This window comes from Klebsiella terrigena (assembly GCF_012029655.1).
In the GTDB taxonomy this organism is placed as follows: Bacteria; Pseudomonadota; Gammaproteobacteria; order Enterobacterales; family Enterobacteriaceae; genus Klebsiella; species Klebsiella terrigena.
On the sequence record NZ_CP050508.1, the window covers coordinates 5,495,248 to 5,598,454 of the forward strand.

The 103,207-nt window shown below is 55.5% G+C and carries 94 protein-coding genes, 2 tRNA genes and 3 rRNA genes (1 of these 99 cut by a window edge); 47 read left to right on the forward strand and 52 right to left on the reverse strand.

All coding sequences use genetic code 11. The features are described from left to right. The 5 genes in view from HCK03_RS25730 to rhaM are tightly spaced (at most 51 nt apart) and all read left to right on the forward strand, a layout consistent with a single transcriptional unit that may run on beyond the window. Positions 1-557, forward strand: the 3' end of a protein-coding gene (locus HCK03_RS25730; RefSeq protein WP_041143418.1) for a sugar ABC transporter ATP-binding protein. Its footprint begins 955 nt before the window's first position; only the last 557 of its 1,512 coding nucleotides appear in the window; its start codon lies off the left edge, out of view; its stop codon occupies positions 555-557. Then, positions 557-1,561 carry an ABC transporter permease gene (locus HCK03_RS25735; RefSeq protein WP_076947948.1) on the forward strand — a complete coding sequence of 335 codons (1,005 nt, stop codon included), beginning with the start codon at positions 557-559 and terminating at the stop codon, positions 1,559-1,561. The genes HCK03_RS25730 and HCK03_RS25735 overlap by 1 nt, the downstream gene beginning before the upstream one ends. Then, positions 1,558-2,559, forward strand: a complete 1,002-nt coding sequence (locus HCK03_RS25740; protein WP_115193842.1) for an ABC transporter permease — start codon at positions 1,558-1,560, stop codon at positions 2,557-2,559. The genes HCK03_RS25735 and HCK03_RS25740 overlap by 4 nt, the downstream gene beginning before the upstream one ends. Positions 2,560-2,610: 51 nt before the next feature. Further along, positions 2,611-3,759, forward strand: a complete 1,149-nt coding sequence (fucO, locus tag HCK03_RS25745; protein ID WP_167692360.1) for a lactaldehyde reductase — start codon at positions 2,611-2,613, stop codon at positions 3,757-3,759. Beyond that, positions 3,756-4,070, forward strand: a complete 315-nt coding sequence (rhaM, locus tag HCK03_RS25750; RefSeq protein WP_045853679.1) for an L-rhamnose mutarotase — start codon at positions 3,756-3,758, stop codon at positions 4,068-4,070. The genes fucO and rhaM overlap by 4 nt, the downstream gene beginning before the upstream one ends. Positions 4,071-4,121: 51 nt before the next feature. On the opposite strand, the gene HCK03_RS25755 is transcribed toward rhaM, so the two are convergent. The 6 genes from HCK03_RS25755 to HCK03_RS25780 all read right to left on the reverse strand — a co-directional run bounded on the left by HCK03_RS25755 (position 4,122) and on the right by HCK03_RS25780 (position 11,445). After that, on the reverse strand, positions 4,122-5,501 hold the full coding sequence (locus HCK03_RS25755) for a carbohydrate porin (protein ID WP_115193844.1): 1,380 nt from the start codon (positions 5,499-5,501) through the stop codon (positions 4,122-4,124). A gap of 106 nt (positions 5,502-5,607) precedes the next feature. Then, positions 5,608-6,201, reverse strand: coding sequence for a DapH/DapD/GlmU-related protein (locus HCK03_RS25760; RefSeq protein ID WP_045853681.1), 594 nt, complete (start codon positions 6,199-6,201; stop codon positions 5,608-5,610). A gap of 60 nt (positions 6,202-6,261) precedes the next feature. Further along, complete coding sequence (locus HCK03_RS25765) at positions 6,262-7,527, reverse strand: MFS transporter (RefSeq protein ID WP_167692361.1); 1,266 nt, start codon at positions 7,525-7,527, stop codon at positions 6,262-6,264. Positions 7,528-7,568: 41 nt separating this feature from the next. Then, positions 7,569-9,692: an alpha-galactosidase gene (locus HCK03_RS25770; RefSeq protein WP_167692362.1), complete on the reverse strand. Its 2,124-nt coding sequence runs from the start codon at positions 9,690-9,692 to the stop codon at positions 7,569-7,571. Positions 9,693-9,805: 113 nt separating this feature from the next. Further along, entirely contained in the window at positions 9,806-10,801 is a 996-nt protein-coding gene (locus tag HCK03_RS25775) for a substrate-binding domain-containing protein (protein WP_167692363.1), read from the reverse strand. A 95-nt stretch (positions 10,802-10,896) separates the two neighbouring features. Then, positions 10,897-11,445, reverse strand: a complete 549-nt coding sequence (locus HCK03_RS25780) for a helix-turn-helix domain-containing protein (protein ID WP_041143409.1) — start codon at positions 11,443-11,445, stop codon at positions 10,897-10,899. A gap of 100 nt (positions 11,446-11,545) precedes the next feature. Here HCK03_RS25780 and HCK03_RS25785 point away from each other — a divergent pair, with 100 nt between their 5' ends. After that, positions 11,546-12,205 (forward strand): AzlC family ABC transporter permease, encoded by a 660-nt coding sequence (locus HCK03_RS25785; RefSeq protein ID WP_041143408.1) that lies wholly within the window; start codon positions 11,546-11,548, stop codon positions 12,203-12,205. Next, positions 12,205-12,528, forward strand: a complete 324-nt coding sequence (locus HCK03_RS25790) for an AzlD domain-containing protein (RefSeq protein WP_115193848.1) — start codon at positions 12,205-12,207, stop codon at positions 12,526-12,528. The genes HCK03_RS25785 and HCK03_RS25790 overlap by 1 nt, the downstream gene beginning before the upstream one ends. 102 nt (positions 12,529-12,630) lie before the next feature. On the opposite strand, the gene HCK03_RS25795 is transcribed toward HCK03_RS25790, so the two are convergent. Genes HCK03_RS25795 through HCK03_RS25825 form a run of 7 tightly spaced genes read right to left on the reverse strand, consistent with a single transcriptional unit; the run spans position 12,631 to position 17,457 of the window. Then, entirely contained in the window at positions 12,631-13,191 is a 561-nt protein-coding gene (locus HCK03_RS25795) for a P-loop nucleotide/nucleoside kinase family protein (RefSeq protein WP_041143406.1), read from the reverse strand. Beyond that, positions 13,188-13,625 carry a PTS sugar transporter subunit IIA gene (locus tag HCK03_RS25800; RefSeq protein WP_041143405.1) on the reverse strand — a complete coding sequence of 146 codons (438 nt, stop codon included), beginning with the start codon at positions 13,623-13,625 and terminating at the stop codon, positions 13,188-13,190. The genes HCK03_RS25795 and HCK03_RS25800 overlap by 4 nt, the downstream gene beginning before the upstream one ends. Positions 13,626-13,634: 9 nt before the next feature. After that, positions 13,635-13,904 carry a hypothetical protein gene (locus HCK03_RS25805; protein WP_123553009.1) on the reverse strand — a complete coding sequence of 90 codons (270 nt, stop codon included), beginning with the start codon at positions 13,902-13,904 and terminating at the stop codon, positions 13,635-13,637. Between the two features lie 57 nt (positions 13,905-13,961). Continuing rightward, positions 13,962-14,804 (reverse strand): class II fructose-bisphosphate aldolase, encoded by an 843-nt coding sequence (locus HCK03_RS25810; protein WP_167692364.1) that lies wholly within the window; start codon positions 14,802-14,804, stop codon positions 13,962-13,964. Next, positions 14,791-16,158: a PTS sugar transporter subunit IIC gene (locus tag HCK03_RS25815; protein WP_041143402.1), complete on the reverse strand. Its 1,368-nt coding sequence runs from the start codon at positions 16,156-16,158 to the stop codon at positions 14,791-14,793. The genes HCK03_RS25810 and HCK03_RS25815 overlap by 14 nt, the downstream gene beginning before the upstream one ends. Further along, positions 16,151-16,465 carry a PTS sugar transporter subunit IIB gene (locus HCK03_RS25820; protein ID WP_004127154.1) on the reverse strand — a complete coding sequence of 105 codons (315 nt, stop codon included), beginning with the start codon at positions 16,463-16,465 and terminating at the stop codon, positions 16,151-16,153. The genes HCK03_RS25815 and HCK03_RS25820 overlap by 8 nt, the downstream gene beginning before the upstream one ends. An 11-nt stretch (positions 16,466-16,476) precedes the next feature. Continuing rightward, positions 16,477-17,457, reverse strand: a complete 981-nt coding sequence (locus HCK03_RS25825; RefSeq protein WP_041143401.1) for a 6-phosphofructokinase — start codon at positions 17,455-17,457, stop codon at positions 16,477-16,479. A 299-nt stretch (positions 17,458-17,756) separates the two neighbouring features. Between HCK03_RS25825 and HCK03_RS25830 the strand changes: the two genes are divergently transcribed. After that, on the forward strand, positions 17,757-17,993 hold the full coding sequence (locus HCK03_RS25830) for a hypothetical protein (protein ID WP_227544461.1): 237 nt from the start codon (positions 17,757-17,759) through the stop codon (positions 17,991-17,993). A gap of 223 nt (positions 17,994-18,216) precedes the next feature. On the opposite strand, the gene HCK03_RS25835 is transcribed toward HCK03_RS25830, so the two are convergent. Continuing rightward, a complete protein-coding gene (locus HCK03_RS25835) occupies positions 18,217-18,429 on the reverse strand; it encodes a YdgH/BhsA/McbA-like domain containing protein (RefSeq protein WP_041143399.1) in 213 nt (70 codons plus the stop codon). 127 nt (positions 18,430-18,556) lie between these two features. Then, entirely contained in the window at positions 18,557-19,393 is an 837-nt protein-coding gene (gene fdhD / locus HCK03_RS25840; protein ID WP_134528294.1) for a formate dehydrogenase accessory sulfurtransferase FdhD, read from the reverse strand. A gap of 156 nt (positions 19,394-19,549) precedes the next feature. Here fdhD and fdnG point away from each other — a divergent pair, with 156 nt between their 5' ends. From fdnG to HCK03_RS25865, 5 genes are all read left to right on the forward strand, one after another. Beyond that, positions 19,550-22,600 (forward strand): formate dehydrogenase-N subunit alpha, encoded by a 3,051-nt coding sequence (fdnG, locus tag HCK03_RS25845; protein WP_134528291.1) that lies wholly within the window; start codon positions 19,550-19,552, stop codon positions 22,598-22,600. Between the two features lie 12 nt (positions 22,601-22,612). Beyond that, the gene (gene fdxH, locus HCK03_RS25850) at positions 22,613-23,515 is read left to right on the forward strand and encodes a formate dehydrogenase subunit beta (RefSeq protein ID WP_041143395.1); all 903 of its coding nucleotides are present in this window, start codon (positions 22,613-22,615) and stop codon (positions 23,513-23,515) included. Further along, positions 23,512-24,147, forward strand: coding sequence for a formate dehydrogenase cytochrome b556 subunit (gene fdoI, locus HCK03_RS25855; RefSeq protein ID WP_041143394.1), 636 nt, complete (start codon positions 23,512-23,514; stop codon positions 24,145-24,147). The genes fdxH and fdoI overlap by 4 nt, the downstream gene beginning before the upstream one ends. Next, entirely contained in the window at positions 24,144-25,073 is a 930-nt protein-coding gene (fdhE, locus tag HCK03_RS25860) for a formate dehydrogenase accessory protein FdhE (RefSeq protein WP_041143393.1), read from the forward strand. The genes fdoI and fdhE overlap by 4 nt, the downstream gene beginning before the upstream one ends. Before the next feature lie 189 nt (positions 25,074-25,262). Beyond that, complete coding sequence (locus tag HCK03_RS25865; protein WP_041143392.1) at positions 25,263-26,183, forward strand: alpha/beta hydrolase; 921 nt, start codon at positions 25,263-25,265, stop codon at positions 26,181-26,183. Between the two features lie 15 nt (positions 26,184-26,198). On the opposite strand, the gene fabY is transcribed toward HCK03_RS25865, so the two are convergent. The 5 genes from fabY to typA form a co-directional block, all read right to left on the reverse strand. Further along, positions 26,199-27,140, reverse strand: coding sequence for a fatty acid biosynthesis protein FabY (fabY, locus tag HCK03_RS25870; RefSeq protein ID WP_041143391.1), 942 nt, complete (start codon positions 27,138-27,140; stop codon positions 26,199-26,201). Between the two features lie 44 nt (positions 27,141-27,184). Further along, a complete protein-coding gene (gene dtd, locus HCK03_RS25875) occupies positions 27,185-27,622 on the reverse strand; it encodes a D-aminoacyl-tRNA deacylase (protein WP_041143390.1) in 438 nt (145 codons plus the stop codon). Further along, positions 27,619-28,479 (reverse strand): virulence factor BrkB family protein, encoded by an 861-nt coding sequence (locus tag HCK03_RS25880; protein ID WP_041147494.1) that lies wholly within the window; start codon positions 28,477-28,479, stop codon positions 27,619-27,621. The genes dtd and HCK03_RS25880 overlap by 4 nt, the downstream gene beginning before the upstream one ends. Before the next feature lie 2 nt (positions 28,480-28,481). Further along, positions 28,482-29,072, reverse strand: coding sequence for a glucose-1-phosphatase (gene yihX / locus HCK03_RS25885; protein ID WP_041143389.1), 591 nt, complete (start codon positions 29,070-29,072; stop codon positions 28,482-28,484). Positions 29,073-29,206: 134 nt separating this feature from the next. After that, positions 29,207-31,030 carry a ribosome-dependent GTPase TypA gene (typA, locus tag HCK03_RS25890; protein WP_041143388.1) on the reverse strand — a complete coding sequence of 608 codons (1,824 nt, stop codon included), beginning with the start codon at positions 31,028-31,030 and terminating at the stop codon, positions 29,207-29,209. A gap of 379 nt (positions 31,031-31,409) precedes the next feature. Here typA and glnA point away from each other — a divergent pair, with 379 nt between their 5' ends. From glnA to glnG, 3 genes are all read left to right on the forward strand, one after another. Then, positions 31,410-32,819, forward strand: a complete 1,410-nt coding sequence (glnA, locus tag HCK03_RS25895) for a glutamate--ammonia ligase (protein WP_041143387.1) — start codon at positions 31,410-31,412, stop codon at positions 32,817-32,819. A gap of 187 nt (positions 32,820-33,006) precedes the next feature. Continuing rightward, complete coding sequence (gene glnL, locus HCK03_RS25900) at positions 33,007-34,056, forward strand: nitrogen regulation protein NR(II) (protein ID WP_041143386.1); 1,050 nt, start codon at positions 33,007-33,009, stop codon at positions 34,054-34,056. An 8-nt stretch (positions 34,057-34,064) separates the two neighbouring features. Then, positions 34,065-35,474 (forward strand): nitrogen regulation protein NR(I), encoded by a 1,410-nt coding sequence (gene glnG / locus HCK03_RS25905; RefSeq protein WP_041143385.1) that lies wholly within the window; start codon positions 34,065-34,067, stop codon positions 35,472-35,474. Between the two features lie 69 nt (positions 35,475-35,543). On the opposite strand, the gene hemN is transcribed toward glnG, so the two are convergent. Together hemN and yihI are read right to left on the reverse strand one after the other, a co-directional pair. Next, positions 35,544-36,917 carry an oxygen-independent coproporphyrinogen III oxidase gene (hemN, locus tag HCK03_RS25910; RefSeq protein WP_041143384.1) on the reverse strand — a complete coding sequence of 458 codons (1,374 nt, stop codon included), beginning with the start codon at positions 36,915-36,917 and terminating at the stop codon, positions 35,544-35,546. A 188-nt stretch (positions 36,918-37,105) separates the two neighbouring features. Then, positions 37,106-37,612: a Der GTPase-activating protein YihI gene (gene yihI / locus HCK03_RS25915; protein WP_041143383.1), complete on the reverse strand. Its 507-nt coding sequence runs from the start codon at positions 37,610-37,612 to the stop codon at positions 37,106-37,108. A gap of 594 nt (positions 37,613-38,206) precedes the next feature. Between yihI and yihA the strand changes: the two genes are divergently transcribed. Then, a complete protein-coding gene (gene yihA / locus HCK03_RS25920) occupies positions 38,207-38,839 on the forward strand; it encodes a ribosome biogenesis GTP-binding protein YihA/YsxC (protein ID WP_041143382.1) in 633 nt (210 codons plus the stop codon). A gap of 147 nt (positions 38,840-38,986) precedes the next feature. On the opposite strand, the gene HCK03_RS26710 is transcribed toward yihA, so the two are convergent. Together HCK03_RS26710 and polA are read right to left on the reverse strand one after the other, a co-directional pair. Beyond that, positions 38,987-39,034 (reverse strand): small protein SpfP, encoded by a 48-nt coding sequence (locus tag HCK03_RS26710; RefSeq protein WP_071892919.1) that lies wholly within the window; start codon positions 39,032-39,034, stop codon positions 38,987-38,989. Positions 39,035-39,199: 165 nt separating this feature from the next. Continuing rightward, positions 39,200-41,986 carry a DNA polymerase I gene (gene polA, locus HCK03_RS25925; protein ID WP_041143381.1) on the reverse strand — a complete coding sequence of 929 codons (2,787 nt, stop codon included), beginning with the start codon at positions 41,984-41,986 and terminating at the stop codon, positions 39,200-39,202. A 395-nt stretch (positions 41,987-42,381) separates the two neighbouring features. Between polA and HCK03_RS25930 the strand changes: the two genes are divergently transcribed. Then, positions 42,382-43,281 carry an acyltransferase gene (locus tag HCK03_RS25930; protein WP_041143380.1) on the forward strand — a complete coding sequence of 300 codons (900 nt, stop codon included), beginning with the start codon at positions 42,382-42,384 and terminating at the stop codon, positions 43,279-43,281. A gap of 51 nt (positions 43,282-43,332) precedes the next feature. Here the strand turns inward: HCK03_RS25930 and dsbA are convergent, their stop codons facing one another. The 3 genes from dsbA to HCK03_RS25945 form a co-directional block, all read right to left on the reverse strand. Further along, a complete protein-coding gene (gene dsbA, locus HCK03_RS25935) occupies positions 43,333-43,956 on the reverse strand; it encodes a thiol:disulfide interchange protein DsbA (RefSeq protein WP_041143379.1) in 624 nt (207 codons plus the stop codon). Positions 43,957-43,983: 27 nt separating this feature from the next. Continuing rightward, the gene (locus HCK03_RS25940; protein WP_041143378.1) at positions 43,984-44,970 is read right to left on the reverse strand and encodes a serine/threonine protein kinase; all 987 of its coding nucleotides are present in this window, start codon (positions 44,968-44,970) and stop codon (positions 43,984-43,986) included. A gap of 75 nt (positions 44,971-45,045) precedes the next feature. Beyond that, the gene (locus tag HCK03_RS25945; RefSeq protein ID WP_041143377.1) at positions 45,046-45,315 is read right to left on the reverse strand and encodes a YihD family protein; all 270 of its coding nucleotides are present in this window, start codon (positions 45,313-45,315) and stop codon (positions 45,046-45,048) included. A 71-nt stretch (positions 45,316-45,386) separates the two neighbouring features. Between HCK03_RS25945 and mobA the strand changes: the two genes are divergently transcribed. Next, entirely contained in the window at positions 45,387-45,977 is a 591-nt protein-coding gene (mobA, locus tag HCK03_RS25950) for a molybdenum cofactor guanylyltransferase MobA (protein ID WP_041143376.1), read from the forward strand. Beyond that, a complete protein-coding gene (mobB, locus tag HCK03_RS25955; RefSeq protein ID WP_041143375.1) occupies positions 45,974-46,486 on the forward strand; it encodes a molybdopterin-guanine dinucleotide biosynthesis protein MobB in 513 nt (170 codons plus the stop codon). The genes mobA and mobB overlap by 4 nt, the downstream gene beginning before the upstream one ends. 140 nt (positions 46,487-46,626) lie before the next feature. Here mobB and rrf read toward each other — a convergent pair. The 5 genes from rrf to HCK03_RS25980 form a co-directional block, all read right to left on the reverse strand. Further along, a 5S ribosomal RNA gene (gene rrf / locus HCK03_RS25960) occupies positions 46,627-46,742 on the reverse strand. A gap of 96 nt (positions 46,743-46,838) precedes the next feature. Next, positions 46,839-49,746 (reverse strand): 23S ribosomal RNA (locus HCK03_RS25965). A gap of 206 nt (positions 49,747-49,952) precedes the next feature. Beyond that, a tRNA-Ala gene (locus HCK03_RS25970) sits at positions 49,953-50,028 on the reverse strand. A gap of 111 nt (positions 50,029-50,139) precedes the next feature. Continuing rightward, positions 50,140-50,216: transfer RNA gene (locus HCK03_RS25975), tRNA-Ile, on the reverse strand. Between the two features lie 71 nt (positions 50,217-50,287). Beyond that, positions 50,288-51,829: ribosomal RNA gene (locus tag HCK03_RS25980) — 16S ribosomal RNA — on the reverse strand. The 16S, 23S and 5S rRNA genes sit together here with 2 tRNA genes alongside, the layout of an rRNA operon. Before the next feature lie 492 nt (positions 51,830-52,321). Here HCK03_RS25980 and HCK03_RS25985 point away from each other — a divergent pair. After that, on the forward strand, positions 52,322-53,023 hold the full coding sequence (locus tag HCK03_RS25985) for a FadR/GntR family transcriptional regulator (protein ID WP_045853717.1): 702 nt from the start codon (positions 52,322-52,324) through the stop codon (positions 53,021-53,023). A 10-nt stretch (positions 53,024-53,033) separates the two neighbouring features. Next, a complete protein-coding gene (gene mdtD / locus HCK03_RS25990; RefSeq protein ID WP_167692365.1) occupies positions 53,034-54,431 on the forward strand; it encodes a multidrug transporter subunit MdtD in 1,398 nt (465 codons plus the stop codon). Here mdtD and rbsR read toward each other — a convergent pair. From rbsR to kup, 7 genes are all read right to left on the reverse strand, one after another. Next, positions 54,428-55,420 (reverse strand): ribose operon transcriptional repressor RbsR, encoded by a 993-nt coding sequence (gene rbsR, locus HCK03_RS25995; protein ID WP_115193859.1) that lies wholly within the window; start codon positions 55,418-55,420, stop codon positions 54,428-54,430. The two genes, mdtD and rbsR, sit on opposite strands and share 4 nt — an antisense overlap. A 3-nt stretch (positions 55,421-55,423) precedes the next feature. After that, positions 55,424-56,356 carry a ribokinase gene (rbsK, locus tag HCK03_RS26000; RefSeq protein WP_167692366.1) on the reverse strand — a complete coding sequence of 311 codons (933 nt, stop codon included), beginning with the start codon at positions 56,354-56,356 and terminating at the stop codon, positions 55,424-55,426. Between the two features lie 99 nt (positions 56,357-56,455). Beyond that, positions 56,456-57,346: a ribose ABC transporter substrate-binding protein RbsB gene (gene rbsB, locus HCK03_RS26005; protein ID WP_128879409.1), complete on the reverse strand. Its 891-nt coding sequence runs from the start codon at positions 57,344-57,346 to the stop codon at positions 56,456-56,458. A gap of 27 nt (positions 57,347-57,373) precedes the next feature. Next, positions 57,374-58,339 carry a ribose ABC transporter permease gene (rbsC, locus tag HCK03_RS26010; protein WP_041143370.1) on the reverse strand — a complete coding sequence of 322 codons (966 nt, stop codon included), beginning with the start codon at positions 58,337-58,339 and terminating at the stop codon, positions 57,374-57,376. 5 nt (positions 58,340-58,344) lie between these two features. Next, positions 58,345-59,850: a ribose ABC transporter ATP-binding protein RbsA gene (gene rbsA, locus HCK03_RS26015; protein ID WP_123552592.1), complete on the reverse strand. Its 1,506-nt coding sequence runs from the start codon at positions 59,848-59,850 to the stop codon at positions 58,345-58,347. 10 nt (positions 59,851-59,860) lie between these two features. Continuing rightward, entirely contained in the window at positions 59,861-60,280 is a 420-nt protein-coding gene (rbsD, locus tag HCK03_RS26020; RefSeq protein ID WP_041143368.1) for a D-ribose pyranase, read from the reverse strand. Between the two features lie 185 nt (positions 60,281-60,465). Next, positions 60,466-62,334 carry a low affinity potassium transporter Kup gene (kup, locus tag HCK03_RS26025; protein ID WP_041143367.1) on the reverse strand — a complete coding sequence of 623 codons (1,869 nt, stop codon included), beginning with the start codon at positions 62,332-62,334 and terminating at the stop codon, positions 60,466-60,468. Between the two features lie 338 nt (positions 62,335-62,672). Between kup and ravA the strand changes: the two genes are divergently transcribed. Then, positions 62,673-64,172 carry an ATPase RavA gene (gene ravA, locus HCK03_RS26030; protein ID WP_167692367.1) on the forward strand — a complete coding sequence of 500 codons (1,500 nt, stop codon included), beginning with the start codon at positions 62,673-62,675 and terminating at the stop codon, positions 64,170-64,172. After that, a complete protein-coding gene (viaA, locus tag HCK03_RS26035) occupies positions 64,169-65,617 on the forward strand; it encodes an ATPase RavA stimulator ViaA (RefSeq protein WP_134528275.1) in 1,449 nt (482 codons plus the stop codon). Before ravA ends, viaA begins: the two co-directional genes overlap by 4 nt. Before the next feature lie 8 nt (positions 65,618-65,625). On the opposite strand, the gene asnA is transcribed toward viaA, so the two are convergent. Next, on the reverse strand, positions 65,626-66,618 hold the full coding sequence (gene asnA, locus HCK03_RS26040) for an aspartate--ammonia ligase (protein ID WP_167692368.1): 993 nt from the start codon (positions 66,616-66,618) through the stop codon (positions 65,626-65,628). 151 nt (positions 66,619-66,769) lie between these two features. Here asnA and asnC point away from each other — a divergent pair, with 151 nt between their 5' ends. From asnC to HCK03_RS26105, 13 genes are all read left to right on the forward strand, one after another. Beyond that, a complete protein-coding gene (gene asnC, locus HCK03_RS26045; protein ID WP_045853727.1) occupies positions 66,770-67,228 on the forward strand; it encodes a transcriptional regulator AsnC in 459 nt (152 codons plus the stop codon). A 91-nt stretch (positions 67,229-67,319) separates the two neighbouring features. Then, positions 67,320-67,760: an FMN-binding protein MioC gene (gene mioC / locus HCK03_RS26050; protein ID WP_041143362.1), complete on the forward strand. Its 441-nt coding sequence runs from the start codon at positions 67,320-67,322 to the stop codon at positions 67,758-67,760. A gap of 381 nt (positions 67,761-68,141) precedes the next feature. Next, complete coding sequence (mnmG, locus tag HCK03_RS26055) at positions 68,142-70,031, forward strand: tRNA uridine-5-carboxymethylaminomethyl(34) synthesis enzyme MnmG (protein ID WP_167692369.1); 1,890 nt, start codon at positions 68,142-68,144, stop codon at positions 70,029-70,031. A gap of 109 nt (positions 70,032-70,140) precedes the next feature. Further along, the gene (rsmG, locus tag HCK03_RS26060) at positions 70,141-70,764 is read left to right on the forward strand and encodes a 16S rRNA (guanine(527)-N(7))-methyltransferase RsmG (RefSeq protein ID WP_041147492.1); all 624 of its coding nucleotides are present in this window, start codon (positions 70,141-70,143) and stop codon (positions 70,762-70,764) included. Positions 70,765-71,380: 616 nt separating this feature from the next. Continuing rightward, complete coding sequence (gene atpI / locus HCK03_RS26065) at positions 71,381-71,761, forward strand: F0F1 ATP synthase subunit I (protein WP_143992327.1); 381 nt, start codon at positions 71,381-71,383, stop codon at positions 71,759-71,761. Positions 71,762-71,769: 8 nt separating this feature from the next. Then, positions 71,770-72,585, forward strand: a complete 816-nt coding sequence (gene atpB / locus HCK03_RS26070) for a F0F1 ATP synthase subunit A (RefSeq protein ID WP_115193864.1) — start codon at positions 71,770-71,772, stop codon at positions 72,583-72,585. A 47-nt stretch (positions 72,586-72,632) separates the two neighbouring features. Beyond that, the gene (atpE, locus tag HCK03_RS26075) at positions 72,633-72,872 is read left to right on the forward strand and encodes a F0F1 ATP synthase subunit C (protein ID WP_000429386.1); all 240 of its coding nucleotides are present in this window, start codon (positions 72,633-72,635) and stop codon (positions 72,870-72,872) included. 54 nt (positions 72,873-72,926) lie between these two features. Continuing rightward, complete coding sequence (atpF, locus tag HCK03_RS26080; RefSeq protein ID WP_041143358.1) at positions 72,927-73,397, forward strand: F0F1 ATP synthase subunit B; 471 nt, start codon at positions 72,927-72,929, stop codon at positions 73,395-73,397. A 14-nt stretch (positions 73,398-73,411) separates the two neighbouring features. Then, positions 73,412-73,945: a F0F1 ATP synthase subunit delta gene (atpH, locus tag HCK03_RS26085; RefSeq protein WP_041143357.1), complete on the forward strand. Its 534-nt coding sequence runs from the start codon at positions 73,412-73,414 to the stop codon at positions 73,943-73,945. Positions 73,946-73,957: 12 nt separating this feature from the next. Next, complete coding sequence (gene atpA / locus HCK03_RS26090; RefSeq protein ID WP_041143356.1) at positions 73,958-75,499, forward strand: F0F1 ATP synthase subunit alpha; 1,542 nt, start codon at positions 73,958-73,960, stop codon at positions 75,497-75,499. A gap of 50 nt (positions 75,500-75,549) precedes the next feature. Then, positions 75,550-76,413, forward strand: coding sequence for a F0F1 ATP synthase subunit gamma (gene atpG / locus HCK03_RS26095; protein ID WP_041143355.1), 864 nt, complete (start codon positions 75,550-75,552; stop codon positions 76,411-76,413). Between the two features lie 26 nt (positions 76,414-76,439). After that, complete coding sequence (gene atpD, locus HCK03_RS26100; protein ID WP_041143354.1) at positions 76,440-77,822, forward strand: F0F1 ATP synthase subunit beta; 1,383 nt, start codon at positions 76,440-76,442, stop codon at positions 77,820-77,822. 20 nt (positions 77,823-77,842) lie between these two features. After that, complete coding sequence (locus HCK03_RS26105) at positions 77,843-78,262, forward strand: F0F1 ATP synthase subunit epsilon (RefSeq protein WP_041143353.1); 420 nt, start codon at positions 77,843-77,845, stop codon at positions 78,260-78,262. Positions 78,263-78,671: 409 nt separating this feature from the next. Here the strand turns inward: HCK03_RS26105 and HCK03_RS26110 are convergent, their stop codons facing one another. Beyond that, on the reverse strand, positions 78,672-80,855 hold the full coding sequence (locus HCK03_RS26110) for a right-handed parallel beta-helix repeat-containing protein (protein WP_167692370.1): 2,184 nt from the start codon (positions 80,853-80,855) through the stop codon (positions 78,672-78,674). A gap of 346 nt (positions 80,856-81,201) precedes the next feature. Here HCK03_RS26110 and glmU point away from each other — a divergent pair, with 346 nt between their 5' ends. The 9 genes from glmU (at position 81,202) to phoU (ending at position 92,544) form a co-directional block, all read left to right on the forward strand. Then, the gene (gene glmU, locus HCK03_RS26115) at positions 81,202-82,572 is read left to right on the forward strand and encodes a bifunctional UDP-N-acetylglucosamine diphosphorylase/glucosamine-1-phosphate N-acetyltransferase GlmU (protein ID WP_041143351.1); all 1,371 of its coding nucleotides are present in this window, start codon (positions 81,202-81,204) and stop codon (positions 82,570-82,572) included. Positions 82,573-82,777: 205 nt separating this feature from the next. Then, positions 82,778-84,607: a glutamine--fructose-6-phosphate transaminase (isomerizing) gene (glmS, locus tag HCK03_RS26120; protein WP_041143350.1), complete on the forward strand. Its 1,830-nt coding sequence runs from the start codon at positions 82,778-82,780 to the stop codon at positions 84,605-84,607. A gap of 187 nt (positions 84,608-84,794) precedes the next feature. Next, positions 84,795-85,697 (forward strand): AraC family transcriptional regulator, encoded by a 903-nt coding sequence (locus tag HCK03_RS26125; RefSeq protein ID WP_167692371.1) that lies wholly within the window; start codon positions 84,795-84,797, stop codon positions 85,695-85,697. A gap of 38 nt (positions 85,698-85,735) precedes the next feature. Beyond that, a complete protein-coding gene (locus HCK03_RS26130; RefSeq protein WP_167692372.1) occupies positions 85,736-87,502 on the forward strand; it encodes an amidohydrolase in 1,767 nt (588 codons plus the stop codon). 343 nt (positions 87,503-87,845) lie between these two features. Continuing rightward, a complete protein-coding gene (pstS, locus tag HCK03_RS26135) occupies positions 87,846-88,886 on the forward strand; it encodes a phosphate ABC transporter substrate-binding protein PstS (RefSeq protein ID WP_041143347.1) in 1,041 nt (346 codons plus the stop codon). Between the two features lie 125 nt (positions 88,887-89,011). Further along, positions 89,012-89,971, forward strand: a complete 960-nt coding sequence (gene pstC / locus HCK03_RS26140) for a phosphate ABC transporter permease PstC (RefSeq protein ID WP_041143346.1) — start codon at positions 89,012-89,014, stop codon at positions 89,969-89,971. Further along, positions 89,971-90,861, forward strand: coding sequence for a phosphate ABC transporter permease PstA (gene pstA, locus HCK03_RS26145; RefSeq protein ID WP_041143345.1), 891 nt, complete (start codon positions 89,971-89,973; stop codon positions 90,859-90,861). Before pstC ends, pstA begins: the two co-directional genes overlap by 1 nt. 46 nt (positions 90,862-90,907) lie before the next feature. Beyond that, positions 90,908-91,681 (forward strand): phosphate ABC transporter ATP-binding protein PstB, encoded by a 774-nt coding sequence (gene pstB / locus HCK03_RS26150; RefSeq protein WP_041143344.1) that lies wholly within the window; start codon positions 90,908-90,910, stop codon positions 91,679-91,681. 137 nt (positions 91,682-91,818) lie between these two features. After that, positions 91,819-92,544 carry a phosphate signaling complex protein PhoU gene (gene phoU, locus HCK03_RS26155; protein WP_004107251.1) on the forward strand — a complete coding sequence of 242 codons (726 nt, stop codon included), beginning with the start codon at positions 91,819-91,821 and terminating at the stop codon, positions 92,542-92,544. A gap of 86 nt (positions 92,545-92,630) precedes the next feature. Here phoU and yieH read toward each other — a convergent pair whose 3' ends face one another. Then, entirely contained in the window at positions 92,631-93,296 is a 666-nt protein-coding gene (gene yieH / locus HCK03_RS26160) for a 6-phosphogluconate phosphatase (RefSeq protein WP_167692373.1), read from the reverse strand. Between the two features lie 169 nt (positions 93,297-93,465). Between yieH and adeP the strand changes: the two genes are divergently transcribed. Beyond that, positions 93,466-94,803 carry an adenine permease AdeP gene (gene adeP / locus HCK03_RS26165; protein ID WP_041143342.1) on the forward strand — a complete coding sequence of 446 codons (1,338 nt, stop codon included), beginning with the start codon at positions 93,466-93,468 and terminating at the stop codon, positions 94,801-94,803. Between the two features lie 44 nt (positions 94,804-94,847). Here the strand turns inward: adeP and HCK03_RS26170 are convergent, their stop codons facing one another. The 10 genes from HCK03_RS26170 to HCK03_RS26715 form a co-directional block, all read right to left on the reverse strand. Then, the gene (locus HCK03_RS26170; RefSeq protein ID WP_041143341.1) at positions 94,848-95,414 is read right to left on the reverse strand and encodes an NADPH-dependent FMN reductase; all 567 of its coding nucleotides are present in this window, start codon (positions 95,412-95,414) and stop codon (positions 94,848-94,850) included. A 37-nt stretch (positions 95,415-95,451) separates the two neighbouring features. Beyond that, complete coding sequence (locus tag HCK03_RS26175) at positions 95,452-96,189, reverse strand: 4'-phosphopantetheinyl transferase family protein (protein WP_041143340.1); 738 nt, start codon at positions 96,187-96,189, stop codon at positions 95,452-95,454. A gap of 158 nt (positions 96,190-96,347) precedes the next feature. Continuing rightward, positions 96,348-97,307, reverse strand: coding sequence for an HTH-type transcriptional regulator YidZ (gene yidZ / locus HCK03_RS26180; protein ID WP_167692374.1), 960 nt, complete (start codon positions 97,305-97,307; stop codon positions 96,348-96,350). Further along, positions 97,276-98,460, reverse strand: a complete 1,185-nt coding sequence (locus tag HCK03_RS26185) for an MFS transporter (RefSeq protein WP_041143339.1) — start codon at positions 98,458-98,460, stop codon at positions 97,276-97,278. Before HCK03_RS26185 ends, yidZ begins: the two co-directional genes overlap by 32 nt. A gap of 178 nt (positions 98,461-98,638) precedes the next feature. Next, positions 98,639-100,003: a tRNA uridine-5-carboxymethylaminomethyl(34) synthesis GTPase MnmE gene (mnmE, locus tag HCK03_RS26190; RefSeq protein ID WP_167692375.1), complete on the reverse strand. Its 1,365-nt coding sequence runs from the start codon at positions 100,001-100,003 to the stop codon at positions 98,639-98,641. 194 nt (positions 100,004-100,197) lie between these two features. Next, positions 100,198-101,847: a membrane protein insertase YidC gene (gene yidC / locus HCK03_RS26195; RefSeq protein WP_041143337.1), complete on the reverse strand. Its 1,650-nt coding sequence runs from the start codon at positions 101,845-101,847 to the stop codon at positions 100,198-100,200. A gap of 2 nt (positions 101,848-101,849) precedes the next feature. Then, entirely contained in the window at positions 101,850-102,107 is a 258-nt protein-coding gene (gene yidD, locus HCK03_RS26200; RefSeq protein ID WP_071844869.1) for a membrane protein insertion efficiency factor YidD, read from the reverse strand. Then, a complete protein-coding gene (rnpA, locus tag HCK03_RS26205; RefSeq protein WP_167692376.1) occupies positions 102,071-102,430 on the reverse strand; it encodes a ribonuclease P protein component in 360 nt (119 codons plus the stop codon). The genes yidD and rnpA overlap by 37 nt, the downstream gene beginning before the upstream one ends. Positions 102,431-102,445: 15 nt before the next feature. Further along, positions 102,446-102,586 (reverse strand): 50S ribosomal protein L34, encoded by a 141-nt coding sequence (gene rpmH / locus HCK03_RS26210; protein WP_002220736.1) that lies wholly within the window; start codon positions 102,584-102,586, stop codon positions 102,446-102,448. A 218-nt stretch (positions 102,587-102,804) separates the two neighbouring features. Then, a complete protein-coding gene (locus tag HCK03_RS26715; protein ID WP_421673008.1) occupies positions 102,805-102,885 on the reverse strand; it encodes a hypothetical protein in 81 nt (26 codons plus the stop codon). Positions 102,886-103,207: the final 322 nt, after the last annotated feature.

Genomic DNA, 103,207 nt, shown 5'->3' on the forward strand with positions numbered 1-103,207 from the left:
AAGCGGTGCGCTTTCGCCAGCCGGCGGACGCCATTCAGGCCGGTATCGTCTGCGTGCCGGAAGAGCGGCAGAAGCAGGGGGCGATCGTCGCCCTGCCGATCGCGCAGAACATCAGCCTGCCCCAGCTCGCCAGGCTCAACCCCCGCGGCGTGCTGAACGACGCCCGCGAATGGCGGCTGGCCGATGAGTATGCCTCGCGCCTGCAGGTCAAGGCCTTTAGCTGGCAGCAGGCGGTAGAAACCCTCTCCGGCGGCAACCAGCAGAAAGTGGTGATCGGCAAATGGCTGGCTACCCATCCGCAGGTGATCATTCTCGATGAGCCGACGAAGGGCATCGATATCGGTTCAAAAGCGGCGGTGCATCAGTTTATGTCCGAGCTGGTGGGCCAGGGGCTGGCGGTCATTATGGTCTCATCAGAGCTGCCGGAGGTCATGGGAATGGCTGACCGCATCATCGTGATGCACGAAGGGCTGATGGTGGCCGAATATCGCGCCGGCGAAGCAACGGCGGAAACTATCGTCAGCGCCGCCAGCGGCACTGCCCGGGAGGCTGCGTGATGTGGCGACAACTGCTTAAAAACCGCGAAGCGCTGCTGGCGGCGGTCATTATCCTGATGGTGGCGGGCATCGGCAGCCGGGTACCGTCGTTCATCGCGGCGGAAAACCTGGTCGAGATGTTTAACGACACCTCGATTCTGATCGTCCTCGCTCTCGGCCAGATGATGGTGCTGCTGACCAAGGGGATCGACCTGTCGATGGCCGCCAACCTGGCGCTGACCGGGATGATCGTCGCCCTGCTTAACGCCCACCACCCGGACATTCCGGTGTGGGCGCTGCTGATGCTGGCGACCCTGCTCGGCCTGCTGATGGGGGTGATTAACGGCCTGCTGGTCTGGCGCCTCGGCATACCGGCGATCGTGGTGACTCTCGGCACCATGAGCATCTATCGCGGCATTATTTTCCTGCTCTCCGACGGCGGCTGGGTTAACTCGCATCAGATGAGCGCAGACTTCCTCGCCCTGCCGCGCGCCTCGCTGCTGGGGCTGCCGCTGCTGAGCTGGTGCGCCATCGCCGCCCTGCTGCTGGTGGGCTACTTCCTGCGCTACAGCCGCACCGGGCGGGCGCTATACACCGCAGGCGGCAACGCCACGGCGGCGTACTACACCGGCATCAACGCCGGGAAAATGCAGTTCATCAGCTTCTGCCTTTCCGGGGCGCTGGCGGGATTTTGCGGCTATCTGTGGATCTCCCGCTTTGCCGTCGCCTACGTTGACGTTGCCAACGGCTTCGAGCTGCAGGTCGTGGCCGCCTGCGTCATCGGCGGCATCAGCACCATGGGCGGGACCGGACGCGTAGTCGGCTGCCTGTGCGGCGCGCTATTCCTCGGGATTATCAACAACGCGCTGCCGGTCATCGGTATCTCCCCCTTCTGGCAGATGGCTATCTCCGGCGCGGTTATTGTCATCGCCGTGGTGCTTAACGAGCGTGGGAACAAACGTCAAGGACGGCTCATTCTGCGCAGCGCTGTGCTGGCTTCGCAAAAACAGACGGTGAAACCATGAGCAAAATAATGACCACTGACGAGATGACCGGCCGCCCGACGGCGCCGTCGCCGCTGCGCCGCCTGCTGTGCTGGGAAGGCTTCCTGCTGGCGGTGACCCTCGCCGTTTTTGCCGCCAACGCGCTGGCGTCGCCCTACTTCCTTAATATCTGGAACCTCTCTGACGCCACCTTCAACTTCACCGAGAAGGCGATTATCGTCCTGCCGATGGCGATGCTGATTATCGCCAGAGAGATTGACCTCTCCGTCGCCTCCACCATGGCGCTGAGCTCAACGGCGATGGGCTTTTGCGCGGCGGCGGGGATGGATACGCCGCTGCTGGTGGCCGTCGGGCTGGGAGTGGGCCTGCTGTGCGGCCTGTTTAACGGCATCCTGGTGACGCGCCTGAACCTGTCGTCGATCGTTATCACCATCGGCACCATGAGCCTCTATCGCGGCCTGACCTACATCCTGCTGGGCGATAAGGCGCTAAATCACTATCCGGACAGCTTCGCCTGGTTCGGCCAGGGCTACGTTTGGGGGGCGCTCTCGTTTGAGTTTGCGCTGTTCCTGCTGCTGGCGGCCGCCTTTACCTTCCTGCTGCATAAAACCAACTTTGGCCGCCGCACCTACGCGATTGGCAATAATCCGACCGGCGCCTGGTTTTCCGGGATCAACGTTAAGCGCCATAACCTGATCCTGTTTGCCCTGGTTGGGCTGATGGCGGGGTTGGCCGCGGTGCTGCTGACGTCACGGCTCGGCAGCACTCGTCCCTCGCTGGCAGTGGGCTGGGAGCTGGCGGTCGTGACGATGGCGGTGCTCGGCGGCGTCAATATCCTCGGCGGCTCCGGCAGCATGGTGGGGGTGATTATTGCCGCCTTCCTGATGGGTCTGGTGACCTTTGGCCTGAGCCTGCTCAACGTACCGGGCATCGTGATGTCGATAATTATCGGCGCCATGCTGATAGCGGTGATTTCTCTGCCGATTATCGCCCGGCGGGTGCTGCAGCGAAGACATTAGCCCTTCGCCTGACGGTGGGGGGAACGGGATTTCATTAACAGGAGAGTTATCATGAGCTTTATGTTGGCATTGCCGAAAATCAGCCTGCACGGCGCGGGCGCCATTGGCGATATGGTCAATCTGGTCGCCGTTAAACAATGGGGCAAAGCGCTGATCGTCACCGACGGTCAGCTGGTGAAGCTGGGCCTGCTGGACAGCCTGTTTGCCGCGCTCGACGCACACCAGATGTGCTGGCACCTGTTTGATGAGGTGTTCCCGAACCCCACCGAAGCGCTGGTGCATAAAGGCATTACCGCCTTCCACGATGCGCAGTGCGATTACATTATCGCCTTTGGCGGCGGCAGCCCCATCGATACCGCGAAAGCGGTTAAAATTCTCACCGCCAACCCGGCCCCTTCCACCGCCTATTCCGGCGTCGGCAAGGTGAAAAACGCCGGCGTCCCGCTGGTGGCGATAAATACCACCGCCGGAACGGCGGCGGAGATGACCAGCAATGCGGTCATCATCGATTCCGCGCGCCAGGTAAAAGAGGTGATCATCGATCCGAATATTATTCCGGACATCGCCGTCGATGACGCCAGCGTGATGCTGGACATCCCGGCCTCGATCACCGCGGCCACCGGAATGGATGCCCTGACCCACGCTATCGAAGCCTTTGTCTCGGTCGGCGCCCACCCGCTCACCGATGCCAACGCCCTGGAGGCTATTCGGCTGATTAATCTGTGGCTGCCGAAAGCCGTCGATGACGGGCACAACCTTGAGGCGCGCGAGCAGATGGCGTTTGGTCAGTATCTGGCGGGCATGGCGTTCAACAGCGCCGGTCTCGGCCTGGTCCATGCGCTGGCGCATCAGCCTGGCGCGACCCACAACCTGCCCCACGGCGTATGCAACGCCATCCTGCTGCCGATCATCGAAAACTTTAACCGCCCGAACGCCGTTGCCCGCTTTGCCCGCGTGGCGCAGGCGATGGGCGTTGAGACCCGCGGCATGAGCGATGAGGCTGCCAGCATGGCGGCAATCGAGGCGATTCGCGCCCTGAGCAAACGCGTCGGCATTCCGCAGGGCTTCAGCCAGCTTGGGGTGACCAAAGCCGACATCGAAGGCTGGCTTGACAAAGCCCTCGCCGACCCGTGCGCGCCGTGCAACCCGCGAACCGCCAGCCGCGACCAGGTGCGCGAGCTCTATCTGGAGGCGTTATGATCCGCAAGGCGTTTGTGATGCAGGTGAATCCCGACGCGCACGAAGAGTATGAGCGTCGACATTCGCCCATTTGGCCGGAGCTGGAGGCGGTTCTGAAGGCGCACGGCGCGCACCGCTACGCAATCTATCTCGATAAAGCGCGCAGCCTGCTGTTCGCCACGGTGGAGATTGAATCTGAAGCCCGCTGGAACGCGGTCGCCGAAACCGAGGTCTGCCAGCGCTGGTGGCGGCATATGCGCGACGTCATGCCGGCAAATGCCGATAACAGCCCGCTTAGCGCCGAGCTGAAGCCGGTATTCTATCTGGATTAAATCCCCGACGGCCCCGCCGGAACAGGTCTAGCGGGGCCGCTTTTACGATCTTCAGAAGAAGTATTTAAAGCGCACGCGCGCGCCATAGCGGTCGTCGTCATCGCTCTTATTGGCCTGTACATCGCTATCAAGAATGGAGTAGTAGGCCCCGAGATAGATATTAAAGTTCTGCATATTCATCACGTTCGGGATTTGATACGAGGCGTGGAAGGTATGAATATTGTAGGTTCCCTCATCCTTAATCCAGCAGTCGTTATCGCAGATCACCCCGTCATAGTCGTTGATTTTGTTATGGGCGTAGATATAGCCCAGCTCAAAGCGCTGCCATAGCGCGTTAACCCCGGCGGTGAAGTCTTTTTCGTTGTTGGCATCCATATACGCGGTGTTCACGTTCACCACCACCCCATCGGCCGGATTGGTTTTCAGGCCGTTCCACGTCATGGTCAGGCCGTAGCCGGTACGATCGGACTGATCGACAAACTCTCCCCGCGCGTTGCTATAGCCGTAGGCGTTTTTCACCACGTTCGACTCCATCGCCGCGGCGACGGAGAGTTCATCTTTCGCCCACGAGACAACCGGGCGCAGGTAGGCGACGTTCTTTTTCTGCTCCATGTCGCGGCCGTGGTAGTCACCGCCGTCATACAGGGAGGTGCCGTCCTCCAGCAGCGTATTCAGCTCGAAGTACCAGTTATCCAGCTGCTTGCTGAGCAGGAAGTTACCGCCCGCGTCGGATCGCCCGCGTCCCTCTTTCATCATGTAGATATAGCCGTGACCGTCGCTGTAGAGATCGTTGGCGGTATTACCCGAATGTTCGACGAAGGTATCCTGGTTCAGCGGGAACATGTCATAGGCTTCAAAGCGGCCAACTTTTATCTTCCAGTCCTTCTCCTGACCGAAGAAGAAGGCGGCATCGTCAAGGTTCATTGAGCCGGTCATATCGGCCAGCGGTTGAATCGAGAAGCCGGCAAAATAGCCGTTGCTCATGGTGCGGATGCCGTCAAAGCCCAGCAGAATGCGGCCGTTTAAATCCCAGTTATCGTAGGTCGGGTCGCTGCCAACATCGGCGTTGGTCATCGCCAGCAGGCCGTGCTTGCTCTCCGCGTCCATGTTGAACTCAACGTCACCGTAGATCTTCAGATCGCCATAGCCGGAGAGCTTAAGCTCCGGCGCGGTAATATTCTTTTTGCTCTCCTCGACCGCCGCGACGCTTTTTACCGCCACGGTCGGTTGCGCCAGCGCAATAGCGGTGCGCTGTTTCTCCTGTAATTCTCGCACCTGGCCTTCCGCCACCGTAGCCCGGCTTTCCGCCGCGGCCAGCCGCGCTTCCAGCTGTTCCATACGCTGTTCAAGCGTCAGAGAATTATTTTTAGCAACTGCCGAACTTGCCATCAAACATAAACTCATCGCTAAGGCTATCGTCTTTTTATTCATTTTTATTTTCCGGAGGTAACGGGGAGGTAAGGTGAGTGAATAACCCACCTTTCTATCTTCATTATTTTTATAGGGAAACGAGTGCTAATTAATATGTGACTTATGTTTATTGGCCGGTATATAGCTGATGTTTATTTTTATCCTCATCGGTAATATCTCTTAATACCCGGCAAGGCACCCCGGCGGCAACAACGTTCGGTGGAATCGAGCGATTAACCACGCTGCCGGCGCCAATCACCGAGTTTTTGCCAATGGTAACGCCGGGATTAATAATCACCCCGGAGCCCAGCCAGACGCCATCCTCAATAATCACCGGCAGAGAGAACTGCTGCTGCGTGTGGCGCAGATCCGGATGCACCGGATGACCGGCGGTAGAGATCGTCACGTTCGGTGCGAACATCACGTTATTGCCGATAATAATCTCCGCGTCATCCACCAGCGTCAGGTTGAAGTTTGCGTAGAAGTTATCGCCAATAGTGGTGTGAGTTCCGTAAGCAAGATTGATCGGCGGCTCAATCCAGCACTGTTTACCCACGCTCGCAAACATGCGCTGGATAATATCCTCTCTTAGCTCCTGACCGAATGGGTGCGAGTGGTTATATTCATAGGCCCGCACCTTTGCCATTAGCCGCTCCTCCGGCAGCCCGTAGCCGCCATCAGTATATAATTCACCGCTGTTCATTCTTTTTTTAATATCCATAGTCAATATGTTCTCCCGTTTATTCAGCACATCCCTGTGAGAATTTATTCTGTTAATTGATCAAATGGTCATTGCTTTATTACTGACGCTGCCGGGCGCGGACTTCCCTGAAAGCGTAAAGGCCGATATTAAGGTGACGGAGAGCGCAATACCGCCGAGGATCATATAGGTCTCCTGGAAACCGATCCGGTCATACATATTGCCGGCAAATGCGGAGAGGAAAATCGCCGCTACCTGTTTGGAAAACTGGAAGCCCACCAGATAAATCGTCGCCGACAGCCGGACGTCAAATACGCCGGTAATATATTTAAACGCCCCCACCAGCAGGAACGGCACTTCCAGGGCGTGGAGCATCTTCAGCGCCACCACCTCCGCCGCCGTGGTGGCGAAGGATGAGCCGATCATCCGCGCCGCCATCACCATCCCGGCAATCAGCAGGGTGTTCTTCGCACCGATGCGGTTAATAATCCACGGCGAGCTGAACATAATGATAGCGTTGCAAATCTCCCCGGCGGTGGTCGCAAAACCAAAGGCGCGGGTACCCGATTCCGGCGTAGCGAAGAAGGATTTGAAGAAGGTGGCAAACTGCTGATCGAAGACGTCGTATACGCACGCCACGCCGACCACATACAGAATAAACATCCACATTTTGCGCTGGCGGAACATCCGCAGGGCGCTTTTTAAATCCACCGATGGGCGATTCGCGCCCAAAGAATCCATGACCTGAGCGGCCTGGCTGGCCTGCGGTTTCGCGATAGCCACCAGCACCACCAGCAGCAGCGCGGCGGCCGATCCCATCCAGAATACCCACTCGGGATTGACGCTAAACAGCATCCCCGCGGTCGTCGCGCACAGCGCCCAGCCAAGGCAGCCAAAGGTACGCGCTTTACCGTACTCAAACCCGCTGTTGCGGCTGATGCGTTCGATATAGGCTTCCATCGCGCCGGCGCCGGCGGAGAACACGAAACCAATATAGGCGCCCCCGCTTAATGCCCCCAGCCAGATATTGGTTTTCAGCAGCGGCGCAAAAACATAGAGGAAGAACGGCGCAATCAGCACCAGCAAAATCGTCACGATCCACATCAGGTGTTTTTTCAGCCCCAGCTTATCGGAGATCATCCCCAGAACGGGCTGGAAGCAGATCGCAAACAGGGAAAGGCTGGAGAAAACGATGCCGGTCTCGGTTTTATTCAGGCCAATAACGTCCGACAGCCAGATCGGCAGGAACGGAAAGCAGGTGGCCATAATGAAAAAGTAGAGAAAAAAGAACAGGCCGAAAATCCAGAAGTTAGGGTTGTTTTTGTGGGTACAGGCAGTCGGGTTCATTTTATATTCCTCAGTCAGGGCCGCCTGGCGGCCCGTCACCATTACACGCGTTGCAGGCCAATCAAAATGGCGCTTTCCGGATCGAGGATTGGCAGCGCCAGCCCCGCCTGCTGTAGCCACTCGCCGCTCACCGTTTGCGGGGTCACCATCCATTCCGGCAGCTTACGCATGGTATGACCGCCCTCTCCCGTAATCTGAATATCCGGGTGATCGAGCAGCGTAACCTGATAGCGGGCGCCCGCCTCCAGCCCCGCAACGCGCAGCGGCGCCATCAGGGTGTAATCCGGCATCGCCAGCTGGCTAACGAGGAAAATCGCCTGGCTCTTATCTTCGCTGACCACGCCGTGCGCCAGCGTGGTGACGTCCGGCATATCCATACGCCACTGCACGCCGTGATGAATGACGTCGCGCCACTGCTTATGCAGCGCGGCATACTTGCGGTAGCCCGCGCGCTCCTGTTCGTCGGCGCTCACCGGATCCAGCTCCAGCCCCATATGGCCAAACAGCGCGGTCAGGCCACGAAAGGCGATGCTGTGCTGGCGGAAGGTAGCGTGGCAGTGGCGGTTGCCGATATGCGCGCCCATCACCTCCGGCGGGAAGAAATAGCTCATGCCGCGCTGGATAGTGTTGCGCTCCAGGGCATCGTTGTTGTCGGAAGCCCAGAAGCGATGGCTGCGCTTCAGCACCTCATAATCGATGCGTCCGCCGCCCGAGGAGCAGGATTCAAATTCGATATGCGGGAAGCGGGCAACCAGCGCGTCCAGCAGACGATAAAACTGGCGGGTCTGCGCATCGGCGGCGGCTTTACCGTTATGGCCCGGCTGCACCAGCTCGCGGTTCATATCCCACTTCACATAATCCACGGCGTGCTCGCCCAGCAGCCAGTTCATCCGCTCCAGCAGATAGTCAAAGGCCTGCGGAATATTGAGGTTCAGGACGTACTGATGGCGGCCGGTCAGCGGCGTATAGCCCGGCAGGGCCAGCACCCAGTCAGGGTGGGCGCGGAAAAGGTCCGAATCCGGATTGATCATTTCCGGCTCAACCCAGATGCCGAACTCCATGCCCAGCGACTTCACGTGGTCGATAACCGGGGTCAGCCCGTTGGGGTACTTTTGCTCATCCAGATACCAGTCGCCGAGCGCCGCCCAGTCGTCGTTGCGTCCTTTGAACCAGCCGTCGTCAATGATGAAGCGCTCGACGCCAAGTTCCGCCGCCTCGTCCGCCATGCGCATGATGTACTGCGGGTCATGATTGAAATAGATCCCCTCCCAGGTATTGAGATGCACCGGGCGCGGCTTGTTATCCGGGAAGCGCACGATCTGCTCGCGCAGGTAGCGATGAAACTGCTGGCTCATGCCGTTCAGACCCTGCGCCGAATAGCTGGCGTACAGCGACGGCGTCCACAGGGTTTCGCCTTCGGCCAGCGCCATCTCCCCCGGTAAATAGAGCGCTTCTGCCTGCAGATAGCGGCGGCCATCGGTTTTTACCTCAGCGCGCAGGCGGTGGTTGCCGCTCCAGCCAAGGTGCACTCCCCACACTTCGCCCTGCATCTCGCTAAAAGCGGTGCTGCCGGTAATCAGCGCCGGGAAATGCTCGTGGGAGGTGCGCCCGCGGCGGTTTTCCAGCACGAAGCTGTCGTGATCGAGGACCAGCCGATGCGGCTGAAACTCGCGGATCCAGCGGCCGTGAAAAGCCATCACTTCGCGGGCGCGTTCGGCAACCGGCAGCGTGACCGCAAGCCGGTCCACCTGCCAGGGCTGCGCGCGCAGGTTGGTCAGACCGTGGCGAACGCTGAGCACGCCGCTGCTATCGAGCACAATTTCGCTACGCAGGCGCAGCCCGGCGTGCGGGTCCTCGCTGATAATGGTTAGGCTTTGCCCGTCCTGTACGACCTCGGCGGTGGCAAACAGCGGCGAGCCGTCCAGCCCCTGGCGATGCCCTTCAATCCCAGGCGCGCCAAACAGCCCGTGACCCAGCTCGGCCATCAGCGTTACCGGGGAATCGACGTCCAGGCGACCGTTAGCCACCGGGCGCGTCAGGCTGGCCGCATCCTGCGGCGAAAAATGGCTTAAATGCGGCCCCCAGTAGATAATTTCGGCAAACGGATGGGTTTTGATTACCACATCGGCCCCTGCGCTTTGCAGGCGTACAATCGAATCAGACATCAGACATCTCCACAGCAAGGAATGCCTTACTGTTGATCCGAAACGTTTCGGTTAACAACCAAAACGTTTCGGATTCGTGATCGAGTGCAGAAATTAGCGTAGCGGGAAGGGAATCAGGCGGTGTCGCCGGGAATAAATTCGGGCTGCCAGAGCACCTGCAGGGAGGAAAGATCGTCGCCGGCAATCAGCCGACGGACCATGCCGGCGATCTGGCGGCCAACGCCCTGGCGAGTGGATTGGATCACCGCCGCCACCGGGGTTTCAATGATGCTGTCCTGCGGCAGTCCGTCGTAAACCACCAGCGACACGCGATTATCGCCGGTCAGGCGCCCCAGCTGGGATAGCGCCATCGCCGCGCCGTCGCCGTGGGTATTACAGTCGGTCACGATCGCCGTGGGCGGTTCCGGCAAACGCAGCAGCTCCATCGTCGCCTGATAGCCACCGCGGCGGGTTGGCGGCACGCTGCGCAGCCAGGTATCCGCTAATCTGGCCTCGCGCAGCGCCTGCAGATAGCCGTTGCGGCGCTGGGTGATAAACGCCTGATTGTTATTTTCACTCAGCAGCGCGATGCGCCGATGCCCCTGGCTAATCAAATGGCGGGTCGCACGCCAGGTTCCGGCCTGATTATCAAAATCAAACCAGGCATAGGGCTGCGGCAGCCGGCTGCGGCCAAGGGCGAGGAAAGGGAAGCCGGAGGAGAGCAGCTGCGTCAGGCGGGGGTCGTCATCCAGGGTATGAGCGACAATCAGCGCATCGACCCGCCGGCTCTGGACCATTCGCATATAGCCGTGCTTGTCCGCCTGCTCATCGTCGGCAATCAGCAGTAAATCAATCTCATAGCGCGACAGCTCGTGGCTAATTTCGCCGACCATGTCGAGAAATACGTTGTTATTCAGCGGGGCCGGGCTAATGGGAAAAACCAGACCCACGGCGTCAATTTTGCCCATTTTAAGGCGTCGCGCGAAGGTATTGGGCCGGTAGCCACGGCGCTGCGCTTCCGCCTCCACGCGGGCGCGCGTCTCCTGCGACACGTCGTCATAACCGTTCAGCGCGCGGCTGACGGTCGTTACCGAGATTCCAAGTTCTTTAGCAATAGCTTTCAGCGACATACGTATCCCAGTCGGCGGTGGAGGAAACGGCTAGTGTCCCGCAATACGGGCGGGACGTCCAGCGGGAGCGGCGCGGTCATCCCCGCAATAAAACGCTAGCTTTGCTCAGCCACCAGAATCGCCTGGGTATCCGGCTCCAGCGCCTGGAAGAGATGTTCCCGATCGGCGGGGTAACAGATGTAGTCTCCGGCGCCCAGCTCTTCCGGCGCTTCGGTCAGGCCCACGCGCGCGCGGCCCTGGGTGACAATAATATGCTCTATCGATCCCGGCGGGTGCGGGTGAGAAACACGGTCAGCCCCCGGCTGGGTCAGCAGTAAATAGATATCGCGGCGGGCACCGGGCGGGCAGGCCGCCAGCAGAATAGCCTGATAGTGGGCCTGCTCAGCCACCACCTTCGTCCCTTCTCCGCGACGCAGCACCTGCGTTTTTTGCGCCTGCGGCTCCAGCAGCCGGGCAAACGGAATATCGAGCGCGACGCAAAGCGACCACAGCGTCTCGAGGCTGGGGTTACCGTTGCCTGACTCCAGCTGCGATAGCGTCGATTTGGCAATACCGGCCCGGCGCGCGACTTCCGCCAGCGAGAGCCCGGTGCGCGAGCGCTCGCGTACCAGACTCCGGGCAATCAGACTAATTGGCTGTGTCATACACGGCTCCGCGTTTTTTATATAGAACGATTCGTTCGACTTGAAAGTCGAGAGGGTTGCGTTCATTATAATGGAAATTCGTTCGATATGGCTAAATAGTATGAAACAGCACTTCTCCTGTCTCAAAGGGGACACGATAAAAGCGATAGTCTTAGTCTGCCTGGCCGTGGGCGTCGTCGGCCTCTCCTACGGCTCGCTGGCGATAGCCTATGGCTTCCCGGTGTGGGTGCCGTTCGTGCTGTCGATTTGCGTGCTGGCGGGCGCCTCGGAGTTTATGTTTATCGGCATCGTCGCCAGCGGCGGTAACCCGCTGGCCGCCGCCGCCGCGGGATTACTGGTCAACGCCCGCCACGTGCCGTTCGGCGTGACGGTTCGCGATCTGGTCGGCAGGCGCGGCGCCAGCCTGCTGGGCTGCCATATTATGAATGACGAAAGCGTGGTCTTCGGGCTGTCGCAGAAAACGCCGGAGCAGCGTAAAGCCGCCTACTGGCTGTGCGGACTCGGCGTGGCTATCATCTGGCCGCTGGGCGCGCTGCTTGGAGCCCTGGTCGGCAAGATCCTGCCGGCTCCGGAAACCATCGGCCTCGATGCCGTCTTCCCCGCCATTCTGCTGGCACTGGTCATTCCCGCGTTTAAAAACCGCACCACCTTAATTCGCGCCTGCAGCGGTGCGGCGTTATCCCTCGCAGCGGTCTCCTTTGCGCCAACGGGACTGCCGGTGCTGTTCTCCCTGTTCGGCCTGCTGGCGAGGAAAAAATAATGGGCAACATCACGCTGTTTATCATCGGGATCGCTATCCTGTCGGCAGGAACCTACCTGATGCGCCTCGGCGGCGCGAAGATCGGTAGCCGCCTGGCGCTTTCCGAGCGTTCTCAGGCGCTGCTCTCGGATGCCGCGACGGTACTGCTATTTTCCGTCGCCCTGGCGACCACATTTTATGAAAGCGAACATTTTGCCGGTATGGCGCGGGTGCTGGGGGTGGGCTTCGCGGTATTCCTCGCCTGGCGCAAGATGCCGCTGATCGTGGTGATTATTGCCGCGGCAGTAGTTACCGCCCTGCTGCGGCTGGCGGGCGTCGCCTGACCCGGCCTACGAAACCGGCAATATCAAAAATTTACGCAATTCCTGTAGGCCCGAGCAAGCGAAGCGCCGCTGGACAGTTACAATCGAGCTTAACGTAATTCTTTAATATTGCTGCATTTGTTCTTCAAGCCAACGGATAGCGGACGCCATATCCAGCGGTTTTTGCTGATCCACGGTAAACACCGGCCCCAGCCGCATTGGTTCCGCCCGCTGCGCCAGCTGGGCCAGCTCCGGAAGATACTCTTCGCCCGGGTGTCCCGGCTTGCGATCCTGCAACCGGCTGGCATAGCGCGACACCGCAAGCTCGGGCGAGATGCGGTTCCAGATTTCCAGAACCTTTTCAACGCCCGCCTGCTGCAGCTGCAGCTGCAACGTTTCGCGCGGCTGAAAACCAAACCAGGCGTCGATTAGCCAAATACAGCCTGCCGGAGCGTGGCCGACGATCGACCAGATGACGTCATAAGCGGCGCAGCCCAGCTGTCGATTGAAAGACCTGTCGATTTCGCTAAAGCACGCCATAAACGGCTCTTTAATACCGTCGATGGTCAGCTGCGGCAGATTGAAGGTTGCCGATAGCTGCCGGGTGACGGTGCTTTTGCCCGATGCGGGAATGCCGTTAATTAAAATCACCGTTTTGCAGCGTGGAGTGAGATGTCTGTTCATAACAACGCGACGACCTCCTCTCTGCTGCTGGCGGCCCGCAGCTTCGCCATGGTCTCGTTATTATCGAGCAGCGCGACAATCGCCCGAATGCCCTCCTCAATATGGGCATTGCTGTCCTGCGCGCCGAACATAATCACAATATCCGCCTTCTCGCTATCGGCAAAATGAATTGGCTGATCCAACACAACCAGGCTAAAACAGTTGCGCCTGACGCCGCATTCCGGCCTGGCGTGGGGGATGGCGACGCCTTCATCAAAAACGTAATAGGCGCCGTGGTTCAGAGTATTATCAATTACCGCCTGACCGTAATCTGCCGAGATATACCCTTTCGCGACCAGCGGGCTGGCCGCCAGATGGATCACTTTCTGCCAGTCGGACTCCGTGACGCCGACCTGAATCGCATCGGCCTCAATAAGCAGTTCTTTTATCGTCATCATGACTCCCTAAATATTGCGGCGAATAATATTGCGTAACTCATCAATACGAACAAAAAGCGCATCTATTTCCTGCCGGTGAGTCTTACTTTTGGCATACACCGACAGCGCCCGGTTATAAATCAGCATTAAGGCTTTCTGTACTTCGCCATTACCCGGGTTGCCCTGGAGTTCAGCTTCCAGTCTGACTATTTCCCCCGCCAGCTGACGGGACTGTTCGTCATAATCCTGCGGTGGGCTACTCTCTTTTTTCCACAACGTTTTCAAAGATTCAAACATAGCGAGCTCCTCCCTGACGGACAGCAGGGCAACAAAATACGGTTTAAAAATAAGCTTTTATTTAAACAGGGCGATTTTTTCCATTAATACATTGGTGACCGCATTATTCGCCGGAATTAAAAATTTGCGTACACTGTCGTTCACTTTGCCTTTTTCAAAAGTGGTTTTACAGCGTTCGACCCACTGGACGTTCATTTCAGTGCCGACATTCACCTTGTTGATGCCTTCAGTGACGGCCAAACGCATATCCTCATCGCTGACGCCGGTGCCGCCGTGCAGCACTAACGGCACGCCGGTCGCGACGCTAATCTCTTTCAGCCGCTGGTGCTGGATTTGTGCCTTACCGGTATACAGGCCGTGCACCGTGCCCACGGAAACCGCCAGCATATCCACCCTCGTCTCCCCAACAAAGCGTTTGGCATCTTCCACCGTGGTGAAGCAGATATCTTCCGCGGCAACGGCTTTGCCATCTTCCGAGCCGCCGATCGCCCCCAGCTCTCCTTCTACCGTAATATTCCGCGGGCGCGCCATCTCCACCACGATGCGGGTATTGCCGATATTCTCTTCCAGATCCAGATGCGAGCCGTCGTACATCACTGATGAAAATCCGGCATCCATGGCCGTTTCAATGGCGCTAATATCAGAGCAGTGATCCAGATGCAGGCAGGTCGGCACGTTTTCACTTTCCGCTAATGAACGAACCGCATCCACCAGTAAACGATAGCCGAGATATTCAGCCGTCCCGGTAGAGATTTGAATCATTAACGGGCTATGGCTTTGTTGCGCCGCTTTGAAAAATGCCGGCAGCATTTCAATACAATGCAAATTAAATGAGCCAATGGCCTTAAAATTTCTTTCCTGCGCAATTTTCAGAATAGCGTTGAAGTTATACAGACTCATGAACATTTTCCCCTTTCGGCTTCGCTGATTTACCGTTTACGAACCATGCCAGTGCGGCAACAAAAACAATGAACAGGGCGACAAATAGCCAGTTATTCTGGAAGGCGTGGCCTAATACCAAACCGGAACTAATGACGTCCGAATCGCTGAAGGTGACGCCGGTAAAGCCGTAGCTTTCCAACATCGGCACTAAAATAGCGGGCAGGAAGGTGATAAACAGGCCGTGGATCACGCCGCCAATCATCGCCCCACGGCGGCCGCCCAGCGCGTTGCCGAACACGCCCGCCGTCCCCCCGGCAAAAAAGTTGGTTAACAGGCCAGGCAGGATCATCGCCAGGCCAAACATGGGAAATACCAGCATGCCGATGATGGAGCCGACGGTGGTCGCCAGGAAGCCGACGATCACCGCGTTGGGCGCATAGGGAAACAGCACCGGGCAATCCAGCGCGGGCTTTGCGTCCGGGACAATGCGCATCGCAATCCCGCGAAATGCCGGAACCAGCTCGTTAAGCAATAAGCGCACGCCGCTGTAGAGAACGAATACCCCCGCCACAAACTGAATGGACTGCATAAAGGCGTACATCAGGTAGTTAATGCCGTTGGAGAACTGCGCGATATATTCCGGGCCCGCCGCAACCGCGGGAATGAGGTACATCGGCACCATCACTACCGCCATCGCGAGATAGGTGTCCTGAAGAAACTTAAAGTTGTCCGGTAACTCCAGATCTTCCGTTGAACGAGACCCTTTACCCACCACTTTAGCCACCGCTGCCTGCACCAGATAGCCGATAGTGCAGAAATGCCCCAGCGCCACGTCATCGGAACCGGTGATGCGCCTGACCACCGGCTGCGCCAGAGCGGGCATCAGTACCGCCATCACGCCGCCGAAAATACCGCCGGTTAAAATCAGCGGAAGCCCGGTCAGCCCGGCTTTAAAGCCAATCACCGCGCCGATAGTCGCCATCCACAGCAGCGCCTGGCCGGTCAGGAAGATATATTTGAGCGGCGTTAGGCGGGCGATAATGATGTTGACGGCAAAAATCACCATCAGGGTCAGCGCAACTTCGGAGCCTAATTCACGGTTGGCTAATCCGGCAATGGCGGCGACATCGGTAATGTAGCCTTTCATGCCAAATCCCTGCGTGAAAATATCGTTAAGGAACGTTAGCGTGGCGACAATAATGTTGATCCCGGCCATCATAATTAAGAAACCGAGTAGCGTTTTAAACGTCCCTTCCGCCGTTTTACCCGCTGATTTTTTTTGCAGAATCAGGCCCAGCATCGCAATAAATGCAATTAATATCGATGCCTGGCCGAGTAAATCTTTGACGATAAACTCTACAAAGCTATTCATAGTCCGCTACCTTCAGGTTACGTTCTTTTAAGAATGCGACGATCTTCGCTTCAATCTCGTCTTTATCCGTCAGCTTATGCAGTACCACCACGCGTTTAATTTCCTCTTCACTGGCATCTGCCGTTAATATATCGGCAAAGGTTTTTTGCGTCAGAATCATATCTGATTTAAACGCCCCGGCTTCGGAAATAGTGGTATGTTCAATCTGCGCTGGAATCTCCAGTTTCTTTAAAACAGCCTTCGCCGTCATTTCAATAGCAAAGCTTGAACCGAGGCCGCAGCCACATACGCATAGAATTTTCAGCATGTAGGGTCTCCTCAAATTATATTGAGTTTTTTGGCAAGTTTATAATGATGTCCTTCAGTGTCGACCAGACGTTTTTTCATACTAACTAAATCAATCGGAATAGGTTTATTACTTGAATTAATTATAATGGCTTTATTTTTCATCCCTGACTGAATGCAGCGAACCACTTCACTGGCCATAATAGTGCCCTGATAAATTTCTTCGCAGGTCGGATCGCCATTGCGCAAACCGTAGCCAACGATAGTTTTACGAATACGCACGCCAATTTGCGGTTCGAGCTGCTTAATCATGGTATCAATGGCTCCCTGAAATCCGGGAGAGTACTCCCTGGTGTAGCCTTCAGAGCACAGGATCACCACGCTATTCTGCTGTGTCAGCTTATGCTTCACCCGCTCGGCCAGCGCTTCCAACGGCAGCTGCGATTCCGGGATCAGGGCGATATCGGCGTTACTTTTTATCGCGGATTGCAACGTTAACTCTCCACAATAACCTCCCAGAATTTCGACCATAAATACGCGGCCCGGTAATGCTCTTCCAGTATTTCTTAAGCGGGAAACTTCTTTAATAATCTGCTCGCAGGCGGTGGAGAAACCAATCGTATAATCACTCCCGTACACATCATTATCGATAGTCATCCCGACGCCAAAACAGTTAATATCAAATTCGCTCAGCGTATTGAGAAACTGCAGGCTACCATCACCGCCGGCCATAATCAGCACATCAATGCGCAGTGATTTAATTTTTTTGGCTATTGTTTCATATTCACTACGCAGCAACCGACGACTGGTGCGCCCGGAGGTAATGATCGGAATAGAGGCAATGGAGAAATCGACCAGATCGCGCCAGGCGACCTCATGATGATTTTTATCCAACAGCCCGGGTATTCCACCATTAAAAATGGTGATATCGGCATTCGCCAGTCTGGCAACCTGGAATATAAAATTATTAATTCCAGAAACATCACCACCGCTAATAACAATGCCAATTTTCATTGCCTACCTCCGCTGTTTTGCTTGCCCACATTTTTCCCTGAGTTCAAGGGCGTTATTTGCAGTACAGATCACAATATGCTGATAAATCTCTGCCAGCCTAATATTGACAGTGGGTTTATTAGCTCGTTTTTTGTGATCAACATCTGTTTTATAAAATGAGATCGTCTTAACAGTTATTTCTTTATTTTCTTTAAGATCATTAGGTTGCTTGAGGAGATAACTGTGCGGGCGGGCTGCCCATTTTCATCCCTAAATCCAGCGATGATGAAAAGGCGGAAATGTGATAAATAGCGCATTTTTTGCGTCAGGAAGCGCGCAGCCGGCATCGGGACATCCATCTCGATAATATCGGCGAATTAAAAAACCAGATTAAAGCGATGTGCGCCAGCGCCGGCAGCGATAATCGCGAGGGTGAGGTCATCACGCTCCGCGGCCCCGTGTCCGGCGGCGAAATAATCCGTATTGCCGCCAATGCGGATGATGGCGTGCTGAGCACCAGCCAGCTTCTGCCAAAGGCGATGAGCGATGAGCGATGAGCGATGAGCGATGAGCGATGAGCGATGAGCGATGAGCGATGAGCGATGCGATGAGGTTATTTTTCGCGACTTTTGCCACAGCGGGAACCTTTTATTGTCAACTATTCAACGTCCTGCAATAAACCGGACCTCCATGCTAAAAAATTTAATTAACAACTACATAATGATTTATCAGACACAAAAAAAGCGCCCTGAGGCGCTCTTTCAACAGTAGCTCTTAAGCTTATTTATTCAGTTCCGCCGTCATATGCACGCGGTTACCGGTAAAGGCTTCGGTAATTTTATAAGATGATGCGCCAGCAGCCTGGGCCTGAGCGGCAATTTTCGCTTCAGCACCGTCCATGGTTGCGGCGGTGGCGGTCACGCTTTCAGCAGCGAAAGAACCAAAAGAAGCGGCCAGAGCAATAACTGCGACAAAAGTTTTGACGTTTTTCATGAGATAAATCCTTCAGTAAGTTGTTTGGGTAAGGCGTTGTGCCTTGATGAGATAAATAATAGACCTCACATCCCATAACAAAAAGCGGAAGGATTTGTTCACATCATTCAAAAAAATTGATTGTATTTTAACCCGCAATAATCCGCTGCGGGTGGGTATAAATCGTCGCTCTGCCCGGCTTGCAAAAACCGACCAGCGTCAGGTTGCAGCGTTCCGCGACCTCAACCGCCAGCGCGGTCGCGGCGGAGACCGCAAACAGGATTTCCACGCCGCACATGGCCGCCTTCTGCACCATCTCGTAGCTGGCCCGGCTGGAGACCAGCGCTGCGCCGTTCTGCCAGTCGTTTCCCTCCTCCACGCGCCGTCCGAGCAGCTTGTCGAGAGCGACGTGACGCCCAACGTCTTCATGCCCGCCCGCCAGCTGGCCCGACGGACGAACCCAGGCGGCCGCGTGGGTGCACCCGGTGATGCGGCCGATGGGCTGCACGTCGTTAAGGTGCTCCAGCGCGCGATCGAGGTTCGCGAGGTTGAAGGTTTGCGTAAACGGCAGCGGGCGCACCGGCCTGCCGATATCGTTTAGCTGCTCCACGCCGCATACTCCGCAGCCGGTGCGTCCCGCCAGCGCGCGGCGGCGCTCTTTCAGCCCCATAAACCGGCGGCTGGAGAGCTCAATTCTGACGGCCAGGCCGTTGCATTCCTGCACCACGTCCATGCCGTAGATCTCGGCGCGATTTTCGATAATCCCTTCGGACAACGAAAAACCGACGGCGAACCGCTGCAGATCGCCCGGAGAGGCCATCATCACGACGTGTGAGATGCCGTTATAGACCAGGGCGACCGGCACCTCTTCAGCTAACTCGTCCGGCTGAGGATGTTGCAAATTATCGCGCTTCCACAGCGCGACCTGGCGGTAACCCGTGACAGTAGTCACATTTTTGATTTGTTCGAGAGGGTTCTTATTCACTTTGTCTTAACCGTATTGGAACAGGCATACACACAATGTGGTATTCTTTACATACCCCCTCAAGAAAGAGGGTGATTGCCCCTAATTCTGAACCTTTGCGGCCCTTACCGCAAAGTAAATAACTACATGTGACAATGTCGATACAAGGAGTGAACCATGCAGGTCAGCAGAAGGCAGTTCTTTAAGATCTGCGCTGGCGGTATGGCAGGTACAACGGCAGCAACGCTGGGCTTCGCCCCGGCTATTGCGCTCGCGGAGACCCGGCAATATAAGCTGCTGCGTACCCGTGAAACCCGCAACACCTGTACGTACTGTTCCGTTGGCTGTGGGCTGTTAATGTATAGCCTCGGTGACGGTGCGAAAAACGCCAAAGCATCCATCTTTCATATCGAAGGTGACCCCGATCATCCGGTCAACCGTGGTGCACTCTGCCCGAAAGGGGCCGGCCTGGTGGACTTTATCCACTCCGAAAGCCGACTGAAATTCCCGGAATATCGCGCACCTGGCTCCGATAAATGGCAGCAAATCAGCTGGGACGATGCGTTCGATCGTATCGCGAAGCTGATGAAAGAAGACCGTGATGCCAACTTTGTCGCCAAAAACGACGCCGGCACCACCGTTAACCGCTGGCTGACCACCGGTATGCTATGCGCATCCGCCTCCAGCAACGAAACCGGCTATTTAACGCAGAAATTCACCCGCGCGCTCGGTATGCTCGCGGTCGACAACCAGGCGCGCGTCTGACACGGACCAACGGTAGCAAGTCTTGCTCCAACATTTGGTCGCGGTGCGATGACGAACCACTGGGTTGACATTAAAAATGCCAACCTCATTGTGGTCATGGGCGGTAACGCCGCTGAAGCGCACCCGGTAGGATTCCGCTGGGCGATGGAAGCCAAAATTCACAATGGCGCGAAGCTCATTGTTATCGACCCGCGCTTTACGCGCACCGCGTCGGTAGCCGACTTCTATACCCCGATTCGCTCTGGTACTGACATTACCTTCCTGTCAGGCGTCATCCTGTACCTGTTGAATAACGAAAAAATCAACCGCGAGTACACCGAAGCCTATACCAACGCCAGCCTGATCGTGCGTGAGGATTACAGCTTCGATGACGGCCTGTTTAGCGGCTACGACGCCGAAAAACGCAGCTACGATAAGACCAGCTGGAACTACGAGCTGGACGAAAACGGCTTTGCCAAACGCGATACCTCCCTTCAGCATCCGCGCTGCGTCTGGAACCTGCTGAAACAGCACGTCTCCCGCTATACGCCGGAGGTTGTGGAAAATATCTGCGGGACGCCAAAAGCCGACTTCCTGAAAGTCTGCGAATACATCGCCGAAACCAGCGCCCATGATAAAACCGCGTCGTTCCTCTATGCCCTTGGCTGGACGCAGCACTCTATCGGCGCGCAGAACATCCGCACCATGGCGATGATCCAGCTGCTGCTCGGCAATATGGGGATGGCGGGCGGCGGCGTGAACGCGCTGCGCGGCCACTCCAATATTCAGGGGCTGACCGACCTGGGGCTGCTCTCCACCAGCCTGCCGGGTTACATGAACCTGCCGAGCGAAAAACAGGCCGATATCCAGACTTACCTGGCCGCCAGCACGCCGAAACCGCTGCTGAAAGATCAGGTGAACTACTGGGGCAACTACCCGAAATTCTTCGTCTCAATGATGAAGGCCTTCTACGGCGATAAGGCAACGGCGGAGAACAGCTGGGGCTTTGACTGGCTGCCGAAGTGGGATAAAGGGTACGACGTTCTGCAGTACTTCGAGATGATGAACCAGGGCAAAGTGAACGGCTATATTTGCCAGGGCTTTAACCCTGTGGCCTCGTTCCCGAATAAAAACAAGGTCGTCGCCTCTCTGTCGAAGCTGAAGTTCCTGGTCACTATCGACCCGCTCAACACCGAAACGTCCACCTTCTGGCAAAACCACGGCGAGTCGAACGACGTCGATCCGGCGAAAATCCAGACCGAAGTCTTCCGCCTGCCGTCGACCTGCTTCGCCGAAGAGAATGGCTCTATCGTCAACTCCGGACGCTGGCTGCAGTGGCACTGGAAAGGCGCGGACGCCCCGGGGATTGCGGCAACCGACGGTGAGATCCTCGCCGGCATCTTCTTACGCCTGCGTAAGATGTACGCCGAAAACGGGGGTCCGGTTCCGGAACCGGTGCTGAATATGAGCTGGGACTACTCCACCCCGCATGAACCGGCTTCGGAAGAAGTGGCGATGGAGAGCAACGGCAAGGCGCTGGCGGATATAACCGACCCGGCCACCGGCGCGGTTATCGTCAAGAAAGGCCAGCAGCTCAGCTCCTTTGCGCAGCTGCGCGATGACGGTACTACCTCCAGCGGCTGCTGGATCTTCGCCGGCAGCTGGACGCCGGACGGCAACCAGATGGCGAGACGCGATAACGCCGACCCGTCGGGCCTCGGCAATACCCTGGGCTGGGCATGGGCGTGGCCGCTTAACCGCCGCATCCTGTATAACCGTGCTTCCGCAGACCCGCAGGGCAAACCGTGGGATCCGAAGCGCCAGATCCTCAAATGGGATGGCGCAAAATGGGGCGGCATGGATATTCCTGACTACAGCGCCGCCGCGCCGGGCAGCGACGTCGGGCCGTTTATCATGCAGCCTGAAGGGATGGGCCGCCTGTTTGCTATCGACAAAATGGCGGAAGGACCGTTCCCTGAGCACTACGAACCGTTCGAAACGCCGCTGGGCACTAACCCGCTGCACCCCAACGTGGTCTCCAACCCGGCCGCCCGCGTCTTTAAGGGTGACCTGGAGCAGATGGGTAAAGCGGATAAGTTCCCGTACGTTGGCACCACCTATCGTCTCACCGAGCACTTCCACTACTGGACCAAGCACGCGTTGCTCAACGCCATCGCGCAGCCGGAACAGTTTGTTGAAATCGGCGAGAAGCTGGCGAATAAGCTCGGTATTGCCCACGGCGATACCGTCAGAGTCTCCTCCAACCGCGGCTATATCAAGGCCAAGGCGGTGGTGACCAAGCGAATTCGCACGCTGAAGGTGGACGGTAAGGATATCGATACTATCGGTATTCCGATCCACTGGGGCTATGAAGGCGTGGCGAAGAAGGGCTTTATCGCCAACACGCTAACGCCGTTCGTCGGTGATGCGAATACGCAGACGCCGGAGTTCAAAGCCTTCCTCGTGAACGTGGAAAAGGTGTAAGGGAGACGACTTATGGCTTATCAATCGCAAGACATTATTCGTCGTTCCGCGACTAACGGTTTCACCCCCGCGCCTCAGGCGCGGGACCACCAGCAGGAGGTGGCGAAGCTTATCGACGTCACCACCTGCATCGGCTGTAAAGCCTGTCAGGTGGCCTGTTCGGAGTGGAACGATATCCGTGATGAGGTCGGTCACAACGTCGGCGTGTACGACAACCCGGCCGATCTAACCGCCAAATCCTGGACGGTAATGCGCTTCTCTGAAGTGGAGCAAAACGACAGGCTGGAGTGGTTAATTCGTAAGGATGGCTGCATGCACTGCGCCGATCCGGGCTGCCTGAAGGCGTGCCCGGCAGAAGGCGCTATCATTCAGTATGCTAACGGTATCGTTGATTTCCAGTCCGAGCAGTGCATCGGCTGCGGCTACTGCATTGCCGGCTGTCCGTTCGACGTGCCGCGCCTGAACCCGGAAGACAACCGCGTCTACAAGTGCACGCTGTGCGTCGATCGCGTCAACGTCGGCCAGGAGCCGGCCTGTGTGAAAACCTGCCCGACCGGCGCTATCCACTTTGGCTCCAAAGAGGATATGAAAGTGCTGGCAGGCGAGCGCGTCGCCGAGCTGAAAACCCGCGGTTATGACAACGCGGGCCTGTACGATCCGGCCGGCGTCGGCGGCACGCACGTGATGTACGTCCTGCATCATGCCGACAAGCCGAATCTGTACCACGGCCTGCCGGAAAACCCGGAAATCAGCGCCACCGTGAAGTTCTGGAAAGGCATCTGGAAACCGCTCGCGGCGGTGGGCTTTGCCGCGACCTTCGCAGCCAGCATCTTCCACTACGTCGGCGTCGGTCCGAACCGTGCGGAAGAGGAAGAAGACAACCTGCATGAAGAGAATGACGAGGTGCGCAAATGAAAAGACGTGACACCATCGTGCGCTACACGGCGCCGGAGCGAATCAACCACTGGGTGACCGCCTTCTGCTTTATGCTGGCGGCCATCAGCGGGCTGGGGTTCTTTTTCCCCTCCTTCAACTGGCTGATGCAGATCATGGGCACCCCGCAGCTGGCGCGAATTCTGCACCCGTTTGTCGGGGTTATCATGTTTGCCTCGTTCATCATCATGTTTTTCCGCTACTGGCATCACAACCTAATCAATCGGGATGATATCTTTTGGGCGAAGAATATTCGTAAGATCGTCGTCAACGAGGAGGTAGGTGACACCGGGCGCTATAACTTCGGCCAGAAATGCGTATTCTGGGCGGCGATTATTTTCCTGGTTCTGCTGCTGATAAGCGGCGTGATCATCTGGCGTCCGTATTTTGCGCCTGCGTTCTCAATCCCGGTGATCCGATTTGCGCTAATGCTGCATTCATTTGCCGCAGTGGCGTTAATTGTGGTTATCATGGTGCATATCTACGCCGCCCTGTGGGTGAAAGGCACTATTACCGCGATGGTGGAAGGTTGGGTTACCAAATCATGGGCGAAGAAACATCACCCACGCTGGTATCGCGAAGTCCGCCAGAAACAGGAAAAAAAGACTGAATGAGTATTCGCATAATCCCGCAAGATGAGCTGGGTTCGAGCGAGAAACGCACGGCGGAATATATTCCGCCGCTACTGTTCCCCAGGCTAAAAAATCTTTATAACCGGCGCGCCGAGCGCCTACGCAAGCTGGCGGAGAGCAACCCGCTGGGCGACTATCTGCGCTTTGCCGCGCTGATCGCCCACGCCCAGGAAGTGGTGCTGTATGACCATCCGCTGCAGATGGATTTGACGGCCCGCCTCAAAGAGGCGAATGCCCAGGGCAAACCGCCGCTGGATATTCACGTTCTGCCGCGCGATAAGCACTGGCACAAGCTGCTGCATTCGCTTATCGCCGAGCTGAAGCCGGAAATGAGCGGCCCGGCGCTGGCGGTCATCGAAAACCTGGAAAAAGCGTCCGAACAGGAGCTTGAGCTGATGGCGAACGCGCTTTTCGCCTCCGACTTTGCTTTGGTCAGCAGCGATAAGGCCCCGTTTATCTGGGCCGCGCTGTCGCTCTACTGGGCGCAGATGGCGAGCCTGATCCCCGGTAAAGCCCACGCCGAGTACGGTGAACAGCGTCAGCACTGCCCGGTTTGCGGCTCAATGCCGGTCTCCAGCATGGTGCAAATCGGTACCACTCAGGGGCTGCGCTACCTGCACTGCAATCTGTGCGAAACCGAATGGCACGTCGTGCGCGTGAAGTGCAGCAACTGCGAACAGAGCCGCGATTTGAACTACTGGTCGCTGGACAACGAGCAGGCGGCGATCAAGGCTGAAAGCTGCGGCGACTGCGGGACCTACCTGAAGATTATGTATCAGGAAAAAGATCCCAACGTTGAAGCCGTCGCTGACGATCTTGCCTCGCTGGTGCTGGACGCCCATATGGAGCAGGAAGGTTTTGCCCGCAGCTCCATCAACCCGTTTATGTTCCCGGGTGAAGGCGAATAAAAAGTAGTTGATGGCCGGGTAACCCAGGTTGCCCGGCCAGCCATCAGGCCGCACAGGCCGAAGCCTCACCGACGTTATCCGCGCCCTTTTGTACGCCATTTCCCCGCTCCAGCCGCAAAAAATCCCGTGTTCATCCGCCATAAACCAGGCTATAAAGCTGTATATCCATACAGAAAAAAGGATTGAGAGATGACGCTGGAAAAAGGCATTAACCGCCTGGTGGATGAGTTTATCGCGGCGGGCCGCCCCTCTTCGCGGGAGCAGAATATTGATGACCGGAGAGCGGGCTACGTGGCAAGCGTGGTGCTGGCCGGCGCGCCTGAAACCCGCGTGCAGGTCGAGGATATCGCCTTAGAAGGCATGACCTTTCGCGTGGTATCGCCGCTTGATGCCGAGGGCGCGCTGCCCACCGTTATTTACTATCACGGCGGCTGTTTTATCAGCGGCGGATTCGCTACCCACGATCGACAGCTTCGACAGCTGGCGTATGAGAGCCGCTGCCGGGTCATCGCCGTGCAGTACCGGCTGGCGCCTGAACATACCTTCCCTGCCGCACATGACGATGCGCAGCGCGGCGCCGAAATTATCCACCGCCACGCCGGGCGGCTGGGGGTCGATACCGCACGCATAACGCTTGCCGGAGACAGCGCCGGCGGCCATCTTGCCCTGGTTACCGCCCTGCGCCTGAAAGCCGCGGCAGAGTGGCAGCCCGCGCAGCTAATCCTGATTTACCCGATGCTGGACGCCACCGCCCGCTCGGCAAGCTACGTCAGCAACGGCGAAGATTACATCATCACCCGGGATACGCTGCTGAGCGGCTACGAGATCTATCTCTCGTCGACCGACGCTTCCCACCCGGAGGCGAGCCCGCTGTGGCGAGAAGACTTCAGTGGCCTGCCGCCGGTGCATATTATTACCGCAGAGTACGACCCGCTGCGTGATGAAGGTGAGGCGCTATATCGCCGGCTGCTCGAGCAGAACGTCGAGTGCAGCGCTCAGCGCTATCTTGGCGTTATTCACGGCTTCTTTCAGCTTGCGGGGATAAGCCCGGCGGCGCGGGGTGCTATGCGGGATATCGCCTGGCGAAGCGGTTCACCAGGCGCCGCATAAGGCAGGAGAGGCGGGCTACTCTTCTTCGTTGCCGCCCTCTTCGTACGAGCCAAACGGCTTCGCGGGCAGAACGATATAAATGCCTTCAAAAACGGCACCCAGGTTCTCATCGCCAAACAGCTCAACCTGCAGCTGTACCCGCGCCTTTCGGCCGCGAGCGAGGCGGTCAAGATCGCCGCTTAAGGAGCCGAGGTCCGCCACCGCGCTCGGGCGGCCGCTGATCGGCTGGCTGTAGCGGATATGCGCGTCGGCGAGGATAATCGTTCCGCCGAGGTGCCGCTCGCGCAGCATCAGCCAAATAAGCCCCCAGCCGGTGAGAGTTGCCTGGGAAAAGAGGCTCCCGGCAAACAGCGTGTGGTGCGGATTCTGGTTGCCGGCTTCCGGCATGGTGGTGATGAATTTTTTCCCGGTGTACTGCTGAATACGCACGCCCATTTTTTCGCTGAGCGGAATGTGCTGATACCAGGCCTGCTGCAGCTGTCCGCACCAGTCGCCGCGGTGAAGAATGTCGTCCAGCGAGGCAATCGGCTTGATCATCAGGAAGTGGCGGATAGGCGTGGTGGTTGGCGTGGTTATCTCGCCCTGGTTAACGAACCCCAGCTTGGCGAAGAAATCCACCGCGTCCTCGCGGGCGCTGCAGGTTACGCGCTTCACCCCTTCCTGACGCGCCACCGACTCCAGGGTCATCGCCATTAAGGTCCCGAGCCCTTTATCCTGAACGGAAGGGTGCACCGCCATAAAGCGAATAGAGGCTTCATTTTCGGCGTTCACGTACAGCCGCCCTACGGCGACCAAATTTCCGTCCTCATCGACCACCATCTGGTGATGCGCCATGGCATCCCAGGCATCGCGTTCCGACCCTTTTGGCTGATGCAGCGGCTTACGCAGCATCTCCCAGCGGAACTGATAGTAGCTCTCTAACTCTTCTTCTGTTTGCGGTACACGAAGGTGATACATAGCTGTACTCTCTTTTGTTACCCGCAGCCGGCCCGGAAGCTGACTCATACCTGTAACCAGAAGGTGACAGGGCCATCATTGACCAGCGAGACCTGCATATCCGCAGCGAATCTCCCGGTCTGTGTGTGCATTTCCTGTTGGCGGCAGCGCGCGACGAAATAGTCGTACAGCGCCTCAGCGACATCAGGCGCGGCGCCTTTTGAGAAGCCCGGGCGCATGCCGCGCTCGGTATCCGCCGCCAGCGTAAACTGGGAAACTACCAGCACGCTGCCACCAGCCTGCTGGACGTTAAGATTCATTTTGCCTTCCGCATCGCTAAAGATGCGGTAGCCGAGCACGCGTTCACAGAGGCGGTTCGCCTTCTGCTCATCGTCATCTTTCTCGACCCCTAGCAGCACCAGAAGCCCCGGGCCGATTTCGCCCGTCACCTCGCCCTCCACGGTAACGCTTGCACGGGATACGCGTTGAATTAATGCAATCATGGTTGTTCTGTTTCTTCTTTTTTTAGTTTGCGGTATTCCCCGAGAGTGACAGTAATTTCAGCCCCAAGCAAGACGATACACCACGTCCAGTACACCCAAACAAACAAAAGGGGCACCACGGCTATGACGCCATAAATCAGCTGGTACGACGGAAAGGCGGTGATATACAGGGCAAACGCTTTTTTACCGGCCTCAAACAGCAGCGCGGCCACCAGCGAACCAATCAGCGCGTCGCGGTTTCGCACCTGCGCCGTCGGGACAATGCTGTAAAGCAGCCAAAACGCCGCCCAGGATAGAATCAGCGGGAAGATGCGCAGCACGTCATCAATGACGCTATTGAGGTCGCTGGCCCAGCGCAGCGACAGCAGGTATGAGCTGATCGCCAGGCTGGCCCCCGCCAGTAAGGGTCCGAGGGTAAGGATCATCCAGTAGACCGCAAAAGAGTAAATTTTTGGCCGGGCGCGCGGGCTGCGCCAGATGGTATTCAGCGCGCTATCTATCGAATACATCAGCAGCAGCGACGTCACGATCAGCCCGCAGGCGCCCACCGCCGTCATTCGGCTGGAGTTCGCGACAAACTGCTCGATATAGCGCTGAATGACGTCCCCCGTCGCCGGGATAAAGTTGGCAAAGATGAAGTGGCGTATCTGCCCGCTCACTTCAGAAAACATGGGAAAGGCGGAGAAAAGCGCGAACACCACGGCAATCAGCGGCACCAGCGCGAGTAACGACACGTAGGCAAGATTCCCTGCCAGCGTCGTCATATTATCTTCATCAATCCGGTGCCACAGCAGCTTTAGCCAGGCCAGCAGCGGACGGCAGCGATGCTTTGCTTTTTGATGAACGGTTTTTAACATAATCATTGCGCAAAGTAGTCGGGGATAGTCTCCTTTCCGGTCACCAAAATACTGGTTATTCCCAGCCGGTTCGCACCGGCGATATTCTCGGCATTATCGTCAAAGAAGACCGTATCGGCAGCGGAAAATCCCTCCTGCTGCAGAACGCTTTGGTAGATCCGCTCCTCGGGCTTACGCATCCCCATCTCCTGCGAAAGATAGATACGGTCGGCCGCGGCGCGCACCTGCGGATATTCATCTGGCCAGAAAGTGGTGTGCAGGCGGTTGGTATTCGACAGCACGACGACGCGGTGTCCCTGCTCGCGTAGCTTGTGCATAATCGCGATGACCTCCGGACGCAGCGCCACAAACACGGCCTGCCAGCCGTGGGAAAACTGCTCATAGCTCAGCGCCATATTCATCTCATGGCACATCGCTTCAGCGAAGGCTTCATCGCTGATTTCACCGCGCTCGTGCTGGCGAAACGCCTCACCCATGGTGAAGTGCTGCTTCAGCGTCGCCAGCGGAATGCGGCTTAAATCACTCCACGTCCCGAGTACCCGGTTGAAGTCGATGTCGACAATCACATTACCTAAATCAAAGATATAGAGCATGGCCCTCTCCTTTTGCACCGTGGAAAATTAACTGTAGCGGGAAAGGCGAGGTTTGACTATGAGGTGGGGGCTTTGGAGACAAAAAAGAAACCCCGCCATTAAGGCGGGGTTTAGATATCAACGGACGGCGAGAATTAGTCTTCTTTCGAACCGCGCATAGCGCGTTTACGATCGTTCTCGGTCAGGTGACGTTTACGAATACGTACGGAAGCAGGGGTAACTTCTACCAGTTCGTCGTCATCGATGAACTCGAGAGCTTGCTCCAGAGACATCTTGATCGGCGGAACCAGAACCGTTGCTTCGTCAGTACCGGACGCACGCATGTTGGTCAGTTTCTTACCGGTCAGGCAGTTTACAGTCAGGTCGTTAGAACGACTGTGAATACCGATGATCTGGCCTTCGTAAACTTCAGCACCGTGGCCCAGGAACAGCTTGCCGCGGTCCTGCAGGCTGAACAGTGCGAACGCAACTGCTTTACCCTGACCGTTGGAGATCAGTACGCCGTTCTGACGCTGGCCAACATCGCCCGCACGAATATCATCGTAGTGGCTGAAGGTGGAGTACAGCAGACCGGTACCGGAGGTCATGGTCATGAACTCAGAACGGAAGCCAATCAGGCCACGGCTTGGGATCACGTAGTCGAGACGTACGCGGCCCTTGCCATCTGGATTCATGTTTTTCAGGTCGCCTTTACGCTCACCCAGAGCCTGCATCACGGAACCCTGATGCTGCTCTTCAACGTCCAGCGTAACGTTTTCAAACGGCTCTTGTTTGCGGCCGTCGATTTCGCGGAAGATAACTTTCGGACGGGAAACCGCCATTTCGAAACCTTCACGACGCATGTTCTCGATAAGAACGGACAGGTGCAGTTCGCCACGGCCAGAAACGCGGAATGCGTCCGCATCCGGAGTCTCTTCAACGCGCAGCGCTACGTTGTGTACCAGCTCTTTGTTCAGGCGATCGAGGATCTGGCGAGAAGTAACGTACTTACCTTCTTTACCACAGAACGGAGAGGTGTTAACGCAGAAGAACATAGAAACGGTCGGTTCATCAACGGACAGCGGCGGCAGCGCTTCGACGTTCTGCGGATCGCAGATGGTGTCGGAGATGTTCAGCTCGCCCAGACCGGTGATTGCGATGATATCGCCAGCTTCCGCGACGTCAGTCTCGATACGTTCCAGACCGAGGTGGCCCAGGACTTTACCGACTTTACCGTTACGGGTTTTGCCTTCGCTATCAATCAGAGTGACCTGCTGGTTCGGCTTCACTTTACCGCGCTTGATGCGACCGATGCCGATTACGCCAACGTAGTTGTTGTAATCAAGCTGGGAGATCTGCATCTGCAGCGGGCCATCACTATCAACGTCCGGAGCCGGTACGCGATCGATGATGGTCTGATACAGCGGAGTCATGTCTTCAGCCATATCTTCGTGGTCCAGACCCGCGATACCGTTCAGCGCAGATGCGTAAACGATAGGGAAGTCCAGCTGCTCATCAGTTGCGTCGAGGTTAACGAACAGATCGAAGACCTGATCGACAACCCAGTCAGGGCGTGCGCCCGGACGGTCAACTTTGTTGATGACCACGATCGGCTTCAGGCCGTGGGCAAAGGCTTTCTTGGTGACGAAGCGCGTTTGCGGCATCGGACCGTCAAAGGCATCAACCACCAGCAGCACAGAATCAACCATGGACATAACACGCTCAACTTCACCTCCGAAGTCGGCGTGCCCAGGGGTATCAACGATGTTGATACGGTAATCATTCCATTTGATTGCGGTGTTTTTCGCGAGGATGGTAATCCCACGCTCTTTCTCCAAATCGTTGGAGTCCATCACACGCTCTTGTGTTTCGGCACGTGCATCGAACGTACCGGATTGCTGGAGCAGCTTGTCAACCAGGGTAGTTTTACCATGGTCAACGTGCGCGATGATGGCGATGTTACGCAGATTTTCGATCACAAACTTTGCCTCAGGCATTAGAAATAGCGCGTTATTGTACACGTAATAAGCGAAGGACTGAACAGGATCACAAACATCCTCCGCAAACAAGTATTGCAGAGTTTCTTTGTGATCGCTTTCACGGAGCGATAAAAGGGCACCGTAACAAAAACTGCACCAAAATGGTGCTCAATGTTCACACTGAAGCACTACTTTGGTGCATTATTCCTATCATGGTGCAGTTCTTTTGCACTATGGTGCGCATGATACAGCGTTTTGCATAGCATTTAAAAGTTGGCACAGATTTCGCTTTATCTATTTTAAGGCAACAACGCCACTTTAAGTAGTAAAAAAGTTTTCGTTACCACGACGACAATGACCAATCCGGGAGAGTTTAAGTATGTCCGCTGAACACGTTTTGACGATGCTGAACGAGCACGAAGTGAAGTTTGTCGATTTGCGCTTCACCGATACCAAAGGTAAAGAACAGCACGTCACAATTCCTTCTCATCAGGTTAATGCCGAATTCTTCGAAGAAGGCAAAATGTTTGATGGCTCCTCGATTGGTGGCTGGAAAGGTATTAACGAATCTGACATGGTTCTGATGCCGGATGCGACCACCGCGCTGATCGACCCGTTCTTCGAAGAACCGACGCTGATCATTCGCTGCGATATCCTGGAACCAGGCACCCTGCAGGGCTACGACCGTGACCCGCGCTCCATCGCTAAACGCGCTGAAGAGTACCTGCGTTCTACCGGCCTGGCAGATACCGTACTCTTCGGGCCAGAGCCAGAGTTCTTCCTGTTTGACGACATCCGCTTTGGTGCTTCTATCTCCGGTTCCCACGTGGCTATCGACGATATCGAAGGCGCATGGAACTCCTCCACCAAATACGAAGGTGGCAACAAAGGTCACCGTCCTGGCGTGAAAGGCGGTTACTTCCCGGTTCCACCGGTTGACTCCTCTCAGGACATCCGCTCTACCATGTGTATGATCATGGAAGAGATGGGCCTGGTTGTTGAAGCTCACCACCACGAAGTCGCCACTGCTGGTCAGAACGAAATCGCTACCCGCTTCAACACCATGACCAAAAAAGCGGACGAAATTCAGATCTACAAATACGTTGTGCACAACGTTGCTCACCGCTTTGGTAAAACTGCGACCTTTATGCCAAAACCAATGTTTGGCGATAACGGTTCCGGCATGCACTGCCACATGTCCCTGTCCAAGAACGGCGTAAACCTGTTCTCTGGTGACAAATATGCTGGCCTGTCAGAGCAAGCGCTGTTCTACATCGGCGGCGTAATCAAACACGCTAAAGCGATTAACGCCCTGGCTAACCCGACCACCAACTCCTACAAGCGTCTGGTCCCGGGTTACGAAGCACCGGTTATGCTGGCTTACTCTGCCCGTAACCGTTCTGCCTCTATCCGTATTCCGGTGGTCACCTCTCCGAAAGCGCGTCGTATCGAAGTGCGCTTCCCGGACCCGGCTGCCAACCCGTACCTGTGCTTCGCTGCGCTGCTGATGGCTGGTCTTGACGGTATCAAGAACAAAATCCATCCGGGCGAAGCCATGGACAAAAACCTGTATGACCTGCCGCCGGAAGAAGCGAAAGAGATCCCACAGGTTGCTGGCTCTCTGGAAGAAGCACTGAACGCGCTGGACGCTGACCGTGAGTTCCTGACCGCGGGTGGCGTATTCACCAACGACGCTATCGATGCCTACATCGCCCTGCGTATTGAAGAAAACGACCGCGTACGCATGACTCCGCACCCGGTTGAGTTCGAGCTGTACTACAGCGTCTAATTTTGCTGTAAATCCTCGGTATTCCGTGTTGTGGCGTGGGATACCAGGGATATTTTGTTGCCGTGGAAACTTTCAGCCCATCTCAGGATGGGCTTTTTTCTCCACCAACATGCTGATCTTATGCGCTTTTTACTTATAAAAAGCTATACTGCACTAAAATAGTGCACTCTTTTCAGGAGACTGTCAGATGGCAACAGGCACTCAGCCCGATGCTGGGCAGATCCTTAACTCTTTAATCAACAGCATCTTATTGGTCGATGATGACCTGGCGGTGCACTACGCGAACCCGGCGGCGCAGCAGCTGCTGGCCCAAAGTTCACGCAAGCTGTACGGCACGCCACTCCCCGAGCTGTTGAGCTACTTTTCGCTGAATATCGGTCTGATGCAGGAGAGCCTGCAGGCGGGCCAGGGCTTTACCGACAACGAAGTCACCCTGGTGATCGATGGCCGCTCGCATATCCTGTCATTAACCGCACAGCGCCTGCCTGAAGGGCAAATCCTGCTGGAAATGGCCCCCATGGATAACCAGCGGCGTCTGAGCCAGGAGCAGCTGCAGCACGCGCAGCAAATCGCGGCGCGTGATTTAGTCCGCGGTCTGGCCCACGAGATTAAAAATCCGTTGGGCGGCCTGCGGGGTGCGGCGCAGCTGCTGAGCAAGGCGTTACCCGATCCGGCGCTGATGGAATACACCAACGTCATCATTGAGCAGGCCGACCGCTTGAGAAACCTGGTCGATCGCCTGCTGGGACCGCAGCACCCCGGAATGCACGTCACCGAAAGCATCCATAAAGTCGCAGAGCGGGTGGTGAAGCTGGTGTCGATGGAGCTGCCGGACAACGTCAAGCTTATCCGTGATTACGACCCTAGCCTGCCGGAGCTGGCGCACGATCCGGACCAAATTGAACAGGTCCTGCTGAATATCGTACGCAATGCGCTGCAGGCGCTGGGGCCAGAAGGCGGAGAAATTATTCTGCGCACCCGTACCGCCTTCCAGCTGACGCTGCATGGCGTACGCTACCGTCTCGCCGCACGCATTGATGTGGAAGACAACGGCCCGGGAATTCCGTCCCATTTACAGGATACGCTTTTTTATCCCATGGTCAGCGGTCGCGAAGGCGGTACCGGTCTGGGGCTTTCCATTGCCCGCAGTCTTATCGATCGACACTCCGGCAAAATTGAATTTACCAGTTGGCCAGGGCATACCGAATTCTCGGTATTCCTGCCTATTCGGAAGTAGAGGTGTTTATGCAACGAGGGATAGCCTGGATCGTTGATGACGATAGCTCCATCCGTTGGGTGCTTGAACGCGCGCTCACCGGGGCAGGCTTGAGTTGTACAACGTTTGAAAGCGGCAACGAGGTGCTTGATGCACTCACCACCAAAACCCCGGATGTACTGCTGTCTGATATTCGGATGCCGGGGATGGATGGGCTCGCGCTGCTGAAACAAATTAAGCAACGCCATCCGATGCTTCCGGTCATCATAATGACCGCGCATTCGGATCTGGATGCGGCAGTTAGCGCCTATCAGCAGGGTGCCTTTGATTATCTGCCGAAACCTTTTGATATTGATGAAGCCGTGGCGCTGGTTGACCGCGCTATCAGCCACTATCAGGAGCAGCAGCAGCCGAGAAATGCGCCGATAAACAGCCCAACGGCCGATATAATCGGTGAAGCGCCGGCGATGCAGGATGTTTTTCGCATTATCGGCCGCCTGTCGCGCTCTTCTATTAGCGTGCTGATCAACGGTGAATCCGGTACCGGTAAAGAGCTGGTCGCTCACGCTCTGCATCGCCATAGTCCGCGGGCGAAGGCGCCGTTTATCGCGCTGAATATGGCCGCGATCCCAAAAGACCTGATCGAGTCCGAGCTGTTCGGTCACGAGAAAGGGGCGTTTACCGGCGCCAACACCGTACGCCAGGGCCGCTTTGAGCAGGCCGATGGCGGCACGCTGTTTCTCGATGAAATTGGCGATATGCCGCTGGACGTGCAGACGCGCCTGCTGCGCGTGCTGGCCGACGGTCAGTTCTATCGCGTTGGCGGCTATGCGCCGGTGAAGGTGGACGTCAGGATCATTGCCGCGACCCACCAAAACCTCGAGCAGCGCGTCCAGGAGGGTAAATTCCGTGAGGACCTGTTCCACCGTCTGAACGTGATTCGCGTCCATCTGCCGCCGCTGCGCGAGCGTCGGGAGGATATCCCGCGTCTGGCTCGCCACTTCCTGCAGGTTGCGGCGCGCGAGCTGGGCGTTGAAGCTAAGCTGCTGCATCCGGAAACAGAAACGGCGCTCACCCGCCTGGCCTGGCCCGGCAACGTGCGTCAGCTCGAAAATACCTGCCGCTGGCTGACGGTGATGGCCGCCGGTCAGGAGGTGCTGACCCAGGATCTTCCCAGCGAGCTGTTTGAAACCTCGGTACCGGACAGCCCCACGCATATGCAGCCGGATAGCTGGGCGACGCTGCTGGGACAGTGGGCCGATCGCGCCCTGCGATCCGGTCATCAAAACCTGCTCTCTGAGGCTCAGCCGGAAATGGAGCGGACGCTGCTGACCACCGCCCTGCGCCATACGCAGGGACACAAGCAGGAGGCTGCGCGCCTGCTGGGATGGGGACGAAACACGCTTACCCGCAAGCTGAAAGAGTTGGGAATGGAATAACGCTGTTCGCGCTGGCCGCTCGGCCAGCCGCTTCATCGCCCCGGTAACCCTGCGTCGCCGGGGTTTTGCTTAAATAACCCGTGAGAACTGCTGCATCCGCGCTTTCTGGCGCAGATAGGTATCAAAACACATGCAGATGTTGCGGATCAGCAGGCGGCCTTTCGGCGTGACCTGAATCCCCTTTTCATCGACGTCCACCAGCCCATCTTTCGCCAGCGGTGCGAGCAGCTGCAAATCTTCGGCAAAATAGTGCTGGCAATCGATATCCCATAAGGCGGTGACGGCAGCAAAATCGAGACGGAAATTACAGATCAGCGATTTGATGACGTCCCGGCGTATGCAGTCATCGCGGGTCAGCGCAATACCGCGCCACAGGGCGTTCCCGGTTTCATCAACCTGCTGATAGTAGTGCTTCAGCTCTTTCTGGTTCTGCGCGTAGCAGTCGCCAATCATGCTGATCGCAGAAACGCCCATCCCCAGCAGGTCGGTGTCGCCCTGGGTGGTGTAGCCCTGAAAGTTGCGATGCAGCACGCCTTCACGCTGAGCAATCGCCAGCTCGTCATCCGGGCGCGCAAAATGATCCATGCCGATAAACTGGTAGCCGGCATCGGTGAGCGAGCCAATCGTCTCCTGCAGGATATCCAGCTTCTGTTCCGCCGTAGGCAGGTCCGCATCTTTGATTTTACGCTGCGCGGCAAAGAGCGTGGGCAGATGCGCATAGTTAAATACGCTCAGGCGATCGGGGTTGAGTTCGGCCACCTTCTGCAGCGTAAAGGCAAAACTTTCCGGCGTTTGCTTCGGCAGGCCATAAATCAGATCGATATTGGTAGAGGTAAACCCAATATCACGCGCATGGTTGAGCAGAGCAAAGATAAAGTCTTCATCCTGCTCGCGGTTAACCAGACGCTGCACCTCTTTATTGAAGTCCTGCACGCCCATACTCAGGCGATTGAAGCCCTCAGCGCGCAGGTGGTCAAGCACGTCCAGCTCAATTTCCCGCGGATCGACTTCAATTGAAATCTCGGCATCGGCAATAAAACTGAAGTGGGTGCGCAGCAAATTCATCAGCCGGCTGATTTGTTCTTTATTCAGATAGGTTGGCGTTCCGCCGCCCCAGTGCAGCTGGTGGACCTGGCGTTCGCTAAACAGCGGGGCCCGATGAATAATCTCCTGCTCGAGCACGTCCAGGTACTGGTCGGCCTTATGCTGCTGGCGGGTCACAATTTTATTGCAGCCGCAGAAATAGCAGAGCTTATGGCAAAACGGGATATGCACGTACAGCGATAGCGGGCGCTGCGGATAGCGGGCCACCGCCTCGTCGAACTCAGCGGCGCCAAATTCGGGAGAAAACTCCAGCGCGGTGGGGTACGAGGTATAACGCGGCCCGGAATAGTTATATTTTTGGATCAGGGACAGATCCCAGTCGATTAACTGCACAGACATGCTCACTCCTTCCGATGGTGCCGCCGACGGGTACGCCGCCCCGGCCCAACCGCACTTCGGGTAATGAGCCGGTTGCGCAGCCATTTCTGACGCCGCGACAACCGTCGTAGTTTAGCGAATAACCACAGCAGATAACACATAACCAGAAGGGTTATAAGCAGGACCGGGAATCCGACTGAGTGCAAACGTTAGTTTCCACCCTTCAGCAGGCGCATCATATCTTCCTTGCGCTCTTCTTCTTCCTCATCTTCGTCATCGTCGTAGGAGAGGCCGAGCTGCTGCATAAGCTCATCAATGCGATCGAGCTTGGCATCAACCCAGGTCTGCTCTTCAGCATTCAGGGAACCACCCTCTTCCAGACGTTCCAGCAGCGCGTCCAGGCGCTCATCGTTTTCCAGCAAATCCAGCTCAGCCTGCGGTGAAAGCATAGGTTTCTCGCTCTTCGGTTTGTGCTGCTTAGTAGCCGGGGTGCTCTCGGTCACGCCCAGCGGAATCGGTTTCTTGCTACCAATACGCGGATCTTGCTGCTGACCTGTTTTTTTGCCAGCCGAAGAGGCTTCGCCGCCGGTGGCACGACTTCCTGCCGTATGACCGCGATGCTTCTTCTGACGCTTGCGATCGCGGGATTCCTGATTCATTTCTTCACGCGTCTTACGCTGTGTTTTACCACGGGATACAGATGTCGGTTTTTTCATGATGTGTAATCTTCAGATCGTTTTCTTCAGTATAGAATTGAGGCGGAATCTAGCAGAAAGCAAGCAAAGAAAAAAGGCGACAGATTACTCTGTCGCCTTTTTCCTCACGAACAACCCTTAAAGGGTTTCCACTTTCCCTGTTAGCTAACGACAAACCCTGTCTTTCCCTTAGCTAATAACGTTCCTTGTTACATCCCTTTCCCTTTGAAAACGTCTCCAGACGCTGGTCATCCTGACAATCCCTGGTCTTCGCCTCCTGGCGCTCCCTGACCGCTCATCCTGAGCCCTGTTCCTGTTGGCATCCTCGCCTTGACCACTACTTTACCGGGTTAAAGGAATCCTACAACCAGGTAGCGAGCAAAAAGGCAATTTTCAGAATTTTCTCCAAGGCATAATGCATTGATAAATAATGATTTTAACCATTAACTCACCACGCTTGTTCATGGATTTCCCATACCACGAATGGTCAATGTCGCACAAAGCATAGGGTTTTCACCTACAGCCGTCTTAATTTGAGGGGTGCGGTAAAAACAGCCTTTTTCTGCTGTTCAGGTATAATCCCCGCCATAGCCTTATTTAACGGAGACGACAGTCTTGACCAACTGGAACTATCAACAGACGCATTTTGTCACCAGCGCACCGGATATCCGCCATCTTCCTTCCGATACCGGAATCGAAGTGGCGTTTGCCGGCCGCTCAAATGCCGGGAAATCCAGCGCCCTGAATACGCTGACTAATCAGAAAAGCCTGGCGCGTACCTCAAAAACGCCGGGACGTACCCAGCTGATTAACCTGTTCGAAGTTGCCGACGGTAAACGCCTGGTCGATTTACCGGGCTACGGCTACGCTCAGGTCCCCGAGGAGATGAAGATCAAATGGCAGCGGGCGCTGGGTGAATACCTCGAAAAACGCCTGTGTCTGAAAGGGCTGGTTATTTTGATGGATATTCGCCATCCGCTGAAAGACCTCGACCAGCAGATGATCGAATGGGCCGTAGAAAGCGATATCCAGGTGCTGGTGCTGCTGACTAAGTCCGATAAGCTGGCCAGCGGAGCCCGTAAAGCGCAGCTCAATATGGTGCGTGAGGCGGTACTCGCCTTTAACGGTGATGTGCAGGTTGAGGCGTTCTCTTCGCTGAAGAAATCAGGCGTCGATAAGCTGCGGCAGAAGCTCGATAGCTGGTTTAACGAAATCCCTCCTCAGGAAGAGATCGAAGACGGGGAGTAATCTCCGCCAGACTCCCCGGATAACGGCGCGCAGCGCCTTATTCGGGCGACAAAATCAGGCCAGCTCCCACCACTCCGGTCGCTAAAAACTTTTCTTTCGCGCAATAAAAAACGCCCCGGTCATAAATGACCGGGGCGGCTAAAATATTCAGCCAAATCCGATTACGTGAAGTAAAAGGTCTGAAAGATAGAACATCTTACCTCTGTACCCTACGTCATTAACTCTACTCTTCTTTCAGTTAGGGAGAAAGCACTTTTTGTAGTTTTTTTTCACTCTTTACATAGCAAATTCGAATGATCGTCACAAAACTCTATAAGTTATGTTGCTTACTTACAGAAAAACGCTCTCTCCACGAAATACTTAGTGCGCTTGATCCCAGTTTTCTCCGCTACCCACTTCCACCAGCAGCGGAACCGCCAGCGTGGTGCTGTTTTCCATTAATTCATGGACCTTTTTCGCCACGCTCTCGAGGTCATCTTTATGCACTTCAAAGACCAGTTCATCGTGCACCTGCATGATCATTCGCACCCGCGGCTTCTCGGTCAGCAGCCACTCATCAACGGCAATCATTGCCCGCTTAATGATATCCGCCGCCGTCCCCTGCATTGGCGCGTTGATTGCCGCTCGCTCAGCGCCTGCACGACGTGCGCCGTTGCTGGATTTGATGTCCGGGAGATAGAGCCGACGACCGTCCAGGGTTTCAACATATCCCTGCTCTTTCGCCTGCGCGCGGGTGCGCTCCATATAATCCAGCACGCCCGGATAGCGCTCGAAGTAGAGATCCATATACTTTTGCGCTTCTCTGCGCGGAATATTGAGCTGGCGCGCGAGGCCGAATGCGCTCATGCCGTAGATCAAACCAAAGTTGATCGCTTTAGCGCTACGACGCTGCTCGCTGCTGACGCTCTCCAGCGGCAGGCTAAAGACCTCAGCCGCCGTCGCCCGGTGGATATCTTTCCCTTCAGCAAAAGCGGTCAGCAGGCCATTATCACGAGATAAATGGGCCATGATGCGCAGTTCAATCTGCGAGTAGTCGGCAGAGACGATGAGATAATCCTGCGGCGCGATAAACGCCTGACGAATGCGTCGCCCTTCCTCGTTACGCACCGGTATATTTTGCAGGTTAGGGTCCGTTGAAGAGAGTCGCCCGGTAGCGGTAACGGCCTGATGGTATGAGGTATGGACCCGGCCGGTTTTGGGGTTAATCATCAGCGGCAGCTTATCGGTATACGTCGACTTCAGCTTGGCTAGCCCACGGTACTCAAGAATCACCTTCGGCAGCGGATAGTCCAGCGCCAGCTCTTCCAGCACCTCTTCCGAAGTCGATGGCGCGCCGCCCGGGGTTTTCTTCAGCGGTTTAATGCCCTGCTTTTCAAACAAAATCGTTTGCAGCTGCTTCGGTGAGGAGAGATTGAACTCTTCTCCGGCGATCTCATAGGCCTTCTGCTCCAGCTCAACCAGGCGCTTAGCGATCTCCTGAGAATGGGCGTGCAGCACCGCCGGATCAATTTTAACCCCGTTGCGCTCAACGCGGGATAGCACCGGGACCAGCGGCATCTCGATGTTTTTAAATACGTGCAGCGGCCCTTCGTGCTGCTGCAGCTTCGGCCACATCTTCAGGTGCAGCTGCAGAGTAACGTCGGCATCTTCAGCCGCATAGCGGCCCGCTTCTTCCAACGCAATCTGGTTAAACGTAAGCTGATTCTTTCCTTTGCCGGCAATCTCTTCAAAGGTGATGGTTTTATGCTGAAGCCAGCGATCGGAGAGGCTGTCCATGTCATGACGCCCCGCCACGCTATCAAGGATGTAGGACTCCAGCATCGTATCGAAGGCAATGCCGCGGAGCTCAATGCCATAGTTCGCCAAAATCCCGCGGTCGTACTTCAGGTTTTGCCCAACTTTAAGGAGGCTATTATCTTCCAGCAGCGGCTTGAGCAGCTCAAGCACGCGATCGCGCGGGATCTGATCCGGCGCATCGAGATAATCATGCGCAACCGGCACATAGGCCGCAACGCCGGGTTCGATAGCGAACGACAGGCCGACCATGTTGGCCGAGATGTTATCCAGGCTGTCCGTTTCCGTATCGAAAGAAAACAGCGGCGCTTTTTTGAGCTTCTCAATCCACGCCGTTAACGTCTCTTCATCAAGAATGGTGACGTAGTTTTCGGCAGACAGCGTTGCCGCAGCTTCAACAACCTCTTCTTCAGCCACCGCCGCTTGCGCCGGTTTTGCCGCAGGCTTGCTCCCTTTTGCCTGCATCCATTTGCCGGACTCCACGTCGGTTATCCAGCGCTTGAATTCATACTTTTTGAACAGCGTCAGCAGATCGTCCGCCGCCGGTTCCAGAACCAGCAGCTCTTCGCAGCTCAGATCCAGCTCCACGTCTGTTTTAATGGTCGCCAGCTGATAGGAGAGGTAGGCCACCTCTTTATTCTGCTCGAGCTTCGCCGCCATTGTTTTGGCGCCACGGAAGCTCAGGCCAGCGATTTTTTCCGCTTCGGCATACAGCGTATCAAGGCCACCCAATCCCTGTAGCAGGGCCTGAGCGGTTTTCTCTCCGACTCCCGGAACGCCCGGAATGTTATCCGAGGAGTCGCCCATCAGGGCGAGGAAATCGATGATCAGCTCTGGCGGAACGCCGTACTTCGTCACCACTTCATCCGGGCCGAGGATCGTATTGGTCATGGTGTTAATCAGAGTGATACCCGGAGTGACCAGCTGGGCCATGTCCTTATCGCCGGTACTGATCAATACCGGGCGACCCGCTTTTTCGGCCTCACGCGCCAGGGTGCCAATCACATCGTCAGCCTCCACGCCCGGTACCGCCATCAGCGGCAGGCCCATCGCTTTCACCATCGTGTGCAGCGGCTCAATCTGCGCGCGCAGATCGTCGGGCATCGGCGGGCGGTGGGATTTGTAGTGCTCAAACAGTTCGTCACGGAAAGTTTTCCCTTTGGCATCAAACACCACCACGGCATGGGTGGGCTGGTACTGCAGGATCAGGCTTCGCAGCATATTCAGCACGCCATACATTGCGCCAGTCGGCTCGCCAGCGCTGTTGGTCAGCGGCGGGAATGCGTGATACGCGCGGTAAAGGTAAGAGGAGCCGTCAACGAGGATGAGAGGGTTTTCAGGGATCTGAACCATAATTTCCGTGCCTGTTTATCAGATTATGGATAAAGGATGCCACAGACAGGCATGAAAACCTGAATTTTTCCCACATTTCGCCGAAAAGATTCATCGATCCGGTCGATCCTGCGGCACAGCTATCTGTGGATAAGTTTGTGCATAGTTTTAGGCCGGTAGCCATCGTGTATGAAAAAAAGCGCGTTTCATTATAATTAGTTTTTATTTATCATGTGGTTATATATAGATTATTGATTTAAAGCCGTCACGATGACTCAATGCTCCATGTGGATATAAGATCCGCCTGTTTTTCTATTCTCGTTAGACCCGTCATTTGCTGCGTTTTCTGATAAAATCAGGCTCTTGCGCTGTTTAATCGCGCTCTTTCTCAGCCTAACTTTCTGAATAAAATAACTATGTCGAGATTACTCGCAGCGATAACGCTTCCTCTTAGTATCGCTCTTACCATCCTGGTCACCATTATTTGTTCCGTACCGATTATTATCGCCGGAGTGATTAAACTGCTGGTGCCGATCCCTGCGGTATGGCGCGCTATCTCTCATTTTTGTAATTTCATGATGTACTGCTGGTGCGAAGGGCTGGCGCTGCTGCTGTACCTCAACCCGGGGCTGAAGTGGGACGTGCAGGGTCTTGAAGGGCTGAATAAAAAGAACTGGTATCTGCTCATTAGCAATCATCACAGCTGGGCAGATATCGTGGTGCTCTGCGTGCTGTTCCGCAAGCATATACCGATGAACAAATACTTCCTCAAGCAGCAGTTAGCCTGGGTGCCTTTTATCGGTCTTGCCTGCTGGGCGCTGGATATGCCCTTTATGCGCCGCTACTCGCGAGGCTATCTCATTCGCCATCCGGAGCGCCGCGGCAAAGATGTGGCAACGACCCGTCGTTCCTGCGAGAAATTCCGCGCTTATCCAACGACCATCGTTAACTTTGTAGAAGGGTCACGTTTCACCGAGGAGAAACAGCACCAGACTCGTTCGCCTTATAGCAACTTATTGCCACCAAAGGCGGCAGGCGTTGCGATGGCTCTGAACGTACTGGGCAGTCAGTTCGATAAGCTGCTGGACGTGACATTATGCTATCCGCAGAATAACCGGCGCCCCTTTTACGACATGCTTAGCGGCCGCCTCACGCGAATTGTGGTCCGCGTTAATCTGATGCCCGTCGCTGAAGAGCTGTACGGTGATTACGTGAATGATAAGAACTTTAAACGTCGCTTTCAGCGCTGGCTGAACGAGTTATGGCAAGAAAAAGACGCCCGGCTGACGGAAATGCTACAACGGCAGGAAAAGTAACTTTATTGAGCCCGAAAACAACAACGCCGGTCAGTGACCGGCGTTATTTTTTTATTTCTTCTCAACCAGCTGCTTAACGGTATCAGCATACTGGGCGACAAATGCGTCCATATTGCTGGTATCCATCCCCTGCGGGTTCAGCTGATACTTACCATTAACATACATCGCCGGTACGCCCTGCAGCTGCAGGTCAGCCGCGGCTTTTTCCTGCTGGGCAACCAGAGATTTCACCACGAAGCTGTTCCAGGCCGCATCGTAATCTTCACCCTTCACGCCAGCATCAACGAAGACTTTACGAATATCGGCAACGGTCTGCACGGTTTGTGTTTTCTGCACCGCCTCAAACATCGGAACGGTGATCCGATCTTCAACGCCCAGCGCCATGGCCACCGCCCACGCCTGAGTTAAATCTTTGCCCAGCGGGCCAAGGAACTCAACGTGGTACTTCGTCATTTTGACGCCTTCCGGCAGCTTTTTCTTCACGTTGTCAGAAACGTGCAGCACTTCTTCAAACTGATAGCAGTGCGGGCAGTAGAACGAGAAGAATTCGAGCACCTGCGGCTCGCCGGCAACCGGCTTCTCGAGGGTAATGTACTGCTTGCCGTCGGTTATCTGGGCAGCGGATGCACTAAAAGCCAGAATCATACCAGCCAGCGCCAGCCAAATTTTTTTCATTTTTAACTCTCTCCTGGAAATATCAGATTAATACATTGGCGTTAACTGAAGAGGGGGTTCCTGTAGAACCTTCACCTGCTCAAGAAAAGTTTTGGTCTGCCCGCGCCAGTAGTCTTCCCCGGTAAGCCATGGGAAGTTGATAGGGAAGGCAGGATCGTCCCAGCGTCGGAGCAACCACGCAAGGTAGTAGACTAAGCGCATCGCGCGTAACGGTTCGATGAGGGCAATTTCGTCGGTGTTAAACGGGCTGAACTCTTCATAAGCTTCAACGATCGTCTCCAGCTGCATGCGCTGTTCGGCTTTATCACCGTTCAGCAGCATCCAGAGATCCTGAATAGCGGGGCCGTTGCGGGCATCATCCAGATCGACAAAAAGCGGGCCATCGCGCCAGAGGATATTTCCGGCATGGCAGTCACCGTGCAGGCGCAGGATCTTAGCGCCGCCGTCCCACTTCGCCGTGACCGCCTCGATCAGCTTATCAGCCGCAGCGAGAAAACGCTTCTTCAGGCCGGCCGGTATCAGCGTTGAGTGCTCAAATACCGCGCGCGGTTCGAGTAAATATTCCTTAATGCCGATCTCTGGTCGGGCAACAAAGAGCTGCTTGCGCCCGGTTTGATGCAGGCGGCCAAGAAAACGCCCTACCCATTCCATCTGATCAAGGTTATCCGCTTCAAACTGACGCCCGCCCAGGCTTGGGAAAACGGCAAAGAAGAAGCCCTGGTGTTGATGAAGCGAGCGATCGTTGAAGAGCAACGGCGCGGCGACGGGCACCTCATCCTGCTCTAGCTGGAAGGTAAACTGGTGTTCTTCGAGGATCTGTTCGGCAGACCAACGCTCAGGACGATAGAACTTCACCACATAGCGGCGGCGATCTTCGTCCTGAAACTGGTAAACGCGGTTTTCATAGCTATTTAGCGGGGTGAGACCTGAGTCTACCCGCATCCCCAGATCAAACAGGCCATCGATGATGGTATCCGGGTGAAGCGTCTGAAAATTGAAAGCCTTATCGTGCATCCTGACATCCGATAATCGTACGAATAGTTCAGGATATCATCTCATAACTCATTCTGTGGTCGCACTTACAACCTTTTACTCTTTAATCACGCCGCGAGCGCGCAGCAGCGCCGTTTTGAAATCTTCTTCGTAGTCTTTCTTAATCCCCGGAATAACGGCTTCTTTTGTCGAGTCACGCATCTTCAGATGGTAAATAAGAATATCGTCAGAAAGATCGGCGAGTTCCCCCTCATAACCGGCCTCTTTCGCCAGTTTCTGCAAGAATTGAATCAGATTCAGTTCCGGCTCTTTTTGCCAGGCTGGCTGGAGGAGTTCAATAACTTCATTCAGACGTTTACATTTCATGCTCATGCTCCTTACTCTTGATAGGGACAAGTTAACAGGGTCAATCCCACAATGAAAGAGGCGATATTTCTATGCAAGGCGAGGCAATAACCGGCGTCGTGCTGGCCGGCGGAAAAGCCACGCGGATGGGCGGAGTGGATAAAGGACTGCAGCGGCTAAACGGACAGCCGCTATGGCGCTATGTTACGGATGCGCTGCAACCGCAGGTGACCAATCTGGCGATCAGCGCCAACCGTAATCTGCAAAGCTGGCAAGCGACGGGTTACCCAATCTATACCGATAGCCTTAGCGATTTTCCCGGACCGCTGGCCGGTATGCTGTCGGTGATGCAGCAGATAGAGTGCCCCTGGTTTGTATTTTGCCCCTGTGACACGCCGTTTATTCCGCCGTTCCTGGTTGCGCGTTTGATGCAGCAGAAGCAGGCCTCACCGGTGGTCTGGGCGCACGATGGGGAGCGGGATCACCCCGCTATCGCCCTGATACATCGTCGGCTAATACCACAGCTGGAGGCCTATCTGGCGGCCGGCGAACGGCGGGTGATGGTCTTTATGCGCCAGGCAGGCGGACATAGCGTCGATTTTAGCGACGTAAAGTCTGCGTTTATTAATGTGAATACGCTTGCTGACTTACAGCATATTCACGATATGCAGGAGCCGTTATGATCCCTGTTTTAGCAATTTCTGCCTGGAGCGGAACCGGTAAAACAACGTTATTAAAGCAGCTGATCCCTGCATTGTGCGCCGAGGGGTTGCGCCCGGGTTTGATAAAGCATACCCATCACGATATGGATGTCGATAAGCCAGGGAAAGACAGCTATGAGCTGCGCAAAGCAGGCGCCGCGCAGACTATTGTCGCCAGTACGCAGCGCTGGGCGCTGATGACTGAAACTCCGGATCAAGAAGAAGTAGACCTGCCGTGGCTGGTTAGCCGGATGGATGCCTCAAAGCTGGACGTTGTGCTGGTAGAGGGTTTTAAGCATGAATCAGTGCCTAAGATCGTGCTTTTTCGGCAAAATGGCGGCCATCGCGTTGAGGATCTTGTTCTTGATAAGTACGTTATTGCGGTGGCCAGCGATGCGCCGGTGACGACTTCTTTGCCCCAGCTGGATTTAAATGATATTGCGCAGATCGCGGCATTTATTGTCCGCTGGTTAGAAGAACAACGCGGGTGATGAGAGGCAAGCTTAGCGGCTAAAGGGTCAGGGATCGCGGTACGCGGCCCCCGATCCGGGCGGCGTCAGGTCACTTTTCCTGAACCGCAGACAACAAAAAAACCTCATGCTTTCGCATGAGGTTTCTTTGTTTATTTGATGCCTGGCAGTTCCCTACTCTCACATGGGGAGACCCCACACTACCATCGGCGCTACGGCGTTTCACTTCTGAGTTCGGCATGGGGTCAGGTGGGACCACCGCGCTATTGCCGCCAGGCAAATTCTGTTTACCAACACGCCATCAGGCCTGTCAGTTAATCTGTATCAGCTGAAAATCTCTCAAATTCATCACACCAAACAGCTTTGGCGTTGTAAGGTTAAGCCTCACGGTTCATTAGTATCGGTTAGCTCAACGTATCGCTACGCTTACACACCCGACCTATCAACGTCGTAGTCTTCAACGTTCCTTCAGGACTCTCAAGGAGTCAGGGAGAACTCATCTCGGGGCAAGTTTCGTGCTTAGATGCTTTCAGCACTTATCTTTTCCGCATTTAGCTACCGGGCAATGCCATTGGCATGACAACCCGAACACCAGTGATGCGTCCACTCCGGTCCTCTCGTACTAGGAGCAGCCCCCCTCAATTCTCCAGCGCCCACGGCAGATAGGGACCGAACTGTCTCACGACGTTCTAAACCCAGCTCGCGTACCACTTTAAACGGCGAACAGCCGTACCCTTGGGACCTACTTCAGCCCCAGGATGTGATGAGCCGACATCGAGGTGCCAAACACCGCCGTCGATATGAACTCTTGGGCGGTATCAGCCTGTTATCCCCGGAGTACCTTTTATCCGTTGAGCGATGGCCCTTCCATTCAGAACCACCGGATCACTATGACCTGCTTTCGCACCTGCTCGCGCCGTCACGCTCGCAGTCAAGCTAGCTTATGCCATTGCACTAACCTCCTGATGTCCGACCAGGATTAGCTAACCTTCGTGCTCCTCCGTTACTCTTTGGGAGGAGACCGCCCCAGTCAAACTACCCACCAGACACTGTCCGCAACCCGGATTACGGGTCTACGTTAGAACATCAAACATTAAAGGGTGGTATTTCAAGGTTGGCTCCACGCAGACTGGCGTCCACGCTTCAAAGCCTCCCACCTATCCTACACATCAAGGCTCAATGTTCAGTGTCAAGCTATAGTAAAGGTTCACGGGGTCTTTCCGTCTTGCCGCGGGTACACTGCATCTTCACAGCGAGTTCAATTTCACTGAGTCTCGGGTGGAGACAGCCTGGCCATCATTACGCCATTCGTGCAGGTCGGAACTTACCCGACAAGGAATTTCGCTACCTTAGGACCGTTATAGTTACGGCCGCCGTTTACCGGGGCTTCGATCAAGAGCTTCTCCTTGCGGATAACCCCATCAATTAACCTTCCGGCACCGGGCAGGCGTCACACCGTATACGTCCACTTTCGTGTTTGCACAGTGCTGTGTTTTTAATAAACAGTTGCAGCCAGCTGGTATCTTCGACTGATTTCAGCTCCGTGAGCAAGTCACTTCACTTACCATCAGCGTGCCTTCTCCCGAAGTTACGGCACCATTTTGCCTAGTTCCTTCACCCGAGTTCTCTCAAGCGCCTTGGTATTCTCTACCTGACCACCTGTGTCGGTTTGGGGTACGATTTGATGTTACCTGATGCTTAGAGGCTTTTCCTGGAAGCAGGGCATTTGTTACTTCAGCACCGTAGTGCCTCGTCATCACACCTCAGCGTTAATAAGAGTCCGGATTTACCTAAACTCTCCGCCTACATGCTTAAACCGGGACAACCGTCGCCCGGCTAACATAGCCTTCTCCGTCCCCCCTTCGCAGTAACACCGAGTACAGGAATATTAACCTGTTTCCCATCGACTACGCCTTTCGGCCTCGCCTTAGGGGTCGACTCACCCTGCCCCGATTAACGTTGGACAGGAACCCTTGGTCTTCCGGCGAGCGGGCTTTTCACCCGCTTTATCGTTACTTATGTCAGCATTCGCACTTCTGATACCTCCAGCAACCCTCACAGGCCACCTTCAACGGCTTACAGAACGCTCCCCTACCCAACAACGCCTAAGCGTCGCTGCCGCAGCTTCGGTGCATGGTTTAGCCCCGTTACATCTTCCGCGCAGGCCGACTCGACCAGTGAGCTATTACGCTTTCTTTAAATGATGGCTGCTTCTAAGCCAACATCCTGGCTGTCTGTGCCTTCCCACATCGTTTCCCACTTAACCATGACTTTGGGACCTTAGCTGGCGGTCTGGGTTGTTTCCCTCTTCACGACGGACGTTAGCACCCGCCGTGTGTCTCCCGTGATAACATTCTTCGGTATTCGTAGTTTGCATCGGGTTGGTAAGTCGGGATGACCCCCTAGCCGAAACAGTGCTCTACCCCCGAAGATGAGTTCACGAGGCGCTACCTAAATAGCTTTCGGGGAGAACCAGCTATCTCCCGGTTTGATTGGCCTTTCACCCCCAGCCACAAGTCATCCGCTAATTTTTCAACATTAGTCGGTTCGGTCCTCCAGTTAGTGTTACCCAACCTTCAACCTGCCCATGGCTAGATCACCGGGTTTCGGGTCTATACCCTGCAACTTAACGCCCAGTTAAGACTCGGTTTCCCTGCGGCTCCCCTATACGGTTAACCTTGCTACAGAATATAAGTCGCTGACCCATTATACAAAAGGTACGCAGTCACCCCATAAAAGAGGCTCCCACTGCTTGTACGTACACGGTTTCAGGTTCTGTTTCACTCCCCTCGCCGGGGTTCTTTTCGCCTTTCCCTCACGGTACTGGTTCACTATCGGTCAGTCAGGAGTATTTAGCCTTGGAGGATGGTCCCCCCATATTCAGACAGGATACCACGTGTCCCGCCCTACTCTTCGAACTCACAGAATGTGCATTTTAGTGTACGGGAGTATCACCCTGTACCCTGCGACTTTCCAGACGCTTCCACTAACACACAAACTGATTCAGGTTCTGGGCTGCTCCCCGTTCGCTCGCCGCTACTGGGGGAATCTCGGTTGATTTCTTTTCCTCGGGGTACTTAGATGTTTCAGTTCCCCCGGTTCGCTTCGTTAAGCTATGTATTCACTTAACGATAGTGTGACGAATCACACTGGGTTTCCCCATTCGGAAATCGCCGGTTATAACGGTTCATATCACCTTACCGACGCTTATCGCAGATTAGCACGTCCTTCATCGCCTCTGACTGCCAGGGCATCCACCGTGTACGCTTAGTCGCTTAACCTCACAACCCGAAGCTGTTTCGTAAAACAGGTCGTGTTGTGAAAATTTGAGAGACTCGAACACACCGTTTTTCCTTTCTTATTACGGAGAAAGGAGACAGTGTGTCGTTTCAATTTTCAGCTTGATCCAGATTTTTAAAGAGCAAAACTTCGCAGTGCACCTTTTCAGGAACACTCTGAAGTTTTCTTATTTTGTGCAGTAAAAGGATGGTGGAGCTATGCGGGATCGAACCGCAGACCTCCTGCGTGCAAGGCAGGCGCTCTCCCAGCTGAGCTATAACCCCATCGTAATTGCTTTCTCTGTTTACCGGTAATTCAGACTGAGACAAGGCGTGGGAGGACGAAGCATACTGAAGTATGCGAGTCGTTTCACAACGCAGTATTCAGGATGAATTTGGTAGGCCTGAGTGGACTTGAACCACCGACCTCACCCTTATCAGGGGTGCGCTCTAACCACCTGAGCTACAAGCCTGCAGAGATTTTTTACTGCTTATTTTTCATCAGACAATCTGTGTGGACACTACAAAGGCAGGTTCTTTTAGGTAAGGAGGTGATCCAACCGCAGGTTCCCCTACGGTTACCTTGTTACGACTTCACCCCAGTCATGAATCACAAAGTGGTAAGCGCCCTCCCGAAGGTTAAGCTACCTACTTCTTTTGCAACCCACTCCCATGGTGTGACGGGCGGTGTGTACAAGGCCCGGGAACGTATTCACCGTGGCATTCTGATCCACGATTACTAGCGATTCCGACTTCACGGAGTCGAGTTGCAGACTCCGATCCGGACTACGACATACTTTATGAGGTCCGCTTGCTCTCGCGAGGTCGCTTCTCTTTGTATATGCCATTGTAGCACGTGTGTAGCCCTACTCGTAAGGGCCATGATGACTTGACGTCATCCCCACCTTCCTCCAGTTTATCACTGGCAGTCTCCTTTGAGTTCCCGGCCGAACCGCTGGCAACAAAGGATAAGGGTTGCGCTCGTTGCGGGACTTAACCCAACATTTCACAACACGAGCTGACGACAGCCATGCAGCACCTGTCTCAGAGTTCCCGAAGGCACCAAAGCATCTCTGCTAAGTTCTCTGGATGTCAAGAGTAGGTAAGGTTCTTCGCGTTGCATCGAATTAAACCACATGCTCCACCGCTTGTGCGGGCCCCCGTCAATTCATTTGAGTTTTAACCTTGCGGCCGTACTCCCCAGGCGGTCGACTTAACGCGTTAGCTCCGGAAGCCACTCCTCAAGGGAACAACCTCCAAGTCGACATCGTTTACAGCGTGGACTACCAGGGTATCTAATCCTGTTTGCTCCCCACGCTTTCGCACCTGAGCGTCAGTCTTTGTCCAGGGGGCCGCCTTCGCCACCGGTATTCCTCCAGATCTCTACGCATTTCACCGCTACACCTGGAATTCTACCCCCCTCTACAAGACTCTAGCCTGCCAGTTTCGGATGCAGTTCCCAGGTTGAGCCCGGGGATTTCACATCCGACTTGACAGACCGCCTGCGTGCGCTTTACGCCCAGTAATTCCGATTAACGCTTGCACCCTCCGTATTACCGCGGCTGCTGGCACGGAGTTAGCCGGTGCTTCTTCTGCGAGTAACGTCAATCGTCAAGGTTATTAACCTTAACGCCTTCCTCCTCGCTGAAAGTACTTTACAACCCGAAGGCCTTCTTCATACACGCGGCATGGCTGCATCAGGCTTGCGCCCATTGTGCAATATTCCCCACTGCTGCCTCCCGTAGGAGTCTGGACCGTGTCTCAGTTCCAGTGTGGCTGGTCATCCTCTCAGACCAGCTAGGGATCGTCGCCTAGGTGAGCCATTACCTCACCTACTAGCTAATCCCATCTGGGCACATCTGATGGCATGAGGCCCGAAGGTCCCCCACTTTGGTCTTGCGACGTTATGCGGTATTAGCTACCGTTTCCAGTAGTTATCCCCCTCCATCAGGCAGTTTCCCAGACATTACTCACCCGTCCGCCGCTCGTCACCCAAAGAGCAAGCTCTTCTGTGCTACCGCTCGACTTGCATGTGTTAGGCCTGCCGCCAGCGTTCAATCTGAGCCATGATCAAACTCTTCAATTTAAGTTTGATGCTCGTGAATTAAACTTCGTAATGAATTACGTATGTTCACTCAGAGACTTGGTATTCATTTTTCGTCCGAGGACGTTAAGAATCCATGTCACTTTGAGTGCCCACACAGATTGTCTGATAAATTGTTAAAGAGCAGTTGCGACGCGCTTTAGCGCTCTGTCGCGAGGTCCCGTATATTACGTTTTCCTCATTCAGAGTCAAGCGTTTATTTTGCTTTTCTCTGTCGGCTTTCGCGGCTGATATTCAGCGCTGAAGCCTTCTGACCCGGCGGCATGTTGGCCGTTGTTCCGTGTCAGTGGAGGCGCATTATAGGGAGTTCTCTGACGTTGACAAGCCCTGTTTGCAAAAAACTTTTCAACCGTCTCTTTTTTCAGCAAACCGGGCCGCAGAGTGGCAAAAAAGCGGCGTTTTGCCGTTTTAAACAACGAAACGCCCCGCCTGGTGGCATACTGATAGAGTAGAAAAGAGAAAGGAACGGCATTTATGTCTTTAAGCGCACAGCAACTGGCGGCACAGAAAAACATCTCCTGGGTACTGGCGGAGAAACTGGCCCAAAAAATTCTGACCGGCGAATATCAGCCGGAAAGCATTCTCCCCGGTGAAATGGAGCTGGGCGAGCAGTTCGGCGTGAGCCGAACGGCGGTACGAGAGGCGGTCAAGACGCTGACAGCGAAAGGTATGCTCTTACCGCGCCCGCGCATCGGTACCCGCGTTATGCCACGCAGTAGCTGGAACTTTCTCGACAAGGAGCTGCTCTCATGGTGGTTAACGGAAGATAACTTCGAAGAGGTGGTGACCCACTTCCTCGTCATGCGCAGCAGCCTCGAGCCGCAGGCCTGCTTTCTGGCTGCCACCCTGGGCTGCGCGGAGCAGAAGGCGCAGCTCAATAGCTTAATGGAAGAGATGGGCGAGCTGAAAAGACGCTTCCAGCGCGAGCGCTGGATTGAAGTCGATATGGCCTGGCATGAGCACATCTATGAAATGAGCGGTAATCCCTTCCTTATCTCTTTCGCTTCGCTATTCCATTCGGTCTATCACACTTACTTCACTTCTATTACTCAGAATGAGGTGGTGAAGCTGGATCTCCATCAGGCAATTGTTGACGCGATTCTGAACAGCGACGGCCCGCGAGCGCTCAGCGCCTGCCAGGCCCTGCTGAGCGCACCAAACCATTCAGGTAAATAAAGGGTTCCGCATGACCGAGAAGAAAGGGCGTAGTATGGCCGGACTGCCGTGGATTGCGGCAATGGCCTTTTTTATGCAAGCGCTGGACGCCACCATTCTGAACACCGCCCTTCCGGCAATAGCCCATAGCCTCAACCGTTCGCCGCTGGCAATGCAGTCCGCGATCATCAGCTATACGCTAACGGTAGCGATGCTCATTCCGGTGAGCGGGTGGCTGGCCGACCGCTTCGGCACGCGCAAAGTGTTCATTATTGCCGTAGGCCTGTTTACGCTCGGCTCCCTCGCCTGCGCGCTTTCCGGCTCGCTGATGGAGCTGGTCATCTTTCGCGTCATTCAGGGGGTTGGCGGCGCGATGATGATGCCGGTCGCGCGGCTGGCATTATTACGGGCCTATCCGCGCAGCGAGCTGCTACCGGTGCTGAACTTCGTGACGATGCCGGGGCTTGTCGGTCCGATTCTTGGCCCGGTTCTCGGCGGCGTGCTGGTGACCTGGGCCAGCTGGCACTGGATTTTCCTGATCAATATTCCTATTGGCATTATTGGCATCCTTTATGCGCGTAAATGCATGCCGGACTTCACTACGCCACGCCGACCTTTCGATACCCGCGGATTTTTGCTCTTTGGGCTAGGCCTGGTGCTGTTCTCCAGCGGTATCGAACTGTTTGGCGAGAAAATCGTCGCCAGCTGGATCGCGCTGACGGTTATCGCCCTTAGCGTTCTTTTACTGCTGGCCTATATTCGCCATGCCCGCCGCCATCCCGCCCCGCTGATCTCGCTTTCTTTATTTAAGACCCGAACCTTTTCCGTCGGGATCGCCGGTAATCTGGCAACGCGTCTGGGTACGGGCTGCGTGCCGTTCCTGATGCCGCTGATGCTGCAGGTCGGTTTTGGCTATTCGGCAATCATCGCCGGCTGCATGATTGCGCCGACCGCCGTCGGCTCTATTATCGCGAAGTCTACCGTTACGCAGATCCTGCGCTGGCTCGGCTACCGGAAAACGCTGGTAGGGGTAACGATATTTATCGGCCTGATGATCGCCCAGTTCTCGTTCCAGTCGCCCGCGATGCCCGTCTGGATGCTGCTGCTGCCGCTCTTCGTTCTGGGGATGGCGATGTCCACTCAGTTCACCTCAATGAACACCATTACGCTTGCCGACCTCACCGATGATAATGCCAGCGGTGGCAACAGCCTGCTGGCGGTCACGCAGCAGCTATCAATCAGTCTCGGGGTGGCGATTAGCGCAGCGGTACTGCGCTTTTATGAAGGCTTTGACAACTCCAGTACCGTAGAGCAGTTCCACAATACCTTTATTACGATGGGCGCGATCACCGTCGTGTCCGCGCTGGTGTTTATGCTGTTAAAGGCGAAGGATGGCCGTAACCTGATAAAGGAACGGCACAAACGCTAGGCTGAACCGCGAACGATAAGCTCAGGGGTGAGCTGCACGCGCTGCTGCTGCTGTCCGGGATCGGCCATCCGGTGAATCAGCACATCAATCGCCAGCTCACCCAGCTCATCCTTTGGCTGATGGATAGTCGTCAGCGGCGGCGTCATATAGCGGGCCAGCTCGATATCGTCATAGCCCACCAGCGCCATATCCTGCGGAATACGCAGCCCGGCCTGGTAAAGCGACTGATATGCCCCAAACGCCATGGCGTCGTTGCCGACAAATACCGCCTGCGGGCGTTCCGATAAGGTCAGCAGCTCCTGCATCGCGCTAAATCCACCGCCAAACTCAAAGTCGCTGGTAATCACGTATCCCTCAGCCACTTCCAGCCCGGCGCGGGACATCGCGGCGTGATAGCCCTCCAGGCGCAGCCGCGACGGCGTTTTATCCAGCGGACCGGCAATACAGGCAATCCGGGTATGACCCTGGTCTATCAGGTACTGGGTCGCCATATCGCCTCCCAGCAGCGAGTTATCCTGAATCAGATCGCTGTCGCCATCAAACGGCGCCCAGTCCATCATCACCGTTGGCACCGAAGGATAGCGCTGCATTATTTCTGGCGAAGGCTGATGCGTTTCGGTACAGAGCAGCAGTAAGCCATCGACGCGCTTTTGCATCAGCGTTTCGAGATTACTGTTCATGCGCTGCTCGTCGCCTTCCGTATTGCATAGCACCAGGCTATAGCCGCGTTCAAAACAGCTACGCTCTACGCCGCGCACCAGCTCAGAATAAAACGGGTTGGTACTGGCGGTGATCAGCATACCGATGGTGCGAGTTTGATTGAGCTTGAGGCTACGCGCCAGCGCGGACGGCGCGTAGTTAAGATTTTTGATCGCCGCGTCCACTTTGGCGGTAATCGCCTCGCTGACGAAACGATCTTTATTAATGACGTGGGAAACCGTCGAGGTGGAAACGCCCGCCACGCGGGCCACATCCTTCATGGTAGCCAAGCGTTACCCCTGTTGACGTAAAAATTCGTCGATTTCTTTTCGCCATGGCACTGAAGGCTGCGCGCCTTTGCGGGTAACGGCAATAGCGGCGGCGGCATGGGCAAAGCGGATGGCCTCTGCCAGCGCGGTCCCTTCCAGTAATGCGGTGACCAGGGCGCCGTTAAAGGTATCACCCGCGGCAATGGTATCGATGGCCTGAACCTTAAAGCCCGGGACCCGGCGGCCTTCGCCATCGTGGCTCACCCAGACGCCGCGGCTACCCAGCGTAATAATAGCGGTACCGATACCTTTTTTATGGAGCGCGTTTGCCGCTTTGGCGGCATCGTCATCGTTTTCGACGCGAATACCGGTCAGCTTTTCCGCTTCCGTTTCGTTAGGGGTGATGATATCCACCAGCGCCAGCAGTTCATCCGACAGCTCGCGCGCCGGGGCCGGATTCAGCACCACGCTTGTTTGATGCTGATGGGCGATTTTGGCCGCCGCCAGCACGCTCTCCAGCGGCGACTCCAGCTGCATCAGCAGCGCATCGGCGTCGGCAATACGCGCCTTCTCTGCCTCAACCTGAGCGACCGAAAGGGCGGCATTGGCGCCGGCATGAATACCGATGACATTCTCACCTTCGCCGTTAACAAAGATCAGCGCCACGCCGGTCGATTCACCTTTTACCGCGCGAACCGGCGCGATGTCGATGTTATCGCTCGCCAGCTGGCGGCGAACGCGCTCGCCGGTATCGTCATCGCCGGTACAGGCGATAAACGCAACGTTTGCTCCGCTGCGCCCGGCGGCTACGGCCTGGTTGGCACCTTTGCCACCGAAAGCCACCTGATAGTGGTTACCGGTGACGGTTTCGCCCGGCGTCGGGAAAGATTGAAGGTTAAGAATGTGATCGGCATTGATGCTGCCAAGGACGATAAGTTTGCCTGCGGTTTTCATCATCTCAGTTCCCGGGAAAGCGCGCCACCGGACTCCGGTGGCGCATGCCCTGCTTTTCTTTTTTATGTTGTCCCTCGGACCGTTGCCGGTCCGAATCGCATATTACTGCTTAATGACCAGTTTCAGCTCAACCGGATAGCTGGCGTCCACTTTTTCACCCTTCAGCACTTTATCGGCAGTCTCGACGCCTTTCACGCCGATCTGCTCAGGCAGCTGGGCGATAGTCGCAGCCAGTTTGCCACTATTTACCGCTTTTTCGCCATCCGGAGTACCGTCAAATCCAACAACCATCACATCGGATTTACCCGCCGTTTGTAAAGCGCGCAGCGCGCCCAGCGCCATTTCGTCGTTCTGAGCAAATACCGCCTGTACGTCCGGATGCGCCGTCAGCAGGTTCTGCATGACGTTCAGGCCCTTGGTACGGTCGAAATCTGCCGGCTGGCTCGCCAGCACGTTAAATTTGTGAGCCGCGACGGCCTGCCTGAAGCCTTCGCCACGCTCGCGCGCCGCGGATGTTCCTGCGATACCCTGCAGCTCAATAACCTTAGCGTTCTCACCCGCTTTCTTCGCGATATAGTCGCCGGCCATTTTACCGCCGAGCACGTTATCAGAAGCAATATGGCTAACCACGTCGCCTTTCGCCGCCTGACGGTCAAGAGTAATAACCGGGATCTTCGCCTGATTAGCCATCTTCACGGCGTTACCTACCGCATCAGAGTCCGTCGGGTTGATCAGCAGGAGCTTAGCGCCGCGTACCGTCAAATCCTGCACGTTGGCTAGCTCTTTCGCCGGGTTATTTTGTGAATCCAGCACCACCAGGTTGTAGCCCAGCTTGTCGGCTTCTTTCTGCGCCCCCTCTTTCAAGGAGACAAAGAACGGGTTGTTAAGGGTCGAGATAACCAAGGCAATGGTATCTTTCGCCATCGCGTTTGCGCTCACGGTCGCGCTTAAAGCAACAGCAGATACCAGGGTCGCCAGTTTTTTCATATTCATAGTTAAGATGTCCTGTAGAGTTCTTAGTTACTGCTTTTTGTTATCTACCAGCACCGCCAGCAAAATGACCACCGCTTTAACGATCATCTGGTAATAGGAAGAAACGCCTAATAGGTTCAATCCGTTATTCAGGAAACCGAGGATCAGTGCCCCAATCAGGGTACCGACGATGCGCCCCTTACCGCCGGCCAGGCTGGTACCGCCCAGCACCACTGCCGCAATGGCATCCAGCTCATAGCCGGTCCCCGCCGTCGGCTGCGCGGAGGAGAGGCGCGCCACTTCGATAATGCCCGCCAGCGAAGCCAGCAGGCCACACAGAGAATAGACGATGATTTTAACTTTATTCACGCTGATGCCGGACAGGCGCGTGGCCGCTTCGTTGCCACCCAGCGCGTAGATATAGCGGCCCAGGCGGGTGTGGTGCAGCATGTACCAGGCGGCAAGGAAGACGATCGCCATAATCCACACCGGCGTCGGTATCCCCAGCGGACGGCCGATACCAAACCAGCCAAACAGATCGGCATTATCCGTAAACCCGGTATTCACCGGACTGCCGTTGGTGTAGACCATCGTCACGCCGCGCAGCAGCAGCATCATCACCAGCGTGGCAATAAAGGCCTGCACGCGCCCTTTCGCTACAATCACCCCGGTCACCGCACCGATGGCCGCACCCAGCGCCAGCGCGCCGGCAATCGCCACCAGCGCATTAACCTCAAGGCCGACAATCGACGCCGCAACCGCGCCGGTCAGCGCCAGCAGGGAGCCCACCGACAGGTCGATCCCCGAAGTGAGAATAACCAGCGTCATGCCGACCGCCATAATGGCGTTAACCGAAGTCTGCTGCAGGATATTGAACAGGTTATTGACGGTAAAAAAGTTGGGGCTCATGGTCGAGACAATCGCTATCAGCACCAGCAGGGCAATCAGCGATTTTTGCTCCATCAGCCATGCTTTAGTGAAATAGCGGCGACCAGCAGCAGCCTGGGTTGTCATCTTTTTTACTCCTGATTCACACGGTTAAGCTTGCCCACAGCGGCAGCCATCAATACTTCCTGGGTGGCCTGCTCGCGTGTAAATTCACCGCCGAGATGCCCTTCATGCATCACAATGATGCGATCGCTCATGCCTAACACTTCCGGCATCTCCGAAGAGACCAGAATGATGCTCAGACCATCGGCCTTAAACTGGTTAATCAGCTGGTAGATCTCTTTCTTCGCCCCAACGTCAACGCCGCGGGTAGGCTCATCAAGGATCAGGACCTTCGGGCGGGTCATCAGCCCGCGGGCAATGGCCACCTTCTGCTGGTTACCGCCGGAGAGCAGGCCGATCGCCTGCTCCATCGATGGCGTTTTGACATTGAACAGGCGGATAAAATCGCTTACCGCCTGCTGTTCATCTTTATGCTTCAGCCGGCCGCCGGCGTGGCTGAAGTAGCGCAGCGCGGTCAGCGACATGTTTTCCTTCACCGACATGCCGAGGACTAAGCCATCGCGCTTGCGGTCTTCGGAGATATAAACGATGCCGTTTGCCAGGCCATCCTGCGGGGAGCGGGCGACCACTTCGCGCCCGTCGAGGGTGACGGAACCGCTGCTACGCGGCAGCGCGCCGTACAGAACCTTCATCAGCTCCGTCCGACCGGCGCCCATCAGCCCGGCGACGCCCAGAATCTCTCCCTGACGCAGAGTAAAGGAGACACTTTCCACGCCCGGCCCGCACAGGTTGTCCACCTTGAGGCGCACGACGCCCGGCGCTTTATCCAGGCGCGGATACTGGTCTTCCAGCTTGCGACCGACCATCATCTCAATCAGCAGGTCTTCATCCAGGCTCGCCACCTCGCGCTCGGCGATAAACTGCCCGTCGCGAAAGACGGTAACATCGTCGCAAATCTCGAAGATCTCTTTCATCCGGTGGGAGATATAGACGATCCCGCGGCCCTGAGATTTCAGCTCGCGGATAACGCGGAACAGGGAGGCCGTTTCGGTGTCGGTCAGGGCGTCCGTAGGCTCATCCATAATGATGACCTTCGACTCAAAGCTCAGCACCTTGGCAATTTCAACCATCTGCTGGTCGCCGATAGACAGATCGCCCACCAGCTTTTGGCTGTTAAAACGTAAATTCAGCTTCGCCAGCAGCTTGTCCGCTTCGGCATACATCGTTTTCCAGTCTATTTTGCCAAACCGGTTAACGAACTCACGGCCGAGGAAAATATTTTCCGCGATCGTCAGCTGAGGGATGAGGTTAAGTTCCTGGTGGATAATACCGATCCCGGCTTCCTGAGAGGATTTCGGTCCGTTGAAGGTGGTCTCTTTTCCTAACCACGTTAAGGAGCCGGCGTCGCGGGCGTAGATCCCGGTCAGCACCTTCATCATGGTGGACTTACCGGCACCGTTTTCGCCAACCAGCGCCATCACCCGGCCGGCATAAACGTTGAGCGCGGCGCCGGAGAGCGCTTTGACGCCTGGGAACGCTTTATCGATCCCTTTTAATTGCAATAAGGCTTCCATATCGGCGACCTCAGAACGTCACGCCGGCACAGAGAATAACGTTCGCAAACGGGGAACACTCCCCGCTGCGAATCACCGCCTGACTATCCGCGGTCTGTTTTTTAAACTGCTCATGACTGGTGTAACGAATTTCAATGGTGTTTCCCTGGTATTGCTGCAGCCGCTCAAGGTGAGTGAGCAACGTCGCATGGAGCTGCGGATTATGAGTTTTAATCTCTTCCGCAAGGATCGCCGCTTCAACCTGCATTTCCGCCGTTACCACCTCCAGAACCTGCATAAAGGAGGGAACGCCCTGGGTTAACGCCATATCAATACGCGCGCTGCTGCGGGGAACCGGTAACCCGGCATCGCAGACCACCAGCGTATCGGTATGACCCAGGCGGGAGATAACCGAGGAAATATCAGCGTTAAGTACGGTGCCCTTTTTCATTTTTCTCTTCTGCTCCAGTAGCGAAACGTTTCGCTGAAGGAAGTATTGTCAAAATACGCGCAGAAAACCACCGCCAAAAGAGAGAAATGTGATCGCCATCGAAACGTTTCGCAAGCGTGGGGAGAGAAAAGTGAACGCAGGCAAAAAACAATAAAAAGCCCTTCACAAGGAAGGGCTTCGGAACATCAAATTTCGACCTGGGTGCCCAGCTCAATCACCCGGTTAGGCGGGATTTCAAACTGATCCGGCGCCCGCAGGGCGTTGCGCTGCAGCAGGAGATAGAGCTTACCGCGCAGCCGCAGATACCACGGCCGTTTGCCGATAATCAGCGATTCATGCGACATGAAGAACGAGGTTTCCATCATCCGACAGCTCAGCCCTTCCAGCCCGCAGCGGTGGAAAACTTCTTCCACATTCGGCGTTTCGCGCCAGCCGTAGCTCGCCACCACCCGCCAGAACGACGGTGAGATTTGCTCGATCTGCACCCGGCGAACGTTGTGCACGTAAGGCGCATCTTCGGTCCGCAGCGTCAGCAGGATCACCCGCTCATGCAGCACCTTGTTGTGCTTGAGGTTGTGCAGCAGGGCAAACGGGATAACGTTCAGGGCGCGGGACATATAGACCGCAGTGCCCGGCACGCGGACCGGCGGCGATTTCTCCAGCGAAGAGATCATGGCTTCCAGCGAGTTGCCGTGTTCGTGCATCCGGCGCAGCAGGCGGAAACGCTCGCTCTTCCAGGTGGTCATCACGGTGAACATCACCAGGCCAAGGGTCAGCGGCAGCCAGCCGCCGGAGACTATCTTATCCAGGTTGGCCGAGAACAGCGGCAGGTCGATGCACATAAAGGCGATAAACAGCAGCGCCACGAAGAATTTATTCCAGCGCCAGTTTTGACGCGCCACGGTGGTGAACAGGATAGTGGTCAGCACCATGGTGCCAGTCACCGCGATACCGTACGCCGCCGCCAGGTTGGAGGAGTGCTCGAAGCTGATAATCACAATGACCACCGAAACGTACAGCAGCCAGTTGATGAACGGGATATAAATCTGCCCGGATTCCATCTCGGAGGTATGGATGATGCGCATTGGCGACAGATATCCCAGGCGCACCGCCTGGCGGGTCAACGAGAAGACCCCGGAAATAACTGCCTGGGAGGCAATTACCGTCGCCAGAGCGGCGATAATCAGCATCGGGATCAGCGCCCATTCAGGCGCCAGCAGGAAGAACGGGTTTTTGATCGCCTCAGGATGTTTGAGCAGCAGCGCCCCCTGACCGAAGTAGTTCAGCACCAGCGAAGGCAGCACCACGGAGAACCACGCTAAGCGGATAGGCAATTTACCGAAGTGGCCCATATCGGCATACAGCGCCTCAACGCCGGTAATGGAGAGCACTACCGCCCCGAGGGCGACAAAAGAGACGGTCTTATATTCGAGGAAGAAGTGCACCGCCCAATAGGGATTGAGCGCCTGCAATACTTCCGGATTATCAATGATGCTGCGCGCACCAAGCACCGCCAGCAGCAGAAACCAAATCAGCATAATTGGCGCAAACAGCTTACCCACCATGCTGGTGCCGTGCTTCTGGATGGCAAACAGCAGCGTCAGCACAATGATGGATATCGGGACAACCCAGGTATCCAGATTGGGCGCAATAATTTCCAGCCCCTCAATCGCCGACATCACCGAGATCGCCGGGGTGATGACCACCTCGCCATAGAAGAAGCTGCCACCAATCAGCCCAAGGATAACCAGCACCGACGTCATTCGCGCGGACGTATTGCGTCCCGCCAGCGACATTAGCGTCAGAATCCCCCCCTCTCCGGCGTTGTCCGCCCGCATTACGAAGGTGATATATTTGAGTGATACGGTAAAAATTAACAGCCAGAAAATTAGCGACAGAAAGCCAAAAACGGCATCACGTTCAACGCCAAACCCAAACTGACCTGACAGACATTCACGCAGTGTATACAGCGGACTGGTACCAATATCGCCGTACACCACGCCGATTGCCGCCAGCGTTACTGCCGGAAGCGATTGCTTATTATCAGAGCTCATAGACTAGTCTTTTCGTTTATACATATCATTTTTCAAGCTGCTTCTGCGCAGGTGGCGTCCAGAAATCCCGGTCACATAGCCGTGCGCCAGGGGATTTCATCCCTTGCTGCCTTGCCGCATCCTGAATGTTTTTGTGTATATAAAACAAATGTGTTCCCGGTCCTCAGGCTCACAAAAAGCGCACAGTATGCACGATTCTTTGCTGAATCGTACCCCTAACAGACACCATATTAACCTGGCTCAAAGAAAATAAATCGAATCTTCAGGCTATTACCACACCTAATCAAACATCTATACTCGACTCAATAACGACACATGAAAAAGCACGCAACTCAATTATGGCTCAATCACATTTACTGGCAGAAAGAATTTCCCGGCTCAGCGCAGCGCTGGAAAAAGGTTTGTTTGAACGCAGTCATGCGATACGGCTCTGTCTGCTTGCCGCACTCAGCGGCGAGAGCGTGTTTTTGCTTGGTCCGCCGGGTATTGCCAAGAGCCTGATCGCCCGCCGTCTCAAATTCGCCTTCCAGCAGGCTCGCGCCTTTGAATACCTGATGACCCGCTTCTCAACCCCGGAAGAGGTTTTTGGTCCGCTATCAATCCAGGCCCTGAAGGATGAAGGCCGTTACGAGCGCTTAACCGCAGGCTACCTGCCGGAAGCGGAGATCGTCTTCCTCGATGAGATCTGGAAAGCCGGCCCGGCTATCCTTAACACCCTGCTGACCGCCATTAACGAACGCCACTTCCGCAACGGCGCCACCGAAGAGAAAATCCCGATGCGCCTGCTGGTGGCGGCGTCCAATGAACTCCCGGAAGCGGATAGCAGCCTGGAAGCGCTGTATGACCGAATGCTGATCCGCCTGTGGCTCGATAAGGTACAGGATAAAACTAACTTCCGCTCCATGCTGCTCAGCCAGCAGGATGAAAACAGCAATCCGGTGCCGGCTGCCCTGCAGGTCAGTAGCGAAGAGTTTGCGCAGTGGCAGCAGGATATCAGCAGCGTGAAGCTGACGGATAGCGTATTCGAGCTTGTCTATCAGCTGCGCCAGCAGCTGGAGACGCAGCCCAAGGCGCCCTACGTTTCGGACCGCCGCTGGAAAAAGGCCGTTCGCCTGCTGCAGGCCAGCGCCTTCTTCAGCGGCCGCGATACCATCGCACCCATCGACCTGATTCTGCTGAAAGACTGCCTGTGGCACGATATCGAAAGCATGAACCTGATGTCACAGCTGCTGGAAACCCTGATGACCAACCACGCCTGGCAGCAGCAGGCGATGCTGACGCGCCTCGGGGCGATCACCCAAAGGCGTATTCAGATCCAACAGCAGCACAGCGACAAAACCGCGCTGAAGGTTACGCGTCTCGGCGGCATGTTCAGCCGGAAAGCGCACTATGAGCTTCCCGCCGACGTAGAAGGGACAACGCTCCTTCTGCTGCTTCAGCAGCCGCTTAAGCTACACGATATGCAGGTCATCCATATTACGTTTACCCGTGAGGAGCTCTCCCACTGGCTGGAGAAGGGCGGCGAGATCCGCGGCAAGCTCAACGGCATTGGTTTTGCCCAGCCGCTAGATATGGACGTCGATACCAGCCAGCATCTGGTGGTGCGCGACGTCAGCCTGCAGGGCTCGCGGCTGGCCCTTCCCGGCAGCGAATCGCAGGAAAATATGCCTGCAGAAATTCGCCAGCAGCTGGAAGCTCTCGATGACGAGTGGCATCAGCAGCACAACCGCTTTAGCGAACAGCAAAAATGTCTGTTCATTCCCGGTGACTGGCTGGGACGTATCGAAGCCAGCCTGCAGGACGTCGGGGCGCAGATCAAACAGGCCCGTCAGCCATGACGCTGGATATGCTGAATGTCATGCTGGCAGTCAGCGAAGAGGGGATGATCGAAGAGATGCTGCTGGCGCTGCTGGCCTCCCCGCAGCTTGCCGTTTTCTTTGAGAAATTCCCGCGGCTGAAAAACATTATCGCCGCCGACATCCCGCGCTGGCGCGAAGCCGTCAGGGCCAGGCTAAAAGAGACGCATATCCCGCCAGAGCTCGATGCTGAAGTGCAGAACTATCAGCGGTCGCAGCTTCTTTCGACCTCCCAGTTCATCGTTCAGCTGCCGCAAATTCTTACGCAGCTGCACAGGCTCGAATCCCCTTTTGCCGCCCAGGCCCAGCAGCTGGCGGATGATAACCCGCAGTTTACGCCCGCGTTGCACACCCTGTTCCTGCAGCGCTGGCGCCTGAGCCTGGTGGTGCAGGCTACCACTCTCAATCAGCAGCTGCTGGATGAGGAACGCGATCGGCTGCTCAACACGATGCAGGAGCGAATGACCCTCAGCGGCCAGCTCGAGCCGGTGCTGGTGGAAAACGATAACTCCGCAGGGCGCCTGTGGGATATGAGCGCAGGCGAGCTGAAGCGCGGCGATTATCAGCTGATCGTTCGCTACGGTGATTTTCTGACGCAGCAGCCGGAGCTGATGCAGCTGGCTGAACAGCTCGGGCGCTCGCGGGAAGCAAAATCGGTCCCCAAAAAGGATGCGCCGATGGAGGCCTTTCGCAGCCTCGTGCGTGAACCGGCCACGGTACCGGAACAGGTTGATGGCCTGCAGCAAAGCGACGATATTCTGCGCCTGCTCCCGCCGGAGCTGGCCACCCTTGGGATCACCGAGCTGGAGTTCGAGTTCTACCGCAAGCTGGTGGAAAAGCAGCTGCTGACCTACCGGCTGCACGGCGACGCGTGGCGGGAAAAAATCACCGAACGACCGGTTACCCGGCAGGATTTTGACGAGCAGCCGCGCGGGCCATTTATCGTCTGTGTCGATACCTCAGGCTCAATGGGTGGGTTTAACGAGCAGTGCGCCAAGGCGTTCTGCCTGGCATTGATGCGGGTCGCGCTGGCGGACAACCGGCGCTGCTTTATCATGCTGTTTTCCAGCGAAGTGGTGCATTACGAGCTCACCGGCCCGCAGGGGCTGGAGCAGGCGATTCGTTTCCTCAGCCAGCGTTTTCGCGGCGGTACCGATCTGGCCAGCTGTTTTCGGGCCATTTTTGAGCGCATGCAAAACCCGCAGTGGGTGGATGCCGATGCGGTGGTGATTTCTGATTTTATCGCCCAGCGCCTGCCGGATGAGGTGATCAATAAGGTGGGGGAACTTCAGCGCAGGCACCAGCATCGTTTTCACGCGGTGGCGATGTCGGTGCACGGCAAACCCGGGATCATGCGCATCTTCGATCATATCTGGCGCTTTGATACCGGGCTGCGTAGCCGCCTGCTGCGACGCTGGCGGCGTTAAGGCGCGGATTAAAGCAGGGCAGCGACGCTTTCACGGACCTGTGCAGGCCATACGCCGCACTGGACCTGTCCGATGTGGTCGAGCTGCAGCAGCAGCATCGTCAAGCGCGACTGACCAATACCGCCGCCGATGGTCTGCGGCATTTCGCCGCGCAGCAGCGCCTGGTGCCACTCCAGCTTCAGGCGATCTTCATCACCGGTGATCGCCAGCTGACGCTTCAGGGCCTCGGCATCGACGCGGATCCCCATAGAAGAGAGCTCGAAGGCATCTTCCAGAACCGGGTTCCACACCAGAATATCGCCGTTCAGGCCGGCAAAGCCTTCGGCAACCTCGGTGCTCCAGTCATCATAATCCGGCGCACGCACGTCGTGGCGCTGGCCATCGGTCAGCTTGCCGCCAATCCCGATAAGAAATACGGCGCCCAGCTCTTTGGTAATCGCCCGCTCGCGGCCCTTAGCGTCGAGATCCGGGTAGCGGCTCAGCAGATCCTGGCTATGCACAAACTGGATCCGTTCCGGCAGGAACGGCGTCAGGCCAAACTCTTTGCTGACGGCCGCTTCGGTCGCTTTGATCCCGGCATAGATGGCTTCTACGGTGGATTTCAGCGTCCCGTCGTGGCGCTCATCATCGCCCATCACGCGCTCCCAGTCCCACTGGTCAACGTAAACGGAGTGGATGGCGGTCAGACGGTCTTCATCGGGGCGAAGGGCCTTCATGTGCGTGTACAGCCCTTCGCCCGCGCTGAAGTCGTGTTGCCCCAGCGTTTGACGCTTCCATTTAGCCAGTGAGTGAACGACTTCAAACTGGGCATCCGGCAGCGTTTTCACTTTTACCTGAACCGCCTTCTCGCAGCCAGACAGGTTGTCCTGAGTCCCGTCCCCTACGCGGCTTAAAATGGGAGCCTGGACTTCGATCAGGCCCAGTTTGTCTTCCAGCTGGCGGGAAAAGTGAGACTTAACGAAGCTGATCTGGCGTTGTTTTGCGATGTATGCGGTTTTCATTTTTATGACTCCTGCGTCCTGTTGCTATTGATTAAGCAACAAACCAGGGCATCAATTCAATAATCAAACAACAAAAAGGCCAATACACTTTTGATTCATTAAAATATATGGCTAATATAGAAAGAATCATTAAACATCATAAGAAAAACCAATGGAAAATTATCAGATCGACAATCTGGACCGCGGCATCCTTGAAGCGTTAATGGCCAATGCGCGCACCGCCTACGCCGAACTGGCCAAACAGTTCGGCGTCAGCCCGGGGACTATCCACGTGCGCGTGGAGAAGATGAAGCAGGCGGGCATTATTACCGGCGCGCGGATCGACGTGAATCCGAAGCAGCTCGGCTACGACGTGTGCTGCTTTATCGGCATTATCCTGAAAAGCGCTAAAGACTACCCTTCGGCGCTGGCCCGGCTCGAGAGCCTGGATGAGGTGACCGAGGCCTACTACACCACCGGCCACTACAGCATCTTTATTAAAGTGATGTGCCGCTCGATCGACGCCCTTCAGCAGGTACTTATCAACAAGATCCAAACAATCGATGAAATTCAGTCCACCGAGACGCTGATCTCCCTGCAAAACCCGATTATGCGTACCATCCGCCCGTGATCGGGCTTTTTTAATCCCACATTTTCCACAGGTAGATCCCAGCTCACACACAGCGTACAATGTGCCACACTGAATAAATGAGCGGACGATCATGGCAGACATTACTCTTATCAGCGGCAGCACCTTAGGCAGTGCGGAATATGTAGCAGAGCATCTGGCGGAAAAGCTGGAAGAAGCGGGCTACAGCAGCGAAATCCAGCACGGGCCGCTGATTGAGGATCTGCCGACGGACGGGATCTGGCTGGTTATCTCCTCAACGCACGGTGCCGGCGATATTCCTGACAACCTGCTGCCTTTCTATGAGGCGCTGCAGGAGCAGAAGGCGGACCTTTCAGGCGTACGCTTTGGCTCAGTCGGGATCGGCAGTCGTGAATATGACACCTTCTGCGGCGCAATCGACAAGATTGACGATGCCTTAAAGGCATGCGGAGCCAAACAGATCGGCGAAACGCTGAAGATTAACGTCCTCGATCATGAGATTCCGGAAGATCCGGCCGAGATTTGGCTGGGATCCTGGAAAAATTTGATCTAATTTTTGTAAAGATCGCCCGATCATCTGTGGATAACTATGCTTAAAACCACTGATCAACCGGTAGTTATCCAAGGCATAAGCGTTGCCTGCTTTTTGAGCTGTGCATAACCCTTCATTTTGATCCCAGCTTATACGGAACAGGATCACCGATCATTCACAGAAAGTGATCCTCCTTAACCGATTGATCTTAAAACGCGGATCCGGCTTATCCACAGAAAGGTCCGATCCTAATAAGAGATCACAATAAAACAGATCTCTAAATAAAAGATCTTCTTTTAAATACTCAAGATCCCGGAGCTTTCTCGGAAGTCGAAAGTTGAGTAGAATCCACGGCCCGGGCTTCAATCCATTTTCAAACCGCTTTATGCGAGGCATACCACCATGTTTTATCAGGATCCTTTTGACGTCATCATCATTGGCGGGGGTCATGCAGGCACTGAGGCCGCAATGGCCGCAGCGCGTATGGGTCAGCAGACCCTGCTTTTGACACACAATATCGACACTCTGGGGCAGATGAGCTGCAACCCGGCGATTGGCGGCATTGGGAAAGGACACCTGGTAAAAGAAGTGGATGCTCTTGGCGGCCTGATGGCGAAAGCGATCGACCATGCGGGCATTCAGTTTAGGATACTAAACGCCAGCAAAGGCCCGGCGGTGCGCGCCACTCGCGCTCAGGCAGACCGCGTGCTCTACCGCCAGGCGGTACGGACGGCGCTGGAGAACCAGCCCAATCTGATGATCTTCCAGCAGGCGGTTGAGGATCTGATTGTCGAAAACGATCGCGTTGTCGGCGCAGTGACCCAGATGGGGCTGAAGTTCCGCGCCAAAGCGGTTGTCCTGACCGTCGGAACCTTCCTCGACGGCAAGATCCATATCGGGCTGGATAACTACAGCGGTGGTCGTGCAGGCGATCCGCCGGCGATCTCGCTCTCCCGCCGCTTACGCGAACTGCCGCTGCGCGTCAGCCGTTTGAAAACCGGTACTCCGCCGCGTATTGACGCGCGCACCATCGATTTCAGCGTCCTGGCACAGCAGCATGGCGATGACCCGATGCCGGTATTCTCGTTCATGGGATCCGCGGATCAGCATCCGCGTCAGGTTCCGTGCTACATCACGCACACCAACGAGAAAACGCACGACGTTATCCGCAATAACCTCGATCGCAGCCCGATGTACGCCGGGGTGATTGAAGGGATCGGCCCGCGTTACTGCCCGTCGATCGAAGATAAGGTGATGCGCTTTGCCGATCGCAACCAGCATCAGATCTTCCTCGAGCCGGAAGGACTGACCTCCAACGAAATTTATCCGAACGGTATCTCCACCAGCCTGCCGTTCGATGTCCAGATGCAAATTGTTCGCTCAATGCAGGGTATGGAGAACGCCAAAATCGTCCGCCCGGGCTACGCCATTGAGTATGATTTCTTCGATCCGCGCGACCTGAAGCCGACGCTGGAAAGCAAATATATCCAGGGCCTGTTCTTCGCCGGCCAGATAAACGGCACCACCGGCTACGAAGAAGCCGCGGCCCAGGGCCTGCTTGCCGGTCTGAACGCCGGTCGCTTCTCTGCAGAAAAAGAGGGCTGGGCGCCAGGTCGCTCTCAGGCCTACCTTGGCGTACTGGTGGACGATCTGTGCACCCTCGGTACCAAAGAACCGTACCGTATGTTTACCTCCCGCGCGGAATATCGCCTGATGCTGCGCGAAGATAACGCCGATCTGCGCCTGACCGAACAGGGTCGCGAGCTGGGTCTGGTGGATGACGAGCGCTGGGCGCGCTTCAATCAGAAGCTGGAAAGCATCGAACTTGAGCGTCAGCGGCTGAAAACGAGCTGGGTCAACCCGCAGGCCGCAAGCGTCGAAGAAGTGAATGCTCACCTCACCGCGCCGCTCTCACGCGAAGCCAGCGGCGAGGATCTGCTCCGTCGTCCGGAGATGACCTATCAACAGCTGGTGCAGATGTCGCCTTTCGCGCCAGGTCTGCAGGACCCGCAGGCGGCTGAGCAGGTTGAGATCCAGGTTAAGTATGAAGGCTATATCGCTCGTCAGCAGGATGAGATCGAAAGACACCAGCGCAATGAAAACACCTTGTTGCCTGCTACGCTTGATTATCGCCAGGTCATTGGGCTCTCCAATGAGGTGATTGCCAAGCTGAACGATCATAAGCCGTCTTCAATCGGTCAGGCATCACGCATTTCTGGCGTGACGCCTGCGGCGATCTCCATTCTGCTGGTCTGGCTGAAAAAGCAGGGGATGCTGCGCCGCAGCGCCTGATCCTCAGACAGGTTTTTTGGCGGATAGCGTCCCGTTTTCCGCCTCGTTGTTCATCAGCCCGGTAAGCGTTTTCGCCTCCGGGCTCATTATTTTTAGACAGGTACCGACCGTGCTCAACAAACTTTCTCGTCTACTGGATGAAGCGGCTATTACGCTCACCGATCATCAGAAAAATCAGCTGGTAGCGTATGTTGGACTGCTGGATAAGTGGAACAAAGCCTACAACCTGACCTCCGTTCGCGACCCGAATGAGATGCTGGTGCGGCATATTCTCGACAGCATTGTCGTTGCACCCTATCTTCAAGGAAGCCGTTTTATCGATGTCGGCACCGGTCCAGGGCTGCCTGGTATTCCGCTGGCCATCGTACGTCCTGAATCTCATTTCACCCTGCTGGACAGCCTTGGCAAGCGCGTGCGCTTTCTCCGTCAGGTTCAGCATGAGCTAAAGCTTGAGAACGTGACGCCGGTGCAGAGTAGGGTAGAAGCGTTCCCGGCCGAGCCGCCGTTTGATGGCGTGATTAGCCGCGCGTTCGCCTCGCTGAATGATATGGTGAGCTGGTGCCACCATTTGCCGGCGGAAGAGGGGCGTTTTTACGCGCTTAAAGGCGTGGCTCAGGAAGAGGAGCTCACCGATTTGCCAGCCGGATACGCGGTGAGCGAGGTGATTAAACTGCGTGTCCCCCAGCTGGAAGGGGAGCGTCACCTGGTGGTTATTAAATCAAAAAAGATTTAATTTTTACCAAAAAATGTGGAAAAAATGTCACCTGCGGATGTTACAAAAATGAAGGTAACGCCGGGGTATTATCGGGGGGCATTTAACCATATTTTCACTATGGTTTTTCTGGCGGTTAACGTTTGCTGATTCATTTACCAGAACAATAGTCAACTTTGAAAATATCAGCCCGCTACAAATCAAGGCGCTGAACAGGCATATAGTTGTTAAATATTTATTATAAATGTCAATAAAACGTTTTTAATGTATGTAGGGTTGTTTTAGAAAAAGTCCCTGATTTTTATGTTGAATATCAAAAGGATGAAAAGTCATGATTTATGAACAGAATTAATTCAACCGAACCCTAAATGTTTATAATGTGATCTAATGCACGCTTTATAGGCCGTGTTTTCTCGGTATTTGCAGTTTTGCATGATCGCTCACAGATTGGCAAAATGCAGGAAAAGTTGCCTGTCAGAAAATAATTAAACATTTATTCACTATTTTGCTACTTATTGTTTGAATTCACGGGTTGTCACCGTATAATTTGTCCGCTTTTTGATGCTTGACTCTTCGCCTCAAAGGACGTTTTATACGACACGCGACATACCTCGAAGGGAGCAGGAGTAAAAACGTGATGTCTGTGTCGCTCTTGAGTCGAAACGTTGCTCGTAAGCTTCTGTTTATTCAGTTACTGGCAGTAATAGCAAGTGGACTGCTGTTCAGCCTCAAAGACCCCTTCTGGGGCATCTCCGCAGTATGCGGAGGTTTGGCGGTCGTTGTGCCAAACATAATGTTTATGATTTTTGCCTGGCGTCATCAGGCGCATACACCAGCTAAAGGCCGAATGGCCTGGACCTTCGCTATCGGTGAAGCTTCCAAGGTGTTGCTGACCTTCGCGCTCCTCGTGATGGCGCTGGCCGTTTTCAAGGTGGTATTTTTACCGCTGATCGTGACGTGGGTTTTGGTGCTGGTGGTACAAATTCTGGCGCCAGCTGTAATTAACAACAAAGGGTAAAAGGCATCATGGCTGCAGAAAATATGACGCCGCAGGAATACATAGGACACCATCTGAATAACCTTCAGCTGGACCTGCGTACTTTCTCGCTGGTGGATCCGAACAACCCCCCGGCCACCTTCTGGACGCTCAACATTGACTCCATGTTCTTCTCAGTGGTGCTCGGTCTGTTGTTCCTTACCGTTTTCCGTAGCGTTGCGAAGAAAGCGACCAGCGGAGTACCGGGTAAACTCCAGACGGCTATCGAGATGACCATTGGCTTCGTCCATGGCAGCGTTAAAGATATGTATCATGGCAAGAGCAAGCTGATTGCTCCGCTGGCCCTCACCGTGTTCGTCTGGGTATTCCTGATGAACCTGATGGACCTGCTGCCAATCGACCTGATTCCTTATATCGGTGAACACATTTTCGGCCTGCCTGCACTGCGCGTGGTTCCGTCTGCGGACGTTAACATCACCCTGTCGATGGCGCTTGGCGTGTTTATCCTGATTCTTTTCTACAGCATCAAAATGAAAGGCGTGGGTGGGTTCGTTAAAGAACTGACGCTGCAGCCGTTCAATCACTGGGCGTTCATTCCTGTCAACTTAATCCTTGAAGGGGTAAGCCTGCTGTCCAAACCTGTATCACTGGGTCTGCGACTGTTCGGCAACATGTATGCCGGTGAGCTGATTTTCATTCTGATTGCTGGTCTGTTGCCGTGGTGGTCACAGTGGATTCTGAATGTGCCATGGGCCATTTTCCACATCCTGATTATTACGCTGCAAGCCTTCATCTTCATGGTTCTGACGATCGTCTATCTGTCGATGGCATCCGAAGAGCATTGATTTTTACCAACATACTACGTTTTTATTGAAATAAACTGGAGACTGTCATGGAAAACCTGAATATGGATCTGCTGTACATGGCTGCCGCTGTGATGATGGGTCTGGCGGCGATCGGTGCTGCGATCGGTATCGGCATCCTCGGGGGCAAATTCCTGGAAGGCGCAGCGCGTCAACCGGATCTGATTCCTCTGCTGCGTACTCAGTTCTTTATCGTTATGGGTCTGGTGGATGCTATCCCGATGATCGCTGTAGGTCTGGGTCTGTACGTGATGTTTGCTGTCGCGTAGTAAGTTGTACGTAAGAAACCTAAGCCACAGAGTTAATTTAAGAGGTATTGTGCTGTGAACATGAACGCAACAATCCTCGGCCAGGCCATCGCGTTTGTTCTTTTCGTATGGTTCTGCATGAAGTACGTATGGCCGCCTTTAATGGCTGCCATCGAAAAGCGGCAGAAAGAGATTTCTGACGGCTTAGCTTCTGCAGAACGCGCTAAGAAGGATTTGGACCTTGCACAGGCCAACGCGACCGACCAGCTGAAAAAAGCGAAAGCGGAAGCCCAGGTAATCATCGAGCAGGCAAACAAGCGTCGCGCTCAGATTCTGGATGAAACTAAAGCTGAAGCAGAACAGGAACGCACCAAAATCGTCGCACAGGCGCAGGCTGAAATTGATGCCGAACGTAAACGTGCGCGTGAGGAGCTGCGTAAGCAGGTCGCAATCCTGGCTGTTGCTGGCGCCGAGAAGATCATCGAACGTTCCGTGGATGAAGCTGCTAACAGCGACATCGTGGATAAACTTGTCGCTGAACTGTAAGGAGGGAGGGGCTGATGTCTGAATTTGTAACGGTAGCTCGCCCCTACGCCAAAGCAGCTTTTGACTTTGCCGTTGAACACAAAGGTGTTGAGCGCTGGCAGGATATGCTGGCGTTTGCCGCTGAAGTGACTAAAAACGAACAAATGGCAGAGCTTCTGTCCGGTGCTCTGGCGCCGGAAACGCTCTCTGAAGCGTTCATCGCGATCTGCGGCGAGCAGCTGGACGACAGCGGCCAGAACCTGATTCGGGTTATGGCTGAAAACGGTCGTCTGAAGGTGCTCCCGGATGTTCTTGAGCAGTTCATTCACCTGCGCGCTGCCAGTGAGGCAACCGCAGAGGTAGATGTTATTTCTGCCACCCAACTGAGTGAAGAACAGCTCGCGAAGATTGCCGACGCGATGGAAAAACGTTTGTCACGCAAAGTTAAGCTGAATTGCAAAATCGATAAGTCTGTACTGGCAGGTGTTATCATCCGTGCGGGTGATATGGTCATTGATGGCAGCGTACGCGGCCGTCTTGATCGCCTTGCAGACGTCTTGCAGTCTTAAGGGGACTGGAGCATGCAACTGAATTCCACCGAAATCAGCGAACTGATCAAGCAGCGCATTGCTCAGTTCAATGTTGTGAGCGAGGCTCACAACGAAGGTACTATCGTTTCCGTCAGTGACGGTGTTATCCGCATCCACGGCCTGGCCGATTGTATGCAGGGTGAGATGATCTCTCTGCCGGGTAACCGTTTCGCTATCGCCCTGAACCTGGAGCGCGACTCCGTAGGTGCGGTAGTGATGGGTCCGTATGCTGACCTTGCCGAAGGCATGAAGGTTAAGTGTACTGGCCGTATCCTGGAAGTTCCTGTCGGTCGTGGCCTGCTGGGCCGCGTGGTGAACACCCTGGGTGCACCAATTGACGGTAAAGGTCCGGTTGAACACGATGGCTTCTCGCCAATCGAAGTTATCGCACCGGGCGTAATCGAACGTCAGTCCGTCGACCAGCCGGTACAGACCGGTTATAAATCCGTCGATGCAATGATCCCAATCGGCCGTGGCCAGCGTGAGCTGATCATCGGTGACCGTCAGACCGGTAAAACCGCGATGGCAATCGATGCGATCATCAACCAGCGTGATTCCGGCATTAAGTGCGTCTACGTGGCTATCGGCCAGAAAGCGTCCACCATCTCTAACGTGGTACGTAAACTGGAAGAACACGGCGCGCTGTCCAACACCATCGTTGTTGTGGCGACCGCTTCTGAATCCGCTGCGCTGCAGTACCTGGCTCCGTATGCCGGTTGCGCAATGGGCGAATACTTCCGCGACCGCGGCGAAGATGCGCTGATCGTATACGATGACCTGTCTAAACAGGCCGTTGCTTACCGTCAGGTGTCCCTGCTGCTCCGCCGTCCGCCAGGACGTGAAGCATTCCCAGGCGACGTGTTCTACCTCCACTCCCGTCTGCTGGAACGCGCATCCCGCGTTAACGCTGAATACGTTGAGAACTTCACCAAAGGTGAAGTGAAAGGTAAAACAGGTTCCCTGACCGCGCTGCCGATTATCGAAACTCAGGCTGGTGACGTTTCCGCATTCGTTCCGACTAACGTAATTTCCATTACCGATGGTCAGATCTTCCTGGAAACCAACCTGTTTAACTCCGGTATTCGTCCGGCGGTCAACCCGGGTATCTCCGTATCCCGTGTTGGTGGTGCTGCTCAGACCAAGATCATCAAGAAACTGTCCGGTGGTATTCGTACCGCTCTGGCACAGTATCGTGAACTGGCTGCGTTCTCTCAGTTCGCATCCGATCTGGATGAAGCAACCCGTAAACAGCTGAGCCATGGTCAGAAAGTAACCGAGCTGCTGAAACAGAAACAGTATGCTCCGATGTCTGTAGCACAGCAGGGCCTGGTTCTGTTTGCTGCGGAACGCGGTTACCTCGAAGATGTGGAACTGGCGAAAATCGGTAGCTTCGAAGCCGCTCTGCTGGCTTACGTTGACCGTGACCACGCTCCGCTGATGCAAGAGATTAACCAGACCGGTGGCTATAACGACGAGATCGAAGGCAAGCTGAAAGGCATCCTCGACTCCTTCAAAGCAACCCAGTCCTGGTAAAGTCTGGCGGCTTGTCTTAGGGCAAGCCGCACGGCATTGAGGAGAAGTTCATGGCCGGCGCAAAAGAGATACGTAGTAAGATCGCAAGCGTCCAGAACACGCAGAAGATCACTAAAGCGATGGAAATGGTCGCCGCTTCCAAAATGCGTAAATCGCAGGATCGCATGGCGGCCAGCCGTCCTTATGCAGAGACCATGCGCAAAGTGATTGGTCACCTTGCGAACGGTAATCTGGAATATAAGCACCCTTACCTGGAAGAACGCGACGTTAAGCGCGTAGGCTACCTGGTGGTGTCGACCGACCGTGGTCTGTGCGGTGGCTTGAACATTAACCTGTTCAAAAAACTGCTGGCGGATATGAAAGTCTGGTCCGATAAAGGCGTTCAGTGCGATATCGCAATGATCGGCTCTAAAGGCGTTTCTTTCTTTAATTCCGTGGGCGGCAATATTGTCGCTCAGGTGACCGGCATGGGTGATAACCCGTCCCTGTCCGAACTGATCGGTCCGGTAAAAGTGATGTTGCAGGCCTATGATGAAGGCCGTTTGGACAAGCTGTACGTTGTCAGCAACAAATTTATTAATACCATGTCTCAGGCTCCGACCATTACTCAGCTGCTGCCGTTACCGGCGTCAGACGATGCTGATCTGAAGCGTAAATCCTGGGATTACCTGTATGAGCCAGACCCAAAAGCGCTGCTGGATACCCTCCTGCGTCGCTACGTTGAGTCTCAGGTTTATCAGGGCGTGGTAGAAAACCTGGCCAGCGAGCAGGCCGCACGTATGGTGGCGATGAAAGCCGCTACCGATAATGGCGGCAGCCTGATTAAAGAGCTGCAGTTGGTATACAACAAAGCTCGTCAGGCCAGCATTACTCAGGAACTCACCGAAATCGTCGGTGGTGCATCCGCGGTATAACCAGGTTAATTCGTAGAGGATTCAAGATGGCTACTGGAAAAATTGTCCAGGTAATCGGCGCCGTGGTTGACGTCGAATTCCCTCAGGATGCCGTACCGCGCGTGTACGATGCTCTTGAGGTACAAAATGGTAACGAGAGTCTGGTGCTGGAAGTTCAGCAGCAGCTCGGCGGTGGTATCGTACGTGCTATCGCCATGGGTTCTTCTGACGGTCTGCGTCGTGGTCTGGAAGTTAAAGACCTCGAGCACCCGATCGAAGTCCCGGTTGGTAAAGCAACGCTGGGTCGTATCATGAACGTGCTGGGTCAGCCGATCGATATGAAAGGCGACATCGGTGAAGAAGACCGTTGGGCTATCCACCGCGCAGCACCTTCCTACGAAGAGCTGTCAAGCTCTCAGGAACTGCTGGAAACCGGTATCAAAGTAATCGACCTGATGTGTCCGTTCGCTAAGGGCGGTAAAGTCGGTCTGTTCGGTGGTGCGGGCGTTGGTAAAACCGTAAACATGATGGAGCTGATCCGTAACATCGCGATCGAGCACTCCGGTTACTCCGTGTTTGCGGGTGTAGGTGAACGTACTCGTGAGGGTAACGACTTCTACCACGAGATGACTGACTCCAACGTTCTGGATAAAGTATCCCTGGTTTACGGCCAGATGAACGAGCCGCCGGGAAACCGTCTGCGCGTTGCGCTGACCGGTCTGACCATGGCTGAGAAATTCCGTGACGAAGGTCGTGACGTACTGCTGTTCGTCGATAACATCTATCGTTATACCCTGGCCGGTACTGAAGTATCCGCGCTGCTGGGTCGTATGCCTTCAGCGGTAGGTTATCAGCCGACTCTGGCGGAAGAGATGGGCGTTCTGCAGGAACGTATCACCTCCACCAAAACCGGTTCTATCACTTCCGTGCAGGCGGTATACGTCCCTGCGGATGACTTGACTGACCCATCTCCAGCAACCACCTTTGCTCACTTAGATGCAACCGTGGTACTGAGCCGTCAGATCGCGTCTCTGGGTATCTACCCGGCCGTTGACCCGCTGGACTCCACCAGCCGTCAGCTGGATCCGCTGGTTGTTGGTCAGGAACACTACGACACCGCGCGTGGCGTACAGTCTCTGCTGCAACGTTATCAGGAACTGAAAGACATCATCGCCATCCTCGGTATGGATGAGCTGTCTGAAGAAGATAAACTGGTGGTAGCTCGCGCGCGTAAGATCCAGCGCTTCCTGTCCCAGCCGTTCTTCGTGGCAGAAGTATTTACCGGTTCTCCGGGCAAATACGTCTCCCTGAAAGACACCATCCGTGGCTTTAAAGGCATCATGGAAGGCGAATACGATCACCTGCCGGAGCAGGCGTTCTACATGGTTGGTTCCATCGACGAAGCCGTGGAAAAAGCCAAAAAACTTTAACGCCTTAATCGGAGGGTGATATGGCAATGACTTACCACCTGGACGTCGTCAGCGCAGAGAAGCAAATGTTCTCTGGTCTGGTCGAGAAAATCCAGGTAACGGGTAGTGAAGGTGAGCTGGGTATTTTCCCGGGTCACGCACCGCTGCTCACCGCCATTAAGCCTGGTATGATTCGCATCGTTAAACAGCACGGTCATGAAGAGTTTATCTATCTGTCCGGCGGCATTCTTGAAGTGCAGCCTGGCAGCGTGACCGTACTGGCTGATACGGCAATTCGTGGCCAGGATCTCGACGAAGCACGAGCCCTGGAATCGAAGCGTAAAGCGGAAGAGCACATTAACAGCTCTCACGGCGACGTAGATTACGCTCAGGCGTCTGCGGAACTGGCCAAAGCGATCGCCAAACTGCGCGTTATCGAATTGACCAAAAAAGCGATGTAACACCGGCTTGAAAGTTAAAAAGCCAGTCTGGTTTCCAGGCTGGCTTTTTTTATGGTTTCGTTTCAGTAATTTCAAAACTAAAAAGACATTTTAAAAATTTTGTGATGATGATCGCGTTTTTGTTGATCGCTCAAAAAATGAGGTGTAGACTTCTTTTTGTGATGTGCATCACAAAAAATAATTTATCAAAACGTCTCTCTATTCAGGAAGTCATCATGAAACTGCTCAATAAAATCATCGCCTTCTTCAGCACTATGAACGTGACCTTCGGTACCTTCAATAACTAAGAAGCCACTCTCCGGCCTGCATTTGCGCTGTACCGCTAACTAAAACGACAACACATGCGGTGTGAAGCAGGAAAGAAAGTAAAAGGTCGCCCGCGGGCGACCTTTGTATTTTAGGGCCAGTATCAGGAACGAGGCTGGCTGCGGCTGAGGAAATCACCGATATTGAAACGGCCACCCGCATGACGCAGCAGCGGGTCCGGCAGCGCCAGCGTTTTATAGTCGTCGCTCTTAATGCTCTTTCCCTCGGCGTTGATGCTCTTACCGTCGTGGATAAAATAGTTGCTGTCGTCGATATTACCGACCACGGCATCATCGTATTTTCCCGGCCGGCTGCGCAGGGAGATATTGTCGCTAAACGAGCCCTGAGTCTCGGGTTTACCGTACGGGCTGGCGCGGAAGATGTAGTTAAAGCGCTGATTATCCACCGCCACGTTGTTGACCACCACCAGCCTGCCGGGGTTGAAGTTATCCGTAAAACCGTCCAGGTGATTACCTATCGCAATGCTGTTGCGCACCTCATGCGCCACCGGCTGCCCTTCCCCGCCCAGCTTAAAACCATTGCTGGTGTTATTACGGGCAATTGAGTTCTCAATCGTCACAACGCCGTTGGCACCATCTTCAATCTTGTTGAACAGGTCAAATCCGTCGTCGATATTATCGTAGGAGTAGCAGCCTTCGAGCCGGTTTCCCTCACCGACCCGCATTTTGACCGCAAACCCATCGGCGTTGATCTTGCCCGGATCTTCATTGCTGAACGATTCGGAGTTGACCACCCGGTTGTAGCTGGCCCACAGCGGGCGTCCCACGTCCGGTGGAGAGGAAATTTGAATCCCGGTATCGTCGTTGCGATAAGCGGTGACGTTCTCAATCAGATTATGGCTGCCCTGCACGCGCAGGCTTTTATCGGTGACGGAGATCCCCTTGATATGCCAGTAGCTGGCGTCGAGCTGCAGGCCGTGAATAACCGCCTTTCCGTCGGCCCGCAGCGTCTTAGGTTGCCCTTTGAGCCCGCTGGCGCTGAGCGGGATCGGCGTTTGCGGATAGTCTCCGGCGGCTAAGATAAGCGTGCCGCCAGCCGGCAGTAGTTCCACGCCGCGGGAGAGAGTGAGCGGATCGCCAGCCGTTCCGCTGGCGTTCGCCTGCCCTTGCGCAGAAACGTAGAGGGTATGCCCTTCGACGCCGACGCTGCGTTCAACCGTCAGCGTTTGCGTCACCGGCTTGCCGCTGGTGGCCGGCGTAAACAGCACCTCGAAGATGTTCTTGTCTTTGAGCGTGGCGGGTTGCGTAAACATCTCCCCGGCCTTGACGGCGATGTCCTTGCCGATGATGACTTCGTCCTGGCGGACGGTGAAGCGCCCGTCATAGTTAGCCCGCGCCTGCAGAATATACTCCGCGCTCTGGCTTTGGGTGCCAGAGGCAATCTGCATCACAACCGGCCAGGCTTTCGCGATATAGGGCGCAGAAGCCTGCGTCCTGGCTGCTGAAGTCGTCAGCGAGGCGTTGCTGATGGTGATTTTGGCATTACGCGAGGCGAAAAAGCCGACGTAGTAATGGTCTTTATCCTGCTGGGCGATCGTGTCGCTGCGGGGAACCTTCTTGCTTACCCATTCGCTGCTGCCCGTCGGTGCCCATGAGGTGATGAAACCGTCGTTAGTGCGTTCCAGCTTGAGCTGAAAGGCAGGTGTTTGCTGGAGATCGATATTCTCTTTGTAGCTCTGCCTGGTAATAGAAGAACCGGCATTGCCCCAGGGCTGGGAAATTCCTTCCCGGCCGATCGCCTGCAGTTTTATATGCGTATGATCTTTCTTATCCTGGGTCACGATCGCGTTCATGAGCATATTCGATGCTGCCGGAAACTCTTCATAGCCCACCTTTAAAGGCTGCTGGCGCGGCAGACCGATAACATCACGCACCAGCAGCCCGGCGCCTTCCTGCGCTGCCGGACGGGCGCCGTTCTCCGGGCCGAACTGATCCACCGTGACCGTCGCCTGCAGGATAAAGTTTTGGCTAACCGGCAGCATGGTATAAAAGAAGGTCAGGCCGTCATGCGAATTCGCGATCTTGCCTCCCCGGCTCTCAATGGTGACGGGAGCGCTGAGATCGGCTGTATCCTGGGGCGTCAGCTTTTTACCTGCTATCGTAACGTCATTCACCCCGATTTTTTCCGGCAGTACGTTGGAGGAGAAATTAACGTCGGTTGATTGACCAAAAGCGATACCTCGCCAGACATGAGCCTCGCCAGCGTGCAGCGGCAATGCGATAATTGAGCTACAAAGGGCTAATGCCAAAGGGATTTTTTTATTCATTTTTTCCTCCAGAGTAAATAATGAGCAGCATTATCGGGGGAATGAAACGGCGTTTCTATTTGCCGTGTCACAATAAATGAATAATAAAACCATGTTTTAATTTTATGTTTTCGCTTTATTCAGGCGTCGAAAAAACAGCAAAAGCAGAGGGATAGCAAATATTCATCTCTCTTATCGGGTTTTTTCGGAGATAAACTGATTTGCAGTGACTAAAAATAGCGCCATAAAATGGTGTATAGCGTTGAGCCTGAGCGTTTTATCCTCGTCTCGTTTCATGATGAAAAATATGTAGTAATTTCAACGTGAAAGGCTTTTACTTTTCGTTCTAACAGCTGTCAGGATGCGTATGTCAAACAGTGCGATGAGCGTGGTTGTCCTTGCCGCAGGCAAAGGGACCCGCATGTATTCCGATCTTCCCAAGGTGCTGCACGCCCTGGCTGGGAAGCCAATGGTTCAGCATGTCATTGATGCTACTAAAGATTTAGGCGCCTCTTCCGTACACCTTGTGTATGGGCACGGCGGCGATCTGCTGCGTCAAACGCTGCATGAAGACAACCTTAACTGGGTTCTGCAGGCAGAACAGCTGGGAACCGGCCATGCGATGCAGCAGGCGGCACCTTTCTTTGCCGATGATGAAGACATCATGATGCTGTACGGCGACGTCCCGCTGATCTCCGTCGATACCCTGCAGCGCCTGCGCGCCGCCAAACCGCAGGGCGGAATTGGCCTGCTGACGGTGAAGCTGGACGATCCGAGCGGCTATGGACGCATCACCCGTGATAACGGCCGGGTAAGCGGTATCGTTGAGCATAAAGATGCCAGCGAAGCGCAGCGTCAAATTCAGGAAATCAACACCGGGATCCTGATCGCCGGCGGCGCGGATTTAAAACGCTGGCTGGCGAAGCTGACGAATAACAACGTCCAGGGCGAATACTACATTACCGATATCATCGCCATGGCGTATCAGGAAGGCCGGGAAATCGTTGCCGTCCACCCGCAGCGTTTAAGCGAAGTTGAAGGCGTCAACAACCGCCTGCAGCTCTCCCGCCTCGAACGCGTCTATCAGTCTGAACAGGCAGAAAAACTGCTGCTGGCGGGCGTGATGCTGCGCGATCCGGCTCGTTTTGATCTGCGCGGCACCCTGACGCACGGGCGCGACGTTGAGATTGATACTAACGTTATCCTTGAGGGCAACGTGGTGCTGGGCGAACGGGTGAAAATTGGCACCGGCTGCGTGATTAAAAACAGCACCATCGGCGATGACTGCGAAATCAGCCCGTACTCGGTGGTGGAAGATGCCCACCTGCAGGCTGCCTGCACTATCGGACCTTTTGCTCGTCTGCGTCCGGGGGCGGAGCTGCTGGAAGGCGCGCACGTCGGCAACTTTGTCGAAATGAAGAAAGCGCGGCTGGGTAAAGGCTCGAAGGCGGGGCACCTCTCCTACCTTGGCGATGCGGAAATCGGCGATAACGTCAATATCGGTGCAGGGACCATCACCTGTAACTATGACGGCGCCAATAAATTTAAAACCATCATCGGCAACGACGTGTTTGTCGGCTCGGACAGCCAGCTGGTGGCGCCCGTAACCGTAGGCAACGGCGTGACGATTGCCGCCGGTACGACGGTAACCCGCGATATCGCTGATAATGAATTAGTATTAAGCCGCGTGCCGCAGGTCCATAAGCAGGGCTGGCAGCGTCCGGTGAAGAAAAAGTAGGTCATTTATCCCTCGTCCTTTTGGGATGAGGGCCGGGGTGAGAGGATAAAATAATCCTCCCCCCACGGCAGTAACCATAAAAATAGCCCCACTCTCTACAAGGCTCGGGGCGCCCGAAAAGGGCATTACCCAACGGCAAATGCGTTGGGTAAAACACAGGTCAGCGACAACGCATGGCATAACGCCATTATCAGGAAATTTAACTATGTGTGGAATTGTTGGCGCAGTCGCGCAGCGTGATATTGCTGAAATCCTTATCGAAGGTTTACGTCGTCTGGAATACCGTGGCTATGACTCTGCCGGTCTGGCAGTGGTTGATAACGAAGGACATATGTCCCGCGTTCGTCGGCTCGGTAAGGTACAGATGCTGGCTCAGGCGGTAGAAGAGCAGCCGTTGCACGGCGGTACGGGGATTGCCCATACCCGCTGGGCGACCCACGGCGAGCCGTCCGAGAGCAATGCGCATCCGCATGTTTCTGAACATATTGTGGTGGTCCACAACGGAATCATCGAAAACCATGAACCGCTGCGCGAGCTGCTGCAGTCGCGCGGCTATATTTTTGTATCAGAGACTGATACGGAAGTGATTGCACACCTGGTGCACTGGGAGCTGGAGCAAGGCGGCACCCTGCGGGAAGCCGTTCTGCGCACCATCCCACAGCTGCGCGGCGCTTACGGTACCGTGATCATGGATACCCGCGATCCGGGCACCCTGCTGGCCGCTCGTTCAGGCAGCCCGCTGGTTATCGGTCTGGGTATGGGGGAGAACTTCATCGCCTCCGATCAGCTGGCGCTGCTGCCGGTGACCCGCCGCTTTATCTTCCTCGAAGAGGGTGATATCGCGGAAGTTTCCCGCCGCTCGGTGGTGGTATTTGATAAGTCAGGCGCGGAGGTTAAACGCCCGGATATCGAATCCAACCTGCAGTACGACGCGGGCGATAAGGGTATCTACCGCCACTACATGCAAAAAGAGATCTACGAGCAGCCGAACGCCATCAAGAACACGCTCTCCGGGCGCATTAGCCACGGAGAAGTCGATCTGAGCGAACTGGGCGTTAACGCCAACGAGATGCTGTCTCAGGTTGAGCATATTCAGATTGTCGCCTGCGGGACTTCGTATAACTCCGGGATGGTTTCTCGCTACTGGTTTGAAGCGCTGGCCGGCGTGCCGTGCGATGTCGAAATCGCCTCTGAATTCCGCTATCGCAAATCGGCAGTACGCCGCAACAGCCTGATGATCACGCTCTCCCAGTCCGGCGAGACGGCGGATACGCTGGCCGCTCTGCGCCTGTCGAAAGAGCTGGGATATCTTGGCTCCCTGGCGATTTGCAACGTCCCGGGCTCGTCGCTGGTTCGCGAGTCCGATCTGTCGCTGATGACCAAAGCGGGCACCGAAATCGGCGTGGCTTCCACCAAAGCCTTCACCACTCAGCTGACCGTGCTGCTGATGCTGGTGGCGAAGCTGGCGCGTCTGAAGGGCCAGGATGCGGCGATTGAGCACGATATCGTGCACGGTCTGCAGGCGTTACCGAGCCGAATCGAACAGATGCTGTCGCAGGACAAGCGTATTGAAGCACTGGCGGAAAGCTTCTCTGACAAGCACCACGCGCTGTTCCTCGGCCGTGGCGATCAGTACCCTATTGCCCTTGAAGGGGCGCTGAAGCTGAAAGAGATCTCTTATATCCACGCAGAAGCCTACGCGGCCGGCGAGCTGAAGCACGGTCCTCTGGCCCTGATTGACGCCGAGATGCCGGTTATTGTGGTCGCACCGAACAACGAACTGCTGGAGAAGCTCAAATCCAACATTGAAGAAGTTCGCGCCCGCGGCGGCCAGCTGTACGTCTTTGCCGACGGTGATGCTGGCTTTAGCAGCAGCGACAATATGCACATCATCCAGATGCCGCATGTTGAAGAGGCGATCGCGCCAATCTTCTACACCGTGCCGCTGCAGCTGCTGGCTTATCACGTGGCACTGATTAAAGGCACCGACGTTGACCAGCCGCGTAACCTCGCAAAATCGGTGACCGTAGAATAAGGCCACCTCGCTGAAGCGATGTGCTTCAGCTGCTCGTGAGTCAATTAAAAATCCGGTGGTGCTGAGAACTCAGCTCCCCGGATTTTTTTTACCCGCTTCACACCTTCTCTTTTTATATATTCCCCGGCTGCGACTCAGTCCGTAAATTACAGCAACGAATTGACGCGATGCAGAAGATAATTGAACCATGCCTCAGGATTACCGCGCGCAGGTATTTAAAGCGATAGACTACATCAGCCAGAATCTGTGCTTTAACCCGACGCTCGAGGAAATCGCCAGCGCCGTTGCGCTATCCAGCTTTCATTTCCATCGTATTTTCAAGGCCGAAGTGGGTGAAACTATCGCCGGGTTCACCCGCCGTCTGCGGATGGAGAAGGCGGCGATGTGGCTGATCGAATCTCCGCGACGCGATATTACCGGCTTAGCGCTGCGGGTCGGATTCTCCAGCTCACAAAACTTTGCTAAGGCGTTCCGCCAGCATTTTTCCGTATCGCCCGGCGAGTACCGACGTCTGCATGCTGCCAGCGTGAAAAGCAAGCCAGGAAACGTTACGGGCGAAAAAATCGCCTATTCTCAAACCGAAGCGATGAAGGTCGTACGGGCCGATCCTGACTTCTTAGCGGCGGGCGTGCTTTCGCTACCGGCGCGGCGGGTCGCCTATATGCGACGATTTGGCCCCTATGGGAAAGAGACCTGCTGGCTGACGCATCACGATCTGGCGGCCGGGACGCCGCGACAGCCGGCCGGGATGGTCTGCATCTACTGGGATGCGCCTGAAGTCACGCTTGGATCGCGCTGCCGCACCGACGTCTGTATTGAGCTCAGCGAAGGAGAGAGGCCGGGCAGAGGCGTTGCCGTACAGACGATTGCCGGCGGCAGCTACGCGGTATGTAAGTTCGCCGTTTTCGGCGAGCGCCTGGATGCAGCCTGGGAGATCGCTTTTGCCTGGATAAAGGCCCGGGGATTAATGAAGGGCGACCTGCCGTGCTATGAAAAATATTATAACGAAACCGATGTTGCTCTCGATTATTATGTTTTTGATATTTTCATTCCTGTAAAAAAACACCACAAGAATAACGCCTCACAATAATTATTATCGTGTTTATTCGCAACGCAACGGAGTTAATAATGAAACGCTCGATGCTTTATCTGGTGTGCGCCCTGGCTATATCTGCGCTTCCGGCTTACGCCGCTCAGGATAGTGATAAAACGATTATCTATGGCGGTGAAATATATAGCGCCGATCCTCACAATCCCCATCCGGAAGCCATTGGGATTGCCGGCAAAGAGATCGTTGCTGTAGGCCGCTATGCGGATGTGCTTAACCAGCTGGGAAAGAACGCCAGGCGGATGGATTTGCAGGGAAAATACCTGATGCCGGGGCTTATCGATAGCCATGCGCACGTGGCGGATGCCGGTTTTCAGACCCTCACCGTGGAGTTTCCTGACGGCATGAAAGATGCCGCTGCGATTAGGGCGTTTGTTGAGAAAAATGCGAATAATCCACGTCGCGATATTCACGGGGTGCAGTTTTATAGCAACGTTCCTCTGAGCTACTGGGATAATATCGGCCTGCTGGATAGCGTATTTAACTCAGCGGCGTATAAAAATACGCCGGTCGCCCTTGGCGGCGCTGACGCGCATACCGGCTGGGTTAATCAGGCCATGTTGCGCAAGGCGGGAATAAACGATCTGACGCTTGAAAAAGCGGATCCCGGCATTAAAGCAGGTACCGTGTTGACGCCTGACGGCAAAATATCCGGCTTCGTTACCGAAGGGGCCTGGGATCATGTCCTGAGCGCCATTCCCCCCGTCGACGACGAGAAAATCGCCCGCGCCATCACGGCGGGTGCGGACGTGATGAACCGCTTTGGCCTCACGGCGTGGATGGAGCCGCTCAGTAATATTCGCCCGCTCTCTCCTTCGTTCAACGCCAGCCCCGATCGCCGCAACCTGGGGCTGCTCCCAGCGTACGTCGCGCTGGCGAAAGCCGGTAAATTAACCGCGCATGTCAGCGGGCTGGCGCTGGTGAATATCAACTCTTCGCCGGCGATCGTTGATGATGTCATCGCGCTCAGAGAGCAGTTCTCGCAGGCAGCGGACATTAAGCTGGTGGGGATTAAAATCTTCCAGGATGGCGTGATTGAGTATCCCTCTCAGAGTGCAAAGCTAAGCCAGCCGTATCTTAATCGTCCCGGCTATCGCGGCAGCGAAACGCTGGATAAAGAGAAGTTTTGCCAGCTCATTAGCAAAGCCGATGCTGAAAACCTGATCGCGCATTTTCATGCTATAGGCGACCGGGCGGTGCAGGAGTCGCTGGATGCGGTGGCCTGCGCCCGCAAAGCGAATGGCAATATGAATGTTCTGCACAGCATCACCCATCTTGAAGTGGTGAGCCCGCAAAGCCTTCCTCGTTTTCAGCAGCTTAACGTCGCGGCCTCCATGCAGCTGCTGTGGGCCGGGAAAGATAGCGATGGCGCAACGACCACGCTGCTTGAGGGCAAAGTGGCGCCGTCGTTATTGCAACATCTTTACCCGGCTGGGGATTTGTACCGTCATCATGCGCTGATTGCCGGGGCCAGCGACTGGCCGGTCTCCAGCCCCAATCCGCTGCTGGCAATTTACACCGCGGTTACGCGCACCGCTGAGTCAGGCGTGCTGCCACCGGACAGCGAAAAAATAAGCCGGGCGGCGATGCTGCAGGCCTACACCATAAACGCGGCGAAAGTGATTGGCCGCGAGCGGGAGATAGGGTCTGTTAGCGTTGGAAAAAGCGCGGATCTGGTGCTGTTCGACCGCAACCTTGAGAAGGTCAGCATTGAGGAACTGCGGGATGCCAACGTTTTATGGACGATGTTCGAAGGCCGGCAGGTGTATCGCGCGGACCCGCTTTGAGCGGCGGTTAAACCAGCACAAAGGGCTGCCGAATGGCGGCCTTTTTTGTCGCTCCGCTGGCCGCTTTTTGCGCACGAAATCAAAAAACGCATCGGCACTCTTTTATGACAACAGCCGCGTTTTAGCGCGAAATCAGGCTGTCATAAAAAGAAAATTTTTCCGTAAACTTATCGTCATTATTATGCTTAACAGATTGATTAAAAATGATTTTATTTACCATTATTCTGCGCACAACCGTCTGTCATAAAACTGTAATAAATCGTACATTTTACTGTCACCTCTTTGTCCTATTTTGCTCACCATAGCCTCGAAACAACGATTTACGAATCCAGCAGGAGACATTATGAACGTTATGCGTACCACCGTCGCAACAGTTGTCGCCGCGACCTTATCTATGAGCGCTTTTTCTGCATTTGCAGCAGCAAGTCTGACGGGCGCAGGCGCAACTTTCCCTGCGCCGGTGTATGCCAAATGGGCTGATACTTATCAGAAAGAAACCGGCAATAAAGTGAACTACCAGGGCATCGGCTCTTCCGGTGGTGTAAAACAAATTATTGCCAACACCGTTGATTTCGGTGCTTCTGATGCTCCTCTGGCTGACGACAAGCTGGCTCAGGAAGGTTTGTTCCAGTTCCCAACCGTTATCGGCGGCGTGGTGCTGGCCGTTAACCTGCCAGGCGTGAAGTCCGGCGAGCTGGTGCTGGATGGTAAAACGCTGGGTGACATCTACCTGGGCAAAATTAAGAAGTGGGATGACGAAGCGATTGCCAAACTCAACCCAGGCAAGAAGCTGCCGGCACAGAATATTGCCGTGGTTCGTCGTGCTGATGGCTCCGGTACCTCCTTCGTCTTCACCAGCTACCTGGCGAAAGTGAACGAAGAGTGGAAATCTAAAATCGGCGCGGGCTCTACCGTTAACTGGCCGACCGGTCTGGGCGGTAAAGGTAACGACGGTATCGCCGCTTTCGTTCAGCGTCTGCCGGGTTCTATTGGCTACGTTGAGTACGCCTATGCGAAACAAAACAACCTCGCCTACACCAGGCTGGTGTCTGCCGACGGCAAGCCGGTTAGCCCAACGGAAGATAACTTCGCGAACGCCGCGAAAGGTATCGACTGGAGCAAGTCCTTTGCTCAGGACCTGACTAACCAGAAAGGTGAAAATGCATGGCCGATCACCTCAACCACCTTTATCCTTGTGCACAAGGCTTCCAACAAGCCTGAGCATACGGCTGAAGTGCTGAAGTTCTTCGACTGGGCGTATAAAAACGGCGGTAAAGAAGCTAACGCACTGGATTACGCAACGCTGCCAGAAAACGTGGTTGAGCAGGTTCGCGCTGCATGGAAAACCAACGTGAAGGACAGCAGCGGTAAAGCGCTGTACTAATACTCGCTATACTTCGCGCTGCAGGCTCCGTTGCTGCGGCGCGAATTATTTTGGGTATAGCATTACCTTTGTCTAACAGGTCAGTAATATAGCGGCCTTTCGGACCCGAACTTAAAGAGTAACCTATGGCTGCAACCAAGCCGGCATTCAACCCTCCGGGGAAAAAGGGTGACATAATTTTCGGCGTGCTGGTCAAACTGGCGGCGCTGATTGTGCTATTGATGCTGGGCGGCATCATCGTTTCCCTGATTATCTCTTCGTGGCCAAGCATTCAAAAGTTTGGTTTTTCCTTTTTGTGGACTAAAGAGTGGGATGCGCCGAACGAAGTCTTCGGGGCGCTGGTTCCGATCTACGGTACGCTGGTTACCTCATTTATCGCGCTGCTGATTGCCGTTCCGGTGAGCTTCGGCATTGCGCTGTTCCTAACCGAACTCTCTCCCGCCTGGCTTAAGCGCCCTCTTGGTATTGCGATCGAACTGCTGGCGGCTATTCCGAGTATCGTTTACGGCATGTGGGGCCTGTTTATCTTTGCTCCGCTGTTTGCCACCTACTTCCAGGAGCCGGTTGGCAACATCATGTCGACTATTCCTTTCGTCGGCGCCCTGTTTGCGGGACCGGCGTTTGGTATCGGTATTCTGGCGGCCGGCGTCATTCTGGCCATCATGATCATCCCCTATATCGCCGCCGTTATGCGTGACGTGTTCGAGCAGACGCCGGTGATGATGAAAGAGTCGGCCTACGGCATCGGCTGCACCACCTGGGAGGTTATCTGGCGCATTGTGCTGCCCTTTACCCGCAACGGGGTGATAGGCGGGGTGATGCTCGGTCTGGGGCGCGCGCTGGGGGAAACCATGGCGGTCACCTTTATCATCGGTAACACCTACCAGCTGGATAGCGTTTCGCTGTATATGCCGGGCAACAGTATCACCTCCGCGCTGGCGAATGAGTTTGCCGAAGCCGAGTCCGGCCTGCACGTTGCCGCGCTGATGGAGCTGGGTCTGATTCTGTTCGTTATTACCTTTATTGTTCTGGCCGCATCTAAGTTCATGGTGATGCGTCTGGCGAAGAATGAGGGAGCACGCTAATGGCGACGATTGAGCTACAAACCACCGCCGAGCTGGCGGAGTCCCGGCGTAAAATGCAGGCTAAGCGGCGCCTGAAAAACCGGATCGCGCTGGCTCTCTCAATGGGGACGATGGTATTCGGTCTGTTCTGGCTTATCTGGATCCTCATGGCCACGGTGACCCGCGGTATTGATGGTATGAGCCTGGCGCTGTTCACCGAAATGACCCCGCCACCGAACACCGCTGGCGGCGGCCTGGCTAACGCCCTCGCGGGCAGCGGCCTGCTGATCCTGTGGTCAACGATCTTCGGCACGCCGCTGGGCATCATGGCGGGGATTTATCTGGCGGAATATGGTCGTAAATCCGCGCTGGCGGAAGTGATTCGTTTTATTAACGATATCCTGCTCTCCGCCCCGTCTATCGTGGTGGGTCTGTTTGTTTACACCATCGTGGTCGCACAGATGCAGCACTTCTCCGGCTGGGCGGGCGTTATTGCGCTGGCGCTGCTGCAGGTGCCTATCGTGATTCGTACCACCGAGAATATGCTGAAGCTGGTGCCGGACAGCCTGCGTGAAGCGGCTTACGCCCTGGGTACGCCGAAATGGCGAATGATTTCCGCTATTACCCTGAAAGCCTCGGTTTCCGGCATTATGACGGGCATCCTGCTGGCTATCGCGCGTATCGCCGGGGAAACGGCGCCGCTGCTGTTTACCGCGCTCTCCAACCAGTTCTGGAGTACCGACATGATGCAGCCGATCGCCAACCTGCCGGTAACGATTTTCAAATTTGCCATGAGTCCGTTTGCGGAGTGGCAGCAACTGGCATGGGCCGGGGTATTGATTATCACCCTGTGCGTACTGCTGCTGAACGTTCTGGCGCGCGTGGTTTTCGCGAAGAATAAACACGGTTAATTTTTTGCAGCGCGGCGAAACGCGGCGCTGAATGAGGAAGAGATTGATGAGTATGGTGAATACTATCCCGGGTAAGCTTTCAGTTCGTAACCTGAACTTCTACTACGGAAAATTCCATGCCCTGAAAAACATCAACCTGGATATTTCCAAAAACCAGGTTACGGCGTTTATCGGCCCGTCAGGCTGCGGTAAGTCGACCCTGCTGCGGACGTTCAACAAAATGTTTGAGCTCTATCCGGAGCAGCGCGCGGAAGGCGAAATTTTGCTGGATGGCGATAATATTCTGACTAACACTCAGGACATCGCCCTGCTGCGTGCCAAGGTCGGGATGGTCTTCCAAAAACCGACGCCGTTCCCGATGTCGATTTATGACAATATCGCCTTTGGCGTTCGCCTGTTTGAAAAGCTGTCGCGCACCGATATGGACGAGCGCGTGCAGTGGGCGCTGACCAAGGCCGCATTGTGGAACGAAACCAAAGATAAGCTGCATCAGAGCGGCTACTCTCTCTCCGGCGGTCAGCAGCAGCGTTTGTGCATTGCGCGCGGTATCGCTATTCGCCCGGAAGTGCTGTTGCTCGATGAACCGTGCTCCGCGCTGGATCCGATTTCCACCGGGCGCATTGAAGAGCTGATCACCGAGCTGAAGCAGGATTACACCGTCGTTATCGTTACTCACAACATGCAGCAGGCTGCGCGTTGTTCTGACCATACGGCATTTATGTATCTTGGCGAGCTGATTGAATTCAGCAACACGGACGATCTGTTTACTAAGCCCGCTAAGAAGCAAACTGAAGATTACATTACCGGCCGCTACGGTTGATATGCTCCTCAGCTTTCAGGCTGTACCCGCGCTGGCTGCCTTTGCTCACCCCGGTTACGTAGCGCTCTACGCGACCGGGGATTTGCGCTCTTGCCGCCTCGCTATGGCCAGAAATCTTTTGGGCATCTGGAGGAACGATGGATAACCTAAATCTTAATAAACATATTTCCGGCCAGTTCAACGCTGAACTGGAGTATATCCGCACCCAGGTCATGACGATGGGCGGGCTGGTGGAGCAGCAGCTTTCTGATGCGATCACCGCGATGCATAACCAGGACAGCGAGCTGGCAAAGCGCGTTATCGATGGTGATAAGCAGGTCAATATGATGGAAGTGGCCATTGATGAAGCCTGCGTGCGCATCATCGCCAAACGTCAGCCTACCGCCAGCGACCTGCGCTTAGTCATGGCGATTATCAAAACCATCGCCGAGCTGGAACGTATCGGCGACGTGGCGGATAAAATTTGCCGCACGGCGCTGGAGAAGTTCTCCCAGCAGCATCAGCCGCTGCTGGTGAGCCTGGAGTCGCTCGGCCGCCACACCGTGCAGATGCTGCACGATGTGCTCGATGCCTTTGCGCGAATGGATCTGGACGAAGCCGTGCGTATCTATCGTGAAGATAAGAAAGTGGATCAGGAGTATGAAGGCATCGTGCGTCAGCTGATGACCTATATGATGGAAGATTCACGTACGATTCCGAGCGTGCTGACCGCCCTGTTCTGCGCCCGCTCGATTGAGCGCATCGGCGACCGCTGCCAGAACATCTGCGAATATATCTTCTACTTCGTCAAAGGCCAGGACTTCCGCCACGTTGGCGGCGATGAGCTGGATAAGCTGCTGGCGGGTAAAGATCCGAAAGAGTAACCACCGCTCCCCGGCCGCGCGACGCTGGCCGGGGTAACGGGATCTCGCGAAACCCTGGCCCGGCCGAGCGCAGCGACGCCGGGAGCTTAACGGGTAACTTCCCAGCCCCGCGCTTTCCACAGCGCCGGAAGCTGCGCTAAATCGGTAAACATCGTCACTTTCGGATGCTCGATCGGCGGATTGTGCGGATCGGCGCAGAAGTAGAACACCTCCATTCCGGCAGCAATTCCCGACCGGGCCCCGGCGCTGGAGTCATCCACCAGAATGCAGTTTTCGACGTTAACGTTCATCGCTTTCGCCGCGTGGAACATTAGCGCCGGATCGGGCTTCCAGCGCTGAATATCGTAGCCGCTGTACAGCCTGTCGGGGAAATGGTGCAGCATGCCGGTTCTGCCGAGCGAGTGCTGCATTTTGCTGACCGGGCCGTTCGAGACCACGCACTGGGGAACGGTCACCGCGTCCAGCAGCGCTTCAGCGCCGGCGATAGCCTCCAGCTCCGAATCAAACAGGCGCGCCACCTCGTCACGATAGACCGGTTCAAGCGTCGCCTTTTGCAGGCCAACGCCGTACTCCTCGTTGATGGTATCGATGATTTCGTAGAGCTTTACGCCTTTGAAGCGCTTAAAGATCTCTTCTAAATCTAGCGTAATGCCGAACTCTTTGAACATGTGAACATAGGCGCGGGAACAGATCACTTCGCTGTCGACCAGCGTGCCGTCACAGTCGAAAAACAGGGCTTCTATTGGGGACATGCTGTTTCCATTTTAACAAGTTTAACGTTTTCGTAATGCAGATTTGCGTGACGCAATCGTTGCCGTATAAGCAAAAGCAATGAAAAAAAATTAACACACAACTGCACCAGGTGTCGCATTTTGGTATAGGATAGCCTCGAATTTTCCCTCCTTTGTTCGGAAACCGATAATGAGTCAACAACAAACCAGCCAGTCTTCTGGCCAGGGTCTGCTGGAGCGCGTGTTCAAGCTGCGTGAACATGGCACGACGGCACGCACCGAAGCGATCGCAGGTTTCACCACCTTCCTGACGATGGTCTACATTGTTTTTGTTAACCCACAGATTCTCGGCGTGGCGGGTATGGATACCAGCGCTGTGTTTGTGACGACCTGCCTGATCGCGGCATTCGGCAGTATTATGATGGGGCTGTTTGCTAACCTGCCCGTCGCCCTGGCGCCGGCAATGGGCCTTAACGCCTTCTTTGCCTTTGTGGTGGTTCAGGCAATGGGCCTGCCGTGGCAGGTGGGGATGGGGGCCATTTTCTGGGGCGCCGTCGGCCTGCTGCTGCTGACGATTTTCCGCGTACGCTACTGGATGATCGCCAATATTCCGATGAGTCTGCGGGTGGGCATCACCAGCGGTATCGGCCTGTTCATCGGTATGATGGGGCTGAAAAATGCGGGAGTGATCGTTGCCAACAAAGACACGCTGGTCAGCATCGGTAACCTGACCTCCCACAGCGTGCTGCTGGGGATCCTTGGCTTCTTCATCATCGCCATTCTGGCGTCGCGTAACATCCACGCGGCGGTCCTGGTTTCTATCGTGGTGACAACGCTGCTGGGTTGGATGCTGGGTGATGTTCACTACACCGGCATTGTTTCTGCGCCGCCGAGCGTGATGACGGTTGTCGGTCATGTTGATTTAGCCGGTTCGTTTAATCTTGGCCTGGCCGGCGTTATCTTCTCCTTTATGCTGGTCAACCTGTTTGACTCCTCCGGTACCCTGATTGGGGTGACGGATAAAGCCGGTCTTGCCGATGAGAAAGGTAAATTCCCGCGCATGAAGCAGGCGCTGTTCGTGGACAGCGTCTCTTCCGTAGCGGGCTCCTTTATCGGCACCTCGTCGGTCACGGCCTATATCGAATCCTCCTCCGGCGTCTCCGTCGGCGGACGTACCGGCCTGACGGCGGTAGTTGTCGGTATTCTGTTCCTGCTGGTGATTTTCCTGTCGCCGCTGGCGGGAATGGTGCCAGCCTACGCTGCCGCCGGTGCGTTAATCTACGTTGGCGTGCTGATGACCTCCAGCCTGTCGCGCGTGAAGTGGGACGATCTGACGGAAGCGGTACCGGCGTTCATTACCGCGGTGATGATGCCGTTTAGCTTCTCCATTACCGAAGGTATCGCCCTGGGCTTTATCTCCTACTGCGTGATGAAGATTGGCACCGGCCGCCTGCGCGACCTCAGCCCGTGCGTGATTATCGTATCACTGCTGTTCGTGCTGAAAATTGTGTTTATCGACGCCCACTGATTTGCCCGCACTCAACCCTCTCCCAACAGGGAGAGGGTTATCACCTAGGCTTTAACGCGCTGAATATAGTCGCCAAAGGCGCTCAGCTGTCCGCTGAGATGATCGAGCGTGCTCTGATCGACCACTTCTCCCGACTGCGGATCGACCTTGTTCTGAATAACCCCACCCATAAACTCAGGCTTGTTCATCACCATCGCGTCGAGGAACACCAGAATCTGCCGCAGGTGATACTGGCAGCGCGCGCCGCCGATAGCGCCCATCGAGCTGGTTTGGATCAGTACCGGCTTCCCTGAGAGCGGCTGTTCAGGCAGGCGAGATAGCCAGTCAATCGCATTTTTCAGGCCGCCGGGAACCGAGTAGTTATACTCCGGCGTCACGATGACCACCCCATCCGCTTCGCGAATCTGGCGCGCAATCTCCTGCACGCTTTGCGGGAATCCCTCTTCCTGCTGAACATCCGCATCGTATAGCGGAATGTCGCCAATCGACGGCAGCGCGGAGATCGCCATCCCCGCAGGCGCGATGCCCGGCAGGGTGCGTGCAACCATGCCATTAAACGACTCTTTGCGCAGACTTCCGAGTAACGTAACAACTTTCAACGTATCAGACATAATTGCTCCTTTGCATCATGATGGCCGGACGAACCGGTCAGTTGAGGGAGAGTGCTTTTTCCACCGGCAGGCTGGTGAAGCGCATCAGGCGGGCTGAGGGCTCTTTCGCGCGCGCCTGGGCATCCGGCAGGGTTCGCCAGCCGTCGCTACCCGCGTATTCCCAGACTTTAAGCTGGCCGATACCCGGCGTAGCGGCAATGGACCAGACCAGCACCGACTCGGCGTCGCAGAGCGCCTCTATGGGCTGCATGTTGGCGGTACGCAGCCGACCTGCGCCTGGCAGCAGCTGCAGGCGCACGGGCGCTTCGCCGGTGAGCTTGAGGACGCTGCGGCGCAGCGCGACCAGCTGGGCGCGAGCTTCATCAGGATCGTGCTGGTTGTTAATCCAGAGATTTTCGTTGCTGTTGAAAACATACCGATTGGCGTCGTGCAGCGGATGCACGCCGCGAGAAGCGTGCTGCAGTTCCATGTCCAGGCCGCAGTCGCCTTCCGTTGTCAGCGTGACGCCAACGATATTTCCGGCATATGAAATGGAAAAGCGGGGAAGGTGGCGGTCGCGAAAGACCGGCCTGCCGTCGGCTTCTCTGATGATCTCGGGAAGCTCGCTAATGCCGTACAGCATAAACAGCAGCTCTGCGAGCAGCGACCGCGACGCGCAGTAGCGGGTTTGTCGGTACTCCGGCAAACGTCGTGCGGTTTGATGACAGGCCGCCGACAGGCGCGTTGATAGCGGCTCCCTTGCGCTCAGTATCCCTCTTGCAAAATGCGTTGCCATTCGTCGCTCCGTGATTAATGGTCAGAGATAAAAATTGAGAATTACATTATCGCCTGGAATTGATAGGTTTTAATGCGGAAATCATCCCTTGAAAAGGGGGATTATGTGAATTTTACAAATTCTTGCGTAACAAAGAGAGGGTGATACGTTTAACGCCGCTATAGCGGGTCCGTATAGAGTCGTTTCAGGGCTTCCCTGAGCCAGACGATTTTGGGGTTGTAGCTGTTGCGCTTATGCCACAGCAGGACGAACGGCACCCGGACTTTTTCCAGCAGCTGGGGCTCCAGAGGGAGGGGGCGCGACACCAGCGGCAGCTGGTGCTGGCGGTTATAGTGGTGGCAGTAGCGCGGCGCCGTCGCCAGCATGTGGTGATCCGGCTGGGCGGCCATAAATAGCGATTGCTCAAAGCCCGGCAGGGTCAGGGCGACGGTGCGCTTGTGCCCCAAATCCTGCAAAACGTCGTCCAGCGCCCAGGTATCGATTTGCTCCCAGCTGATATTGATATGCGGATAGCGTAAAAATGTCTCCAGATTCCACTCTTCGCTGAGGGCCGGATGATCCGCGCGCAGCCACACCTGCGGCAGGTCGGTAAACAGCACCTCGAAATCGATATACCACGGCAGCTGGCTCAGCTGCTCCCGTGAGCGCGGGTGCGTTTCCCGCCCGCAAAATCCAATATCAACCTCGCCGCGAATAATGGCGTCCAGCGAGTCATAGTCCCAGCCGCGCAGGCGGATCAGCGCCTGGGGATAGCGCTGGTAGATCTGCCGGGCAAGGGTATCAAAGAGGATCATCATCAGCGGCATTTCCGCCGCCAGCTCGAACTTCAGGCCGCTGGGCGTGGCGTGATGCGGCTTATCGAGGATCTGGTTGCCCATCTGCATCCAGTCCGCCAGATCCTGCTCCATGCTGGTCATCAGCGGAGTTGGCGTCAGGCCGAGAGGCGTCTTAACGAATAGCGGATCGTCGAACCAGGTGCGGAGTTTGGCCAGCGACTTGCTCACCGCCGACGGCGAAACGTTCATCCGTTTCGCCGTGCGGGTGACGCTGAGCTCCTGAGTTAAGAGCTGCAGGCAGAGTAATAAATTAAGATCGAGACTCGACAGGGGTTTCTTCATAATTTTGCGCGGCCCGTGCGGGGGCAGCGGCCACAATCAGCACAATGCTGACTATGCTACAGCCAATGAGGATCCCGATCAGCATATTCATTGCGCTTAAGCCTACGACGGCGGCCAGCCAAATCCACAGCGAAGAGCCGCAGACCTGAGCGATACCCAGCGCGGAGCTGGCGACGCCGGCGCGCAGGGTAAACGGCCCCAGCGCCTGGCTCATTGCCACGCCGAAGCCAACGGAGAAGCCCGCGCAAATCAGCGCCAGCCCCAGCATGGTCACCGTTTGGCTGGTGGCGAGGCTGAGCAGCACCCCGGCAATAAAGAACATCACCTGCGAGGTCAGCATCAGGGTGCGCGGCTTAAACAGGGTGAGCGCAAAGGGCGTGGAGAACGAGACGGCCATGCTGATCAGCGCCATCAGCGCCATCGCCATCGAGTATTTTCCGCGGTCGAAGCCCATCTCCTCCATCATCAGCACCGGCGAAACGTTCACGTAGGTGAGGATGGCGGTGACGCTAAGGGTGGTGATGATCACCCGGCTGAGGAAAAAGCGGTTCAGCAGCGATTCGGAGCCGGCGGGTTGCCGATCCGCCTCGTTTGGCAGCACGGTTGGACGCGTTTCCCGCAGCACGAAGATCGACAGCAGACCGACCATCACGCCCATGCCGGTCATGGTGTAAAACAGGCTTTGCCACGGATACTTAAGCATAATCAGATGGCCCAGCACCGGTGCCAGCACCGGGATAATGCAGGTAATGCCGTTGAGGAGCGACAGCACCTTGGCTCGCCGCCGGTCGTCGAGGGTATCGCGCAGCACCGCAAAAGCCACCACGTAGCAGCTGCCGGCGCCAATGCCCTGAATAAAGCGACCGATCAGGAAAAGGGTGCTGGTATGCGCCAGCGAGCACAGCAGGGAGGCCAGAATAAAGATAAAGGCGCCAAATATAGCGACCGGCTTGCGTCCGGACCTGTCGGCAATGCGCCCGGCAAAGAGCATCGCGGTGGCCATACCCGCCAGGTAGACCGAGAAGGCAATATGCAGCTGCGCCTCGCTGGCCCCCAGATCCTGCGCAATTTTCGGCAGACCAACCAAATACATATCAATGCCGGATGGATAGAGCAAAACCAGCGCAAAACCACAGATCAGAAAGCGTGCCATAGAACCCCTCGCGATAATAGTGCCGTACAGAGTAATGGTGAATGCCTGCCAGTACGAGTTGCCATTTGGACAACAATGATTTCCTGGGAGGAAAAACGGGGGACTTAAAAAGTAAAAACCCGCATCAACAGCCGGTTAATGCGGGTTAGTGAACGTTTACGGACTACGCGAGGCGCGGTTACTTACCAATACAGAAGCTGGAGAAAATGCGCCCCAGCAGATCGTCAGAGGTAAATTCGCCGGTAATTTCGCTTAAGGCCTGCTGTGAGAGCCGCAGCTCTTCAGCCAGCAGCTCGCCGGCCCATGCGCCAAGCAGCTGGGCCTTACCCTGCTGCAGATGGTTAGCCGCTGCTTCCAGCGCCTGCAGGTGGCGACGGCGGGCGAGGAAGCCGCCCTCCATGTTAGTCTCGAAGCCCATGCTCAGCTTAAGATGATTGCGCAGCGCCTCAACGCCCTCGCCGGTACGCGCCGACAGGCGAATAAGCGAGTGACCATTTACTTCACTCAGGCCCAGCGTTTCGCCGGTGACGTCGGCTTTATTGCGCACCACGGTAATCGGCAGCTTTGCCGGCAGGCGTTCGATAAAGTCCGGCCAGATCTCCGCAGGGTCGACGGCGTCGGTAGTGGTGCCATCCACCATAAACAGCACCCGGTCGGCTTGGGCGATTTCCTGCCACGCGCGCTCGATACCGATGCGTTCAACCTCATCGTTGGCGTCGCGCAGACCGGCAGTATCGATGATGTGCAGCGGCATGCCGTCGATGTGGATATGCTCGCGTAGCACGTCGCGGGTGGTGCCGGCGATATCCGTCACAATAGCGGCTTCACGCCCGGCCAGCGCGTTCAGCAGGCTCGATTTCCCGGCGTTAGGGCGCCCGGCAATCACCACCTTCATTCCTTCACGCAGCAGGCTGCCCTGACGGGCCTCGGCGCGAACCGCGTCGAGATCGGCCATCACGTCGTTAAGCTGGGCCTCTATTTTGCCGTCGGAGAGAAAATCAATTTCCTCATCCGGGAAGTCGATGGCCGCTTCGACGTAGATACGCAGGTGCGTCAGCGCTTCCACCAGGTGGTTAACGCGCGCGGAGAAGGCGCCCTGCAGCGAGTTCAGCGCCGAACGCGCCGCCTGCTCGGAGCTGGCGTCAATCAGGTCAGCAATAGCCTCGGCCTGAGCCAGGTCGAGCTTATCATTGAGAAACGCGCGTTCGGAGAACTCTCCCGGGTTAGCAATGCGCAGGCCCGGAAGCGTCAGGATGCGTTTGAGCAGCAGATCGAGAATGACCGGGCCGCCGTGCCCCTGCAGCTCGAGGACGTCTTCGCCGGTAAAGGAGTTTGGCCCCGGGAACCACAGGGCGATGCCCTGATCCAGCGCCGTTCCGTTAACGTCCTTGAACGGCAGGTAGTCGGCATAGCGCGGCTTTGGCAGCTTGCCGAGGACCGCCTCTGCAACCTCGCGCGCCTTCAGGCCAGAGATGCGCAGAATGCCCACACCACCGCGTCCCGGTGGGGTTGCCTGGGCGACGATAGTGTCGTTATGGCTCATGATGACTCTCTATGTAAATGTAAAAAAGGCGGTCTATTGACCGCCTTCTCTGGCATTAACTCTACCGTAGATACTCTCACTCATTCAAGTTACAGAAAGACGGCTGGCTAGTGAGGCCCCGAAAGCTGACTGATGTCAGCGACCGGGGCGAACTAACGAAGCCAACGCATCTGCGGCTTGAAGAATGAAAATAATCAGGATTTTTTCTTCTCGCGGCTATGCAGGCCACGTTTCTCCAGACCACGGTAAATCAGCTGCTGCTGGATAATGGTGACCAGGTTGCTGACGATGTAGTAAACCACCAGACCAGACGGGAACCACAGGAAGAACACCGTGAAGATGACCGGCATAAAGGTCATGATCTTTTGCTGCATCGGGTCGGTCACGGTCGTCGGCGACATCTTCTGAATGAAGAACATCGTTGCGCCCATGATGATCGGCAGGATGTAGTACGGGTCTTGTGCAGACAGGTCGTGGATCCACAGGATAAACGGCGCATGACGCAGTTCAACCGAGGCGCTCAGCATATAGTACAGCGCAAGGAAGATTGGCATCTGGATAATCAGCGGGAAGCAGCCGCCCAGCGGGTTAACCTTCTCCGCTTTATACAGGGCCATCATTTCCTGGCTTTGACGCTGTTTATCATCGCCCAGACGCTCACGCATTGCCTGAATTTTCGGCTGCAGCATACGCATCTTCGCCATGGAGGTGTACTGCGCTTTGGTCAGCGGGTACATGATGCCACGAACGATAAAGGTAATAACGATGATCGAGAAGCCCCAGTTGCCGAGGAAGCTATGGATCCATTTCAGCAGCTTGAACAGCGGCTGAGAAATAAACCACAGCCAGCCGTAGTCAACGGTCAGATCCAGGTGCGGCGCAACGGCAGCCATTTTGTCCTGAATTGCCGGGCCGACCCACAGCACGCTTTCCAGCTTATCAACCTGACCTGGCTGTACCAGAACCGGCTGAGATTTGTAACCAATAGCGACGATACCGTTACCGAGGTTAGCGGTGTAGAAGCTGTTGGTACCGCTATTCTGCGGAACCCATGCGGTAGTAAAGTACTGCTGCAGCATGGCAACCCAACCGTCTTTGGTGCTGACGTTCAGGTTTTCGTTATCGACGATGGTATCGAATTTGTATTTTTCGTACTTCGTATCTGCGGTTGAATACGCGGCACCGCGGAAGGTGTGCATCGTAGACAGGCCACCGGTTTGCGTATCGCGTGCGGTTGGCAGGTTAGCAGACTGTTTCAGCTGACCGAAGGTGGAGATCTCCAACGGTTTTTCGCCGACGTTCTGTACGTTGTAGCCTACATTCACCGCATACTCACCACGTTTCAGGGTGAACGTTTTGGTGAATACGTTGCCGGCTTTGTCGGTGTACGTCAGCGGAATGACGATTTCGTTCTGGCCATCGGCCAGCACAAACGCATCTTTATCGACGTTATACAGCGGACGAGAGCCATTCGCCGGGTTATCCGGGCCATCACGACCGGTTAAACCGCTCTGAGCCTGATAGATAAACTGCGGAGTGGTCTCCAGTAGCTGGAACGGTTCGGTAGACTTAAGTGCTTTCGGGTAAGCCGGAAGCAGCGCCTGCTCAACATCACCACCGCGGGTGTTGATGGTCAGATCAAGCACGTCTGTTTTAACCGTAATCAGTTTCCCCTGGCCACTGGCCGGTACGCCCTGGTCGGCGGCGCTACCCGCTGCTGTGGTCGTTGTCTGCGTGGTCTGCTGCTGCTGGGCTTGCGGATTGTTATCCTGCTCCCAGGCTTGCCAGATCATGAAAGACACGAACAACAAAGCGATGATAAGAAGATTGCGTTGCGAATCCATCGTTAGTGTTCTCTGGTATCAAATGGTCCAGGCGGGACGGGATCGTCACCACCAGGGTGTAAAGGGTGGCATTTTAATACGCGTTTCACTGTCAACCAACTGCCTTTTACCACCCCAAACCTGCGCAATGCCTCAATTCCGTAGCTTGAGCAGGTTGGAGTGAAACGACAATGCGGCCCGAGTAGCGGACTAATCAGGCGCTGATAGACCCGTATAAGGCCTATCAGGACCCGGGAGCCAGGCGACAATGGCGGCGCCATAATTTTTCCAACGCTTCCGAGAGAGCACGGTTATCGAGTTCGGCAACCCCTTTCTTTGCCACCACCACGAAATCCATTGGCGGGAGTTCATGCTGACGTAAACGGAAGCTTTCACGCGTCAGACGTTTAATCCGATTGCGTTCATGCGCGCGTTTGACGTTTTTCTTGGCGACAGTAAGACCGATGCGGGGATGCCCCAGCGAATTCAGGCGGCCGAGGATGGTGATTTGCGGCGTGCCAGCCCGTTGTGGCTGCTGGAAGACGAAAGTGAAATGAGTGGGAGTTAACAAACGTAACTCCCTGGGAAATGCTAGCTTAACCACGCAGGGTTAGCTTTATTACTTGGAAACGGTCAGACGGGAACGGCTTTTAGCACGACGACGTGCCAGAACCTGACGACCATTTTTAGTAGCCATACGTGCACGGAAGCCGTGAGAACGGTTGCGCTTCAGTACAGACGGTTGAAAAGTGCGTTTCATGGCGGTTTCTACCTAAACTTGAATTATTTCACTGACTTTTGCGTATACCCGAACGAACTTCGAACGACTAACGCCTCAGCGATGGTGATTAAAGAGGCCGGATTGTAATAATTGTACACTCCGGAGTCAATTCTCTTTCCTTATTTCTCACACCTTGTCGCACAAAAAATGAGCTGAGACAGGCTGCGGAAAACGGGCATTACGCACCGGGTGGAGGATTATACGGCCTGACGGGTAAAGCGCAAGGATCGCAGGGGATCTTTGTTAGATCGTTTAGGCCCAAAACCGGCATAGCTCATTAATTTTTCCAATATGCGGGCGAAATCGTGTCCCACCCTTCCCAGGATCGATTACACTTACCCGGCTTCGATCCTTCCTGTGGATAAAACGGGAAGAATCTGTTGAGAAACACAAGATATCTTTTTCAGTTTAGGCTATGATCCCCGGTCCCGATCGCGATCCCCGGATCCGCATCGGACAAAAACCGCAGATAGCGGTTCGCACGTCACCCCTTTTGTGCAGGGGCTTTTCGGCTTATGCAGGGTCTGGTCGACGTGTGCCAACAATCACGATTGTTTCTTTTTTTCTTTATATCGATTTTATGTTCGAGTGGAGTCCGCC

Coding starts and splice junctions, on each gene's coding strand:
- glmU (WP_041143351.1), top strand. CDS start 81,202: ATGTCAAACAGTGCGATGAGCGTGGTTGTCCTTGCCGCAGGCAAAGGG.
- atpB (WP_115193864.1), top strand. CDS start 71,770: ATGGCTGCAGAAAATATGACGCCGCAGGAATACATAGGACACCATCTG.
- kup (WP_041143367.1), bottom strand. CDS start 62,334: ATGAGCTCTGATAATAAGCAATCGCTTCCGGCAGTAACGCTGGCGGCA.
- viaA (WP_134528275.1), top strand. CDS start 64,169: ATGACGCTGGATATGCTGAATGTCATGCTGGCAGTCAGCGAAGAGGGG.
- atpE (WP_000429386.1), top strand. CDS start 72,633: ATGGAAAACCTGAATATGGATCTGCTGTACATGGCTGCCGCTGTGATG.
- HCK03_RS25795 (WP_041143406.1), bottom strand. CDS start 13,191: ATGAACAGACATCTCACTCCACGCTGCAAAACGGTGATTTTAATTAAC.
- hemN (WP_041143384.1), bottom strand. CDS start 36,917: ATGTCTGTGCAGTTAATCGACTGGGATCTGTCCCTGATCCAAAAATAT.
- HCK03_RS26185 (WP_041143339.1), bottom strand. CDS start 98,460: ATGGCACGCTTTCTGATCTGTGGTTTTGCGCTGGTTTTGCTCTATCCA.
- HCK03_RS25735 (WP_076947948.1), top strand. CDS start 557: ATGTGGCGACAACTGCTTAAAAACCGCGAAGCGCTGCTGGCGGCGGTC.
- fabY (WP_041143391.1), bottom strand. CDS start 27,140: ATGTATCACCTTCGTGTACCGCAAACAGAAGAAGAGTTAGAGAGCTAC.
- HCK03_RS25985 (WP_045853717.1), top strand. CDS start 52,322: ATGTCTTTAAGCGCACAGCAACTGGCGGCACAGAAAAACATCTCCTGG.
- HCK03_RS25820 (WP_004127154.1), bottom strand. CDS start 16,465: ATGCTGAAAATTCTATGCGTATGTGGCTGCGGCCTCGGTTCAAGCTTT.
- mobA (WP_041143376.1), top strand. CDS start 45,387: ATGCAAGGCGAGGCAATAACCGGCGTCGTGCTGGCCGGCGGAAAAGCC.
- HCK03_RS25805 (WP_123553009.1), bottom strand. CDS start 13,904: ATGTTTGAATCTTTGAAAACGTTGTGGAAAAAAGAGAGTAGCCCACCG.
- HCK03_RS26170 (WP_041143341.1), bottom strand. CDS start 95,414: ATGTCTGATACGTTGAAAGTTGTTACGTTACTCGGAAGTCTGCGCAAA.
- glnA (WP_041143387.1), top strand. CDS start 31,410: ATGTCCGCTGAACACGTTTTGACGATGCTGAACGAGCACGAAGTGAAG.
- HCK03_RS25790 (WP_115193848.1), top strand. CDS start 12,205: ATGGGCAACATCACGCTGTTTATCATCGGGATCGCTATCCTGTCGGCA.
- atpI (WP_143992327.1), top strand. CDS start 71,381: ATGTCTGTGTCGCTCTTGAGTCGAAACGTTGCTCGTAAGCTTCTGTTT.
- mdtD (WP_167692365.1), top strand. CDS start 53,034: ATGACCGAGAAGAAAGGGCGTAGTATGGCCGGACTGCCGTGGATTGCG.
- mobB (WP_041143375.1), top strand. CDS start 45,974: ATGATCCCTGTTTTAGCAATTTCTGCCTGGAGCGGAACCGGTAAAACA.
- asnC (WP_045853727.1), top strand. CDS start 66,770: ATGGAAAATTATCAGATCGACAATCTGGACCGCGGCATCCTTGAAGCG.
- pstS (WP_041143347.1), top strand. CDS start 87,846: ATGAACGTTATGCGTACCACCGTCGCAACAGTTGTCGCCGCGACCTTA.
- glnG (WP_041143385.1), top strand. CDS start 34,065: ATGCAACGAGGGATAGCCTGGATCGTTGATGACGATAGCTCCATCCGT.
- polA (WP_041143381.1), bottom strand. CDS start 41,986: ATGGTTCAGATCCCTGAAAACCCTCTCATCCTCGTTGACGGCTCCTCT.
- HCK03_RS26110 (WP_167692370.1), bottom strand. CDS start 80,855: ATGAATAAAAAAATCCCTTTGGCATTAGCCCTTTGTAGCTCAATTATC.
- rbsA (WP_123552592.1), bottom strand. CDS start 59,850: ATGGAAGCCTTATTGCAATTAAAAGGGATCGATAAAGCGTTCCCAGGC.
- yihI (WP_041143383.1), bottom strand. CDS start 37,612: ATGAAAAAACCGACATCTGTATCCCGTGGTAAAACACAGCGTAAGACG.
- HCK03_RS26130 (WP_167692372.1), top strand. CDS start 85,736: ATGAAACGCTCGATGCTTTATCTGGTGTGCGCCCTGGCTATATCTGCG.
- rhaM (WP_045853679.1), top strand. CDS start 3,756: ATGATCCGCAAGGCGTTTGTGATGCAGGTGAATCCCGACGCGCACGAA.
- atpG (WP_041143355.1), top strand. CDS start 75,550: ATGGCCGGCGCAAAAGAGATACGTAGTAAGATCGCAAGCGTCCAGAAC.
- yihX (WP_041143389.1), bottom strand. CDS start 29,072: ATGCTCTATATCTTTGATTTAGGTAATGTGATTGTCGACATCGACTTC.
- HCK03_RS25775 (WP_167692363.1), bottom strand. CDS start 10,801: ATGTCGCTGAAAGCTATTGCTAAAGAACTTGGAATCTCGGTAACGACC.
- HCK03_RS26715 (WP_421673008.1), bottom strand. CDS start 102,885: ATGAGCTATGCCGGTTTTGGGCCTAAACGATCTAACAAAGATCCCCTG.
- HCK03_RS25760 (WP_045853681.1), bottom strand. CDS start 6,201: ATGGATATTAAAAAAAGAATGAACAGCGGTGAATTATATACTGATGGC.
- rbsK (WP_167692366.1), bottom strand. CDS start 56,356: ATGATGAAAACCGCAGGCAAACTTATCGTCCTTGGCAGCATCAATGCC.
- HCK03_RS25815 (WP_041143402.1), bottom strand. CDS start 16,158: ATGAATAGCTTTGTAGAGTTTATCGTCAAAGATTTACTCGGCCAGGCA.
- HCK03_RS25880 (WP_041147494.1), bottom strand. CDS start 28,479: ATGTTAAAAACCGTTCATCAAAAAGCAAAGCATCGCTGCCGTCCGCTG.
- HCK03_RS25825 (WP_041143401.1), bottom strand. CDS start 17,457: ATGAAAATTGGCATTGTTATTAGCGGTGGTGATGTTTCTGGAATTAAT.
- HCK03_RS25770 (WP_167692362.1), bottom strand. CDS start 9,692: ATGTCTGATTCGATTGTACGCCTGCAAAGCGCAGGGGCCGATGTGGTA.
- HCK03_RS25940 (WP_041143378.1), bottom strand. CDS start 44,970: ATGCACGATAAGGCTTTCAATTTTCAGACGCTTCACCCGGATACCATC.
- atpD (WP_041143354.1), top strand. CDS start 76,440: ATGGCTACTGGAAAAATTGTCCAGGTAATCGGCGCCGTGGTTGACGTC.
- yidD (WP_071844869.1), bottom strand. CDS start 102,107: ATGGCGCCGCCATTGTCGCCTGGCTCCCGGGTCCTGATAGGCCTTATA.
- HCK03_RS25930 (WP_041143380.1), top strand. CDS start 42,382: ATGTCGAGATTACTCGCAGCGATAACGCTTCCTCTTAGTATCGCTCTT.
- HCK03_RS26125 (WP_167692371.1), top strand. CDS start 84,795: ATGCCTCAGGATTACCGCGCGCAGGTATTTAAAGCGATAGACTACATC.
- yidZ (WP_167692374.1), bottom strand. CDS start 97,307: ATGAAGAAACCCCTGTCGAGTCTCGATCTTAATTTATTACTCTGCCTG.
- HCK03_RS25740 (WP_115193842.1), top strand. CDS start 1,558: ATGAGCAAAATAATGACCACTGACGAGATGACCGGCCGCCCGACGGCG.
- HCK03_RS25785 (WP_041143408.1), top strand. CDS start 11,546: ATGAAACAGCACTTCTCCTGTCTCAAAGGGGACACGATAAAAGCGATA.
- yieH (WP_167692373.1), bottom strand. CDS start 93,296: ATGTCCCCAATAGAAGCCCTGTTTTTCGACTGTGACGGCACGCTGGTC.
- asnA (WP_167692368.1), bottom strand. CDS start 66,618: ATGAAAACCGCATACATCGCAAAACAACGCCAGATCAGCTTCGTTAAG.
- mnmG (WP_167692369.1), top strand. CDS start 68,142: ATGTTTTATCAGGATCCTTTTGACGTCATCATCATTGGCGGGGGTCAT.
- HCK03_RS25865 (WP_041143392.1), top strand. CDS start 25,263: ATGACGCTGGAAAAAGGCATTAACCGCCTGGTGGATGAGTTTATCGCG.
- HCK03_RS26175 (WP_041143340.1), bottom strand. CDS start 96,189: ATGGCAACGCATTTTGCAAGAGGGATACTGAGCGCAAGGGAGCCGCTA.
- pstA (WP_041143345.1), top strand. CDS start 89,971: ATGGCGACGATTGAGCTACAAACCACCGCCGAGCTGGCGGAGTCCCGG.
- rbsB (WP_128879409.1), bottom strand. CDS start 57,346: ATGAATATGAAAAAACTGGCGACCCTGGTATCTGCTGTTGCTTTAAGC.
- HCK03_RS25780 (WP_041143409.1), bottom strand. CDS start 11,445: ATGACACAGCCAATTAGTCTGATTGCCCGGAGTCTGGTACGCGAGCGC.
- mnmE (WP_167692375.1), bottom strand. CDS start 100,003: ATGAGCCATAACGACACTATCGTCGCCCAGGCAACCCCACCGGGACGC.
- HCK03_RS25765 (WP_167692361.1), bottom strand. CDS start 7,527: ATGAACCCGACTGCCTGTACCCACAAAAACAACCCTAACTTCTGGATT.
- HCK03_RS25810 (WP_167692364.1), bottom strand. CDS start 14,804: ATGAGTCTGTATAACTTCAACGCTATTCTGAAAATTGCGCAGGAAAGA.
- rbsC (WP_041143370.1), bottom strand. CDS start 58,339: ATGACAACCCAGGCTGCTGCTGGTCGCCGCTATTTCACTAAAGCATGG.
- adeP (WP_041143342.1), top strand. CDS start 93,466: ATGAGTCAACAACAAACCAGCCAGTCTTCTGGCCAGGGTCTGCTGGAG.
- yidC (WP_041143337.1), bottom strand. CDS start 101,847: ATGGATTCGCAACGCAATCTTCTTATCATCGCTTTGTTGTTCGTGTCT.
- HCK03_RS25800 (WP_041143405.1), bottom strand. CDS start 13,625: ATGACGATAAAAGAACTGCTTATTGAGGCCGATGCGATTCAGGTCGGC.
- glnL (WP_041143386.1), top strand. CDS start 33,007: ATGGCAACAGGCACTCAGCCCGATGCTGGGCAGATCCTTAACTCTTTA.
- mioC (WP_041143362.1), top strand. CDS start 67,320: ATGGCAGACATTACTCTTATCAGCGGCAGCACCTTAGGCAGTGCGGAA.
- dtd (WP_041143390.1), bottom strand. CDS start 27,622: ATGATTGCATTAATTCAACGCGTATCCCGTGCAAGCGTTACCGTGGAG.
- fdoI (WP_041143394.1), top strand. CDS start 23,512: ATGAAAAGACGTGACACCATCGTGCGCTACACGGCGCCGGAGCGAATC.
- atpH (WP_041143357.1), top strand. CDS start 73,412: ATGTCTGAATTTGTAACGGTAGCTCGCCCCTACGCCAAAGCAGCTTTT.
- HCK03_RS25755 (WP_115193844.1), bottom strand. CDS start 5,501: ATGAATAAAAAGACGATAGCCTTAGCGATGAGTTTATGTTTGATGGCA.
- rbsD (WP_041143368.1), bottom strand. CDS start 60,280: ATGAAAAAGGGCACCGTACTTAACGCTGATATTTCCTCGGTTATCTCC.
- glmS (WP_041143350.1), top strand. CDS start 82,778: ATGTGTGGAATTGTTGGCGCAGTCGCGCAGCGTGATATTGCTGAAATC.
- pstC (WP_041143346.1), top strand. CDS start 89,012: ATGGCTGCAACCAAGCCGGCATTCAACCCTCCGGGGAAAAAGGGTGAC.
- rpmH (WP_002220736.1), bottom strand. CDS start 102,586: ATGAAACGCACTTTTCAACCGTCTGTACTGAAGCGCAACCGTTCTCAC.
- HCK03_RS26105 (WP_041143353.1), top strand. CDS start 77,843: ATGGCAATGACTTACCACCTGGACGTCGTCAGCGCAGAGAAGCAAATG.
- fdxH (WP_041143395.1), top strand. CDS start 22,613: ATGGCTTATCAATCGCAAGACATTATTCGTCGTTCCGCGACTAACGGT.
- ravA (WP_167692367.1), top strand. CDS start 62,673: ATGGCTCAATCACATTTACTGGCAGAAAGAATTTCCCGGCTCAGCGCA.
- fucO (WP_167692360.1), top strand. CDS start 2,611: ATGAGCTTTATGTTGGCATTGCCGAAAATCAGCCTGCACGGCGCGGGC.
- fdhE (WP_041143393.1), top strand. CDS start 24,144: ATGAGTATTCGCATAATCCCGCAAGATGAGCTGGGTTCGAGCGAGAAA.
- HCK03_RS25945 (WP_041143377.1), bottom strand. CDS start 45,315: ATGAAATGTAAACGTCTGAATGAAGTTATTGAACTCCTCCAGCCAGCC.
- HCK03_RS25835 (WP_041143399.1), bottom strand. CDS start 18,429: ATGAAAAACGTCAAAACTTTTGTCGCAGTTATTGCTCTGGCCGCTTCT.
- atpA (WP_041143356.1), top strand. CDS start 73,958: ATGCAACTGAATTCCACCGAAATCAGCGAACTGATCAAGCAGCGCATT.
- phoU (WP_004107251.1), top strand. CDS start 91,819: ATGGATAACCTAAATCTTAATAAACATATTTCCGGCCAGTTCAACGCT.
- pstB (WP_041143344.1), top strand. CDS start 90,908: ATGAGTATGGTGAATACTATCCCGGGTAAGCTTTCAGTTCGTAACCTG.
- dsbA (WP_041143379.1), bottom strand. CDS start 43,956: ATGAAAAAAATTTGGCTGGCGCTGGCTGGTATGATTCTGGCTTTTAGT.